Source organism: Celeribacter halophilus (assembly GCF_018860305.1).
Taxonomy (GTDB): domain Bacteria; phylum Pseudomonadota; class Alphaproteobacteria; order Rhodobacterales; family Rhodobacteraceae; genus Celeribacter; species Celeribacter halophilus_A.
On sequence record NZ_JAHKPE010000029.1, the window covers coordinates 1 to 95,516 of the forward strand.

General features: G+C 60.1%; 100 protein-coding genes. 33 read left to right on the top strand and 67 right to left on the bottom strand.

The window, feature by feature from the left end; translation table 11 throughout:
- Positions 1-349: 349 nt before the first annotated feature.
- The 3 genes from KO492_RS10605 to KO492_RS10615 form a co-directional block, all read right to left on the bottom strand.
- A complete protein-coding gene (locus KO492_RS10605) occupies positions 350-1,426 on the bottom strand; it encodes a quaternary amine ABC transporter ATP-binding protein (RefSeq protein WP_216044930.1) in 1,077 nt (358 codons plus the stop codon).
- On the bottom strand, positions 1,419-2,306 hold the full coding sequence (locus tag KO492_RS10610) for an ABC transporter permease (RefSeq protein ID WP_216044931.1): 888 nt from the start codon (positions 2,304-2,306) through the stop codon (positions 1,419-1,421). Before KO492_RS10610 ends, KO492_RS10605 begins: the two co-directional genes overlap by 8 nt.
- Positions 2,307-2,495: 189 nt before the next feature.
- Positions 2,496-3,503 carry a glycine betaine ABC transporter substrate-binding protein gene (locus KO492_RS10615; RefSeq protein WP_216044932.1) on the bottom strand — a complete coding sequence of 336 codons (1,008 nt, stop codon included), beginning with the start codon at positions 3,501-3,503 and terminating at the stop codon, positions 2,496-2,498.
- 527 nt (positions 3,504-4,030) lie between these two features.
- Here KO492_RS10615 and KO492_RS10620 point away from each other — a divergent pair.
- The 4 genes from KO492_RS10620 to KO492_RS10635 all read left to right on the top strand — a co-directional run bounded on the left by KO492_RS10620 (position 4,031) and on the right by KO492_RS10635 (position 8,148).
- Complete coding sequence (locus KO492_RS10620; protein WP_216044933.1) at positions 4,031-5,818, top strand: ABC transporter transmembrane domain-containing protein; 1,788 nt, start codon at positions 4,031-4,033, stop codon at positions 5,816-5,818.
- 86 nt (positions 5,819-5,904) lie between these two features.
- Positions 5,905-6,327 (top strand): peptidoglycan-binding protein LysM, encoded by a 423-nt coding sequence (lysM, locus tag KO492_RS10625; protein WP_066607338.1) that lies wholly within the window; start codon positions 5,905-5,907, stop codon positions 6,325-6,327.
- Between the two features lie 206 nt (positions 6,328-6,533).
- Complete coding sequence (locus KO492_RS10630; RefSeq protein ID WP_216044934.1) at positions 6,534-6,809, top strand: hypothetical protein; 276 nt, start codon at positions 6,534-6,536, stop codon at positions 6,807-6,809.
- Positions 6,810-6,849: 40 nt separating this feature from the next.
- Positions 6,850-8,148: a DUF2254 domain-containing protein gene (locus KO492_RS10635; protein ID WP_216044935.1), complete on the top strand. Its 1,299-nt coding sequence runs from the start codon at positions 6,850-6,852 to the stop codon at positions 8,146-8,148.
- Here the strand turns inward: KO492_RS10635 and KO492_RS10640 are convergent.
- Complete coding sequence (locus KO492_RS10640; RefSeq protein WP_216044936.1) at positions 8,112-9,230, bottom strand: beta-ketoacyl-ACP synthase III; 1,119 nt, start codon at positions 9,228-9,230, stop codon at positions 8,112-8,114. The genes KO492_RS10635 and KO492_RS10640 overlap by 37 nt on opposite strands.
- 245 nt (positions 9,231-9,475) lie before the next feature.
- Here KO492_RS10640 and KO492_RS10645 point away from each other — a divergent pair, with 245 nt between their 5' ends.
- Both KO492_RS10645 and KO492_RS10650 read left to right on the top strand, forming a co-directional pair.
- On the top strand, positions 9,476-11,374 hold the full coding sequence (locus tag KO492_RS10645) for an acyl-CoA synthetase (RefSeq protein ID WP_216044937.1): 1,899 nt from the start codon (positions 9,476-9,478) through the stop codon (positions 11,372-11,374).
- A gap of 283 nt (positions 11,375-11,657) precedes the next feature.
- Complete coding sequence (locus tag KO492_RS10650) at positions 11,658-11,885, top strand: hypothetical protein (RefSeq protein ID WP_216044938.1); 228 nt, start codon at positions 11,658-11,660, stop codon at positions 11,883-11,885.
- Positions 11,886-11,972: 87 nt separating this feature from the next.
- Here KO492_RS10650 and arsB read toward each other — a convergent pair whose 3' ends face one another.
- Positions 11,973-13,010, bottom strand: coding sequence for an ACR3 family arsenite efflux transporter (gene arsB / locus KO492_RS10655; RefSeq protein WP_216044939.1), 1,038 nt, complete (start codon positions 13,008-13,010; stop codon positions 11,973-11,975).
- A 115-nt stretch (positions 13,011-13,125) separates the two neighbouring features.
- Between arsB and KO492_RS10660 the strand changes: the two genes are divergently transcribed.
- On the top strand, positions 13,126-13,464 hold the full coding sequence (locus tag KO492_RS10660) for an ArsR/SmtB family transcription factor (RefSeq protein WP_216044940.1): 339 nt from the start codon (positions 13,126-13,128) through the stop codon (positions 13,462-13,464).
- Between the two features lie 62 nt (positions 13,465-13,526).
- Here KO492_RS10660 and KO492_RS10665 read toward each other — a convergent pair whose 3' ends face one another.
- From KO492_RS10665 to KO492_RS10680, 4 genes are all read right to left on the bottom strand, one after another.
- Positions 13,527-13,931, bottom strand: coding sequence for an OsmC family protein (locus KO492_RS10665; RefSeq protein ID WP_216044941.1), 405 nt, complete (start codon positions 13,929-13,931; stop codon positions 13,527-13,529).
- Positions 13,932-14,013: 82 nt separating this feature from the next.
- Positions 14,014-14,250: a thioredoxin family protein gene (locus tag KO492_RS10670; RefSeq protein ID WP_216044942.1), complete on the bottom strand. Its 237-nt coding sequence runs from the start codon at positions 14,248-14,250 to the stop codon at positions 14,014-14,016.
- Between the two features lie 43 nt (positions 14,251-14,293).
- Positions 14,294-15,352, bottom strand: a complete 1,059-nt coding sequence (locus tag KO492_RS10675; RefSeq protein WP_216044943.1) for a permease — start codon at positions 15,350-15,352, stop codon at positions 14,294-14,296.
- Positions 15,349-15,636, bottom strand: a complete 288-nt coding sequence (locus KO492_RS10680; RefSeq protein ID WP_216044944.1) for an ArsR/SmtB family transcription factor — start codon at positions 15,634-15,636, stop codon at positions 15,349-15,351. The genes KO492_RS10675 and KO492_RS10680 overlap by 4 nt, the downstream gene beginning before the upstream one ends.
- A gap of 294 nt (positions 15,637-15,930) precedes the next feature.
- Here KO492_RS10680 and KO492_RS10685 point away from each other — a divergent pair, with 294 nt between their 5' ends.
- The 3 genes from KO492_RS10685 to KO492_RS10695 all read left to right on the top strand — a co-directional run bounded on the left by KO492_RS10685 (position 15,931) and on the right by KO492_RS10695 (position 18,620).
- Positions 15,931-16,473: an RICIN domain-containing protein gene (locus KO492_RS10685; RefSeq protein ID WP_216044945.1), complete on the top strand. Its 543-nt coding sequence runs from the start codon at positions 15,931-15,933 to the stop codon at positions 16,471-16,473.
- 50 nt (positions 16,474-16,523) lie between these two features.
- A complete protein-coding gene (locus KO492_RS10690; protein WP_216044946.1) occupies positions 16,524-17,738 on the top strand; it encodes a DUF1566 domain-containing protein in 1,215 nt (404 codons plus the stop codon).
- Positions 17,739-18,227: 489 nt separating this feature from the next.
- On the top strand, positions 18,228-18,620 hold the full coding sequence (locus tag KO492_RS10695; protein WP_216044947.1) for a hypothetical protein: 393 nt from the start codon (positions 18,228-18,230) through the stop codon (positions 18,618-18,620).
- A 119-nt stretch (positions 18,621-18,739) separates the two neighbouring features.
- On the opposite strand, the gene KO492_RS10700 is transcribed toward KO492_RS10695, so the two are convergent.
- Entirely contained in the window at positions 18,740-18,913 is a 174-nt protein-coding gene (locus tag KO492_RS10700; protein ID WP_156444377.1) for a hypothetical protein, read from the bottom strand.
- Here KO492_RS10700 and KO492_RS10705 point away from each other — a divergent pair.
- Complete coding sequence (locus tag KO492_RS10705) at positions 18,900-19,451, top strand: hypothetical protein (RefSeq protein ID WP_156444376.1); 552 nt, start codon at positions 18,900-18,902, stop codon at positions 19,449-19,451. The two genes, KO492_RS10700 and KO492_RS10705, sit on opposite strands and share 14 nt — an antisense overlap.
- 232 nt (positions 19,452-19,683) lie before the next feature.
- Here KO492_RS10705 and KO492_RS10710 read toward each other — a convergent pair whose 3' ends face one another.
- The 15 genes from KO492_RS10710 to KO492_RS10780 form a co-directional block, all read right to left on the bottom strand.
- Positions 19,684-20,703: a LysR family transcriptional regulator gene (locus KO492_RS10710; RefSeq protein ID WP_216044948.1), complete on the bottom strand. Its 1,020-nt coding sequence runs from the start codon at positions 20,701-20,703 to the stop codon at positions 19,684-19,686.
- 412 nt (positions 20,704-21,115) lie between these two features.
- A complete protein-coding gene (locus KO492_RS10715) occupies positions 21,116-21,922 on the bottom strand; it encodes a helix-turn-helix transcriptional regulator (protein WP_216044949.1) in 807 nt (268 codons plus the stop codon).
- A 619-nt stretch (positions 21,923-22,541) separates the two neighbouring features.
- Entirely contained in the window at positions 22,542-23,441 is a 900-nt protein-coding gene (gene folD / locus KO492_RS10720; protein ID WP_216044950.1) for a bifunctional methylenetetrahydrofolate dehydrogenase/methenyltetrahydrofolate cyclohydrolase FolD, read from the bottom strand.
- Between the two features lies 1 nt (position 23,442).
- Positions 23,443-23,757 (bottom strand): chorismate mutase, encoded by a 315-nt coding sequence (locus tag KO492_RS10725; RefSeq protein WP_332935193.1) that lies wholly within the window; start codon positions 23,755-23,757, stop codon positions 23,443-23,445.
- Positions 23,758-23,898: 141 nt separating this feature from the next.
- Entirely contained in the window at positions 23,899-25,818 is a 1,920-nt protein-coding gene (gene ftsH, locus KO492_RS10730; RefSeq protein WP_216044952.1) for an ATP-dependent zinc metalloprotease FtsH, read from the bottom strand.
- A gap of 79 nt (positions 25,819-25,897) precedes the next feature.
- Positions 25,898-27,160 (bottom strand): tRNA lysidine(34) synthetase TilS, encoded by a 1,263-nt coding sequence (gene tilS, locus KO492_RS10735; protein WP_216044953.1) that lies wholly within the window; start codon positions 27,158-27,160, stop codon positions 25,898-25,900.
- Between the two features lie 7 nt (positions 27,161-27,167).
- Entirely contained in the window at positions 27,168-28,001 is an 834-nt protein-coding gene (gene ybgF / locus KO492_RS10740; RefSeq protein ID WP_216044954.1) for a tol-pal system protein YbgF, read from the bottom strand.
- Positions 28,002-28,013: 12 nt separating this feature from the next.
- A complete protein-coding gene (gene pal / locus KO492_RS10745; protein WP_252735491.1) occupies positions 28,014-28,544 on the bottom strand; it encodes a peptidoglycan-associated lipoprotein Pal in 531 nt (176 codons plus the stop codon).
- An 83-nt stretch (positions 28,545-28,627) separates the two neighbouring features.
- Positions 28,628-29,962 carry a Tol-Pal system beta propeller repeat protein TolB gene (gene tolB, locus KO492_RS10750; RefSeq protein WP_216044955.1) on the bottom strand — a complete coding sequence of 445 codons (1,335 nt, stop codon included), beginning with the start codon at positions 29,960-29,962 and terminating at the stop codon, positions 28,628-28,630.
- Positions 29,959-31,092 (bottom strand): energy transducer TonB, encoded by a 1,134-nt coding sequence (locus KO492_RS10755; RefSeq protein WP_216044956.1) that lies wholly within the window; start codon positions 31,090-31,092, stop codon positions 29,959-29,961. Before KO492_RS10755 ends, tolB begins: the two co-directional genes overlap by 4 nt.
- Before the next feature lie 12 nt (positions 31,093-31,104).
- Entirely contained in the window at positions 31,105-31,575 is a 471-nt protein-coding gene (gene tolR, locus KO492_RS10760) for a protein TolR (RefSeq protein WP_066607272.1), read from the bottom strand.
- 1 nt (position 31,576) lies between these two features.
- On the bottom strand, positions 31,577-32,272 hold the full coding sequence (gene tolQ / locus KO492_RS10765) for a protein TolQ (RefSeq protein ID WP_216044957.1): 696 nt from the start codon (positions 32,270-32,272) through the stop codon (positions 31,577-31,579).
- Between the two features lie 146 nt (positions 32,273-32,418).
- Positions 32,419-32,808 (bottom strand): tol-pal system-associated acyl-CoA thioesterase, encoded by a 390-nt coding sequence (gene ybgC, locus KO492_RS10770; RefSeq protein WP_066607267.1) that lies wholly within the window; start codon positions 32,806-32,808, stop codon positions 32,419-32,421.
- A 114-nt stretch (positions 32,809-32,922) separates the two neighbouring features.
- Positions 32,923-33,462, bottom strand: a complete 540-nt coding sequence (gene thpR / locus KO492_RS10775) for an RNA 2',3'-cyclic phosphodiesterase (protein WP_216044958.1) — start codon at positions 33,460-33,462, stop codon at positions 32,923-32,925.
- Positions 33,463-33,468: 6 nt separating this feature from the next.
- A complete protein-coding gene (locus tag KO492_RS10780; RefSeq protein WP_216044959.1) occupies positions 33,469-34,098 on the bottom strand; it encodes a hypothetical protein in 630 nt (209 codons plus the stop codon).
- Between the two features lie 125 nt (positions 34,099-34,223).
- Between KO492_RS10780 and aroQ the strand changes: the two genes are divergently transcribed.
- On the top strand, positions 34,224-34,661 hold the full coding sequence (gene aroQ, locus KO492_RS10785; RefSeq protein ID WP_216044960.1) for a type II 3-dehydroquinate dehydratase: 438 nt from the start codon (positions 34,224-34,226) through the stop codon (positions 34,659-34,661).
- 47 nt (positions 34,662-34,708) lie between these two features.
- Here aroQ and ruvB read toward each other — a convergent pair whose 3' ends face one another.
- The 7 genes from ruvB to KO492_RS10820 all read right to left on the bottom strand — a co-directional run bounded on the left by ruvB (position 34,709) and on the right by KO492_RS10820 (position 40,663).
- Positions 34,709-35,737: a Holliday junction branch migration DNA helicase RuvB gene (ruvB, locus tag KO492_RS10790; RefSeq protein WP_216044961.1), complete on the bottom strand. Its 1,029-nt coding sequence runs from the start codon at positions 35,735-35,737 to the stop codon at positions 34,709-34,711.
- Positions 35,738-35,741: 4 nt separating this feature from the next.
- Positions 35,742-36,425, bottom strand: a complete 684-nt coding sequence (ruvA, locus tag KO492_RS10795; protein WP_216044962.1) for a Holliday junction branch migration protein RuvA — start codon at positions 36,423-36,425, stop codon at positions 35,742-35,744.
- Positions 36,422-36,931 (bottom strand): crossover junction endodeoxyribonuclease RuvC, encoded by a 510-nt coding sequence (ruvC, locus tag KO492_RS10800; RefSeq protein WP_216044963.1) that lies wholly within the window; start codon positions 36,929-36,931, stop codon positions 36,422-36,424. The genes ruvA and ruvC overlap by 4 nt, the downstream gene beginning before the upstream one ends.
- 288 nt (positions 36,932-37,219) lie before the next feature.
- Positions 37,220-37,567: a hypothetical protein gene (locus KO492_RS10805; RefSeq protein WP_216044964.1), complete on the bottom strand. Its 348-nt coding sequence runs from the start codon at positions 37,565-37,567 to the stop codon at positions 37,220-37,222.
- A gap of 104 nt (positions 37,568-37,671) precedes the next feature.
- Positions 37,672-38,544 carry a 50S ribosomal protein L11 methyltransferase gene (locus tag KO492_RS10810; RefSeq protein WP_216044965.1) on the bottom strand — a complete coding sequence of 291 codons (873 nt, stop codon included), beginning with the start codon at positions 38,542-38,544 and terminating at the stop codon, positions 37,672-37,674.
- A 102-nt stretch (positions 38,545-38,646) separates the two neighbouring features.
- Entirely contained in the window at positions 38,647-39,348 is a 702-nt protein-coding gene (gene msrA, locus KO492_RS10815; protein ID WP_216044966.1) for a peptide-methionine (S)-S-oxide reductase MsrA, read from the bottom strand.
- A gap of 61 nt (positions 39,349-39,409) precedes the next feature.
- The gene (locus KO492_RS10820) at positions 39,410-40,663 is read right to left on the bottom strand and encodes an MFS transporter (RefSeq protein ID WP_216044967.1); all 1,254 of its coding nucleotides are present in this window, start codon (positions 40,661-40,663) and stop codon (positions 39,410-39,412) included.
- Between the two features lie 223 nt (positions 40,664-40,886).
- Between KO492_RS10820 and KO492_RS10825 the strand changes: the two genes are divergently transcribed.
- The 5 genes from KO492_RS10825 (at position 40,887) to KO492_RS10845 (ending at position 44,964) form a co-directional block, all read left to right on the top strand.
- Entirely contained in the window at positions 40,887-41,762 is an 876-nt protein-coding gene (locus tag KO492_RS10825; RefSeq protein ID WP_216044968.1) for a TIGR01459 family HAD-type hydrolase, read from the top strand.
- A 310-nt stretch (positions 41,763-42,072) separates the two neighbouring features.
- Positions 42,073-42,516, top strand: coding sequence for a MaoC family dehydratase (locus tag KO492_RS10830; protein WP_066607227.1), 444 nt, complete (start codon positions 42,073-42,075; stop codon positions 42,514-42,516).
- A 32-nt stretch (positions 42,517-42,548) separates the two neighbouring features.
- Positions 42,549-43,475, top strand: coding sequence for a bifunctional riboflavin kinase/FAD synthetase (locus KO492_RS10835; RefSeq protein WP_216044969.1), 927 nt, complete (start codon positions 42,549-42,551; stop codon positions 43,473-43,475).
- On the top strand, positions 43,472-43,921 hold the full coding sequence (locus KO492_RS10840) for a YcgN family cysteine cluster protein (RefSeq protein WP_216044970.1): 450 nt from the start codon (positions 43,472-43,474) through the stop codon (positions 43,919-43,921). Before KO492_RS10835 ends, KO492_RS10840 begins: the two co-directional genes overlap by 4 nt.
- On the top strand, positions 43,921-44,964 hold the full coding sequence (locus KO492_RS10845) for a threonine aldolase family protein (protein ID WP_216044971.1): 1,044 nt from the start codon (positions 43,921-43,923) through the stop codon (positions 44,962-44,964). Before KO492_RS10840 ends, KO492_RS10845 begins: the two co-directional genes overlap by 1 nt.
- A 60-nt stretch (positions 44,965-45,024) precedes the next feature.
- Here KO492_RS10845 and KO492_RS10850 read toward each other — a convergent pair whose 3' ends face one another.
- Complete coding sequence (locus KO492_RS10850) at positions 45,025-45,624, bottom strand: 2-hydroxychromene-2-carboxylate isomerase (protein ID WP_216044972.1); 600 nt, start codon at positions 45,622-45,624, stop codon at positions 45,025-45,027.
- A 114-nt stretch (positions 45,625-45,738) separates the two neighbouring features.
- Here KO492_RS10850 and KO492_RS10855 point away from each other — a divergent pair, with 114 nt between their 5' ends.
- On the top strand, positions 45,739-46,755 hold the full coding sequence (locus KO492_RS10855; RefSeq protein ID WP_216044973.1) for a ribose-phosphate pyrophosphokinase: 1,017 nt from the start codon (positions 45,739-45,741) through the stop codon (positions 46,753-46,755).
- A 67-nt stretch (positions 46,756-46,822) separates the two neighbouring features.
- Here KO492_RS10855 and KO492_RS10860 read toward each other — a convergent pair whose 3' ends face one another.
- The 9 genes from KO492_RS10860 to KO492_RS10900 form a co-directional block, all read right to left on the bottom strand.
- Positions 46,823-47,173, bottom strand: coding sequence for an H-type lectin domain-containing protein (locus KO492_RS10860; protein WP_066607209.1), 351 nt, complete (start codon positions 47,171-47,173; stop codon positions 46,823-46,825).
- 66 nt (positions 47,174-47,239) lie between these two features.
- Positions 47,240-47,593, bottom strand: a complete 354-nt coding sequence (locus KO492_RS10865) for a hypothetical protein (protein ID WP_216044974.1) — start codon at positions 47,591-47,593, stop codon at positions 47,240-47,242.
- Positions 47,594-47,669: 76 nt separating this feature from the next.
- Entirely contained in the window at positions 47,670-48,077 is a 408-nt protein-coding gene (atpC, locus tag KO492_RS10870) for an ATP synthase F1 subunit epsilon (protein ID WP_066607197.1), read from the bottom strand.
- Between the two features lie 132 nt (positions 48,078-48,209).
- Positions 48,210-49,634: a F0F1 ATP synthase subunit beta gene (gene atpD, locus KO492_RS10875; protein ID WP_066607195.1), complete on the bottom strand. Its 1,425-nt coding sequence runs from the start codon at positions 49,632-49,634 to the stop codon at positions 48,210-48,212.
- Positions 49,635-49,652: 18 nt separating this feature from the next.
- Entirely contained in the window at positions 49,653-50,525 is an 873-nt protein-coding gene (locus tag KO492_RS10880) for a F0F1 ATP synthase subunit gamma (RefSeq protein WP_216044975.1), read from the bottom strand.
- 18 nt (positions 50,526-50,543) lie between these two features.
- The gene (atpA, locus tag KO492_RS10885) at positions 50,544-52,082 is read right to left on the bottom strand and encodes a F0F1 ATP synthase subunit alpha (protein WP_216044976.1); all 1,539 of its coding nucleotides are present in this window, start codon (positions 52,080-52,082) and stop codon (positions 50,544-50,546) included.
- Positions 52,082-52,642 carry a F0F1 ATP synthase subunit delta gene (locus KO492_RS10890; RefSeq protein ID WP_216044977.1) on the bottom strand — a complete coding sequence of 187 codons (561 nt, stop codon included), beginning with the start codon at positions 52,640-52,642 and terminating at the stop codon, positions 52,082-52,084. Before KO492_RS10890 ends, atpA begins: the two co-directional genes overlap by 1 nt.
- A 389-nt stretch (positions 52,643-53,031) precedes the next feature.
- A complete protein-coding gene (locus KO492_RS10895) occupies positions 53,032-53,880 on the bottom strand; it encodes a DUF481 domain-containing protein (RefSeq protein WP_216044978.1) in 849 nt (282 codons plus the stop codon).
- A 268-nt stretch (positions 53,881-54,148) separates the two neighbouring features.
- Positions 54,149-54,898 (bottom strand): hypothetical protein, encoded by a 750-nt coding sequence (locus tag KO492_RS10900; RefSeq protein ID WP_216044979.1) that lies wholly within the window; start codon positions 54,896-54,898, stop codon positions 54,149-54,151.
- Positions 54,899-54,961: 63 nt separating this feature from the next.
- Here KO492_RS10900 and gloB point away from each other — a divergent pair, with 63 nt between their 5' ends.
- From gloB to KO492_RS10915, 3 genes are all read left to right on the top strand, one after another.
- Positions 54,962-55,726 (top strand): hydroxyacylglutathione hydrolase, encoded by a 765-nt coding sequence (gene gloB / locus KO492_RS10905; protein WP_216044980.1) that lies wholly within the window; start codon positions 54,962-54,964, stop codon positions 55,724-55,726.
- Positions 55,727-55,969: 243 nt separating this feature from the next.
- Entirely contained in the window at positions 55,970-58,303 is a 2,334-nt protein-coding gene (gene clpA, locus KO492_RS10910) for an ATP-dependent Clp protease ATP-binding subunit ClpA (RefSeq protein ID WP_216045022.1), read from the top strand.
- A 66-nt stretch (positions 58,304-58,369) separates the two neighbouring features.
- Positions 58,370-59,350 (top strand): M23 family metallopeptidase, encoded by a 981-nt coding sequence (locus KO492_RS10915; protein WP_216044981.1) that lies wholly within the window; start codon positions 58,370-58,372, stop codon positions 59,348-59,350.
- A 15-nt stretch (positions 59,351-59,365) separates the two neighbouring features.
- On the opposite strand, the gene KO492_RS10920 is transcribed toward KO492_RS10915, so the two are convergent.
- The 3 genes from KO492_RS10920 to KO492_RS10930 all read right to left on the bottom strand — a co-directional run bounded on the left by KO492_RS10920 (position 59,366) and on the right by KO492_RS10930 (position 62,813).
- The gene (locus KO492_RS10920; protein ID WP_216044982.1) at positions 59,366-60,988 is read right to left on the bottom strand and encodes a peptidoglycan -binding protein; all 1,623 of its coding nucleotides are present in this window, start codon (positions 60,986-60,988) and stop codon (positions 59,366-59,368) included.
- 3 nt (positions 60,989-60,991) lie between these two features.
- Positions 60,992-62,170, bottom strand: coding sequence for a biopolymer transporter ExbB (locus tag KO492_RS10925; protein ID WP_066607165.1), 1,179 nt, complete (start codon positions 62,168-62,170; stop codon positions 60,992-60,994).
- A gap of 82 nt (positions 62,171-62,252) precedes the next feature.
- Positions 62,253-62,813 carry a gamma-glutamylcyclotransferase gene (locus tag KO492_RS10930; protein ID WP_216044983.1) on the bottom strand — a complete coding sequence of 187 codons (561 nt, stop codon included), beginning with the start codon at positions 62,811-62,813 and terminating at the stop codon, positions 62,253-62,255.
- 189 nt (positions 62,814-63,002) lie between these two features.
- Here KO492_RS10930 and KO492_RS10935 point away from each other — a divergent pair, with 189 nt between their 5' ends.
- Positions 63,003-64,037: a DUF2125 domain-containing protein gene (locus KO492_RS10935; protein ID WP_216044984.1), complete on the top strand. Its 1,035-nt coding sequence runs from the start codon at positions 63,003-63,005 to the stop codon at positions 64,035-64,037.
- A gap of 36 nt (positions 64,038-64,073) precedes the next feature.
- Here KO492_RS10935 and KO492_RS10940 read toward each other — a convergent pair whose 3' ends face one another.
- From KO492_RS10940 to ybaK, 5 genes are all read right to left on the bottom strand, one after another.
- The gene (locus KO492_RS10940) at positions 64,074-64,997 is read right to left on the bottom strand and encodes a prephenate/arogenate dehydrogenase family protein (protein ID WP_216045023.1); all 924 of its coding nucleotides are present in this window, start codon (positions 64,995-64,997) and stop codon (positions 64,074-64,076) included.
- A gap of 4 nt (positions 64,998-65,001) precedes the next feature.
- Positions 65,002-66,096, bottom strand: coding sequence for a histidinol-phosphate transaminase (gene hisC, locus KO492_RS10945; RefSeq protein ID WP_216044985.1), 1,095 nt, complete (start codon positions 66,094-66,096; stop codon positions 65,002-65,004).
- Positions 66,097-66,273: 177 nt separating this feature from the next.
- Complete coding sequence (rpsD, locus tag KO492_RS10950; RefSeq protein ID WP_066607150.1) at positions 66,274-66,894, bottom strand: 30S ribosomal protein S4; 621 nt, start codon at positions 66,892-66,894, stop codon at positions 66,274-66,276.
- A 210-nt stretch (positions 66,895-67,104) separates the two neighbouring features.
- Positions 67,105-68,166 (bottom strand): Hint domain-containing protein, encoded by a 1,062-nt coding sequence (locus tag KO492_RS10955; protein ID WP_216044986.1) that lies wholly within the window; start codon positions 68,164-68,166, stop codon positions 67,105-67,107.
- A 152-nt stretch (positions 68,167-68,318) separates the two neighbouring features.
- Positions 68,319-68,798 (bottom strand): Cys-tRNA(Pro) deacylase, encoded by a 480-nt coding sequence (gene ybaK, locus KO492_RS10960; protein WP_216044987.1) that lies wholly within the window; start codon positions 68,796-68,798, stop codon positions 68,319-68,321.
- Between the two features lie 359 nt (positions 68,799-69,157).
- Here ybaK and KO492_RS10965 point away from each other — a divergent pair, with 359 nt between their 5' ends.
- From KO492_RS10965 to KO492_RS10985, 5 genes are all read left to right on the top strand, one after another.
- Entirely contained in the window at positions 69,158-70,207 is a 1,050-nt protein-coding gene (locus tag KO492_RS10965) for a hemin-degrading factor (protein ID WP_216044988.1), read from the top strand.
- Positions 70,204-71,079: a heme/hemin ABC transporter substrate-binding protein gene (locus KO492_RS10970; RefSeq protein ID WP_216044989.1), complete on the top strand. Its 876-nt coding sequence runs from the start codon at positions 70,204-70,206 to the stop codon at positions 71,077-71,079. The genes KO492_RS10965 and KO492_RS10970 overlap by 4 nt, the downstream gene beginning before the upstream one ends.
- Entirely contained in the window at positions 71,076-72,161 is a 1,086-nt protein-coding gene (locus KO492_RS10975; protein WP_216044990.1) for a FecCD family ABC transporter permease, read from the top strand. The genes KO492_RS10970 and KO492_RS10975 overlap by 4 nt, the downstream gene beginning before the upstream one ends.
- A gap of 1 nt (position 72,162) precedes the next feature.
- Entirely contained in the window at positions 72,163-72,966 is an 804-nt protein-coding gene (locus KO492_RS10980) for a heme ABC transporter ATP-binding protein (protein ID WP_216044991.1), read from the top strand.
- 116 nt (positions 72,967-73,082) lie between these two features.
- Entirely contained in the window at positions 73,083-74,015 is a 933-nt protein-coding gene (locus KO492_RS10985) for an MYG1 family protein (protein WP_216044992.1), read from the top strand.
- Between the two features lie 105 nt (positions 74,016-74,120).
- On the opposite strand, the gene KO492_RS10990 is transcribed toward KO492_RS10985, so the two are convergent.
- Positions 74,121-75,266 carry an alpha-D-ribose 1-methylphosphonate 5-triphosphate diphosphatase gene (locus KO492_RS10990; protein ID WP_216044993.1) on the bottom strand — a complete coding sequence of 382 codons (1,146 nt, stop codon included), beginning with the start codon at positions 75,264-75,266 and terminating at the stop codon, positions 74,121-74,123.
- Positions 75,267-75,345: 79 nt separating this feature from the next.
- On the opposite strand from KO492_RS10990, the gene KO492_RS10995 reads away from it, so the two are divergent.
- Positions 75,346-76,029: a DUF1045 domain-containing protein gene (locus tag KO492_RS10995; protein ID WP_216044994.1), complete on the top strand. Its 684-nt coding sequence runs from the start codon at positions 75,346-75,348 to the stop codon at positions 76,027-76,029.
- On the opposite strand, the gene phnN is transcribed toward KO492_RS10995, so the two are convergent.
- Genes phnN through phnG form a run of 8 tightly spaced genes read right to left on the bottom strand, consistent with a single transcriptional unit; the run spans position 76,011 to position 82,031 of the window.
- Positions 76,011-76,553: a phosphonate metabolism protein/1,5-bisphosphokinase (PRPP-forming) PhnN gene (gene phnN, locus KO492_RS11000; protein ID WP_216044995.1), complete on the bottom strand. Its 543-nt coding sequence runs from the start codon at positions 76,551-76,553 to the stop codon at positions 76,011-76,013. The two genes, KO492_RS10995 and phnN, sit on opposite strands and share 19 nt — an antisense overlap.
- A gap of 3 nt (positions 76,554-76,556) precedes the next feature.
- Positions 76,557-77,240: a phosphonate C-P lyase system protein PhnL gene (gene phnL / locus KO492_RS11005; RefSeq protein WP_216044996.1), complete on the bottom strand. Its 684-nt coding sequence runs from the start codon at positions 77,238-77,240 to the stop codon at positions 76,557-76,559.
- Between the two features lie 4 nt (positions 77,241-77,244).
- The gene (locus tag KO492_RS11010) at positions 77,245-78,210 is read right to left on the bottom strand and encodes a CorA family divalent cation transporter (RefSeq protein ID WP_216044997.1); all 966 of its coding nucleotides are present in this window, start codon (positions 78,208-78,210) and stop codon (positions 77,245-77,247) included.
- Between the two features lie 3 nt (positions 78,211-78,213).
- On the bottom strand, positions 78,214-78,984 hold the full coding sequence (gene phnK, locus KO492_RS11015) for a phosphonate C-P lyase system protein PhnK (RefSeq protein WP_216044998.1): 771 nt from the start codon (positions 78,982-78,984) through the stop codon (positions 78,214-78,216).
- A complete protein-coding gene (locus KO492_RS11020; RefSeq protein WP_216044999.1) occupies positions 78,981-79,859 on the bottom strand; it encodes an alpha-D-ribose 1-methylphosphonate 5-phosphate C-P-lyase PhnJ in 879 nt (292 codons plus the stop codon). Before KO492_RS11020 ends, phnK begins: the two co-directional genes overlap by 4 nt.
- Positions 79,856-80,968 carry a carbon-phosphorus lyase complex subunit PhnI gene (locus KO492_RS11025; protein ID WP_216045000.1) on the bottom strand — a complete coding sequence of 371 codons (1,113 nt, stop codon included), beginning with the start codon at positions 80,966-80,968 and terminating at the stop codon, positions 79,856-79,858. Before KO492_RS11025 ends, KO492_RS11020 begins: the two co-directional genes overlap by 4 nt.
- Positions 80,968-81,549, bottom strand: a complete 582-nt coding sequence (phnH, locus tag KO492_RS11030) for a phosphonate C-P lyase system protein PhnH (protein ID WP_216045001.1) — start codon at positions 81,547-81,549, stop codon at positions 80,968-80,970. Before phnH ends, KO492_RS11025 begins: the two co-directional genes overlap by 1 nt.
- A gap of 14 nt (positions 81,550-81,563) precedes the next feature.
- On the bottom strand, positions 81,564-82,031 hold the full coding sequence (gene phnG / locus KO492_RS11035) for a phosphonate C-P lyase system protein PhnG (RefSeq protein ID WP_216045002.1): 468 nt from the start codon (positions 82,029-82,031) through the stop codon (positions 81,564-81,566).
- A 126-nt stretch (positions 82,032-82,157) separates the two neighbouring features.
- On the opposite strand from phnG, the gene phnF reads away from it, so the two are divergent.
- Positions 82,158-82,871 (top strand): phosphonate metabolism transcriptional regulator PhnF, encoded by a 714-nt coding sequence (phnF, locus tag KO492_RS11040; RefSeq protein WP_216045003.1) that lies wholly within the window; start codon positions 82,158-82,160, stop codon positions 82,869-82,871.
- A 110-nt stretch (positions 82,872-82,981) separates the two neighbouring features.
- Complete coding sequence (locus KO492_RS11045; protein WP_216045004.1) at positions 82,982-84,160, top strand: alpha-D-ribose 1-methylphosphonate 5-triphosphate diphosphatase; 1,179 nt, start codon at positions 82,982-82,984, stop codon at positions 84,158-84,160.
- A 3-nt stretch (positions 84,161-84,163) separates the two neighbouring features.
- Here KO492_RS11045 and KO492_RS11050 read toward each other — a convergent pair whose 3' ends face one another.
- The 5 genes from KO492_RS11050 to phnC all read right to left on the bottom strand — a co-directional run bounded on the left by KO492_RS11050 (position 84,164) and on the right by phnC (position 88,924).
- Positions 84,164-84,778: a chloramphenicol acetyltransferase gene (locus KO492_RS11050; RefSeq protein WP_216045005.1), complete on the bottom strand. Its 615-nt coding sequence runs from the start codon at positions 84,776-84,778 to the stop codon at positions 84,164-84,166.
- A 98-nt stretch (positions 84,779-84,876) separates the two neighbouring features.
- On the bottom strand, positions 84,877-86,199 hold the full coding sequence (phnE, locus tag KO492_RS11055; RefSeq protein ID WP_216045006.1) for a phosphonate ABC transporter, permease protein PhnE: 1,323 nt from the start codon (positions 86,197-86,199) through the stop codon (positions 84,877-84,879).
- Entirely contained in the window at positions 86,196-87,071 is an 876-nt protein-coding gene (gene phnE / locus KO492_RS11060; RefSeq protein ID WP_216045007.1) for a phosphonate ABC transporter, permease protein PhnE, read from the bottom strand. The genes phnE (KO492_RS11055) and phnE (KO492_RS11060) overlap by 4 nt, the downstream gene beginning before the upstream one ends.
- 65 nt (positions 87,072-87,136) lie before the next feature.
- Positions 87,137-88,042 (bottom strand): phosphonate ABC transporter substrate-binding protein, encoded by a 906-nt coding sequence (gene phnD / locus KO492_RS11065; RefSeq protein ID WP_216045008.1) that lies wholly within the window; start codon positions 88,040-88,042, stop codon positions 87,137-87,139.
- Positions 88,043-88,099: 57 nt separating this feature from the next.
- Positions 88,100-88,924, bottom strand: a complete 825-nt coding sequence (phnC, locus tag KO492_RS11070) for a phosphonate ABC transporter ATP-binding protein (RefSeq protein ID WP_216045009.1) — start codon at positions 88,922-88,924, stop codon at positions 88,100-88,102.
- A 74-nt stretch (positions 88,925-88,998) separates the two neighbouring features.
- Between phnC and KO492_RS11075 the strand changes: the two genes are divergently transcribed.
- The gene (locus tag KO492_RS11075) at positions 88,999-90,207 is read left to right on the top strand and encodes an AbrB family transcriptional regulator (protein ID WP_303578290.1); all 1,209 of its coding nucleotides are present in this window, start codon (positions 88,999-89,001) and stop codon (positions 90,205-90,207) included.
- Positions 90,208-90,337: 130 nt separating this feature from the next.
- Entirely contained in the window at positions 90,338-91,348 is a 1,011-nt protein-coding gene (locus KO492_RS11080) for a glycosyltransferase family 2 protein (RefSeq protein ID WP_216045010.1), read from the top strand.
- An 18-nt stretch (positions 91,349-91,366) separates the two neighbouring features.
- Here KO492_RS11080 and KO492_RS11085 read toward each other — a convergent pair whose 3' ends face one another.
- Genes KO492_RS11085 through KO492_RS11095 form a run of 3 tightly spaced genes read right to left on the bottom strand, consistent with a single transcriptional unit; the run spans position 91,367 to position 94,577 of the window.
- A complete protein-coding gene (locus KO492_RS11085) occupies positions 91,367-92,581 on the bottom strand; it encodes a DUF6716 putative glycosyltransferase (RefSeq protein WP_216045011.1) in 1,215 nt (404 codons plus the stop codon).
- A 52-nt stretch (positions 92,582-92,633) separates the two neighbouring features.
- Positions 92,634-93,290, bottom strand: coding sequence for an ABC transporter ATP-binding protein (locus KO492_RS11090; protein ID WP_216045012.1), 657 nt, complete (start codon positions 93,288-93,290; stop codon positions 92,634-92,636).
- A 6-nt stretch (positions 93,291-93,296) separates the two neighbouring features.
- Entirely contained in the window at positions 93,297-94,577 is a 1,281-nt protein-coding gene (locus tag KO492_RS11095) for a sugar transporter (protein ID WP_303578289.1), read from the bottom strand.
- Between the two features lie 79 nt (positions 94,578-94,656).
- Here KO492_RS11095 and KO492_RS11100 point away from each other — a divergent pair, with 79 nt between their 5' ends.
- Positions 94,657-95,487, top strand: a complete 831-nt coding sequence (locus tag KO492_RS11100; protein WP_216045013.1) for an ABC transporter permease — start codon at positions 94,657-94,659, stop codon at positions 95,485-95,487.
- The last annotated feature ends 29 nt before the right edge of the window (positions 95,488-95,516 follow it).

The window sequence follows — 95,516 nt, forward strand, 5'->3', positions numbered from 1 at the left end:
CGGTTTTTGAAAGTTTTGTGAAAAAACATGCACTCAACTTCCGAAACGCCTTATTTTACGGGCTTTCGCGCATAAGTTTTTTGCAGCGTTCAAAGCCGAATTTTGCGCTTTCCCCTCCCCTCTCACGAAATACCGTCACAAATCACCGGAATCACGCGGGTGAATCGCCCCCTTTCGCCTCTGAAATCTGCGAGTCGCGGGCGGATTCCCTTAGGGAAGGTCGCTGTTTTTGTCATCCGAAGGTGAAATCACCCGCTCTTTTACCGACTCGCAAAGGCGCAGCATCCACCAGACAAAAGAAAAGGGCGAGGTTTCCCCCGCCCTTGGACTGTTCTTGATGGTGACGCGCTCAGGCGTAGCGCACTTCGTCGTCGCTATCGCTTTCCAGAGGCTTGAGCGCATTGATGGCGTCATCCAGAGACACCGCCCCCAAAGGCGCGCCAGAGATCGACACCACAGGACAGGTGTGATCCGGTGCCTTGGTCAGCTTGGGCAGGGCCTGTTCGATCGACAGGCTGCCTTTGAGCGTCTCTCCCTGCCCCGTCGCACCCTTGCGACAGATGGAACGGATACGCACCACCTTGGCGCGGTTGATGTCGCGAATAAAGTCGGTGATGTAATCGTCCGAGGGCTTCATGATGATGTCCTGCGGATCGCCCGACTGGATGATCTCCCCGTCCCGCAGGATCGCAATCGAGTCGGCAATGTTGAGCGCCTCGTCGAGATCGTGGGTGATGAAGATGATCGTCTTGTGCAGTTCTTCCTGCAATTCGAGCAGGATCGACTGCATATCCGTGCGGATCAGCGGATCGAGCGCGGAGAAGGCTTCGTCCATCAACAGGATGTCCGCATCCGTCGCCAAGGCGCGGGCGAGGCCCACACGCTGTTGCTGACCACCGGAGAGTTGCGAGGGGTATTGCTCCTCGAACCCGTTGAGGCCCACACGATCCAGCCATTTGCGCGCGCGCCCATCGGCTTCGCCATCGGCTACGCCCTGAATTTCCAGACCGTATTTCGCATTTTCCAACACGGTGCGGTGCGGCAGGAGGCCGAATTTCTGGAACACCATAGACATTTTGAACCGCCGCAGGTCGCGCAACTGATCGCGTGACATGGACAGCACGTCCTCGCCATCAACCCAGATTTCGCCGGAGGTCGGCTCGATCAAACGGTTCAGGTGACGGATCAGAGTGGACTTGCCCGAACCGGACAGGCCCATAATCACCTGAATCCCCTTGGCGGGGATGTCGAGGTTGATGTTGTTCAGCCCCAGAGCATGCCCGTGCTGATCCATCAACTCGGGTTTGGTCATGCCCTCTTTCACATGCTCCAGCGCGGCTTTCGGGGCATCCCCGAAAATCTTGTAGAGATTGCGAATGGACACTTTGACCTCTGTGGAGGTCTCTGTCGTGACAGGATCAGCCATGGCCAGTCTCCCGATATGCTTGCAGGCGTTTGCCGTAGGTCTGGCTCACACGGTCAAAAATGATGGCCAAAGCCACGATAGCGAGACCGTTCATCAGGCCCAGCGCGAGATACTGGTTGGAAATGGCGCGCAGCACAGGCGTGCCGAGGCCTTTCACGCCGATCATCGAGGCGATCACCACCATGGACAGCGCCATCATGATCGTCTGGTTCACACCGGCGAAGATGTTCGGAAGCGCCAGCGGAATCTGCACGCCGAAAAGTTTCTCCCGTGCCGAAGCGCCGAAAGCGTCTGCGGCTTCCATGACATCCTTATCCACAAGGCGAATGCCCAGATTGGTCAGACGCACGATGGGCGGCAGTGCATAGATGCACACGGCCAGAAGGCCCGGCACCTTGCCGATACCCAGAAGCATCACCACAGGGATGAGGTAGACGAAAGACGGGATGGTCTGCATGATATCAAGGATCGGGGTGACGATCCGCTGCGCGATGTTGGACCGCGCCATCAGGATGCCGATGGGAATGCCCACCGTGATACAGACAAAGGTCGCTACCGAGATCATGGCCAGCGTGGCCATCGTGTCTTCCCACATGCCGAAATATCCGATCACCAGAAAGGCAAAGATGGTTCCGACGGTGATTTTCCAACTCCGTGCACCCAGCCATGCCAGAAGCGCAATCGCCGCGATGACCAGAGGCCATGGCGCGTGGGTCAGAAGGTTCTCGAACCAGATCAGAAATTTGAGAAGGGGGGAGAAGAAAGCTTCGAGATTGTCCCCGAAAGCGCGCGAGAAGGTGCGGAAGCCTTCGTCAACAGATTGCCGCAGGGCCGAAAGATCTCGTCGACCAAGCGACGGAAATTCAATAAGCCAGTCCATATATGATGTCCTTGTGCCATGACGTTTCCCGTCCACCTTGACACAGGTTCACGAGAACACGCCGGATAATGTCTCCATGCAGAGCGGATTTTGGCAACCTGTATCCGACAGGCGTCACGAAAACCGCGGAACTGCACGGGGGCCGCACCTCCTTTGATGCGACCCCCTCCGAAATTCAGAAAGCTGCCATCAAAGGGCGTCTTTCACCTTTTCAGCGACATCTTCAGGCACCCACTGGGTCCAGACATCTTCCTGGGTCGCGAGGAATTCGTAAGCGGCATCCTCACCGGTGGCCTGATTGTCGTTCATATAAACGAGCATCGCATTGACCACATCACCCGGCACCACGCGTTTCGCGAGATAGCCCATCGCAACAGCGTTCTCTTCGGCAAACTCGGCCGTCACCACAGAGTGCACTTCGGATGCGGTCCAGCTCGACGGTTGCGGATCGGCACATTCGTCAGCGGATTTCACAATACAGCCATCCCAGTTCTCGGTGCCGCCCCACTCTGCCTCGAAGGGCAGCATTTGCAGGTCGTATTTGCCGATCACAGCGGTCGGGGCCCAGTAGTAGCCAAACCACGGCTCGTCGCGCTCCACGGCTTTGGCGATAGAGCCGTCAAGACCGGCCGCCGAACCCGGATCAACCAGAACCCAGCCTTTTTCTTCCATGTCGAACGCACGGAACATGTTTTCATTGGCAAGCTGACAACCCCAACCCGCCGGACAACCCATGAAGGCGCCTTTGTCTTCATCTTCGATGTAGGGCACCAGCTCGGGGTGTTCGAGCATCTTTTCGACCGTATCGATCTCCGGATGGTCTTCCATGAATTTCTTCGTCACCCACCAGCCTTCGCCAAGACCCGTGATCGGCCCTTCGATGGCGGAGAGCATCCGGCCTTCTTCAATGGCCGCATAGAGCGGCTCGCGGACGGCATTGACCCAAAGCTCGGGCGCCAGATCCGGTTCGCCTTTTTCGTTCATCGAGGTGAACGTCGGTGTCGTGTCGCCGCCGATCAGCTCGACATCGCAATCATAGCCTTCTTCAAGGATGATCGCATCGACATTCGCCAGAAGAGAGGCCGAAGCCCAGTTCATCTCGGCGATTGTGACATCGCCACAGTCTTCGGCGAAAGCGCCGCCTGCGAGGGCAGCAAGGGCCAGAGAACTGGCCGCAATTTTAGTCGTAAATTTCATAATAAGGGGGACTCCCGCTTACTTCGTGTGTGTGTCTGCCGGCTCAGTCCTCCTAAAGCAAGGATGTGTCGAGACCGGTCACCACCCCGAATTGGGCGATTTCTCCGCGCTTGCCGTTCGCTGCCTGTCGTGGCCGCCTCTATACGGTATTTCTACCCGATACAGGATAATGCAAGCCACAGGCGCCCCGAGCCCCGTATCCGACCTGTTACAAGACAGGACATGGTCACATGAGGCACGATCCGGCGGAGCGTGTGCATAACCCATCATATCAAGCCCTGTGATGCAAGCGGCTTCCTGCTCAATGCATAGATATTGGGCATGTAACGTTACGCAACCGCTACACCAAGTGGCAATTCCCGCCGCCCTGCCGCATCCCGAAGCATTCCGGGAGCCATCCGCCATGCCGAATTTCCCGAAAATCTGTGGTTCAGTCTTTTCGCGAAACGCTTTAACAGTCGTCCCGACCGAGATGACCCGCGCGTATTGCCCGCGCCAAGACCTGCATCGGGGGATAAGGATAGATCATGGCCACTGACCGCACACTTACGGATGCCGCCGAGCGCGCGAAATCGAAACGCATTGGCGCATTGGCCGAGCTCTGGCCGTTCCTGCGCCCCTACACAGGCCTGATGGCCGCCGCGATCATCGCGCTTGTCATCACCGCCTGTATCTCGCTCATCCTGCCTCTGGCCGTGCGCCGCGTGGTGGACGGGTTCCAGAGCGCGGGCGTGGTGCTGCTCGACCAGTATTTCAGCGCCGCTCTGATGATTGCGGGGGCTTTGGCCCTTGGCACGGGGATGCGCTATTATCTTGTCACCCGTCTGGGTGAACGCGTTGTGGCCGACATCCGAAAATCCGTTTTCGACCGGATGATCCGCATGTCCCCCGCCTTCTACGAGAAAATCATGACCGGCGAGGTGCTCTCGCGCATCACCACGGACACCACGCTGATCCTCTCCGTGATCGGCTCTTCGATCTCGGTCGCGCTGCGCAATGCGCTGATCATGCTGGGCGGGCTAGTGCTGATGCTGTTTACCTCCGCCAAGCTCACGGGGCTTGTCCTGCTGATCGTGCCCGTGGTCATCGTGCCGATCATCGTGCTGGGCCGGCGCCTGCGCAAACTCTCGCGCGAAAATCAGGAATGGATCGCCTCCTCCTCCGGCACCGCCTCCGAGGCGCTGCTCTCTGCCCAGACCGTGCAGGCCTTCACAGGCGAAGCACAACAGGCCGCGCGGTTCGACGAGGTGACGGAAAAGAGCTTCACCTCCGCCCATACCCGCATCAAAACCCGCGCCGCCATGACCGTGATCGTCATTGCACTGATTTTCTCCGGCGTGGTCGGCGTGCTCTGGATCGGCGCGCGCGATGTGCGCACAGACGCGATGACCATCGGCGAGCTGGTGCAATTCGTGATCTACGCCATCATGGTCGCAGGGGCGGCAGGGGCACTGTCCGAAATCTGGGGCGAATTGCAACGCGCCGCAGGGGCCACCGAACGGCTTGTCGAACTGCTCTCCTCCGACGATCCGGTCAAAGACCCCGCCCATCCCAAGCCTGTCCCCTCCCCCGTCCAAGGCGCCGTCAGCTTTCAGGATGTGCGCTTCTTCTACCCGTCGCGACCGACCACGCCCGCGCTGGACGGCGTGTCCTTTGACATCAAGCCGGGCGAAACCGTCGCCCTCGTCGGCCCGTCAGGCGCGGGGAAATCCACGATCATCCAGCTTTTACAGCGGTTCTATGACCCGCAAGAAGGCGTGATCTCCATCGACGGACAGCCCATTGCCGATATGGCACGCGGAGATTTCCGCCGCCACATCGCGCTTGTACCGCAAGATCCGGTGATCTTCGCCGCCTCTGCTGCCGATAACATCCGTTTCGGCCGCCCCGAAGCCTCTATGGAAGATGTCATCAAAGCCGCCAAGGCCGCCGCTGCCGACGGTTTCCTCTCGCAACTGCCCGAAGGCTACGACTCCTATGTGGGCGAGCGCGGCATCATGTTGTCCGGCGGCCAGAAACAGCGCGTCGCCATTGCCCGCGCAATCCTGCGCGATGCACCGATCCTGCTCCTGGACGAAGCGACCTCCGCGCTCGATTCCGAATCCGAGCAAGCCGTGCAAACCGCAGTCGAAGACATGGCCCGCACCCGCACCACGCTGATCGTGGCGCACCGTCTGGCCACTGTGAAAAAGGCCGACCGCATTCTGGTCTTTGAAGATGGCAAGATTGTCGCCTCCGGCACCCATGAGGATCTGGTCGCGCAGGGCGGACTTTATGCACGGCTGGCCAAGCTGCAATTCACCAACGGGGAGTAAGACGGGGAGCAGTGCGCAAAATTCCCGTTTCCTTCCGGCCCCGCGTTCAGCATAGTTTGAATCAACCCAAATACAGGAGATGAGTGATGGGACTTTTCAGCTTTGTAAAAGACGCAGGTAAAAAAGTATTCGGCAAGAAAGAGGAAGAGGCCGATGCCGACGCCATTCTGGCCGAAATCAAAGCCCTTGGACTTGAGGCCGAAGGCGTCGAAGTGGCAATGGACGGCGACAAGGTCGTTCTGGGCGGCACCGTCACCGATCAGGTGACCAAAGAGAAAATCATCATGGCCGCAGGCAATGTCGAAGGCGTCGCCGCTGTCGAAGACACGCTTGAAGGCAATGATCCGGTGTTCCACGAAGTCAAAAAGGGCGACACGCTTTGGGGCATTTCCAAAGCGGCTCTGGGCGACGGCAACCGCTACATGGAGATTTTCGAGGCCAACAAGCCGATGCTCTCCGATCCGGACAAAATCTATCCGGGCCAGATGCTTATCATCCCGCAGGGCTAATCTGAAAATTTTACTAAAATTCAAAGTAAACTTCCGACAAGACGCCGCTTCACCGCGGCGTCTTTTTCTTGAGCGAATCCGCATTTACGTTTTAATGCGCCGCATCCCTTCCCGATCGCCCAACGGAAAACTTGCCCAAGCGCCGGAAACAAAGGCTATATGATGGATGTTCTGTTTTGTAACGCGGTCGCCGGGTTGGTGTAGATATGGATCAAAAACAGGAGTTGCTCGAACAGAGGATCACGGAGCACCTGTTGGTTGCGCGTCAAACCCCGCATGACGCCCTGCGCAGTCTCATCGCCCAGCCCGACGCACCGGACCCGATGGCGGCTGTTTTCGCGCTGACCACGGTCGCGGCGGATATGGCAGGCTGGGGGGAGCCGCCACTGGAACGTCTCGCGGATCAGTGCTTTTCCGAGGCCGCGCTTTTCATCTGCGAGCTTTGGGCGGCAGGTTACCGGCTTGAACCCCCGCCAGAATGAGCCATCATAGACCCAGCGTCCGTAGAGCAAAGGCACCGATATGTATGATCTTCTGAGAAAGCCTTTGCTGTTCTTCCGGCGCTATTATCACGCGCTCTGGCTGCGCGTGACGCTCTATGCGCTTTTGTCTCTGGTGGTCTCGCTGGTCACGCTGGTGCTGCGCCACTACCTGCCAAGCGAATGGACCCAGTTGATCGACGCCTCCGCCGTCACGCCGGTCCTGACCATTCTCGCCTCCTCCATGCTCGCGGTCTCGACCTTTTCGCTTAACGTCATGGTCAGCGCCCATGCCTCTGCGGCGGCAACGGCCACGCCGCGTATTCACCGGCTGTTGCTTCAAGACACAACCACGCAATCGGTGCTGGCCGCCTTTATCGGGGCATTCATCTTTGCGCTGACTTCCATCATCCTGTTCCGCACCCATCTCTATGGCGACGAAGAAGCGATTGTCGTCATGGCCATCACCATCCTTGCGGTCGTGGTTATCATCATCGCCATGCTGCGCTGGATCGAACATCTCAGCCAGCTTGGCAGCCTCGACAACAGTCTCGACCTTGCCGAACGCGAAGCCCGCCGCAGCCTCACCATGCTGCGCAAAGACCCTGCCTTGGGTGCGAACCTGTTAACGCCGGACACGGTGCTGCCGGAAGACACAACCGAAATCCGCGCCCACAAAACCGGATATATCCAGTTCATCGACACCCGTAGCCTCAACGACTGTGCTGGCGATCAGGGGTTGATCTATGTGTTGCAACGCCCCGGCCAGTTTGTGCTGAAAGGCAGCCTTCTGGCCCAAGCCTCCGGCCTGACGCCCGAGGCGGATCACGCGGCGATTGTGCGCGGGTTTGTCATCGGCGCCACACGTACCCATGAGGTCGATGCGGAGTTCAGCCTCACCACCCTGTCGGAAATTTCCTCGAAAGCCCTGTCTCCGGGCATCAACGATCCGGGCACCGCGATTGATGCGATCACCCGACTGACCGCGCTGTTCTGGCAGACCGCACAGATAGAGCCCACCCCGAAGCTCCGCGCGCCACGGGTGTTCTGCCCGCCGCCCGCCACGCACGACCTCTTTCACGCCGCCTTTGCCGCCACAGCCCGCGACGGGGCCGGATGTCTTGAGGTTTGCACGGCGCTCCGCCGCTGTCTTCTGGCCTTGTCCGAGGCACCGGACACGGAATTTGCGGAAGCGGCGCAAGAAATGGCGCAGCGTGCATTGGACTACGCCAACGAGGCGCTACCACTCGACAGCGAGAAACGCGCGTTGGTTGCCGTTTCCCCACTGGGGAAAACATGGGCGGATCAGAGCTTTTCGACCACCACAGAGCCGACCGAATAGCCCGCCCCGAAAGAACAGATCAGCCCCAGATCCCCCTGCGACAGCCCCTCGCCATGCTGCGCAAAGGCGATGATCGACCCCGCCGACGAGGTGTTGGCGTAGTCTTGCAGGATGTTCGGCTGTTCTTCCGGTGTCGGCACACGGCCCAGAACCTTTTTGCCGATGTAGTCATTCATCGACTTGTTCGCCTGATGCAGCCAGAGACGCTTGAGCGAGGTCGGGTCTTGCCCCTCCTCCTCCATATGCTGCGCGATATGTTGGGACACGAGCGGCAGCACCTCTTTGAACACTTTGCGCCCGTTCTGCATAAACTGCATGTCGCGGCGGTCGTCCATCTGGTCATGGGCCCGACGCAGGAAGCCGTTGTTGTTGCGGATATTGTTGGAGAATTGCGTGGCACAGCGGCTGGAGAGCAGTTTGAACTGCGGCTTGGTCGCCACATCTGCGGCCTCCAGAAGCACCGCCGTCGCCACATCTCCAAAGATGAAATGGCAGTCGCGGTCGCGCCATTCGAGATGGCCCGAAGTGATCTCCGGACACAGCACCAGAGCGCGTTTGATCGAGCCCGCGCGGATCATGTCTGCGGCGGTCTGGATGCCGAATGTTGCCGAGGAACAGGCCACATTCATATCAAAGGCAAAACCGCCCGCCCCCATGAGCGCCTGAATTTCCACCGCCATGGCCGGATAGGCCCGTTCCATATTCGAGGCAGCACACAGGATCAGGTCAACATCAGAGGCCTCGACACCGCCCATCTCCAGCGCCGTCTTGGCCGCATCCAGCGCCATTTCGGCCATAAGAGACGGTTCGTCATCACCACGCGGCGGATAGCTCGGACACATGCGATGCGGGTCCAGAATACCTTCCTTTTCCATCACATAGCGGCTCTCGATCCCCGAAGCGGCAAAGATAAACTCGGAGGAGGAATAGGACTTCGCCTCGACCGTCCCCGCCGCGATCTCGTCGGCATATTCGGCGTTGAAAAGATCAACATAGGCGTTGAAGGACGCCACCAACTCGTCATTGGAAATGGAATATGGCGGGGTAAAAACACCGGTGCCACTGATCACAACCTCTTTCATCCCGCCGCTCCTTATGCCAGATCGAAGTGGAGGCAACCTAGTCAGCCCGAAGCCATTCGTCCACCACTGCAACGCATGTGCCCTACAAGCTGACGTGGCGTCGGAACAAATTTTATGTGGGATGACGCTGCGTTGCAGGGTAGTCCTGTGCCCTTGCGCGGTGTGGGCTTTGGCCGCATCATACCCGCGAGGAGACGAAGAGACCGGAGACAAACCGGCACTTCGTATAGGAAAGGGAGGAAGGGATGCCATCAGATTTCAGCTCGCTCGAGGCGCGCAATGTGATTGAGGCGGAAATGCCGTGGGAGGCACGCGATGTGCCCGTCACGATTTATGAACGGCTGAAAAAGACCGCCGAGGCTTTCCCGGATCGTCCGGCCTTTTCCTACCAGATCACCTCTGGACCAAAGGACAAGGCCGAGACCATGACATGGCGGCAGACGCTTGAGAAAAGCACACAGGCGGCCAATATGTTCCGTGCGCTCGGCGTGGGCGAGAAAGACGTGATCGCCTATATCATGCCCAACGCCAACGAGACGGTGCTGACCTTTCTGGGCGGCATGGTCGCGGGGATTGTGAACCCGATCAACCCGCTGCTCGAACCCGAACAGATCGCCGCGATCCTGCGCGAGACCAATGCCAAGGTCGTGGTGACGCTCAAGAGCTTTCCCAAAACCGACGTAGCGCAGAAGGTGGCCGAAGCCGTCCGCCACGCGCCCAATGTGAACACGGTGCTCGAAGTCGATCTGCTGCGCTATCTCACACCACCGAAAAAGTGGATCGTGCCCTTTATCCGACCCAAGAACGCCGACGCCATCGCCCATCACGCCGACATACTCAACTTCAACACGGAGCTGGCGAAATATCCCGGCGACCGGCTGACCTTCGAGGATGTGCGCGAAGACCGTGTGGCGGCCTATTTCCACACCGGCGGCACGACCGGCATGCCGAAAGTGGCACAGCACAAATACTCCGGTATGATCTACAACGGCTGGCTGGGTTCGCGCCTGTTGTTCACCGAAGAAGACAACATCATGTGCCCGCTGCCGCTGTTTCATGTCTTCGCCTGTCAGGTGATTGTCATGAGCCAGCTTGCCTCCGGCGCACACGGGATTTTCCCGACCCCTGCGGGCTATCGCGGAGAAGGGGTGTTCGACAATTTCTGGAAGCTCTGCGAGCGCTGGAAAATCTCCTTCGTCATCACCGTTCCGACCGCCGTTTCCGTGCTGATGCAGCGCAAGGTGGATGCCGATATTTCCTCTGTGCGCATGGCCTTCTCCGGCTCCGCGCCCCTACCCGTTGAACTCTATAAACGGTTCGAACAGACCGCAGGTGTCGAGATTGTCGAGGGCTACGGGCTGACCGAGGCGACCTGTCTGGTCTCCGTCAACCCCGTGGGCGGGCTCAAGAAGATCGGCTCCGTCGGCATTCCCTTCCCGCATACGGATGTGAAGATCCTGCGCCACACGCCGGACGGCCCCGTGGAATGTGCCGTAGACGAGGTGGGCGAAATCTGTATCGACAGCCCCGGCGTGTTTGCCGGTTCCACCTATACTGAGCGGGACAAGAACCACGATCTGTTCCACCACGATGTCTATCTGCGCACCGGCGATCTGGGCCGGATCGACGAGGACGGCTATCTGTGGATCACGGGGCGGGCGAAAGACCTGATCATCCGTGGCGGGCACAACATCGACCCTGCCGAGATCGAAGAGGCCCTTGCCGGTCACGAGGCCATCGCCATGGCCGGAGCCATCGGTCAGCCGGACGCCCATGCCGGCGAAATCCCCTGCGCCTATGTGGAACTGGTCGAGGGGGCTTCGGTCACACCCGAAGACCTCATGGATTATGCCAAGGTGCATATCCACGAACGCGCCGCGATTCCGAAACATATCGAAATCATGGACGAACTGCCGAAAACCGCCGTGGGCAAGGTGTTCAAGCCGGAATTGCGGAAAATGGCCATCACGCGCATTTACAACGCCGCCTTGAAAAAAGCCGGACTTTCGGCGCGGGTTGCTGTTGTGATTGATGACAAGAAACGCGGCCTTGTCGCGCGGATCACGCCGGACCAACAGGCCGAGGCGGAACAGGTCTCGCATGTCTTGGGACAGTTCACGAACCCGTGGGAATGGGCCGAATAGGCTCTGAACATCCATCCACAGCTTCTCGACAAAGCCCCCACTAGGGGGCTTTGTCTGCTTTCAGAGGGTCACGCGCCTGCGGCAGGCCGCCAAAACTCTCTAAAATTTGACGAAATCCCAATTCTATTAAACCAAATTCAACAATTTAACGCCACGATTGTGCCCAGATGTCCGCCTAACGTGACATTCTGTTTGCCGCATATGGCGGAACGCACGTCGGGGCCGAGGCCATCACAACGGTTCCTGCCACGTCGGTTTTCCGACCCGCTCGAAAGGATAGAACATGATCGCCGGATTGCTTTTACTTTCCATGCTGACCGCAGCATTCACAACCGCTTCGGGTATCGCTTTGGGGCTGCCGCTCTGGGCCGGTCTGCTTGTCTTTCCCTTTGTCGGAACCGCCACCCTGCTGATCTCCGCTGTCGTCCTCTATACGCTGCGCAGCGCGGAGGACATTCGCGCGTCTCTTGAGCCGCCTCTCGAGTCGAGTGACGAACCGGCCCTCGCCTGACGCCAGCACCCCAACAGCTTCACGCGCGACGCAAAAGCGCCACGCGTGTCTTGAACCGGATACAAACCCCCTTCGGATCAGCGCAGATTACGCTGAGGGAAAACGAGCGCGGGTGCGGTTCGCAAAGGCCACCAGCGACAGCATCACAGGCACTTCGACCAGCACACCGACCACCGTGGCCAGTGCCGCACCGGAATTCAGACCAAAAAGGCTGATGGCCACGGCAACGGCCAGTTCAAAGAAATTCGAGGTCCCGATCATGGCGCAAGGGGCGGCAATTTTATGCGGCACGCGCATGAGGAAGGCGGCCCCATAGGCCAGCGCAAAGATGCCATAGCTCTGGATCAGAAGCGGCACCGCAATCAGCACAATCACCATCGGGCGCGACAGGATCACATCGCCTTGCAGCCCGAAAAGGATCGCAACCGTGGCTATGAGGCCGACCATGGAAAACGGCTTGATACGATGGGTGAACGCATCAATCGCCTCCTCCGACCCAAGGATCCGGCGCGTCACAAGACCCGCGATGAGCGGGAGGACCACATAAAGCACAGTCGCCAGAACCAGCGTATCCCACGGCACGATCACATCCGTGACGCCCAGCAAAAGCGCAACAATCGGAGCAAAGGCAAAGACCATGATGATGTCATTCACTGAGACCTGCACCAGCGTATAGGTCGCATCCCCACGCGTGAGTTGCGACCAGACAAAGACCATTGCCGTGCATGGCGCTGCCCCCAGAAGGATCAGCCCTGCGATATATTGCGAGGCATCCTCGGGCGCGATCCAAGGGGCAAAGATTTGATCGAAGAACAGCACGGCAAGGAAGGCCATGGTGAAAGGCTTGATCATCCAGTTGACCACCAAAGTGACCAAAAGCCCCTTGGGCTGACGCGCCACCCCTTTGATCGCACCGAAATCCACGCTGACCATCATCGGATAGACCATAGCCCAGATCAGAACCGCCACAACAAGGTTGATCGACGCGACTTCGGTGGCGGCAATGGCCTGCACCACCCCCGGCGCGAGCGCCCCAACGACAATGCCCGCAACCATAGCAAGCGCGACCCAGAGGGAGAGCAGGCGTTCAAAACGGCCCATTGGGGTTGGAGATGAATCGGACATGGCGCGTTTCCTTTTGTCTTGGTCACGTTCTCATTTCGCATTTATACGAATTGAGAGCATCTAGCGCCGCCCCTACGACCTTGTCAATAGGCCTCATTTCGCGTATCAACGAAATATGAACAAAGACCTCGCCATTGACGCTTTTGCCGCCCTCGCCCATGACGCGCGACTCTCCGTGTTTCGCCTGCTGGTGCAGCGCGGCCCCGAGGGCACGCCCGCGATGGAACTCGGCCGCCTTCTGGACCTGAAGCCCTCCACCCTTTCGGGGCATCTTTCCGTGCTGAAACGGGCGGGGCTTGTCACCACCGAACGCCATCACAGGGAAATCCACTACGCCCCGAATTTCGAGGCGGTGAACGGTTTGGTCCTGTTTCTGCTGGATGATTGCTGCGGCGGGGATGCGACCGCCTGCGCCGGACTGAACCTGTCGCATCTCTCCGCCCCCAAATGCTAACCCCCGCAGCGGGTTTGTGACCAGCGACGGGGGCAGAAAATTTCACACTCAGACGCGCGCAATCAGTCCTTGCGCCGGATCTGGCCGGACACCTCTGTGGCCCCCGCCAAAGTGTTGTAGATCGTTCCGTATTTCTGAAGATTGCGATGCAGGAGATCGAGCCGCTGGTCGGTCTCGTCCGTATCCACCACAATCTCGTAGTCGATCTTCACCATTTTCGGCGGACTGTCCTGACGCTGACCGCGCAGAGACACCTCAATCCCGCGCAGGTCGAACTCCAACATGGGGATCACCCGCTCGGTGCCCTTGAGCATACAGGCCGCAAGGCTCGCCAGCAGCATCTCGGCGGGGTTGAACGCATCGGCCCGCCCCTTCATATCCGTGTCGAGCACAATGAGCGCATCTTTGGTGCGGGCTTCGGAGCCGTGTTCATCAATCCTGCGCGCGGTGACGGTATAGTCCAGCATAGTCGTAATCCTTGAAAACGGGGGCGGCGCTGTGCGGCGGCGATCATCTCGCCCGCACAGGCCCTGTTGAGAAGGCGCCAGATCAGCCCTTCAACCAGCCTTCCAGCTTGGCCTCATCGGGCAGTCCTCCGGCATGGACGAGCTTGCCGTCCACCGAGAGACCCGGCGTGGACATGACGCCCGCCATTGCGATGGATTTCGCATCCGTCACCTTTTCCACATCCACCTCGATGCCAAGTTTCGCCGCAGCGTCCTTGACCATAGCTTCGGTAGCCGCACAGCGTTTGCATCCGGGGCCGTAGACTTTGATGGTTTTCATGGGATGTCCTTTCTTGAAATGTCAGGGGATGTGACACGCAGGGTCACAGCAGGAAGTTGAAGAGGAAGCCCGTGGCAAGAATGCCCAGCGAGACAACCGCGATAAAGATGGCGATCAGGCGATAGGTCAGCACCTGTTTGAGGATGACCATTTCCGGCAGGGACAGCGCGATGACCGACATCATAAAGGCCAGAGTAGTGCCCAGCGCCGCGCCCTTACCCAAGAGCGCCTCGACGATGGGAATGACGCCCGCCGCATTGGTATACATGGGCACGCCCACGACAACCGCTGCCGGAACCGACCACCATGCCTCGCCGCCCATGATCTTGAGCATCATCGCCTCGGGAACATAGCCGTGGATGGCTGCACCAATGCCGATACCGACCAGCACCCAGATCCAGACCTTACCGACGATCTCGCGCACCTGTTCCAGACCGATTTTCAGCCGGTCCACAAAGCGCAACCGCTCTTCGTCCAGCTCACCTACAGGCCCCGCGTTCAACTCACGCACCCAATCCTGAAGGTATTTTTCCAGATGCAGCTTACCCAGAACAAAGCCCGCAACCGTGGCGATGGAGAAGCCGAAGACGAGATAGATTGTGGCGATCTTCCACCCGACCAGACCATAGAGCAGCCCGAGACCCACAGGGCCGACCATCGGACCGGCGATCAGGAAGGAAAAGGTGACGCCCAAAGGGATGCCCGCCGACACAAAGCCGATGAAAAGCGGCACGGAGGAGCAGGAACAGAACGGTGTCAGCACCCCGAGAAACGCCGCCATCGGGTAACCCCAAAGTTCATGCCGACCCGCGAGAATGGCGCGGGTCTTTTCGGGGCTGAACCAGCTGCGCAACACGCCGATGACAAAGACGATGCCGGTCAGCAGCAACAGCACCTTGGGCACGTCATAGAAGAAAAAGGCAATGGCCTCCCCCGTATGGCTGTCACGCGCTACGGGGAAAAGCGATGTGACCCATTCCGAGAACGGGATCAACTGGCCGTAGAGCAGGTAGAGGACGATCCCGACCACAGGAACGCCGACATACCAGAGCCAGTCGGGCACCTCATGTTTCGGGGAAATGTCATGGGTTTCAGTGGTCATGCGACCTTCCTTTCCAGTTTGCCTTCCGCCGCCAGCACCGCGTCGATCACGGCCGCAAACTCCGGCGCAAGATCGGGGTTGCGGCGATAGCGGACCCATTGCGCATCGCGCCGGTCCACCACCAGCCCCGCTTGGCGCAGGGTTTTCATATGTCGCGACATCCGGCTCTGGCTCGCATCGAGCGTCTTCATCAGTTCACACACACAATGTTCGCCACCATCCCAGAGAATGGCGAGAGCGGCGCGGCGGGTCGGGTCGGATATGGCTGTCAGAATCTCTTGCATGGGATTCAAATATGCTTCTGGCTGCATATGCGCCTTGATGCATATCAAGTCGCTCTCACATGAGCACAACACCGAAAGGCCACATAACACCGAGAGACAGGGTGTCGCATGGCGCAGGACGGCACAGGGGAATAGCGGCAAGGACAGGCGCAACCACGCGCCTGCGATCCCCTGCGTTACAGTTCCCCTGCGTCACAATGGCACGATTAAATATACGGAATGTGCCAATATGCGGCGACGGAACCGCCACCATTTGACGTATCTCGCTCAGGACACAGAAGGAATGGACATGATATGAAAGCCTCTCTCAAAGCTGCCAGCCTCACCGCCCTCGTTCTCGCCGCCACCTGCGCGCAAGGCGCATGGGCCGAAAACGTCGAAATCTACGCCGTGGACAAGCTCGACAACATCCAGAACGGCTATTGTATCGATATTTCCGGCGGTCAGGGCGCACAGGCCGATCCTGAGAACGGGCTTCAGGGCCACACCTGCTATAGCCCGTCCGGTCGCATCTTTGTCGATCAGGCCTTCGACTCCACGCAGTTCGCCGACGGTGTGTTCTACATGCCGGAGTTTGATCTCTGTATGCAAGCCAGCGCGATGCAAGCCGGTGCCGCTCTTGAGCTTGCCACCTGTGACGGATCCGAGGCGCAACGCTTCACCTTTTCCGATGCGGGCACAATCTCGCCTGCCGCATCTCCCGACCTGTGCCTGACACTGGGTGAAGACACCCGCTTTGGCCGGAGCCAGCAAAACCAGATCAAAGACCTGAGTCTGGCCCAATGCGCCAGCGAACAGGCGGCCTACCAAACATGGGCCTACCGCACAGCAGATTGACACCACGGGGCGCCTGTCGGCGCCCCTTTGTATTAGAAATGGAGGGCCTCATGCGCCTTATATCCCACACCTCTTTGATCTCGGCGATTGCCCTGAGCGGCGGGTTGTCCGCACCGCTCTATGCCGCAGGGGATCTCACTTACCCCCTCGTCGACACGATGCAGGATCAATGTTTCGATCTCGCCGGTGAAGCGATCACCTGCCCCGCGACAGGCGAAGCGCTTTACGGTCAGGATGCGCAATACACGAGCACGGCCTCCGATTACACCGACAACGAAGACGGCACGGTGACCGACAATGTCACGGGCTTGCTCTGGCAAAAGACGCCGACAGACGACCGCCTGCAATATGCGGACGCCATCGGCTATTGCGAAGCGCTGGAAATCGGCGGGCGCTCCGACTGGCGCGTGCCCTCGATCAAGGAACTCTATTCCCTCGCAGATTTCCGTGGTGAATTGCTCCGCCCCGAAGAGGGCGAACCCACCCCCTATATCGACACCAGCGTGTTCGACTTTTCCTATCCCGAAGGACAAATGGCCTTCGCCGGACAATACTGGAGCAGCACGCTCTATGTGAAAGGTCCGGTCATCAACGGGCGCAATCAGGGGGCTTTCGGCTTCAACTTCGCGGATGGCCATATCAAGTCCTACGGCACGGGCCTCGATTTCTACACCGGCGCCCCAAGCACACAAAGCGGATTGCCGACGGGTGACGGGCAAGGCGCTCCGGGCAATTTCGTGCGCTGCGTGGCCGGAGATGCCGATGTCTATGGCGTGAACAGTTTCACCGCCAATGACGATGGCACGGTTTCCGATGCAGCCACAGGGCTGATGTGGCAACAGACCGACGATGGCACCCGCCGCGAATGGAAAGAGGCGCTGGCCTATTGCGAAGGGCTCGATCTGGGCGGCTACGACGACTGGCGTCTGCCCGACAGCAAGGAATTGCAGAGCATTGTCGATTACAATCGCACCAGCATCCCCGCCATTGATGATCTGTTCGAGGTGACACAGGATTCCGAGACGCTCGACTACTGGACCAGCACCACATTCGGCGACATCAAGAGCCACGCCAATGTCATCGTCTTCGGTCTGGCGCTCAGCAAATCGGCGGATCAGGACGAGTATATGGACTGGCACGGCTCGGGCGCGCAACGTTCGTCGATCAAGACCCTTGCCGATCAGGTTCTCACAGATGATGACACCTGTTCGATCAATGCCTGCGACATAGATCGCCCCGACAATCTCGTGCGCTGCGTGCGCTGAGCGTCGCGTTTCCCGTCACACCGGCTCAGGTCTGACGGGAAGCGCCCTTCCCCCTTCCAACAAACGGCATATAGCCACCCGAACGGGGCCAACACTTGTTTGCCCGATGATTCTACCGAGCCGCGCGTTTCCCCGTATCATTCATGCACAAACGCCCGCGCCCCTCTATATTTCCCGATAAAATAACAGCTTACATTGAACGCTTCCTGCAAAGTCGCGCAGCGGTCCGGACAGGACTGCCCCTCAGGGTTTAATCCAACGGGCTATTTCCTGCGCCCAATTGGCTAGCCCGCATAGATCAAACGCAGCCTGCCGAGCCTGCCCGCGCCCGCCGTCCGCCGCGAAACCTGCCCCTTTTGCCAATAGACATCAGTCCAACTGTCGCGCCCTGAAAGCCCCGCTTACATTCAGTGTCGAGGCGGTCAACACACTCACAGTAACCGAGTAACTGGTGGCCTCGTTTGGAAACCCAATGGGAGGAAATGAACTATGAAACTTTTTCTTGTTATCGCATCTGCAGCAGCTTTGACCGTAGGAGCCGCATCGGCTGACACAGTTCTGGGCACTGGATCGTGGTCCGGCTCCGAAAGCGGCGCAGCCATCACAGGCTCGTCCAGCTCGGGCACATTCGGCGGCATCTCCGGCGCATCCAACACCTCTTCGATGAACCTGTCGTCCAGCGGCCAGGCAGCTGGCTCCACCGCTCTGGGCTTTGGCGTAGCAGGCTCCGGCTCCGTCTCCGGCACCACGGCAAACGGTGCGGTGAACAACACCTCCACCTCCGGCTCGATCGGGTTCGGTGGTGCGACTGCGAGCGGCGGCTACACGGGTAGCAACGGCAGCTCCAGCGGCGCCTTCGGCGGATTTGGCACCATGTTCTAATACCTGGTGTCAAAGCCTGACCGCACACTTGCGGTTTCAGGTGGCCGGAGTGGAATCCGAACGTACCGCTCCGGCCTCATTTCAACCCTCTGCGTTCGGAGAGGAGAAGGTCTCATGTTTTATGACAAAAAGGAGATGCCAATCGGAATATTGGCAAAAGTAACGGTTATCTCGGCAGCGATGCTGTGGGCAACATCCGCCTCCAGCCAATCCACAACCAGCACTTCGACATCAAGCTCATCCAGCGCCGCGGAAGTGGAAAGCTCGGCATCCGCCTCCGTGACAAGCGGCAACTCGAATGCCCAGATCTATCTGGATCAAAGCACACCTGGCACGCTCAGCACCCGCAATTCCTACAGCGGGTCCTACACGGTGCGCTCCGCGCCCTCGGTCCAGCCCCCCTCAATGGGATCGGGCCACCCCTGCGCCCTGTCCGGCAGTATCGGCATATCCCTGATCGGTGGCGGTGCCGGCGGCGGGATGAACCGCGTCGACGAAGCCTGTCTGCTCGCCCAGATGGGACAGGGTCAGGCCGCGTTGATTATGATTGCGCGTCGTGACGCGGAAGCCTGTTTTGCGCTGCGTCAGGTCGGTTCAATCCCCTCGGGCAGCGTCTGCTCCGGCTCTGAACGCCGTTCAGCGGCCCAAGCCCAACGCGCGACCGTGTCTTCGATGAACCGCCAGACCGCGACCCGCACGACCGCGGCCCCGATCTCGCGCTATGTGTCCTGTTCGAAACGTGCAGATGGCAAGATTCTCGCCCGCAAACAGACGGGCACGCCCTATTCGAACGACCAGATCGCCAAATACTGCCGCAGTCAAATGCAATAACCCCGAAACACTCTGCCCCCCAATATGCGAGTGTAAACTTTCGCCCTGCCCGGCCCAACGCGTTTTCCGTCAACTCTGTCCCGATTGACCGAAAGAAAGCCTCACACGCACGGGTCGCAGCAGGGCGAAACCTTTTTTCGGATTTCCCACCTCATACCAACCGTATGACATCCCGCCGCGCAGGCCCTTGCCACGTCAGCAATACAGCCCCGCGCGCAAACACCCCCACATCTCACCCCGCGAACAGATGCACAGACGGATGGCCGGAGACCGGCATATCCTGCAAAGAGGCTTTCTCGTGGCTCGTGTAATTCTGGCGCACCGCATCGGCGAGACGTGCGAAGTAGCTGGCGAAGGTCGGCACCATCATCAAATGACGGGGCATGACCAAGGCCATTTTCTGCGCGGCGCGGCCCGTGTCATAAAAGGCGACATTCTCACGCACACGCTTTGGCAGGTTGCCATGCAACGTCATCGACAGGTGACAGGTCGCAAGCCCCTGCGCGACGATTTCAACGGCTCCGACATGCAGATCGCTGGAGAAATACGGCACAGCGACGGGAAGATGGGATTTATACCATGCGTTGCTCTTCACCCGCCATTCATGCGAAGCGGTGACGCAAACGCGTTTCGTCAGGGCCTGTGGCAGGGTTTTCGGAACCACGCTTCCGTTGATAATCTCAAGGGCCAGTTTCGGGTCGATGCTTTTGGGAATGGCCCATAAAATCCGGTCTTCATATAACACTTCGTATTTGAGCGACGTGGTTTCGCGCAGGGTCTCCGTCTTGGCCAACAGACCGACGCTGGCCTTGCGAATGGCGAGATAGTCGAGAAGTTCGGCGCTGGACGTTGCAAACTCCAGCGAAAACTCCGAAATTCGCGGATCGGCATGAGCCAATGCCGCCGCAAGCCCCAGCACACGCCCCGCATGAGAAGGGATCGTAGCAAGGCTCATCTTGTATTGCTGTTGCCCGAATTGCTCGCAATGGCGGCTTTTTCCCTGTTCGAGGTCGGCCAGAACATTGCGCGCCGTGGTCGCCCAAAGCTCTCCCGCTCCGGTCAGCACCTCGCAGCGCTTGCGATCCCGATGCACCAGCTGCGCGCCAAGATCATCTTCGAGCTTGGCAAGCTGGGCCGAGATGGTGGGCTGTGACAGCCCCAGAAGTTTCGCGGCTTTGCGGATCGAGCCTGAAATGGCAATCGCATTGATCACTTCCAGTTGGCGAAGTGTAATTCCGTTTGAATAACTCATAGTCCCCCCGATTTCCGGCAGCAGATCTCCAGAACGCCGTTTGTGTCCGGCTGTGTCACGACAAACTGCGGTATCACCTCACATCCGCACTTTGCGCTTCCTGTCCCGCTGCATTTGGCACCCTTCAAATGACTTTTGCTCCCGCCGGCAGAGCGGCTCGGGAGCGTCATTCAGTGATCGGGTGCGCCCATTCGTTCCGGCCGGTGTCCGACCGGCCATGGCCCTTCGCGTGTGACGCGTGTCCCAAGATGAACATGAAAGGCCAACAATAAAGATGCGGTGTGCGACGTGTCCTGAAACCCTGTGGTGCATTTCGGGAAACGCGTGACCCGCAGACCCTGCCCGACGCGTGTAAGCTGTTCGGGCAAAACCATGTGAAAAGCGCCCGCCTCTTTGGCGAGCGCACCGCGCCTTAGCAATTCTGGCTGTGAAAGCAGATTGCCGCTTCGGTCCGGTTCGTAACGCCGAGCTTCGTCATGATGCGGTGCAGGTGCAGCTTGATCGTGTGGGCGGAGACCGACAGTTCATTGGCGATCATCTTGTTCGGCTGTCCCGAAGCCACCAGTTTGAGCACTTCGCGCTCGCGCGGGGTCAGCTTGGCAACCCCTCGGGCGCAGGCCTCCTCGCGGGCATCCTTGGCGGATGTGGCAGGCGCCGCGTCATGAGAGGCCGTGTCATGAAGGGCGTTGTCCGACGACGGGGCACGCTCCCGTCTGGCGGCTTGCATCGCGCCCAGTGAACACACCGGCAGGTAATGCGCGCCGCAATCAATCAGCCGGATCAACTGGACCCAAGCCGTCAGGTTCAGGTTCATCGGCAGGACACTGACCGTATAGGTCGAGAGCCGCGCTCCCCAGCGTTCCACCACCTCCGTGGCACTGGCATCGTCCCGCACGGCAATGGCCAGCCGGACACGGGGCGTCAGATGGTCCTGATGCTCCAGAAAACTCATGAACCTGTCCGCCTGACGTTCATCGACAATCAAAAGCCGCGTCGACTGCCCTTCCGGCTGAATATGGTTTGAAAGCACAAGATCCCATGTTTCCAGATCCGGAAAGCGGGATGCGCGCACCTCGTCAAATTCCGTCTCGATCGTCCTGAGGACAACCTCCGAGAACAATCTTTGCGATCCTATGAATGTGAAGAGATCTTTCTGACACATGCTTGGCTGGATTGCCGGATGTGTGACGTCTTGGTCCGTCCCCCTCGGTTCGTACATAGCTACCTCCCTTACTATTTCTCCAATTGTGCAGATGGTTGTCCCCACAACCAAAACAAAAACTCCGCACATACTCGTATTGCAGCAAAGGTAGCAGAAAACGGCTCACCGTTAATCTATATTTAACTCTTGGAAACCCTATCACCTGTCCAAATGCATAGGTTTTCCGGCCGGTTTTTCCGGTGTATCAGGCCCAAACATTGGCCACATGACCTATCCCAAAAAGCGCAGATCGAAATCAATCGCTTGATTATATTAGGTTATGTTAGAGCCCCGCCGCTTTTCGGCCATAGACCGAACGGGTAATGCCCTCTCTGCCCGAAAAGACAGCATAAATTTTATCATTAAGTCAATTTAAAAGCCGCAATCCGGCCTTATTCCAGCAATCTCCGCCCATTAGACGTGCGACTCACACCCCGTTTCGGTGGCTTGCAAACCGCAAAGCTGAGACACACGGGCGATCCCCTCCGGTCTAGGCCGACCCTTTAGCGGATAGCCCTCCGAAATGATGCGCGGGAGTCCGCCCATGTCCGGCAGGATCAGCGCATTTCCGGCCCCCGAAATACACGGAGGCCGGTTCATACATGAAAACCTGCGTCAAAGACGGCAAAACCTGCGCTTATGTCAGACCGTCCGGCTCGGCCAAACCATGCGCGCGGCAGCAGGCCGTGAGCGTGTTGGCCAGAAGGCAGGCAATCGTCATCGGCCCCACGCCACCGGGCACGGGGGTGATCGCACCCGCGACCTCCTTGGCAGCCGCGAAATCCACATCACCCACAAGGCGCGACTTGCCTTCGCCACGCTCCGGCGCGGGAATACGGTTGATGCCCACATCAATCACCGTAGCACCCGGTTTGATCCAGTCGCCTTGCACGAAATTCGCACGTCCCACGGCGGCCACGACAATATCCGCGCGTTTGACCACCTCGGGCAAATCCTTCGTCCGGCTGTGCGCGATGGTCACGGTGCAGCTTTCGCGCAGCAAAAGCTGTGCCATCGGCTTGCCAACAATATTCGAGCGCCCGATCACAACGGCATCCTTGCCGGACAGATCGCCCAGTTGATCACGCAGCATCATCACACAGCCCAGAGGCGTGCAGGGCACCATGCTCTTTTGCCCCGTCGCCAACAATCCGACGTTGGAGATATGGAACCCGTCCACATCCTTCGCGGGATCAATCGCGTTGATCACGAGGCTCTCGTCAAGATGTTCCGGCAACGGCAGTTGCACCAGAATCCCGTGCACGCTTTGATCGGCGTTGAGCGTCTCGATCAACTCCAGAAGCGCCTCTTGCGTGGTATCGACAGGCAGCTTGTGCTCGAACGAGTTCATCCCCGCCTCGACCGTCTGCTTGCCTTTCGAGCGCACATAGACCTCGGAGGCCGGATCATCGCCCACCAGCACCACGGCCAGTCCGGGGGTCACGCCCTGCGCCTCCTTGATCCGCGCCACATGGGTCGCGACCTTTTCGCGGATCACCGCCGCAAACGCCTTGCCGTCAATCAGGGTGGCCGTCATCTCAGTCTCCATTTCCTTCGCCGCTGCCCAGCACACGTTCTTCGCGGGCAATCATTTCCTCGACCATCAGCGCCCACATCCGTCGCGCAAGATCGGGGGTGAAGCCGGCCTCCCGCGCCTGCGCCTCGACCTTGTCCAGCACGTCCTGCACACGGGTCTCGATCCGCGCGGGCAGCCCCTCGCCGGGTTTGAGTTCAATCGCCCGATCCACATGCGCCTGACGCAGCGCCAGAAGGGCGACGAGGTCGCGGTCGATCCGGTCGATCTGCTGGCGCAACTCGGCCATGGTGGGGATGTCTTTCGGTGGTTTGAGCATCGGCATATCCTCTTTGCCTGCCCTTTAACATGTGCCCGCCACTTGGGAAAGATCAGGAGGGCGCAGTCACATCCAGAAGGCCCAAAGAAAAACCGCGCCTCAATCGAGACGCGGCTTTAATTGATGTGTCAGTTCGTTCTGTCAAACAGTGGGTTCAGGTTCCAGACCACTGTCGTCTTTCGGCTTTTTCTTGGTCTTCGGAATGGCCGTGACCGAGGGAGCATCCTCTTTCTTGCCAGAAGCACCACCCTCATCATCTTCGCCCGGTTGCGGCGGCTGGCCCGCGATCACGCGTTTGATCTCGTCACCCGTGAGCGTCTCGTATTCGAGAAGCCCCTGCGCCAGACGCTCGAACTCTTCGGCATTCTCGGAAATGATCCGGTAAGCTTCCGCATAGCCTTCATCGATGAAGCGTTTCACTTCTTCCTCGATCAGCTCTTTGGTATGCGCCGACACGGAGAAGCCCGCGGTATTGCCCGAATAGCCCTCGGCCGCCTCGGCATAGTCCACGTTGCCGACCTTGTCCGACATGCCGTAGCGCATCACCATCGCGCGTGCCAACTGGCTGGCCTGCTGGATGTCGCCAACGGGACCGGAGGACACTTCCTCCTCGCCGTATTTGAAGATTTCCGCCGCCTTGCCCGCCATGGTCATGGCGATGCGCTGACGGGCCTCGTCCTTGAACATCTGGAGTTTGTCCATCTCCGGCAGGCTCATCACCATACCCAGAGCACCGCCACGCGGGATGATCGTCGCTTTATAGACCGGATCGCATTTCGGCAGTTTCAAACCGACGATGGCGTGACCGGCTTCGTGATAGGCGGTTTTTTCCTTTTGCTCGTCGGTCAGGACCATAGAGCGGCGCTCGGCCCCCATCATGACCTTGTCCTTGGCATGTTCGAAATCGTCCATCGTCACCTGACGCCGCCCGATCCGTGCCGCTGTCAAAGCCGCCTCGTTCACAAGGTTGGCCAGATCGGCCCCCGAGAACCCCGGAGTCCCGCGGGCAATCAGGCGCAGGTCCACATTCGGGCCCAGCGGCACTTTGCGCGCATGGACGTTGAGAATTTTCTCGCGGCCTTTGATGTCGGGATTCGGCACTGTGATCTGACGGTCGAACCGGCCCGGACGCAAAAGCGCGGGGTCGAGCACGTCACGACGGTTGGTCGCCGCCACGATGATGATGCCTTCGTTCGATTCGAACCCGTCCATCTCGACCAGCAACTGGTTGAGCGTCTGTTCGCGCTCGTCATTGCCGCCGCCGTAACCGGCCCCACGGGCACGGCCCACAGCGTCGATCTCGTCGATAAAGAGGATACAGGGCGCGTTCTTTTTCGCCTGTTCGAACATATCGCGCACACGGCTGGCACCGACACCCACGAACATCTCGACAAAGTCGGAGCCGGAAATGGTGAAGAACGGCACACCGGCCTCGCCTGCAATCGCACGCGCCAGAAGCGTCTTACCCGTGCCCGGAGGACCGACCAACAAAGCACCTTTGGGGATTTTGCCGCCAAGTGCGGAGAATTTCTGCGGGTTGCGGAGGAATTCGACGATTTCTTCCAACTCTTCCTTGGCCTCGTCGATGCCTGCGACATCGTCAAAGGTCACACGCCCTTGCTTTTCGGTCAAAAGCTTTGCCCGCGACTTGCCAAAGCCCATCGCCCCGCCTTTGCCGCCACCTTGCATCCGGTTCATAAAATAGATCCAGACACCGATGATCAGGAAGATCGGCAGGAAGGACAGGATAAAGGGCATGATGCCGCTTTCTTCCTGCGGTTTGCCCTCGACGGTCACGTCTTTGTCGAGCAGTTCGGAAACGAGCGTATCATCACCCGGGTTGATCGTATATTTGCGCCGGTTGTCTGAATCGACGAAATAGACTTTCTCGCCATCGATATCGACGGTGTTAACCGTGCCGTCATCCACTTTCGACATGAATTCGGAATAGGGAACAACTTCTGACGACATGCTGCTCTGATTGCCGCCGAGCACCTGAAACAGGGTCAGTACGAGCACCAGAAGCACAAGCCAGAAGGCGAGATTACGTGCGTTGCCCAAGGGGGGTCTCCTCGAAATAGTCAGGGGTCACGCCGATAGCGTGAGGCTTCCCCCTAAGATAGGCATCCACGGCCCAAGTTCAATGCGATAAAAGCGATGTGTAGAATCCGCCAGTCGGATGGATCAGCCGCGCGGAGGCCGGCCCCAGTCCGGCAAGAGGGGCGGAAATCAGTGTATTGCCGTCAAAAACCGCCGGAGAGGCGGCCAAAGTCTCGCGCGGCGGGGCGCTTTTCGGGCGTTCACCCAGTTGCAACAACCCGTCTTCGCCCAGCGCGCGGATCACGAAGCCCTTGTTTTCAATGCCTTCCAGACGCCAGCGCCCGTCCCAGACCTGATCCGGAGCGGCCACGACACCGGCAACCGCGCCATGTTCGCGGGTCAGCCGGAAGACATCCTTGCCCCCCAAAAGCCGCACGCCGTGCAGCGTCGCATCGCGGCCCCGCATCATGGCAGAAAGAAATTCCTGAAGCTTCATCCCGCGCGGGCCATAGTCCGCCGAGGCAATCCACCGCAGGGCGGCGGCGACCAGACGGCGATTCACTTCGGGCGATCCTTCGGCAAAGCGGCGGCGGTCGATGATCAGATCACCCTGCTCCTCGCGCACACAGTCCATCGCGTGATCATGGGTGGCAAAGTCGAGCGCCGAACGCACCTGTCCCAGATGGTCCATCACCCGCCCCACCACATGCACGTCGATGCCGAGTTTGGAGAGTTCCTCCATCGCGCGGCGGGCTTTCACGCGGTCATAGGCCTCGTCGTCATTGGACGGATCATCCACCCACGGTTCGCGCAATTCACGCAGATATTGCCGAAGCTCGAACCGCTCCTGCATCAAGAGAGGCCGCACCCAGGTGATCCCGTCAGAGACCCTGCGTCGCTGCATCCCCGTCAGCCCGTCAATGCCGGAGGCCCGCGCCAGACGCATGAAAAACGTCTCCGCCTGATCATCTGCCGTATGGGCCAGTGCAATCGTGGAAATCCCGCGCCCCTTGGCCCAGTCGGCCATCAACCGATAGCGCGCACGACGGGCGGCATCCTGCAAATTGCCCTTGCCCGTGTAGCCCGTCCAGTTGAGCGTGGTGTGTTTGACCTTGAGACGTTCGGACACTTCCGCCACGAATTTCGCCTCTTCGGCGGCCTCCGGACGCAGCCCGTGGTTCACCGTAACGGATTCGAGGCGCACGCGCTCCTCTGCGGCCCATTCGGCCATCAGATGCAAAAGCGCGAGACTGTCGCCGCCGCCAGACACGGCCACAGCCAGATGGTCCGGCTTGTCGAAAGAAAAGGCGGAGGCCACGAAATGCCTGAGCATCGCCCGGTTCGCCGCTTTTTCTTCCATCATCCGGCCTTTACAGAGAACAACCGCGCAAGGATGCGTCGGTCTGGGCCTGAGTGGCGGCTTGCGACCCTGCAAAACGGGACACGACTTCGCCATACATGACACAGCCCTTTTCCGTCTGCCCCAGATCGCTCAAAGCCCCCGCCAAACGCAACAGGGCATCCGGCGCACGGTCGCCTTCGGGATTGCCGGAGAAACTGTCGAGATAGGCCCGCGCCGCATCTGCGGTCTGGCCCGCCGCCGAAAGCGCCTCGCCCCGCATGAAATGCGCGTCACTTGTGAGGTATCCACCGGTATAGGTCTGCGCGAAAGTGGCAAAGGCCTGCGCGGCCTCCGTGTATTTCCCCGCATCAAACAGCGCCTGAGCCGCGTCGAAATCGGCCTGTTCGGACAGAGCCAGATCGCCGCCCCCGTCCATCGGAGGCGCGCTGTTCGGCCCCGCAATGACCAAATCGGTCGCGCCGGTCTCTCCGCCAATCGGCTTGAGCGGCGGCAGGTTGCCGATGTCACAGCCCGCTTCCAGCTCGCAAAGCCGGAAGTTGAGATCGTCCAACTGGTTGGTCCCGTCCTTCACGACGCGATCAATGCGAAATTCCAGCGCCTCGATCTTGGCCGTCAGATTGGCCAGCGCACTTTCCATCAGATCGACCCGCTCCAACGTGCTGGCCCCCGCAATCCGCGTATTGGGTGCGCCGGTCGTGGACAGTTCGCGTTTGAGCGTGTTGATCTCGACCGAGAGCACCGCCGCTTCCTGACGGATATCGGCCAGCGTCTGCGCGTCCTGCGCAAACAGCGGCGTGCACAGACCTGCTGTCAAAACAGCACTGAGAAAGAGGGCTTTCATCGTCACGGCTCCTTACATGCCCGCGCCAGCCGCAAGCACCGTCACAGCGCGGCGGTTCTGGCTATAGCAGGACTCGTCGGAACAGATCGCCAGCGGGCGTTCCTTGCCGTAAGGAATGGTCTTGAGCCGCGAGGGGTTCACACCCTGACTGATCAGATATTCCTGCACAGAGGCCGCACGCCGCGCCGAAAGCGCAAAGTTGTAATCGCGTGTGCCCTGCTCGTCGGCGTGACCTTCGATGATCGCCGTGTAGGCCGGATTGTCGTTGAGCCACTTGGCCTGACCGGCCAGAACAACGCGCGCCTCGTCAGACAGTGTGGACTGGTCCACAGCAAACAGCACACGATCCCCGACCGTCTGGTTGAAATAGGCCACGGAGGTCGGATCGGAGGCAGAGCCTGCCAGAGCGCCATTCGCGCCCATGCCCGCGCCATTGGCCCCGCCACCGGCACCAAACCGGTCTGGGTTGGTACAGGCCGAGAGGCCGAGGGCTGCGATCAGGAGGACGGCACGCGAAGTGCGGGAAATCAGAATGTTGGACATGAGGTTCTTCCTTTGCGGAAACTCGAAACTGCTCTTTTAAGACACTATAGCACCCTCCCCGCGACTTGGGGAGGGTTGCCGCATTATTTCAACAGGGGCGACCACGCCGGATCGGATGCGCCCGCATTGGTCGGCACGCGTTTGAGGTTCCGGCCCGAAATATCGACCGTATAAAGCGCGCTTGCGCCCGATGCGCCCTGACTTTCACGGGTGAACATGATGACCCGCCCGTTGGGGGACCAGCTTGGCCCTTCGTCAAGGAAGGACGCAGTCAGAAGCCGCTCTTCGGAGCCGTCCGTGCGCATGACACCGATATGGAACCGGCCCTGATTCTGTTTGGTAAAGGCGATGAGATCACCGCGCGGCGACCACACGGGCGTGCCATAGCGACCCTTGCCCGAGGAAATCCGCCGCGCCTCACCGCCGCCTGCGGGCATGATGTAAAGCTGCTGGGTGCCTGAGCGGTCCGATTCGAACACGATCTGCGACCCGTCCGGCGAGAAGGACGGCGCGGTTTCAATCGCGGGCGTGTTGGTCAGCCGTGTGTTCTGCCCCGTGGCAATGTCCATCCGGTAGAGATCGGTGTTGGTGCCCGTGGACATGGAATAGACGATCGACTGCCCGTCCGGCGAGAAGCGCGGCGCGAAGGTCACGGATTCGGCGGGCAGCGGCAGGCGGCGGCGCGTCACCGTGCCCACGTCCAGCATCATGATCTGCGGCGTGCCGTTTTCATAGGAAGTATAGAGCACACGGTCACCGGTGGGCGAGAAGCGCGGCGCGAAGACGATGAAACTGTCGTCGGTGAGATACTGGAGCCCTGCCCCGTCGTAATCCATCACCGCCAGACGTTTCTTGCGGTCGTTCTTCGGCCCGCTCTCGGACACAAAGACCACGCGGCTGTCGAAATAGCCCCCCTCGCCGGTGATCCGCGCATAGACCACATCGGCCACCTTATGCGCGATCCGACGCCAGCTTGAGGTCGAGCCGCCCAGTTGCAGACCGGAGCCCAGAGGCGCTTCGGCGTAGATGTCGAAGACGCGGAACTTCACCGACAGATTGCCGGAAGCATCCATGCCCACAGCACCGGTCACAAGCCCCTGCGCATTGATGGCTTTCCAATCCGCATAGGACACGGAGGAGGAGAAATTCGTCACCTGCGCAATGTGGGCGGACGGCGGGATTTCACGGAACAACCCCGTACCCACAAGATCGGCCGCAATCACATCCGAGATCTGCTTGGCATATTCTGCCGCCTGCGGCGTCTCCGCAATAAAATCGGGGATCGCAAGGGGCACCGGCTCGATCACACCTCTGGTAATGTCGAGCTTCAGCGGCCCCGGGTCCTGTGCCATCATCGGCGCAGCCCCCACAGTGAGCGCGGCAGCTAGGGCACAGGCGAGTGTCGTCAGGCGTTTCATTTGTACCTCATCTGTTCGGGATCGAACGTCATTTCGATATTGCGCCATTGGGCGTATTTTTCCACAGGCAACGGGAAACCGCTGGCTCCGCAGCGGATTATTGCGCGTCGGGCCACAGCAAAGGCCTGATCCGCAGCAGATTGTGATCCACCTTCAAAGCCCAAGAGCTTGATCGAGCCGTTTTGCGGCGTCCCGTCTTCGTTCATGGACACGCCCACGGTGATGGTGGTGCGCATCGCTTCGGTGGACATTGCGCCCACGTTCCAGCATTGCGACACGGCGACCCGCATCCCTTCGCGCTCGCCTGCGGTGAGCGGCGGCCCTGTCGGGCGGGCGGGCGCAGCCGGTGTGGCGGCACTCTCGGCAGCCAGCGCAGCCGCCGCAGCAGCCGCCGCCTCGGCCACAGCATCGGATGTATCGCGCGGCGTCTCGGCGGGTTGCTCGGCGGGTTTGGCCGGTTGTTCCACAGGCTCCTGCGCCGCTTCCGCCAGCGCCGCCAGATTGGCCGGACGCGTTTTCGGGCGCGGCGACGAGGTCATGCCGGAGGGTTTCTCCGCCTCGGTCACAATTTCGGTCGTGGTTTCCTGCGGCGCGGCCTGTTCGACCTGTTCCTCGACCACCTCGGGACTCTCGGCCTCCTCATTGGCGGCCTCGACCGGCGCATCGGAGATTTCCGGCTGCGGCTCGGGCGCGGTCACCACCTGATCGGAGATGCGCGGCACGGGGCGCGGGGTCGGTTTCTGATTGGCAATATCCGGCAGATTCGCTCCGGGATCCTCAAGCGACAGTTCCGGCTCCACCTGCGGCGCGGGCGGCGTCGGCGTCACCTCGACAGGCGTCTCAACCGGCGCGGGCGCTTCGGGCGCGGCAGGCTCGGCGGCACTCTCCTCGGGCGTATTCACCTCCGGCACGGTCTCCGTCTGCGGGGCCTGCAATTGCGGGGCTTCTTCGAAACTGTCGGGCGCGGTGCTTTGTTCTACCAGCGCGGCAAATTCGGACTCGGAGATCAGGGCAACCTCCTGCACGGACATCTCGTCCGTTCTCTCGGGACGCAGGAACAGCCCCCCGAAAAGCATATAGGCAATGAGCCCCAAATGGCCCGCACCAGAGATATATTGGCCCGCGTTCACGATGCCTGCCCTTTAATTCCCGGACCCGTCGAGACGTGGCCCGCCTTGCTCCGTCACCAGACCGATCTTGCGAAATCCGCCTGCATTGAGCGCACCCATCACCTGAGCCACACGTTCGTAAGGCACCGATCCGTCGGCACGCAGGAAGATTTTGTCATCATTGCGCTCGGTCGCGATGGCACGCAGCTTGGTCACAAGATCCGCCTCCGGCGTCTCGTTCGCCATCAAAAGAACCTGCCCGTCCGCTGTCAGCGTGATGGTCAGCGGCTCCTGCTCCTCCTGCGGCAGCGCCGTGGCCGCCGTTTCGGGCAATTCCACCGGAACGCCCACGGTCATCATCGGAGCGGCCACCATGAAAATGATCAGAAGCACCAGCATCACATCCACAAAGGGCGTGACGTTGATCTCGCTCATCGCGGCGGGACGACGACGGCCTCTGCCGCGTCCACCCCCGCGCTGTTTCTGCACGACACCTGCGCCCATGTCAGCTATCCAGCTCGCGCGAGAGAATGGTGGCAAACTCGTCTGCGAAAGCCTCATAACCGCCAAGGATACGGTCGCTGTCCGCGTTGAGCTTGTTGTAGAAAATCACCGCAGGAATGGCCGCCAGAAGACCCAGAGCCGTGGCCAGCAAAGCCTCCGCGATCCCCGGTGCCACAACCGCAAGGTTGGTGGATTGCGCCATGGCGATGTCTTCAAACGCGGTCTTGATCCCCCAAACCGTGCCGAACAGCCCGACAAACGGCCCTGTCGAGCCCACCGTGGCCAGAAACGACAGGCCTGCGGTCATCTCTTCGCTCTCTTTGGCAATCGCCACATCCATCGACCGGTCAATGCGCGACTGCGCACCGGCGATCAGCCCGCCATCGGCCTTGTGAGAGCGCCGCCACTCGGTCATGCCCGCGGCAAAGACCCGCTCCGGCGCACTCATCGGCCCGCCTGCGATCTGGTCATACAGCTCGTCGAGAGGCTCGCCCGACCAGAACGCCTGATCGAAAGCCGCCGCCTCTGCACGGGCCTTTTTATAAGAGATGAATTTCTGGATGATGATCGACCATGACCAGAAGGAGGCCACGATCAAAAGGATCATCACAATTTTAACCGTGAAGGTTGCGCGCATAAAAAGCGCCAGCAAGGAGAAATCGATCTCCTGCGCCATCGCAAGGGTTGTCTGGTCCATGAACCTGCTCTTTTAATCGCCTGTTGGCCGTATTTACACGGCTCTCATCATTACCAAGGATTCTATCCTATCCACAGGGCCCTCGCCAACACGAAGATGCGAGAGTTTCGTGAAATTATCGGATTTTGGGCGATTTCGCGGAGATTTCAGTGCAGATTTCGGCGGAGAACCGCCGGAAGCCGCGCCGGATGGCCGGTCGGGGTGAGCGCCACAAGCGTCACCTGCGCCGAAAAAAGCAGGTCCTCGCCGCGTTTGACCTCTTGGGTCAGCACGATCCGCACGCCTGTCATCGCTTCCAGCGCGGTTTCGACCACCAGATCATCATCGAATCTGGCGGGGGTGAGATAGTCCGCCTCGACACGGCGCACGGCAAAGACCACGCCCTCGTCCTCTTTGAGCTTCACCTGATCCACGCCCAGATCCCGCACCCATTCCGTGCGCGCGCGTTCGATGAATTTGAGGTAATTCGCGTAATAGACAATGCCTGCAAGGTCGGTGTCTTCGTAATAGACATGGACGGGAAATTTATGGGTCATCTGCCACGCACCTCTGTTGCTCTGTGCGCAACCCTAGTGCCTTTCGGGAAAAAGCTGAACCGGATTTTCCGGCGCTCAATTTTCCGCAGCTCGGGCGCGGGGCCGCAGGGGTCATCACCCGAGCGGATAGGTCGCAAGCGTGTCGTATTGCGCGCCTTCCGGCGTCAGGGTGGACCCGATCATGGCAAATTCCGGCGGCTGGAAGGCGGGCCATGCAAAAGCCCCCTGCGCCGCGATCAGATGGTCCAGTTCCTGCTGCTCCCCCGCGCGAAGGCGATGGAACCGGCGCAGGGAGATATGCGGGCGAAAGCGTTCATGTGGCAGGTCGATCCCCACCGCCCGTGCCGCCTGACGCACCTTGTTGCGCAGCGCGGTCAGGGCCTCGCCTTGTGTCACAGAGGCAAAGAGCAGGCGCGGTTTGCCGCCGCCGAAGACATCCAGCCCCGCCACCGCAATCTCCGGCGCAGGCAGGGAGAGGGAGGCCAGTTCCTCGTGCAACTCGGCCAGAAGGTCTTCGGGCCGGTCATCCAGAAAGGCCAGCGTGACATGCATATTTTCCGCAGGCACCGCACGCCCGAACCGCAGCGGCGCAGCCAGCGCCTCAAGCCGGTCGGTCAGATCATCCGGCAGAGGCAGTCCGACAAAGGCCCGCATAGCCGCTCACCCCGCAACCACCCGCGCATAGAGCCTGAGCGCATGGGCGGCATCACGCGCCGCATCGGGCAGCACAGGATCATAGGCCGCACGCAGCACATTGGCCACATCGGGGCGCACCACCGTGCCCTCGACCGTCTGGGCCAGCGGGCTGTCTTGCGTGAATTCCTTGTCGGACCACAGCAGCATCGCCTGCACCGCCTGCGACAGCGCGATCACCTCGGCGGGCACCTCGTCCATCGCACCGCCCATGCGCACAAAGCTGAAACACGCCTTGATCGCACCGGCATCATCGAAACGGAAGGCGCGGTATTGATGCGCGTTCCGGTCTTGCAGCGTGGCGACGCGACTTTCCAGTTCGGGAATCAGATCCCCCATATGCGGCACATCGAGAAGCTCCGCCCAATCGGACAGGAAGAACACCATCAGGTTCGTCCCCAGTTCGGGGTCCATCTCCTCGATCCGGTGCCCCGCGATGGCGACACAGGCCTCAATGGCGGATTTCACCGTCACAAGGGTCTCTTCCTCCACCCCGAACACCACAGGCGCAACGGGACGCCCCCAGCGGGCAAAGACATAATCGCCATTTGATCGGGTGAAAAACTGCTCGATACGTTCCGGTGTGATGTCGCTCATGTGGCCCTCTCGCGTCTCATCGCGTCTCAAGGCCTCCTTTTGCAACAGGGTGGCTTGCGCGACAACCCCTGCCCCGCGTAGCTTGGCCGCAAAACAGACATGCGGCACGCGGCCCGGAGACAGCTATGAGCAAGACCATCTACATCCTGAACGGCCCCAACCTGAACCTGCTGGGCAAGCGCCAGCCGGAGATTTACGGCAAGGACACGCTCGAAGATGTCGAATCGCTCTGCGCCGCCGAGGCCGCAATCCATGATCTCGACATTGTCTTTGCCCAGTCGAACCACGAAGGCGAGATCATCGACCTGATCCACGAGGCGCGTGAAAAGGCGGCCGGCATCGTCATCAATCCGGCGGCCTATACCCACACCTCCGTGGCCATTCTGGATGCGCTCAACACATTTGAGGGACCGGTGATCGAGGTGCATATCTCGCAGGTCCACAAGCGCGAGGCCTTCCGCCATCACTCCTATGTCTCGATGCGGGCCGATGCGGTCATGGCGGGGTTCGGCGTGAACGGCTACCGACTTGCGGTGGCGCAGATGGGGCACCTTCTGGGCTGATCCGGACGGAGTTTTCCGCCCCCCGACCAGCGCCTTACCCTCCGCGCTTACTTGCCGAACAGGTCCGACTGATCCGGCGCTTTCGGCGCCTCAAGCCCGAGATGCGTCCATGTCTTTTGCGACAGCATCCGCCCGCGCGGGGTGCGCTGGATAAGACCCTGTTGCAACAGATACGGCTCGATCACATCCTCGATGGCATCGCGGCTCTCCGACAGCGCCGCCGCCAGCGTCTCCACACCGACCGGCCCACCGCCATAATTCTCCGCGATCATCGACAGGTAGCGCCGGTCCGCACCGTCAAGACCCAGAAGGTCCACCCCCAAGCGCGTCAGAGCCCCATCGGCCAGAGGTTTGGAAATCCGCCCGTCGCCCTCGACCACAGCAAAATCCACCACCCGCCGCAAAAGCCGCCCCGCAATCCGGGGCGTGCCGCGGGCGCGTTTGGCGATCTCGTAGGCCCCGTCAGGATCGGTCGGGATCCCCAGCAACCGTGCGCCACGAGTGACGATCTCGTGCAATTCCTCGGTCGTGTAGAACTGAAGCCGCGTCGGGATGCCGAAACGGTCGCGCAAAGGCGTGGTCAAAAGCCCCAGCCGCGTGGTCGCGCCCACAAGGGTAAAAGGCTGCAACTCGATCCGCACGGTGCGCGCGGCAGGGCCTTCACCGATCACCAGATCAAGCTCGAAATCCTCCATCGCCGGATAGAGCACCTCTTCGACCACCGGATTCATCCGGTGAATCTCGTCGATGAACAACACGTCGCGGGCTTCGAGATTGGTCAGAATCGCCGCCAGATCTCCCGCTTTGGCCAGAACCGGCCCCGAGGTCATCTTGAAATTCACGCCCAGTTCACGCGCCATGATCTGCGCCAGCGTGGTTTTCCCGAGACCCGGCGGGCCGTGAAACAGAACGTGGTCCATCGCCTCGCCGCGCATCTTGGCACTTTCGATGAACACGCGCAGGTTGGCACGCGCCTCTTGCTGGCCGATGAATTCCTCCAAGACCTGCGGACGCAGGGCGCGGTCGGTGTCCTCCGGCTGGCGGTCAGGGCGCAGGGTGGGATCGGGCGCGTCCATTCATCTACCCTTTCGGAGCCAGAAGTTTCAGCGCGGCGCGGATCAGATCAGAGGTCGCCGCCTCCGGCGCATCCTGCGCCGCCTGTGCCACAGCCCCCGCCGCATCAGAGGGCGAATAACCAAGGTTCTGAAGCGCCGAGAGGGCTTCGGCCTCGGCACTGGCATTGGCCTTGGCGGGCGCTTTGCGGGCCGGTTTCGCGGCGGGCGCGGGGGCGTCCACCTCCACAACGTCGGCGGCCTCCGGCGCATCCAGCGTTTCCGAGAGGCTGCCGCCCATAGACATCACCGTGGGGGCCTTGTCCTTCAACTCGTTCACAACGCGCTGCGCGATCTTCGGCCCGACACCCGGTGCGGCCTTCACCGCGGCCCAGTCGCCCAGCGCAATCGCGCGGCCTGTGGCCTCCGGCCCCAAAGTGCCGAGAATCGCCATGGCCGCTTTCGAGCCGATGCCCTGCACCGAGATGAGCAGACGATACCACTCCTTCTCCAGAAGCGAGGTAAAGCCGAAAAGCTGCAAATTGTCTTCGCGCACCAACAGATCGGTATAGAGCGCAACCGGTGCCCCCTGCCCCGGCAGCGCCATGCGCGTGCGTTCGGAAATATAGACGATATAGCCGACACCACGCACGTCGATCAGAACATGATCCGTGCCGATATAGTCGATAACACCTGTTATTTTGCCAATCATGAGGCTGCTTTCTTGAGCGCATCCGCCAGCCGCGAGGAGGATTGCGCATGGTAGGAATGGGTAATCGCGATGGCCAGCGCATCGACCGCGTCCGGCCCTTCGAGCTTTGCACCGGGCAGTTGCAGCTTGATCATATGCTCGACCTGTTGCTTGGCCGCGTGCCCCACACCGACAACAGTCTTTTTCACCGCATTGGGCGCATATTCCCCGATGGGAATCCCCGCCCGCGCAGGCACCAGCAACGCCACCGAACGCGCCTGTCCGAGTTTCAGCGTGGCCACCGCATCCTTGTTCACAAAGGTCTGCTCCACCGCCGCACAATCCGGCGCATAGGTTTTGACAATTTCTGTCAGCTGGTCGAACAGCGACAAAAGCCGCGTGGCCAGTTCATCAGAGGCCGCCGAACGACAGGTGCCGTTGGCCACATGGCTTATGCGCGATCCGGTGACATCAATAATGCCCCAGCCCATATTGCGCAGCCCAGGGTCGATGCCCATCACACGCATGTTCTCACCTGCTCTTTTATTCGTTAGGATCGAGTTAGCACGAAACAAGAACATTTGCCAAGCACGGGTTTCACGCGCGGGGCTCATGTCCGGCGGAGTTTGTCCGTTGCGGACCCGTTACGGGCCTAGCCAGCACAGTGACGCAGACCACAAACAGGCCAACACCACGACCGACGCCACGACAGCCGCCAACGCAAAAGCCCGCACCGGTTGAACGGTGCGGGCCTGAACGTGGAATGGTGCGACAGGGCATATTGGGAAACAGCCCAATGTCGCACCGGAAACTATTTAACTCAGAAGCATCTTACCTTGGAGCGCCAACCAGATCGTCAACTGGTCGGCTTGCATCACCCAAGCGCCTGCACGCTCGATCGCGGTGCCAGCCGCGAGATCCTCGACACGCGCCACATATGTGGACGATCCGAGTGTAGCATAAAGCGCGGCTTTGAACAGGATAATTCCCGCCAGAGCCACAAAGACCAAATGGATCGGCCGCCGCAGACCGCGACGACGCGGACGGGCAATGATCAGCCCGTCATGATTAACGGAATAAATCACTCCACGGCGCAAAGCACGACGGCGCGCCTCGATCCGTGTCAGTCGTTTATTCAATTGCTGCGAACCGGCCTGAGCCATAGCAGCCTCCTCATACATCGGCCCCCACCGACCATGACGAGATTACGGCGAAATGTGGCGAGATCAAGGCAAGATGGGCGAAACAGAGGTATTTCGTCGAAAAATCAGCCTTCCCGCGCCATAGTCAGCGTCGTCCAGTCAACAATCTCCTGCCGATCCACAAGATTGAAGCCGGAGCGTGAATAAACCTCGACGACCTCATCGGCCTGCGGATTGAGAATCCCCGAGAGAATCACATGCCCGCCCGGAGCCACATGGCGCGCCATATCGGGGGCCAGCGCCACCAGCGGGCCTTTGAGGATATTGGCAAAGACCAGATCGAAGGGCGCTTTTTCGGCAAGGGTTTCATGGTTAAAGCCCGCCGCTTCCAGACAGACGACCCGACCGGTCAGGTCATTGGCATCGACATTCGATTGCGCGACCTCGACGGCCACCTCGTCGATATCGGAGGCATAGACGGTCTTGTCGGAGATCTTCGCCGCCGCCATCGCCAGCACCGCCGTGCCGCAACCGATGTCGGCCACCATGTCAAAGCTCTTGCCCTCCGCCAGCAGACGATCCAGCGCCTTGAGACAGCCCAGCGTCGTGCCGTGATGTCCGGTGCCAAAGGCCATCGCCGCCTCGATCAACAGACCGATCTTGTCGGCGGGCAGCTTGTCGGCGTCATGCGAGCCGTAGACAAAGAACCGCCCCGCCTCGACAGGCGCCAGATCGCGGCGCACCTTGGCGACCCAGTCGGTTTCCGGCAGTTCGGAAATCACGAAATCCGGCGCATCATTGGCCTTCGCCAGAAGCGCCAGCGCGATCTCGTCGGGCGCTTCGGTGAAATAGGCCCCGACTTCCCACAGTCCCGAACCGTCCTCGATCTCGAACACCCCCACGCCAGTGGGTTCGGGATCGAGAAATTCCAAAGCCTCCCCGATGGCTTCGGCGGGGGCTTTGCCCTTGGTCTTGGTAAAAGCGGTAAAGGTGGTCATCTTGGTTCTCCGAAAGGGCTTTTCTCCGCCATAAAGCGAAGCCGCGCTTTACTCAAGCGCGGCCCGTTTCAAAACATCAGCTCACGGGAACCCCCGAAAGGCTCATTCCTGCGACGCAGGCCGCTCCGTCGGGTCGCTCCATTGCATCTGGCGGCTCATCGAAAGCCCCACAGGACAGCTCACCCCCGTGCCACCAATCCCGCAATAGCCCGCCGGATTCTTGGCCAGATATTGCTGATGGTCGGCTTCGGCAAAATAGAACGCCCCTGCGGGCAGAACCTCGGTCGTGATCGCACCGAACCCCTTGTCCTGCAACAGCACATTGTAGCCCGCAAGGCTGGCATCTGCTGCGGCGCGTTGGGCCTCCGAACTGTAATAAATGCCGGAGCGATATTGCGTGCCGCGATCATTGCCCTGGCGCATCCCCTGGGTCGGGTCGTGCCCTTCCCAGAACACCTTGAGCAACGCCTCATAGCTTACCTTTGAGGGATCATATACCACCCGCACCACTTCGTTATGGCCGGTCTTGCCGGTGCAAACCTCTTCATAGGTCGGGTTGGGCGTATAGCCCCCCGCATAGCCCGCCGCCGTATTCACCACGCCCGGCACCTGCCAGAACATGCGTTCAACACCCCAGAAACAGCCCATCCCGAAAACCGCCACCTCGCAGCCCTCGGGAATGTCGCCCTTGAGCGGAACATGAAAGACGAAATGCTCCTCGGCGGTCGGGATTTCCTCCGCCCGTCCGGGCAAAGCCTCGTCAGGCATCGGCATCGTGAGTTTTTTCGTCAGGGCAGAGAACATGATCAGGCTCCGTCATTGCATTGCCTGACCAATATAGAACGCAATTGGCAAATCACCAAACTTACTCTGCGGGGTCCTGCACCACAGGCACGTCGCGCACCAAAGGCAAAAGCCGCCACTCGTTGCCCTTGACCGGATGACGCGGGATCAGCGCCGCCAAACCAAGCGACGCCATCGCCATGATCGCCGCCAGCGCGAACACACCGCCCGGCGAGGCGACCCAGAGATAGCCCAGAAGCGCAGGCAGGAACACCGCCGCGATATGGTTGATGGTAAAGGCCACCGCCGCCGTCGGCGCGATGTCTTCGGGATCGGCAATCTTCTGGAAATAGGTCTTGAGCGCAAAGGCCAGCCCGAACAGCATATGGTCGATCACATAAAGCGTTCCGGCCACCAGCACGCCCCAGCCCAGCCAGTAAATGCCGCCATAGGCCAGAAACACCAGCACCAGTCCGGCATATTCCAACATCAACACAAAGCGCTCGCCCTTGATAAAGACCACTTTGCCCATATAGGGCGCGATCACCATATTGGCGATGTAGTTGATCAGGAACAACGCCGTGATCTCATGCACCTGAAAGCCGAATTTCTCGACCATCATGAACGCGGCGAACACCACAAAAATCTGCCGCCGCGCCCCCGCCATGAACTGAAGCGCATAATAGAGACCATAGCGCCGCTTGAGCACCAGCTTCTTGGACTGCGGATTGGGGGCTTCGAACTGCGGATAGGCCACAAGCGCAAACACCGCCACCACAGCCGTAAACCCGCCGGAGACCATATAGACCAGCGCATAGGACAGATCGAAACTCTTCCACGTCAGCACCAGCACCCCGTAAGCCACCAGAGAGGCCGCAGAGCCCGCCGCCATCAAGCGCCCGATCACGATGGGCGCACGGTCTTTCGAGAGCCATTGCAACTGAAGCGACTGGTTCACGGTCTCGAAATAGTGGAACCCGATGGAGGACAGCATGGTGATGGTCAAAATCCCGCCCAGAGAAGGGAAATAGGCGGTCACAGCCGTCGCCACCCCCAAGAGCAGCAAGGCCACCACGCCCAGCACCTGCTCGCGGATCACCATAATCAGCGCGATCACCCCGATGGCCAGAAAGCCCGGAATCTCCCGCACCGTATGGAGCCAGCCGATCTCGACACCGGTAAACCCCGCCGCCTCGATCACAAAGTTGTTCAACAAGGCGTTCCATGTGGCAAAGGCCACAGGCATGGCAAAGGCCATCAGGAACAACAGGCTCTCCGGCCTGCGCCAACGCGGCAGGTTCGGAGTCTCGGACAAGGGGATCGGTGTGCGTGTCATACGTCTCCTTTAGGGCGCACACGGGAATTTGAATAGCAGGAATTCTTGCACACCCCCCTGAACGCCTCCCGAAACCGCCTCCACCGAACGCCTCCGATGAACGCGCCTCGAAGCACAGGCCCAATCCGGCCTTCCCTCCTCCACCCGTCGCAAAGCTGTGCTTTCATTTCTCCGCCTTGCACGGTAGCTAAAGGCCATAGCCACTCCAACCTCACGGACTCCCATGACACGCCTGATCCAGACCCTCTCCGAGATTTCGACCGATTACGATGCGCTCTTTGTCGACCTGTGGGGCTGTGTCCACAACGGGATCAAAGCCTTCCCCGACGCCTGCGCTGCCTTGCAGACCTATCGCGCCGGTGGCGGGAAAGTGGTGCTTGTGACCAACTCGCCTCGCCCGTGGCGCTCGGTCGCGCAGCAGATCAAGGAATTCGGCGTGCCCGATGACGCCTATGACGCCATCGCCACCTCCGGCGATTCCGCGCGTCTGGCCATGTATCTCGGTGTGGTGGGCGAAAAGGTGCATCACATCGGTGACAAGTTCAAAGACGACTTCATGCAGCCGATGGACCTTGCCACCGACGAGGCCGTTCAGATCACCGAAGTGCCGCTGGAAGAGGCCGAGGGCATCGTTTGCTCCGGCCCCGAAGACCCGCTGGCCGATCCCGAAGTCTACCGTCCGCAATTCCTCTATGCCAAGCAGAAGGGGCTGAAGCTTCTCTGCGCCAACCCCGACATTGTCGTGGACCGTGGCGAGGTGCGGGAATGGTGTGCGGGGGCCTTGGCCGCGCTTTATACCGAGATGGGCGGCGAGAGCCTCTATTTCGGCAAGCCGCATCCGCCGATCTACGATCTCGCCCGCCGCCGTCTGGCGCAGCTGGGCCAGATTGACGACAACCGTATTCTCTGCATCGGCGACGGCATCGGCACGGATGTGATGGGCGGCATTGGCGAGGGGCTGGATGTGCTTTTCATCACCGGCGGTCTGGCGGCCAAGGAATTCGGTCCCGATCCGGTGAACCCCGATCCCGAGCGACTCAAGCGGTGGCTCTCCGAACAGAACCTCTCCCCGACAGCCGCAATCTCTTTCCTGCGCTGAGTATTTCAGGCAGCAAAGGAAACGGGCGCCGGACGTGATCTGGCGCCTTTTTTATGGGCATGACTTTAGGACACGGCGGGCCCTCCAGGGTGCCCGACAAAAGTCCGACGCTTATCCGACGCCTATCCGACAGGGCGAAAAGGCGGTTTGGCGCGGGAATCTGGTCTTTGTGTGGCGGGATGAAGGCGGGATTGTCGGGAAATTTATTTCCGATTTTTGCGCCAACATACAAATTTTCTTGCGCGCAATATTGTTTCTTCGCTAAATCCGGCCTATGCTGCATCGCAACACTGGGAAGGAATCGGAGCGCATGTTGGACAATCAGCCCCGCGGAACCATCTGCATCGAAGACATCGAAATCGGCATGACGCGCTCTTTGCGCAAGACCGTAACCGACCGTGATATCGAGCTTTTTGGCGAGATCTCGACGGACCGCAACCCTGTGCATTTCGACGACTCCTATGCCGAAGACACGATTTTCGAAGGCCGCATCGCGCATGGCATGCTGACCGCCGGCCTGATTTCCGCCGTGATCGGCGAGCAGCTACCGGGGCACGGGACGATCTACATGGGGCAGACGCTCAAGTTTCTGGCCCCCGTCCGCCCCGGCGATACGGTGCTGGCCGAAGTGACCGTCACCGACATCATCCACGCAAAACGCCGCGTGGCCCTTGAATGTCGCTGCACCGTGGGCGATACCGTTGTCCTGAAAGGCGAGGCCATGGTCCTCGCACCAAGCCGCAAATTCGACTGACGACACGGGGGGCGCCTCCCGTGAGGAGCCCCATGCAGACCTACACGCACTGGACCGACATCCCCGAAGAGACCAAGGGCTGTTCCGCCGCCATCGGCAATTTCGATGGTGTGCATCGTGGTCACCGGCATGTCATTGATCTGGCCCGCGCCCACGGCCCGCTTGGCATTGTCACATTCGAACCGCATCCGCGCGAATTTTTCGCCCCCGGCGCACCGCCCTTTCGCCTGATGAACCCCGAAGCGAAAGCCAACCGGCTGGAAAAACTCGGTGTCGAATGTCTATTCCAACTGCCCTTCAACGCAGAGCTTGCCGCAATGACGCCGGAGGCCTTTGCGCGCGAAATTATTGTGGAAGGTCTGGGGCTTAAACATATCGTCGTCGGGGCGGATTTCTGTTTCGGGGCCAAGCGTGCGGGCAATGTCGAAGACCTCAAACGTTTCGGTGCACAGATGGGCTTTGGCGTCACCGTCGCAAAGCTTCTGGAAACCGGCAGCGGCGTTTCCTCCTCCTCCGCGATCCGCGCCGCACTGGCCGAGGGCGAGCCGCGCAAGGCCGCCGAGATGCTCGGACACTGGCACCGGATCGAAGGCATGGTCGGGCATGGTGACAAACGCGGCCGCGACCTGGGCTTCCCCACAGCGAATATGTCGATCGAGGGGCTGCACGCGCCGAAATTCGGGGTGTATGCCGTGCTTGTGGATGTGCTGACCGGCCCGCATAAAGGCAGCTACCAAGGCGCCGCCTCGCTCGGCGTCAAACCGACCTTTGGCGCCAATCTGCCCTGTCTTGAAACCTTTATTTTCGATTTCGAGGGCAGCCTCTATGACGAACATCTGTCGGTGGCCTTCGTGGAATATCTCCGCCCCGAGCTTGCATTCAACGGGCTTGAGCCGCTGATCGAACAGATGACCAAGGATTGCGCACAGGCCCGCGACATTCTCGGGTCAGTGGAATGAGCAATCGCTCGCGGTTCTGGGAGACAGTCCCTCTGACAAAGATGTCGGAAGAGGAATGGGAAGCGCTCTGTGACGGTTGCGGCAAATGTTGCCTGAACAAGATCGAAGATGCCGACACCGGCGAAGTCTATCTGACCCGCGTGGCCTGTCGTCTTCTGGACGACCAGTCTTGCCAGTGCGGGCAGTATCAAATCCGCAAAAAGCTGGTGCCGGAATGTATTCAGCTTACCCCGCAGAACATTGAAACCCACGCCTACTGGATGCCCACAACCTGCGCCTACCGGTTGCTGTGGCAGGGGCGCGCCCTCCCCGACTGGCACCCGCTTTTAACGGGGGATCCCGAAAGCGTCCATGCCGCAGGCGTCTCGATCCGTGGCCGCACCGTGCCCGAATTCGAGGTGGCCGAAGACGAGTGGGAAGACCATATCATCGAGGAGCCGAACTGATGTTTTTTGCCTCCGACAACACCTCTACCGTGCATCCGAAAATCATGGACGCGCTTGCCAAAGCCAATGACGGCTATGCTGCGCCCTATGCCGAGGACCGTTGGACCGCAGAGCTGACAGAACGGCTGCGCGACCTGTTTCAGGCCCCTGACGCTCTGGTCTATCCGATGATGTCTGGCACCGGCACCAATGCAGCGCTACTGGCCGCAATGACCCCGCCTTGGGGAACGATCTATTGCCACCAGAGCGCACATGTCGACGTGGACGAGCGCAATTCTGTGCCCTTCTACTCCGGCGGGGCGAAACTCATGCCTCTGACCGGACGCGGCAGCCGCCTTGACCCGCAGGAGCTTGGTCTAGAGGTCCGCAAGGGTAAAGCCGCAGAAGACATTCACATCAGCCCGCCTGCGGCCGTGTCGATTACCAATCTGACCGAATTCGGCGAGTTGTATCGGCCCGAAGACATTTCGCAGATCGCCGACGCCGCGAAGCTTCCTCTGCATCTGGACGGTGCCCGTTTTGCCAATGCCATGGCGGCAAGCGGAGCCAGCCCGTGGGAAATGACTCGCGAGCTTTCGACGCTCTCCTTAGGGGCGACAAAGACAGGGGCAATGGGGGCCGAGGCCGCGGTGCTGTTTGATCCCGCCTATCAAGAGGCTTTCGAGAGCCAGCGGATGCGCGGCGGGCACAACCTGTCGAAGGCCCGCTATGTTTCGGCACAGATTCTGGCGTGGCTAGAAGATGATCTCTGGCTGGAACTCGGCGCCCATGCCAATGCGATGGGCGCGCGGCTGGCGCAAGGGATCGCGGAAATCGGCGGCGAGTTGCCCTATCAGGTCGACGGCAACCTTCTCTTCGCCCGCCTGCCCCGCATCATGCATGTGAAAGCCAAAGCGCTAGGTGCCATCTATCACCTTGCGGAGCCTGACACCGGGCTGATCGGAGACCCTGAAACCCCGCTCATGGCGCGGTTCGTGACCAGCTGGTCCACCACAGAGGCCGATGTGGATGCGCTTCTCGCGGCATTCGTGAGCGATCTCTAAACGCTCCTCCCGTGCATTTGACTGCGAGGGAGGCAGACTGGTCACTCCGTATGGCGCGGCTCAAAGCGTTCCGAGATGCGCGTCCAGCATGTCGAGCCGGTCCTGTCCCCAGAACCGCTCATCCGTGTCCGTGACGATAAAGAACGGCGCACCGAAGACGCCCGCTTTCAGCCCCTCTTCCAGATTTTTCGCATAGATCTCCGCGCCCTTGAGCATCCCTGTCATCGACAGCATCGGATCAAAACCGTTGTCCTTGAGCCCCGCCGTTATCACGGCATCATCTGCGATGTCGCGGTCCTCTTCCCAGACCGCTTTGAGCAAGCTGAACACCAACCCGTCAAGATCACCGCCACCGGCCTCCTGCGCGGCAATCACCGCATAGGAGGCAGGCGCGACATTGGTCGGCCAGAACGCCGGCTGAAACTTCATCGGCTTGCCGGATTTGGCCGCGAAACGCTTCAACTCCTGCATGCGGTAGACCTTGCGCGACTCGGAACGTTCCGCCGGACGCGGAGCGCCGATCCGGTCGAACATCGTCAGAATATCGAACGGCTTGTAACGCACGCTCGCACCGTGCTTTTGCGCGATACCGGCAAAACCTTCGGATGCGAGATAGGTGAAAGGGGACAGAAGAGAAAAATAATAGTCGATATGTGCCACTTTGCCCCCTCCTCGGGACCTTGGGGATGTTTCCAAGACGCTAACCGAGTGGTAAGCGGTGTCAACGTCACGATTCCGTGACGGTTTGGCCGAAAACACCCCGGGAAAGCTGCTATGCCCATGACTCACGAGCCCAAAATTATTTCTGGCAACGCCAACCGCACCCTCGCGAACGCCGTTGCGCGTCGCCTGTCGATGCACCGCGGTATGTCGATTGACCTCTGCGACGCCCGCGTCGAGCGGTTCAACGATGGCGAGATTTTCGTCGAAGTGTACGAAAACGTGCGCGGCGAAGATATGTTCGTGGTTCAGCCGACCTCGAATCCGGCCAATGACAATCTCATGGAATTGCTGATCATCACCGATGCGCTGCGCCGCTCCTCTGCGGGCCGCATCACCGCCGTGGTGCCCTATTTCGGCTACGCCCGTCAGGATCGCCGCACCAAGGCACGCACGCCGATCACCGCCAAGCTCGTCGCCAACATGATGGTCGAAGCAGGGATCGAACGGGTTTTGACGCTTGATCTGCACGCGACACAGATTCAGGGCTTCTTCGACATCCCCGTCGACAACCTCTACGCCTCCCCCGTGTTCGCCCTCGATATCAAACACCATTTCAAAGACGGTCTCGAAGACATCATGGTGGTCTCCCCCGACGTGGGCGGTGTGGCGCGTGCGCGTGAACTGGCCAAACGCATCGACGCCCCCCTCTCCATTGTGGACAAACGCCGCGAGAAACCGGGCGAAGTGGCGGAGATGACCGTCATCGGGAATGTCGAAGGCAAGAAATGCATCATCGTGGATGACCTTGTGGACACCGCCGGCACGCTCTGCAAAGCCGCCGAATTGCTGCTGGAGCACGGTGCCGCCGAGGTTCACGCCTATATCTCCCACGGCGTGCTTTCCGGTCCCGCTGTCGAGCGTGTGACCAATTCCAAGCTTTCCTCGCTGGTCATCACCGACTCGATCGAAGCCAATGACGCTGTGGCAAAATGCAAGAACATCCGCATCGTGCCCACCGCGCCCCTGTTCGCTCAGGCAATCATCAACACATGGAACGGCACCTCGGTGTCCTCTTTGTTCGACGACAAAACGCTGGTCCCGCTTTACGAAGGTGTTTACCACCCGTAAGCGCAGGCCACCCCGAACAGACAAAAGCGCAGGACATTCTCCTGCGCTTTTTTATTTAGCAAACCGTTTAGTAGAGATCCCAATCATCCTCATGGCGCACAGAGCCAAAAGCGGTCCAATCGGCACGGGCGCGAGCAATGCGCGTATCGCCCCATGTCTTGAAAACGATCACAAAGCCGCTCTCCGACACCATTTCGGCAGAAATATCCACGCGGTGATTGGTTGATTGGTCAATATCAAGCATCGACAGGCTCACCTGCACCACAGGCGGCTTGAGAAAGCTTTCGTCAAATTCGACAACGCGACGCAATTCTCGTGGGCCGGTGCCGGTCCACATCACGCCACCATCCTGAAAATCGGAAAAAAGAACGAGAGATCCCTGCGTGATCCCGAGTTGATGCGTATCTATTCTATCCATGTGTCTTTTTTAATTTTTGCCCCCGCCGGAGATTGCCCCGAAACAGGGCCAAAAGGGAAGCGTATTTTAGAACTCCGGCTTTTCCGCGTGTTTGGTGCGAATTTTTGCAATGACTTCAGGATGCGCGATCCGCGAGAGTTCGCCTTCGCCCGCTTCCACCATATCGATGCCCTGCGTTGCACAAAGCGATGCCAGCGTGACCATCACGCCGCCCACCTCTTGGACAGGCTCGCCCTTTGGACGCGCAAAGACATAATCGACAAGATCATGGGCAAAGGCCTTTGACGCGCCGAGCGACTGCACCAACTCAAGGGCTTCTTCGAGAAACCGGCGATTGCGCTCCGTGCGATCCAAAGCGACCTCCTCACCGAAACAGGTAAGAACCCAGTCCTGCACGCGCTCCTGAAAGTCTTTGTCCAACGTCGTTTCCCCTCTCTTTCAAAGAAAAAGCCCCGCGCGAACGCAGGGCCTTTCCAAATTCATTTCACAAGACCAATCAGAGATTGGTGTGGAACCCGAGATCTTCGGCGATATGCATGACATCGGCGAGGAAGGAATGCGTTTCCGCTTGGTCTTCCTGAGATGCCTTGTCGTGTTCCGCACGTGCTTTCGCGATCAGGTCTGTGACGATCTCCTGAGACATCTCCCCACGCGGCAAAGCAACCTCGGCCAGCACGGAGATATGTTCAGGCGACAGTTCGGCAAAACCGCCCGTCACGATGTACTCCTGCTCACCTTCGCTGCTGCTGACGATCAGACGACCGGGGCGCAGCGTAAGGATTGTGGGCTCATGGCCCGCCATCGCGGTGAGACGACCTTCGGAACCCGGGATCTGGACCTGCTCCACTTCAAGAGACGCAAGTTTGCGCTCGGGAGAGACGAGATCAAATTGGACTTTAGCCATGAGAGGCCTCCTTCAAAAGGTGTTGCCCACGGTCCCGCTCAAGAAATGGGGCAAACCCGTGCACCGTTTCTATGTTGCGGGCGTCCCGTGATGCGCATCAAAGACACGCATCGCGGAACGCTTTGGGTTCGATTAGGCGGCTTCCGCAGCCAGTTTCTCAGCTTTCGCAAGCACTTCGTCGATGCCGCCAACCATGTAGAAGGCTGCTTCCGGCAGGTGGTCGTATTCGCCAGCCACAACCGCCTTGAAGGACGAGATCGTGTCTTCGAGCGGAACCTGCACACCGTCGGAGCCGGTGAACACTTTCGCCACGTCGAACGGCTGGGAGAGGAAACGCTGGATCTTACGGGCGCGAGCCACGGTCAGCTTATCTTCTTCCGAAAGTTCGTCCATGCCGAGGATGGCGATGATGTCTTGCAGCGATTTGTAGCGCTGAAGGATGTTCTGGACATCACGCGCGACCTGATAGTGCTCTTCACCAACGATCTGCGGATCAAGGATACGCGAGGAGGAGTCGAGCGGGTCAACGGCCGGATAGATGCCGAGCTCGGAGATGGCGCGGTTAAGAACCGTCGTCGCGTCCAAGTGGGCAAAGGTCGTTGCCGGTGCGGGGTCGGTAAGGTCATCCGCAGGCACATACACAGCCTGGATCGAGGTGATCGAGCCGTTTTTGGTGGAGGTAATACGCTCCTGCATCGCACCCATGTCGGTGGCCAGCGTCGGCTGGTAACCCACAGCGGAGGGGATACGGCCGAGAAGTGCGGACACCTCGGAACCGGCCTGTGTGAAGCGGAAGATGTTGTCCACGAAGAACAGAACGTCGCTGCCGGACTGGTCGCGGAATTGCTCGGCCAGTGTCAGACCGGTCAGAGCCACACGCATACGGGCTCCCGGAGGCTCGTTCATCTGACCGTAAACCAGTGCCACTTGCGACTCTTCAAGAGCGTCGGGCTTAATAACGTTGGATTCGATCATCTCGTGGTAAAGGTCGTTCCCTTCACGAGTCCGCTCACCCACACCGGCAAACACGGAGAAACCGGAGTGCACTTTGGCGATGTTGTTGATGAGTTCCATGATGAGAACGGTTTTACCCACACCAGCACCACCGAAGAGACCGATCTTACCACCTTTGGAGTAAGGCGCGAGAAGGTCGATCACCTTGATGCCGGTGACGAGGATGGAGGTCTCTGTGGACTGCTCGTTGAATTCCGGAGCTTCCGCGTGGATCGGGCGGGACTCGGAGGCGTTGACGGGGCCTTTTTCGTCAACCGGCTCACCGATCACGTTGAGGATACGGCCAAGCGTTGCGTTGCCGACCGGAATGGTGATCGGGCCACCGGTGTCGGAGACTTCCTGACCGCGCACGAGACCTTCGGTCGCGTCCATAGCGATGGTGCGGACCGAGTTTTCGCCGAGGTGTTGAGCAACTTCGAGAACCAGACGGTTGCCGTTGTTGTCGGTTTCAAGTGCGTTGAGAATGGCGGGAAGCTCGCCGTCGAACTGTACGTCGACAACGGCGCCAATCACCTGCGTGATCTTGCCTTTGGACTGTGCCATGTTTCTTTACTCCGGGTCTTAGAGCGCTTCAGCGCCCGAGATGATTTCGATAAGCTCGTTGGTGATGACGGCCTGACGCGAGCGGTTATACTCAATCGTCAGCTTGTCGATCATGTCGCCTGCGTTACGGGTGGCGTTGTCCATAGCGGACATCCGCGCACCCTGCTCGGAGGCACCATTTTCCAAAAGAGCCGAGAAGATCTGTGTTGCCACACCGCGCGGCAGAAGGTCGGCCAGAATGGCCTCCTCGGAGGGCTCGTAATCGTAGAGCGCACCACCGGCATCCTCATCCGCTTCATAAGCGGCGGGGATGATCTGTTGAGCGGTCGGGATCTGGGTCACGACGTTTTGGAATTTGGCATAGAAGATCGTCGCCACGTCAAATTCGCCGTCATCGAAACGGGCCAGAAGGTCCTTTGCGATGCTTTGCGCATTTGTGTAACCGATTTTCTTCACCTCGGAGAGGTCCACATGGGCGACAGAAAGATCCGCATATTCGCGTTTGAGCTGTTCACGGCCTTTTTTGCCGACGGTGAGAATCTTCACCGTCTTGCCTTTGCCCTGAAGCTCAGCGATGCGGGCTTTTGCCAGCTTCACAATATTGGTGTTGAAGCCACCACACAGACCCTTTTCAGAGGTCATGACAACGAGCAGATGCACATCGTCTTTGCCGGTCCCGGCGAGAAGCCGGGGCGCGGTATCGGAGCCACCTACCGAAGCCGACAGCGCACCCAGCACAGCGTTGAAACGCTCTGCATAGGGGCGCGAGGCCTCAGCCGCATCCTGTGCCCGCCGCAGTTTCGCGGCGGCCACCATCTGCATGGCCTTCGTGATCTTCCGCGTGGACTTCACGCTGGCGATCCGGTTTTTGAGATCCTTGAGGTTGGGCATTAAAGCTGTCCTTCAGGATTAAGCGTAGGTTTTGGCGAATTCGTCCAGAACCGCTTTGAGCTTGTCAGCAGGCTCGCCTTTGATCTTCGGATCCTCATCGGTGATCCACTGAAGAACATCAGCTTTCTGGTTGCGCAGGAAGTCGAGAAGTTTGGCTTCGAAAGCGCCGACTTCGGTCACCGGAATGTTGTCCAGATAGCCGTTGGTGCCGGCGAAGATAACGCAAACGATCTCGGCGTTGGTCAGCGGCGAGTATTGCGGCTGCTTCATCAGCTCGGTCAGACGCGCACCACGGTTCAGCAACTGCTGGGTGGAGGCATCAAGATCGGAGCCGAACTGGGCAAATGCCGCCATCTCGCGGTATTGAGCCAGCGACAGCTTCACCGGACCAGCCACAGAGGACATGGCTTTCGTCTGAGCCGAGGAGCCCACACGGGACACGGACAGACCGGTGTTCACAGCCGGGCGGATACCCTGATAGAACAGCTCGGTTTCAAGGAAGATCTGACCGTCAGTGATGGAGATCACGTTGGTCGGAATAAACGCGGACACGTCGCCACCTTGGGTTTCGATGATCGGCAGAGCCGTCAAAGAACCGGAACCGAAGTCTTCGTTCAGCTTCGCAGAACGTTCCAGCAGGCGCGAGTGGAGGTAGAACACGTCACCCGGGTAAGCTTCACGCCCCGGCGGACGACGCAGAAGCAGGGACATCTGGCGATAGCTCACGGCCTGTTTGGACAGGTCATCGTAGATGATGAGCGCGTGTTTGCCGTTGTCGCGGAAGTATTCGGCCATTGCGGTCGCGGCATAGGGTGCCATGAACTGCATCGGAGCCGGATCGGACGCGGTTGCGGCCACAACGATGGAATATTCGATCGCACCGGTTTCTTCGAGCTTTTTCACAAGCTGCGCAACGGTGGAACGTTTCTGGCCAACAGCTACGTAGATGCAGTAGAGCTTCTTGCTCTCGTCATCGCCAGCAGCATCGTTGTAGGACTTCTGGTTGAGGATCGCATCGAGCGCCACAGCGGTTTTACCGGTCTGACGGTCACCGATGATCAGCTCACGCTGGCCACGACCGATCGGGATCATGGCGTCCACGGATTTGAGGCCGGTTGCCATCGGCTCGTGCACGGATTTACGCGGGATGATGCCCGGAGCCTTCACATCAGCGATGCGACGCTCGGAAGCTTCAATCGCGCCCTTGCCGTCGAGCGGGTTGCCCAGACCGTCCACAACACGTCCCAGAAGACCTTCGCCAGCGGGCACGTCCACGATGGACTTGGTGCGCTTGACGGTGTCGCCTTCTTTAATGTCACGGTCGGACCCGAAGATCACGACACCGACGTTGTCGGCTTCGAGGTTGAGGGCCATCCCGCGGATACCACCGGGGAATTCAACCATCTCACCGGCCTGAACGTTATCGAGGCCATACACGCGCGCAATACCGTCACCGACGGAGAGCACGCGGCCCACTTCAGCAACTTCGGCTTCCTGACCGAAGTTTTTAATCTGCTCCTTTAGGATCGCAGAAATTTCAGCTGCCTGGATTCCCATTATCCGACCTCTTTCATTGCATTCTGGAGGGAGTTGAGCTTGGAAGCGATCGAGGTGTCGATCATCTTCGAGCCCACCTTAACGACAAGACCGCCGATGAGTGCTTCATCCACGGTCGCATTGATGTTCACGTCTTTGCCAAATTTCTCGGAGAGGGTCTTGGCAAGTTTGGTGGCCTGGGTCTTGGTCAGCGCTTTCGCGGAGACAACCTCGGCAGTCACTTCACCCCGTTCCTCGGCGAGCAGAGTGCTCAGACCGGCCAAAAGTTGCGGCAGGGCGAAAAGTCGGCGGTTCTGCGCCATCAGCGCCAGAGTGCTGGACGTGAAGTCCGTCAATCCGGCCTTTTTGGCGATGGCCGCAATCGCGGCTCCCATTTCTTCACGGGTATAAACCGGCGAAGTGATGAGCGCCTTGAGATCATCGCTTTCGGAGAGCGCTGCCGACAGCGTCGCCACGTCCCCTTCAAGCGCCTTGATGGCATTGCTTTCCTTGGCCAGTTCGAAAACGGCCGTTGCGTAGCGTGCGGCGATGCCGCTGGAGATCGAAGCTGGTTCGGACACGTCCACCCTTCCGATGTCTTAGGGCCCTCCCCCGAGCACCCCGTTCGGGGCCCTATTCGGAGACAGAGCAGATTGTTTGACCCGCGCGCGAGCCGCGCAGGCAGCAAAATCAGCGTGGATGTAGCAGAGCCTCGGCCTCGTCGCAACCTCGTTACGCCACTTTAGCGCCAACAGAGCAAACTCTCATTGCAGTTTTTTCAGGGCTTTAGCCGATCTTCGCCTCGCGTGCGTTTATGTGGACGCAAAAAAATTGCGCCGCCGAAACGGTTTCGGCTCACGAAACCGTGTGATTCCCCCGTCCATGAGGCGCAACGCAAAAGAACGGGAGCCCGAAGACTCCCGCTCTGCCTGTCGTGTCTGATATTCAAACTGCCCGATGTAACCTCGGATTACTTGAAGGAATAAACCAGAGACACACCGAGGGTGTTGTCTGTCTTTTTATACCCATCAAGCGGATCGGAATGGTATTCGGTCAGAAGCGAGGTGCGCATTGCCAGCGGCCCCGAAATCGACACGTTGAAACCGAGGTCATTGGTCACGGACGTATCGGCATCGGACGTGATGATGTCCGTGTCGTTGGTCAGGAACATGCCATTGCCCAATTCGTAGTAGAATTTGGAGGCAAAGCTGCCTGCGACTTCGTCGATGTCATCGGCGAGAGTTTCGTCAGCAACTTCTGCATAGCGCCAGCCCGGACCGGCCTGAAGCGACCAGGTCATATCATGCGTGTTCACAACGCGGTAGCCGACACCCAGACCGATAAAGCTGTCGGTTTCATAGGAGCTGAACTCGTCATATGTGGTGCGGATTTTGCCGTAGCCGTAGAAATCACGGCTGAACATGCGTGTGTAGTCATAGGCAGCCGCCAGAGAGTTCGCGGTCGATTCATCGTCATCTTCGCTATAGTTATAGCTCAGGATGAAATCATGGCCGTTCACGCCGTCGCCATAGCCGAAACGCGCACCCACGCCGAGATCTGCCGTATCGGAGTTCCCGCTTGTGCCGTTGGCTGTCGCAGAGACGGAGCCATACCAGCCGCGAGCACCGGTTCCGTTGCCGAATTTGCGCGAGTCGCGCGCATCAGCAAATTCGTCTTGGATATCATCTTCGAGATCGTCGACAGCATCATCCGCAGCATCAACATTGGTGAAGACTGCACTTTGCTGTGCAAAGGCCGGAACAGCGAGCACAGAGGCCAGAAGAACCGCAAAAGGAAGTGTTTTATTTTGAAGACCCATAGTCAGGTTCCTTATCCATTGAATTGGTCGTAGCGGAAAATAGATGAAATATTTCAGAGAGTTGGAGGGGGAAATCTCAAATATATTTCCCTTGGGACATGGCGGTCTTCGGCGGAAAATGACCGAATAGGCACCTTTGGGGTGGCGAAAACCGGCCAGCCCGCCGCTTTCGTCAAAATTGACGTAGCGTAAAGTGGCGACGGAATTTTTCAGGCGGGTTTTTAAGAGGGTGCTGCGCGCTCAACTGCACCGGCTCACAGGTCGATGGCTAGACCGGTTTCGCCTCTGGCGCGGGCCGCAGCCCTTCGAGCACACCACCCTTGCGGCGCACCGCCTCGGGCGTGCCGGAACCGGTCTTCGCATAGACCTGTTTCGAAGCTTCGACGACCAGCACACCACCGGCCAGCCCGCTGGACAAACGCCGCCCGATCTTCTCCCAGACCGGCCCCCAGCGCAGCCAATGGCGCTTGTGCGAGGGAGGCTGGAACAACACGGCGGCGTGGCGCTCCGGCACGAACCGCGCACGGCGGAGTTGCGATTCGAGTTGCCCCAAACTGTAAGGACGGCCATAGCCGAATGGCGTGCTGTCCGAACGCGACCAAAGCCCGCCACGGTTCGGCACGATAAACATGGCCTTACCCCCCGGTCCGAGCGCCCGCCAACATTCCTCCAAAAGCGCGTCCGGCGCGTCAGAGGTTTCAAGCCCGTGCATCACCAGCAGCTTGTCGACAAACCCCGTCTGGACCGGCCAGCGCGTTTCTGGACAGAGCGCAGAGACATTCGGCATCCCCGCAGGCCAATGCATCACCCCTTGTTGATCTGGCATCAAGGCAATCACACGCCGCGCATCGGCCAGAAACGGACGCAACAGCGGCACGGAAAAGCCGAACCCCGCCACGGTCTGTCGCCGCGCATCCGGCCAGTAGCTCACGACCTGTTCACGGATCGCACGCTGTGCCGCGCGTCCCAATCCGGTCCGATAATAGAAATTTCTCAGCTCAACGACATCAAGATGCATTGCAATCCGCGGGCCTTCCCCAAATGGTAGAGTCAGCATAGACGCAAGAGACGGGAGAACGCCATGCTAGAGATCGTCACCATTGCCGCCCTGACCGACAATTACGATTTTCTTGTCCATAATCCGGCCAGCGGGCACACCGCCGTGGTCGATGCCGCGGACCCTGCGCCAATTCTTGATGCGCTTACCGAAAGGGGCTGGACGCTGGATGAAATCTGGCTCACCCATCACCACTGGGATCATGTGGAGGGCACGGCGGGACTTGTCGAGGCCACGGGCGCAACAGTCACAGGTGCCAAGGCCGACCAGCACCGCCTGCCGCCACTGACACGCGTGGTAGAACCGGGGCAGAGCTTTACCTTTGCGGGCCACGAGGTCGACGTGCTGGCCGCAGATGGTCACACGGTGGGGCACATCGCTTATTACATCCCCTCAAGCAAAGCCCTGTTTACCGCCGACAGCCTGATGGCTCTGGGCTGTGGCCGCCTGTTCGAGGGCACACCGGAACAGATGTGGGAGACCCTCTCGCGATTTGCCGCGCTGCCCGACGACACGGTGATCTATTCCGGCCATGAATACACCGCCTCGAACGCCCGCTTTGCCCGCACCATCGAGCCGGAGAACACAGCACTTCAAGCCAGAGCACAGGCCATTGAAATCGCGCGGCAGAATGACGAACCCACGGTCCCTTCCCTGCTCTCCGTGGAGCGCGCAACCAACCCGTTCCTGCGTGCGAATCTGCCCGAGGTGAAAGAGGCTCTGGGTATGGCCGATGCCTCTGATGTGGAGGTTTTCGCGGAAATCCGCGCCCGCAAGGACTCGTTCTGACCCCGCAGGAACGCCCTTGTTTTCCTGTCAAGTCAACTTACATGAAAGAGGACAAAAGTGGAAAATTTGCTGCCCGAACCGCACAAAACTTGGCGCATCACAAAAATTTACCACTGTTAACGACTTTTTTCCTTGAAGCGCGCGCGTTTCAATCGAACTTTAAGAGTATGAGGCCACGGTAAGGGGGCCGGGCCCTAAATGCGCCCCCTTAAGAGACCCCGAATGCGAAGGAGCACCCACAACGTGCCGTCATTTTCGAACACCCTTGAGCAAGCCATTCATGCAGCTTTGGCGCTGGCGAATGCCCGTCGCCATGAACTTGCAACCTTGGAACACCTTTTGCTGGCCCTGATCGACGAGCCCGACGCGGCCCGCGTGATGCAGGCCTGCAATGTCGAGCTTGAGGAATTGCGAAAAACCCTTCTGGACTATATCGAGGACGATCTTTCGACGCTCGTCACCGATGTCGAAGGGTCCGAGGCCGTGCCTACCGCCTCGTTCCAGCGCGTGATCCAGCGCGCCGCAATCCATGTCCAGTCGTCCGGCCGGACCGAGGTCACCGGTGCCAATGTTCTGGTTGCGATCTTTGCCGAACGCGAATCCAATGCCGCCTACTTCCTGCAAGAACAGGATATGACCCGCTATGACGCAGTGAATTTCATTGCGCATGGCGTGGCCAAAGATCCCGCTTTTGGCGAACAGCGTCCGATCACCGGTTCGGATGAGCATCAGGACGAAGCCCAGACGCAACAAGCCCAGTCCTCTGGCGAGGACAAGGAATCCGCGCTGGCCAAATACTGTGTCGATCTGAACAAAAAGGCCGCCGAAGGGGATGTTGATCCGCTGATCGGTCGCGCCCATGAGGTTGAACGCTGCATTCAGGTGCTCTGCCGCCGCCGCAAGAACAACCCGCTTCTGGTGGGCGATCCCGGCGTGGGCAAAACCGCGATTGCCGAAGGTCTCGCCAAGAAAATCGTCGACGGCGAAACGCCGGACGTGCTGTCCAAATCCACGATCTATTCGCTGGACATGGGCGCGCTTCTGGCCGGCACCCGCTATCGTGGCGATTTCGAAGAACGCCTGAAAGCCGTGGTCAAGGAACTCGAAGAGCATCCTGATGCCGTCTTGTTCATCGACGAGATTCACACCGTGATCGGTGCGGGCGCGACCTCTGGCGGGGCGATGGATGCCTCCAACCTGCTCAAACCCGCGCTTCAGGGCGGCAAGCTGCGTTGCATGGGCTCCACCACCTACAAGGAATTCCGCCAGCATTTCGAAAAAGACCGTGCCCTGTCACGTCGGTTCCAGAAAATCGACGTGAGCGAGCCTTCGGTTGATGATGCCGTGAAAATCCTTCAGGGTCTCAAACCCTATTTCGAAGAGCATCACGACATTCGCTACACGGCAGATGCGATCAAAACCGCTGTGGAACTGTCCGCGCGCTACATCCATGACCGCAAACTGCCGGACAAGGCCATCGACGTGATCGACGAGGCCGGCGCAGCGCAGCATCTTGTGGCCGAAAGCAAACGTCGCAAAACGATCTCTCCGAAGGATATCGAAGCGGTCGTGGCGAAAATCGCCCGCATCCCGCCGAAAAACGTCTCCAAGGACGATGCGGAAGTGCTCAAGGATCTCGAAAGCACGCTCAAACGCGTGGTCTTTGGTCAGGACAAGGCCATCGAAACGCTCAGCTCCGCCATCAAACTGGCGCGTGCGGGTCTGCGCGAACCGGAAAAACCCATCGGCAACTACCTCTTCGCGGGTCCGACCGGCGTCGGCAAAACCGAAGTGGCCAAACAACTTGCCGACTCGCTGGGTGTGGAGCTTTTGCGCTTTGACATGTCGGAATATATGGAGAAACACGCGGTCTCCCGTCTGATCGGCGCGCCTCCGGGCTATGTCGGCTTTGACCAGGGCGGCCTTCTGACCGATGGCGTGGACCAGCATCCACATTGTGTGCTTCTGCTCGACGAGATGGAAAAGGCGCACCCCGATGTCTACAACATCCTGTTGCAGGTGATGGACAACGGCAAGCTCACGGATCACAACGGCCGCACGGTCGATTTCCGCAACGTGATCCTGATCATGACCTCCAACGCCGGTGCTTCCGAACAGGCGAAAGAGGCCATCGGCTTTGGCCGCGACCGTCGCGAAGGCGAAGACACCGCCGCGATCGAGCGCACCTTTACACCCGAATTCCGCAACCGTCTGGATGCGGTGGTCTCCTTTGGCCCGCTGCCGAAAGAAGTCATTCTGCAGGTGGTCGAGAAATTCGTGCTGCAACTTGAGGCCCAGTTGATGGACCGCAATGTGCATATCGAACTGACCCGCCCTGCTGCCGAATGGCTCGCGGATAAGGGCTATGACGACAAGATGGGGGCACGTCCTCTGGGTCGTGTCATTCAGGAATATATCAAAAAGCCGCTCGCGGAAGAGTTGCTCTTTGGCAAGCTCGCAAAAGGCGGCGTGGTGAAAATCGGCGTCAAGGATGGCGAGATCGACCTGCGGATCGAAGAGCCGAATGCCCCGCGCATCGGGCGCTCGAAAAAGCCGCCTCTGCTCACCGCCGAGTAAAAGAAAAGCACTGCAAAAAGCCCTGTCATCTTGACGGGGCTTTTTATCACCGCCAGCTTGCATGACATGACCAAGACCTTTCCAAACCTCGCCCTGATCGCCGCGCTTTTGGCCACACCTGCGCTGGCGCGCGATCCTGTATTGTCACCGCCGCTGGACTGCATTTTGGGTGAAACCTGTTATATCCAGAGCTATGTCGACACGGACCCCGGCCCCGGTGCGGCGGATTTCACCTGTGGCACCCTGTCCTATGACGGGCACAAGGGCACGGATTTCGCCCTGCCTGCGATGGCGGACCTCTGGAGCGGGGTCGATGTCTTTGCCTCCGCGCCCGGCACGGTGTTGGGCACCCGCGACGGTATGGAAGACATTCCCTATGGCAGCGAAGACGCGCCGGATGTGACAGGCAAGGAATGCGGCAACGGGGTTGTTGTCGATCATGGCGACGGCTGGGTCACGCAATATTGCCACATGCGAAAAGGCTCTGTCGCGGTCAAGAAAGGCGACCGTGTCTCCGCGAAAACCGTGCTCGGGCAGGTCGGCCTGTCCGGCATGAGCCAGTTCCCGCATGTGCATCTCTCGGTGCGCCACAATGGCAAGATCGTGGACCCGTTCAACCCCTCCGGCACCGTGGCCTGCGGCACCGAAGCAATCCTCAGCGGCACCCTTTGGAACCGCGACATGATCTATCACGCCGGCGGGCTGATCGACGTCGGAATCGCGACAGAAGTGCCCGACTATGACGCCGTCAAAGCCGGAACCGCTGCGGCAACGGTTCTGACAGCCGACAGCCCTGCGCTTGTCGTCTACGGGTTCTCTTATGGTGGACGCGCGGGCGACATCCTGCGCCTGTCTATTTTCGGGCCGGAAGGTGAGGTGGTCAGTCAGGACAGCACCCTCGACAAGACCCAAGCGCGCCAGTTTCGCGCCGTGGGCAAACGCAATCCCGGCTCATGGCCCGTGGGCGGCTATAGCGCCACAGTGCAAATGATCCGCGATGACAAGCTGATCGACCAACGCGAAGAACGGTTTCAGATCACGCGTTGACGCTCCAACGGACAACTATTTCTCCGTCAGCTTCAACTCAATCCGGCGGTTCTGCGCCAGTGCTTCGGGACTGTCGCCCTCTGCCACCGGTTGATATTCCCCGAAGCCCGCCGCAACCAGCCGCGACGGATCGAAGCCCAACACTTCGGACATATAACGCACCACAGACAGCGCCCGCGCCTGTGACAGTTCCCAGTTGTCGCGATAGGCGCCGCTGCCGGACAATGGCGTTTTATCCGTGTGCCCGTCGACGCGAATGACCCAGTCGATTTCCAGCGGTATCTCTGACGACACTTCCGACAGGATCGCGGCCACACGCGCAATCTGCGCTTTGCCCTCATCATTGAGATCCGCAGACGCGGGCTCGAACAGCACTTCGGAGCTGAACACAAACCGGTCGCCCACGATCCGGACACCTTCACGATTGCCGAGAATCTCACGCATACGGCCAAAAAATTCGGACCGGTAATTCTGAAGCGTCTTGGCCTCTTCCTCCAGCCGCTTGCGCTCCGCCTCTTCCAGAGCCGCGCGTGCCCGTTCTTCGGCCGCGACCTGTGCCAAGGCGGTGTTCAGCCTCTGGGTCAGACTGTCAATCTGCACCTGATTTTCCGCATCCCGCGCCGTGCGCACATCCAGCGTCGATTGCAGCGCCGAAAGCTGGTTGCGCATCTGTTCGACCTGCGCGTTCAACAAAGCAAGCTTGCGTTCGCCCTCGGCGGACTTGGCCTCTTCCTCGGCCAGAGCCGCCTGTGCCGTCGCCAAAAGCGCGGCCTGTTTCTCGCGTTCCGAAATGTCCTGATCCAGTTGCGCCTGCATCTCGTCGCGGGCGGTGCGCGCCGCAGCCAGAAGCGTCAGCGTCTCTTCCGCCTCCTTGCGCGCCTCTTCCAGAGCGAGGCTCATCGCGGTCAGTTCCTCATCGGCATTGGCAAAACGCTCCTTGAGCGCCTGCAACGCCGCCGCATCAGCCAGCCGGTCCTGCTCCGCCTGCGAAAGCTCGGCCTGTGCGGCGTCCAAGGCGGCCTGACGGTCTTCGGATTCCGTGCGCAACTGCGTCACCAAAGCCTCCAATGCCTCACGCCGCGCGGCGGCCAGTCGAGCCTCTTCTGTAGCAGCGTCAATCTCGTCGCGCGCCTTGGCGAGCGCGAGTTGGGCGGCTTCCTGTTCGGTGATCAACTGCGCCTTGGCCGCTTCCAGATCGTCGATCTGTGCGGCCAGTTGCGCCCCTTCGGTCAAGGCGGCATCACGCTCCGCGATCAGGCTGGCAACCTGTTGCTCAAAAGAAGCAATCCGTCCGGTGAGCGCGGTATTCTCCGCCTCCAGACCGGCGATGGTCTCGCTCTGCGCTTCCGCCGTGGCGCGTAACTCGGACAGGGTGGCATTGAGCGCACCGATCTGTGTTTCGAGGCCGAGGTTCTTTTGCTGTTCCAGCCCCAGCGCATCGGCCAGAACATTCAGCTCCGCACTCAGCGCGTCCAGCTCGTGTTCCTGTCCCGAAATCTGGTCACGCAGCATGGATTGCACGACCATGAAGATCGTCAGAACGAACATCAGCACCAGCAAAAGCGCCGTCATGGCATCCACAAATCCCGGCCAGATAGAACCGGACATGCGATGGGAGGCACGGCGCAGAACGGCCATGTGTCAATCTCCCTGCTGGTCCTGCGCACCCAAGTCGCGCAGCGTTCGGGTCAGACCGGCAATCTCGGCCCGCAGTTCGGCAAGACTTTCCTGACGTCCGGCGGAGAGTTCTTCGAGAATGCGCAAAAGCTGCACGTCAATGGAGCGCAGCCGCATACGGGATTCCGCATCCAGCGCATCGCTCTCGGCCGGATCACGCGCTTGTAATGCGGCCAGAAGCCGTTCCTGCCCCTCGGCCACACGGGTCAACACCTGCACCGTGTTGTTTTCCCGATCCGCCCGCGTGACCATCGTATCAATGGAGGAGGCAAGCCGCTCAAGCCGCGCACCGGTTTCCATACGTCCGGCCTCGGAACGGGCGAAAAGCCCCTGAAGCTCGTCCATCTGACGACCCATGTGGTCCAGCACCGCCACGGCCCCCGACAGATCATCCCCGTCGCCATCGCCCGCCACGCCAAGGCGCGTAATGGTCGAAAGCCATTCTTCAAGCTCGCGGAAAAAGCGGTTCTGCCCATGGGAGGCGAAAAGTTCCAGCATACCGACGACAAGCGAGCCCGCGAGACCCAGAAGCGAGGAGGCAAAGGCCGTGCCCATCCCGCCCAACTGGTTCTCCAGCCCGCTCATAAGCTGGCCCAGCACATCACTTGCCCCCTCACCCTCTGAAGGAGACAGGGAGCGGATGGTTTCGACCAGCGCCGGAACCGTAGTGGCCAGCCCGTAGAACGTCCCGAGAAGGCCAAGGAAAATCAGAAGGTTGGCAATATAGCGCGTGATGTCGCGGGCTTCGTCGATCCGCGTGGCCACCGAATCCAGAATGGAGCGTGCCGAAGATGACGAAATCTGGGTCCGCGCATTGCGGTCGCGCAGGAGGGCCGCCAAGGGGGCCAAGAGGCGCGGCGCGGCCTTGCCCGGCACATTCGGGCGCTGCCCCGTGAACCGTTCGATCCAGTTGACCGACGCGACAAGCTGCACCACCTGAAGGAAACAGGCGAGAATGCCGATGATGAACACGACGGCGATAAAGCCGTTGAGATAGGGATTGGCGAGAAACACCGGACCGACGCGCGGCAAAGCGATGTAAAAGCCGAAAGAGACCAGCCCGAGGACAATGATCATCATAGTGATCTGTCGCACGGGTTGAGAGAAGAATTTAAGCTCGGCCTCGCGATCGGGTTGGTCCATTGACCCTGTCCTGACCTGTCAGTTCCTGTTACCGCCACGATAGGGGCAAGAGGCCCCCAATGCCAACACGCGATTTCGTGTATCAGGCATTTAAGCGATGGCGCACCATATCAGAGAGCTCGGTCAGCTCCGGATCTTCCATGCCGATCTGGGCCAGATGCCGCGCGGTGGAGAAAAGATAGTCGCAATTCGGCCCCCGCCCGCCTGTAGCAGAGGCGATCACCTCGGCCTGACGCTCAAGACTCAAAGGCCCCGTATATTGCACATGATCCGGATCGACGACATAGGCCAGTGCCCTTTGGTCCCGCCCGTCCTCCAGCCGCAAGACCACTTCGCGTTCGAGATAGGCCGAGGAGACCAGTTCGCGCTCGCGCAGATATTCCAGAGTGCCCGCCGCCACTTCCGGCCCGACGCGAAAAGCCAACCCGTGACATTGGGCGCTCTCGTCCTCGTCCAGTGCCAGCACCAGCCCCGGCGCCTCCGGCGTGCCGCGATGATGGATCGACCACATGCAAAAGCTTCGCGCATAGCCCGAAAGTGTCGCAGGGCGGCGCTCGGTAAAGTCGAACCCCGGATTCCATATCAGGGAGCCATAGCCAAAGACCCAGAAACCATCCCTGACCAACGCGTGATCGCCTGTCATCGTCTTTTCCTCATTGCCGTCTTTCCAGCCCCTCCGCCCGCGGTTAATACGGGTGTGAAAGCGCTTCCCGAACACCTGAGTCACAGGCTTTCCCGAAACGCAGCACAACATAACGATGTCGCAGGCCTTTCAAAATCGACTTGTATCCCAAGTTCGTCACGAAAGGTTTTAAATACGGGGCGGGCAGGAATGAAAAGCCCGATCCACTTACAAGAGGTGAAGATGCGCAAACTGTTCTGGCTCCTTCTGGCCGCCGTCGTGATTTACAGCGGTTACTGGATGATCGGTGCGAAAGGCACGGAAAGCGCCATCGCCGCATGGATCGACAGCCGCGCCTCCGAAGGCTGGCAAGCCGAGGTGGCCGACATCAAGACCCGTGGCTTCCCGACCCGATTCGACACGGAGATTCGCGAGCCGCAACTGGCCGACCCGCGCACGGGTGTGGCGCTTTCGACGCCGCGCATCGAGATTCTCAGCCAGAGCCACCGCCCGACACGGTTCACTCTGCGCATGGCGCCCGAGGTCACACTGGCCTCACCCTACCAGCGCCTCGACATCACACAGGACTTGGCCGAGGCGCAGCTTTTCGTCGATCCAGGCCCCAGTCTCACGCTCGATCATGCCGCGCTCAGCTTGCAAAATATGCGCGTTGCCTCCACGGCGACTTGGGGGTTCACGCTTGAGAGCGGCGAGATCACCACCCAGCGTCAGGCAGACGATCCGCTCACCCATGACATTGCACTCCATGTCGAGGGCTTCGCCCCCACTGGCGGGCTGATTGACGGGCTGGACCCGAAGGGCCTTCTCTCGGACCGGTTCGAAGCGCTTGATCTGGACATGCAGGCCACATTCGACGGGCCGTGGAACATCCATGCACTCGAAGGACCGCGCCCGCAGCCCACCCATATCGACCTCACCACGCTTTCGGCCCATTGGGGAGAACTTGACCTCAAGCTGGCGGGCGCGTTCGACATCAACGCGCGGGGCTATCCGGTCGGCAAGCTGGCGATCAAGGCAGAGAACTGGCGCGAGATGATCGAACTGGCGATTTCCGTGGGGGCGATCCCTGAAAACATGAGCAATCTCACGCTGCGTGCCGGTGAAATGCTAGCGGGATTGTCCGGTCGCAAGGATACGATTGATGCGGAACTGACGTTGAAAGACGGGATGATCTCGCTGGGGTTCATCCCTCTGGGCCCTGCCCCGCGCATCGTGATCCGGTGATCGCCTGAGCGCGCAGAAACAGACGCCCGAACGGCCTTACTCGCCCTTTTTCGCACGTCCGAAATCGGGCGCATCGGTGTCCTGCCCCGCTTCGATAATGCCGCGACGGATAGCGCGGGTGCGGGTGAAATAGTCATGCAGGTGATCGCCGTCGCCCGTGCGGATGGCACGTTGCAGGGCAAACAACTCTTCGGTGAACCGTCCGAGAATTTCCAGCGCTGCCTCTTTGTTGGTCAGAAACACATCGCGCCACATGGTCGGGTCAGAAGCCGCAATGCGGGTGAAATCCCGAAAACCGGCGGCAGAGAATTTGATGACTTCCTGATCGGTGACGCGGCCCAGATCATCGGCGACCCCCACCATCGTATAGGCGATCAAATGCGGCACATGGGACACCACGGCGCAAACCGTGTCATGATGCTCCGGTGTCATGCGTTCGGTATTCGCACCCAGGGCGGACCAGAAGGATTCGAGCTTTTCGATCTCGGTTTCGTCCGCCGTCTCGGAAGGCACAATCAGGCACCAGCGGTTCTCGAACAACTCGGCAAACCCCGCACGCGGACCGGAATGTTCGGTCCCTGCCATCGGGTGTGTGCCGATAAACTGGACGCCTTCGGGAATATGCGGCAGCACGGCGTCGAGCACGGATTTCTTCACCGAGCCCACATCCGTGACAATCGCCCCCGGTTTGAGCGTGGCTTCGATCTCTGCCATCACCGGCCCCATCGCGCCCACAGGCACGGCCAGCACAACCAGATCCGCATCTTTCACAGCCTCGACAGCCGTGTCGCAGACCCGATCCACAAGATTGATTTCGCGCGCCGTGTCACGGGTGGCTTGCGAGCGGGCATAACCCGTGATCTCGCCCGCCACGCCCGCACGCCGCATGGCCAAGGACATGGACCCCGCGATAAGCCCCAAACCGATCAGGGCCACGCGGTTATACATCACCTTGGACATAGCTTCAGACACCGGCCTGTTCTCCACGGAACTGACCGATCACATGGGCAACCCGACGACAGGAGGCTTCGTCCCCCACCGTGATGCGCAGGCAATTCGGCAGGCCATAGCCCGCCACACGACGCACGATGATGCCGTTTTGTTTGAGGAACTCGTCACAGGCTTCGGCTTCGGCCTGATCTTGAAACCGCGCCAGAATGAAGTTGGCACAAGACGTATCCGAAGGCACGCCCAGCTCCATCAGTGCTTCGGCCAGCCATGCCCGCAACCGCGTGTTGTCTTCACGGCATTTCTCGACCCAGTCGCGATCTTTCACGGCGGCTTCGGCGGCGGCCAGTTGCGGCTCCGACAGGTTGAACGGACCACGGACTCGGTTCAGCACGTCGATGATGTCTTTCGGACCATAGCCCCAACCGACACGCACCCCGCCCAGACCGTAGATTTTCGAGAATGTCCGTGTCATCACCACATTGTCCCGCGACTCAACCAGAGCCGCACCGCCATCGAAACCCTCGACAAATTCGGCATAAGCCCCGTCCAGCACAAGAATCGTCTGCGGCGGAATATTCGCGGCCAGATGTGCAATGTCACGCTGGCCGATCATCGTGCCGGTCGGGTTGGCCGGATTCGCGATAAACACCAGTTTGGTGCGCTCGGTGCAGGCCGCCAGAATGGCATCCACATCAACCACGCGCTCGCGCTCCGGCACACAAACCGGCTGTGCCCCTACCGCACGGGCAGAGATTTTATACATGGAGAACCCGTGTTCGGTGTAGATCACCTCGTCGCCCACACCCGCATAGGCCTGACACAGAAAGGTAATCACCTCGTCGGAACCGACACCACAGATGATGCGCTCGGCATCCAGCCCGTGCACTTCGGCAATGGCCTTGCGCAAGTTGGCGTGATCCGTGTTCGGATAGCGATGCAGGTTATGCGCCGCCTTGGCAAAGGCTGTCTTCGCGCTTTCTGGCGCACCGAACGGATTTTCGTTCGACGACAGCTTGATCACATTGTCGACGCCCTGCACATGGCTGGCGCCCCCCTGATACAGAGCGATGTCAAGGATGCCAGGTTGCGGTTCGATCAAACGGGTCATTAGTCCACTCGCATAGAATTCTCCGCCTCTCTTAGCGCCGCAAGAGAGACATTGCCAGACAGATGAACACCGCGCGCGCAGATGTTGCTTTAGCGCGTCGGTTTCCACCCCCCTCGCCATGAAAAAAGGCCACCCCGAAGGGCAGCCTTTCCGAAATCTTCGATTTTCGGCCCAGACTTAGTTCTGAGCGTAGAATTCGATGACGAGGTTCGGTTCCATCTGCACAGCGTAAGGCACATCGGAGAGGCCCGGCTTGCGCACGAAGGTTGCGACCATTTTGGAGTGATCAACGTCGATGTAATCCGGAACGTCACGCTCGGGCAGTTGCGTTGCTTCAAGCACAACAGCGAGCTGTTTGGATTTGTCGCGCACTTCGATCACGTCACCCTCTTTCACACGGTAGGAGGGGATGTTCACACGTTTACCGTTCACGAGCACATGGCCGTGGTTCACGAACTGACGGGCAGCAAAGACAGTTGCCACGAATTTCGCACGGTAAACAACGGCGTCGAGACGGGACTCGAGCAGACCGATGAGGTTTTCACCGGTATCGCCTTTTTGACGCTCGGCGTCGGCAAAGATGCGACGGAATTGCTTCTCGGTCAGGTCACCGTAGTGGCCTTTGAGTTTTTGCTTGGCGCGCAGTTGCAGGCCGAAGTCGGACAGTTTGCCCTTGCGGCGCTGACCGTGCTGGCCGGGGCCATATTCGCGACGGTTGACCGGGGACTTCGGACGGCCCCAGATGTTTTCGCCCATACGGCGGTCGATTTTGTACTTGGCAGACGTGCGTTTGGTCACGGCTGGTCTCCTTCTAAAAATTTCGAAGGGCGTTGTCCTCTCCCCGGACGGTCTGAGCCGCTCCCCGGGTTGACAGGGTTCCTCTTGCGAGGGCCACCAACACCAATGAATACCCGAGGCACATCGCTGCACACCGGATGGCGGGCTTATACAGGCGATCCGAAGGGAGTCAAGCCATCCGCCGATCTTTTCGAAGCCGCACCCTAACCCTCATGCCACCTTATGCAACAGGATTGCCGCTTCCGCCGCCGTGAGCGCGCGCCGCGCGGCGGGGCCGTAATCTTCGGTATGGGTCTCAAGATAGGGGAAACGCGCCAGCAGGGCCTCACGCTGGCGTGGCGAGACCTCGTCCAGATCGGCAAATCCGGGGTGGAAGCTCTCCGTCTCCAGCCCGTTTGCGAAAATCACCTGATGGGCGTCAAACAACAGATGGATATAGTCCAATTCCCTGATCTGGCGCTCGACGATGATCGAACGGTCATTCACCAAGTCCTTGGCGCAGACCAGCACCTCGTCGGCATTGAACAGGTCACGCGCCGCCTGTCCGCGCAACACCATCCGGTGCTGGGGCGAAACGATCAGGTCTTCATCCGGCTCGCCCATGCCCAGTGCATCTGCCCGAAAGCGGATCGGACGCAGTTGCGGCATGACATACAGGCGCGCCCCCGAAATGTGCCGCTGACCGATCCAGCGCAGCTTCTGCACCCCGTTGTCCTTGGTTTGCACCCTGTCGCCTTCGCGCAGCGCCTCGACGGGACGCGGCCCTTCCGGCGTCAGAATTCTAGTCCCCGGCGTGAAACAAATCACCCCGCCGGGCTGTGCCTCCTGCGCATCCGCCACCGTGTCCACATGGACAGAGACCACCCAGAGGTCGGTCTCCGCAGGGGGCATCTCGCCAAGGAACATCAGCAAGGGTGCTCCGAGGTCCGGCATATCGATCAAAGAGATTTCATAGCGCTTGAGGCCATCCGTCACATCGAACCCACCATTGAAAAGACGCGCGCGAGTCTCGCCGTCCTGATAGGCGGGAGCGTCGTCCAAGGCTCTCCCGATCATCCGGCGCACGGATTGCGCGGCCCGCTGATGTAGCTCAGCCTGCCCGATTGCATTCTCCAAAACGTAGACATCGCGTGCACCGTCGATACATACGGCCTCCCCCGTCCAGCGCCATGTCGCGCCAACGGTCAACGCCGAAAGCGGCGCAAAGGTCAGCCCGTCAAGCTCTCCTTGCGTCCACGCGATGACAAACGTGCCTGAAAAGCCCGTCTTCATTGCCTATATGCCTGCCTAAATTCTTTTTATTACAGCGACGTTAGCACAGGCGATTCGCGCTGTTAACGCTTTTCTGGACAGGACGCGCCTTTTCAACATGCGGTTGTGTCGCCCGAAAGCCGCAGCCAGACACGACCATCCCTCCCGAGGGCTCACAGAATCGAAATCGCCGCCACTTGTGCCCGAAGTGCGGAAATCGCGGGCACGGGGTCGAGACAGACCATCAGCCCGCGCTTGCCGCCATTGATAACCACCGGATGCTCGACCGTCAGAACCGTGTCGTCAAACAGCACTGGCACGGCTTTCTTCTGACCAAAGGGGCTGATCCCTCCGGTATGAAACCCTGTCAGCCGCTCGGCCTTGGCGGGCTCCATCATCGTGGCGGATTTTCCTTTGAGTGCCTTGGCCAGTTTCTTCATCGACAGGCTCCGGTCGGACGGGATCACAGCGCAGGCCGGTTTGCCATCGAGTTCGACCATCAAGGTCTTGAACACCCGATCCGGCGTCCAGCCAATCGCCTCGGCAGCCTGCAATCCGATCGGGCCATCTCCCCCGCCGTAGGAATATTCGAACACATCATAGGAAATCTTGTGCCGGTCCAGAAACCGCGTTGCGGGTGTGGCGGTGCTCATGGGAGGCCTCCTTTGTCGGCACAGGATCACGGGGTGGCTGCGTTTATAACGGCGATCAAACCGGACGGAAACCATGCATTAAACAGCGCTGGAGCCGCCGCAACGGAAAGAGCAAAACCATAGCTCGTAACGGCGCGTATATAATCTTGACAAAATAACTAAGATATTATAGTCCAAGCGCGACTTGCAAGCGCCACCCTGGCTGCCAGCCTGATGTTCCGACATTTGAATCAGGGGAAACCGCGCTATGTCCACCGCTCCCTCCCCCAACCAGTTGCCAAGGTCTTTTGACCCGAGCCAGCGCGCGGGGTTTCCTTCGTGTCCCGCGCGCCATCACTCTATCCCGTGAGGCCCACGCCATGAACAAACCCCTTTCTCCCGAAGACATCCGCCGCGCCAAAGCGGACAATGCAGACAAGCGCGACCGTGACCTCGCCGACAGTCTCGGCATTTCCGAAGCCGAACTTGTCGCCGCCCATATCGGGGACACGCAGGACGGCATGACCGTCACCCGCATCGCTCACCACCCTGACGAGGTCATGCCACGCCTGACCGCCTTGGGCGAGGTCATGTCGCTGACGCGGAATGCCTCGTGCGTGCATGAACGTGTCGGCACCTTCGAGGATTACAAATCCGGCCCCCACGCCGCGATGGTTCTGGGCAAGGAGATCGACACACGGATTTTCCCGAAGTTCTGGGCTTTCGGCTTTGCCATCGAGAATGAAACGCCCAAGGGGCTGCGCCGCACGTTGCAATTCTTCGACCCGTCCGGCGATGCCTTGCAAAAGATATTCCTGCGCGACACATCCAACCAAAACGCATGGCAACCGCTCGTCGATGTGTTGCGGCTTGAAGTCCAGAGCCCCGAAATCACCGTCGCGCCACGCCCGCCGGTCGAAGGGGCCAAGATCCATGCGGAAAAGCGCGATGATCTTGTGGAGGGCTGGAAGGGCCTGACCGACACGCATCAGTTCAACCGGCTGGTGTCGAAACTCGGCATGAACCGTCTGGGGGCCTATCGCCTCGCGGGTGCGCCTTTCGTGCGCAAAATCGCGCCCTCTGCGGTGGAGAGCTTTCTCGACGCGACATCCGGGGTGCGGCAAAAGGTGATCCTCTTTGTCGGAAATCGCGGCCATATCCAGATCCACTGGGGCACACTCGACACGATCAAACCTATGGGCCCGTGGCTTAACGTCCTTGATCCGCGATTCAACCTGCATCTGCGCAGCGATCATATTGCCGAGGTTTACGTTGTCGACAAACCGACGAAACGCGGCCCCGCTGTCTCGCTGGAGGCCTTCGATGCCGAGGGCGGGTTGATCTTCCAGTGTTTCGGCCAGCGCACGGACGACACGGACGATCTGGCCCAATGGCATGACATTCTCGCCAATCTTCCGGAGGACGCATGAAACACCTGCTTTTGAGTGCCGCTCTGCTTCTGTCCGCCCCTCTGGCGGCGGCTGCCGAGAGCTATCCCGAAGCCCGCGCCATTGTCTCCATCGGCGGACCTGTGACCGAGATCATCTATGCCTTGGGCGAAGAGGACCGGCTTGTGGCCCGTGACACCACATCGACCTATCCCGAAGCGGTCGAGGCCCTGCCCGATGTCGGCTACATGCGCCAACTCTCCGCCGAAGGTGTGCTCTCGGTCGGTCCCGATCTGATCGTCACTCGCGACACGGCCGGCCCGCCCGAAGTGCTCGACCAGCTTCGCGCTGCCGCCATTCCCTTGGTCCCCGTGAAAGACGGGTTTTCCGAGGACTCCGTGATTGCCGCGATTCACACCGTGGGCGAGGCTCTGGGCGTCCGTGACAAATCCGATGCGCTGGCCGCAAAGGTCCAAGCGCAGTTCAAAGACCTCCACGCCGCCATTGATGCCGCCGACACTCCGCCGCGTGTGCTGTTCATCCTGTCCAATCAGGGGGGCCGCCTCAATGTCGCCGGATCGGGCACGGGGGCAGACGGGATCATCACCCTGTCAGGGGCCGAGAATGTCATGGCGGAGGCGTATCAGGGCTACAAGATCATGAGCGACGAGGCGATCATCGCCGCCGCGCCCGATGTGATCCTGATGATGACCCGCACCGGAACGCCGGAGATGGATCACGGTCAGGACGACATCCTCTCCCTGCCCGCCATTTCACAAACCCCTGCGGGTGAAAACGACGCGCTTGTCCGTATTGATCCGGCGGCTCTGGGCTTTGGGCCGCGCACAGCCGAATTTGCCCAAGAGTTGCATGACGCGCTCAGGGCCGCTGCCGCACCAAAGAGTAAGCCATGACCATCGCCGAACCCCGCCCGTTCGAACAAACCCGTCCGGTTGCCGGAGACCGCCGCGCCAAGGCCCGTGCCTTGCGCATGGCGCTATTCATTGTGCTGGGGCTGACCATGCTCATGGGGCTCGGTTGGGGGGCGGCGGGCGAGACCGATGTCATCGGCGCACTGTTTGCCAAATTCGGAATTGGCGAGGTCAGCCGCGTGGATATGACCGTGGTCTGGGACATCCGCATGCCGCGCGTGCTCACAGGCGCATTGGTCGGCGCGGCGCTTGCCGTGGCAGGCGCGGTGATGCAGGGATTGTTCCGCAATCCTCTGGCCGATCCGGGCCTTGTCGGCGTCTCGGCGGGCGCAGGATTCGGAGCCGTGGCCGCCATCGTTCTGGGCGGGCTTTTGCCGCTGGCTCTGCAAAACCTCGTGGGGGCCTATCTCATCCCTCTGGCGGCCTTCTCTGGCGGTTGGGTTTCCACAATTGTGCTCTACAAAATCGCCACGCGCGGCGGGCGCACCTCTGTTGCAACCATGCTTCTGGCTGGGATTGCACTAGGGGCGCTCACCGGCGCGCTCACCGGTTTCATTGTTTACAAAGCCACGGACGACCAGCTGCGCGACCTGACCTTCTGGGGCATGGGATCGGTGGCGGGCGCGACGTGGGCAAAGCTTCTGTCCGCAGGGCCGATCATCGCGCTGGCACTTGTCACAGCCCCCTTTCTGGCGCGCTCACTTGATGCTCTGGCGCTTGGCGAGGCGGTCGCCTCCCATATGGGGATCGACACGCAAAAGATGAAGCGCATCGCGATCCTGTCTGTCGCGGGCTCTGTCGGAGCCTCTGTCGCCATCACCGGCGGGATCGGATTTATCGGCATCGTGGTGCCGCATCTGTTGCGCCTGATCCAAGGCCCCGAACATCGCAACCTCTTGCCCAACGCGGCCCTTCTGGGCGCAATCATGCTGTTGCTCGCGGATATGGTCAGCCGTCTGGCTGTGGCCCCTGCCGAACTGCCCATCGGCATCGTCACCGCCTGTTTGGGCGGGCCGTTTTTCCTCTGGATCCTGCTGAAAAACCGCGCCTTGCTGGAGAACTGACATGCTTGTGGCTTCCGAGATCACCGTGCAATTCGGCGCGCGCAAAGTGCTGGACCGCGTCAATTTCTCCGCCCGCGCAGGCGAGGTGACGGCCATTGTCGGCCCGAACGGGTCGGGCAAGACGACACTCTTGCGTGCCATGACTGGCGAACAGGACTTCACCGGAGACGTGAGCCTCGACGGTGCGCCGCTGCATCACCTCTCCGCGCTCGACCTCGCGCAACGCCGCGCGGTGCTTCCGCAGTCGGGCAATATCGCCTTTCCCTTCACCGTGCTGGAACTGGTGCGACTAGGCCTGACCGCAGGGCTGTCCACAGGACGCGCGGACGGGCTGGACCACCTGCCCCAAGCCGCGCTCGCAAGGGTCGGACTGGAGGGGTTCGAAGGTCGCATGATGCAGGAACTCTCCGGCGGGGAACGGCAAAGAGTGCAGCTTGCCCGTGTTTTGGTGCAAATCTGGGAACCTGTGCTGGACGGGCATCCGCGCTGGCTCATCCTAGACGAACCGGTGTCCGCGCTGGACATCGGGCATCAGCTCACCGTGATGGAAATCGCCCGCGACTATGCGCAGCGGGGCGGCGGGGTGATTGCGGTGATGCACGACCTGAACCTGACCGCCATGTTCGCGGATCGCGTGGCCTTGTTGAGCGAGGGACAATTGCGCGCAGAAGGCACGCCCGAAGAGGTGCTCACAGACACTGCCCTCTCCGCAAGCTATGGCTGCACCGTGCGGACCAATACGGAGCCGCCCACCGGTGGCCCGTGGATTTTGCCGCAAGCCAGCGCGGTGCGTCCCGACCTCTGAGGGGCGCACTCTCGCATATGGCGGCAAATGAAACGCTGCACGCTCTTCACGCTGAGGTCAAAAGACGGTAGAGGGGCTGCGCGTTTCCCTTTCATTGACACAGAGCATATCCGCCTATGACCGTTACAGCCCCCGAGTTTCTCGTCACACATTCGGGCGGATTTCACGCCGATGAAGTCCTCTCCACCGTCATTCTGAGCCGCCTTTTCCCGAAGGCCCAAGTCATCCGCAGCCGCAGCGCCGAGTGGATCACACCGCAGGCCGACCGCGTCATCTATGATGTCGGCGGGGCCTATGATCCCGAAGTGCGGATTTTCGACCATCACCAACGTGGTGCCCCCCTGCGCGAGTCCGGCGAGCCTTACAGCTCCTTTGGTCTGATCTGGAAACATTTCGGGCTGGACTATCTGCGCAGCTTCGACATTCCCGAAGACCACCTCGCCACGGTCCACGGCTCTTTCGACGCGTCCTTTGTCCTGCCGGTCGATCTGGTCGACAATGGCGCGACAAGTCTGTCGGAGGCGGGTATCTTTTCGTCTCTCGCCTTGCCAGGATTGATCGAGACCCTGAAACCCGTGTTCGACGATACGGGTGAAGACCGCGACACAGAAGCATTCCACGGCGCGGTCGCCATTGCCCGCAGCTTTGTCGAAGCACGGGTCAACCGCAGCGCGGCCAAACTGCGCGCCGAGGCGATGGTGATGGAGGCTATCGAAAAAGCCGGAGACTGTGCGATCCTTGAACTGCCGATGGGCATGCCCTTCCGCCCCGCCGTCATCAAGGCCCAAGCCGATCACCTGCTCTTCGTCATCACCCCGCGCGGTGGCGACTGGACCATTGGCGGCATTCGCAAATATGATGAAGGCTTCGAGCAGCGCGCAGACCTTCCGGCGGCATGGGCCGGCCTGAGCGGCGCTGAACTGGAAGCCGCCTCGGGCGTCAAAGGCGCGAAATTCTGCCACAACGGATTGTTCATTGCCGCGGCCAGCAGCCGCGAGGCAATTTTGAAAATGGCCGAACTTGCGGTTGAAAACGCCTTGAAGGGCTGAGCCGTTCAGAGGCCCAAAGCTCAAAATGCAGATGTGGCCGCAACCGGTCCGTCGACCACCTTGCCCAATGGCGAGGTGGTCTGAACACGCAGAAACCTTTAGAGATCAGCCCACCTGACGCCCGTGAGACCAGACGCCGCGGACCACTGGCGTGCCTTCGATTCGGGCGATCCGCACCAGATCGGCATGAAGCTCCGGTGCGATCCGGCCACGGTCAGACAGTCCCACCGCCTTTGCCGGATTGGCGCTCACCGTGGCAATCGCGCGGGGCAGATCAGCCCACAAATCCGCCAGCAAAATCGCCGATGACATCAGCGCCGACGGCACATAATCCGAGGACACAATGTCCAAAAGCCCGCGTTCGGCCAGATCATGAGCTGCGACATTGCCGGAGTGCGAGCCGCCGCGAATAAGGTTCGGGGCCCCCATCATGGCCGCAATGCCATGCAGTTTACAGGCCTGCGCCGCCTCAATGGTCGTCGGGAACTCCGCCACTCGCACCCCGTGCCGGCGCGACACTTCGACATGTTCGGCGGTGGTGTCGTCATGGGAGGCCAGAACCGCACCCAAACGTTTCGCCTCCGCCACGGCGACGGCTTCGTGACGTGCGCCAAATGTGTCACGCAATTCGTAGAGGTGGTTCACATGGTCGTCGAACTCGGCATCTGTCATGCCCCGTTTCTTCTGCACATAGTCCTTGAGCTTGGACAGGTCACGAAACTGCCGCTGGCCCGGCGTGTGATCCATGAGCGACACCAGCCCTACACGATCCTCCGGCCCGAACTCGGCCAGCTCCTCTTCCAGCGTTTCCGAACACACCTCGGCACGCAGATGCAGGAAATGGCTGATTTTCAAAGCGCCAAGATCGCGCAGATGCATCAACTCGTGCGACAGGCTGCGAGCATATTTGTGATAGCCCGCATCGCCTTTCTGGCGGTGAATAGACCCTGCGCGCATGGCGTCGAACACGGTGGTGATGCCCACAGAAGCCAGTTCCGCATCATGGGCAAGAATCGCGGCCTGATGCGGCCAGTCCACCTTCGGGCGCGGCTCGATGTGGCGTTCGAGGTTGTCGGTGTGCAACTCGATAAGGCCGGGGATCACCAGATCGCCCTCCACATCCACCGCACCGGCAACCGAGGTGCCGCCCGCGCTCACATCCTTGATCATGCCGCCTTCCACGCGCAGCGTTCCGGTAAGCACTTCCGTCTCCAGAACGATCCGGGCATTGGTCAGTGTAAAATCTGTCATCGTCTTGTCCTTGTCAGAAGGCCCGCTCTGCCCGAGAATTGTCACACGCATGTGACGTAGGAGCGCTAAGAGCAGCAGCATGGAAGAATTTAAAAGATACGCGGTCTATTACGCCCCGCCGCCAGGGGAATTTGGCACGTTTTGCGCACGATGGCTGGGCTGGGACGCTGCCGCAGGTGTTGAACGGACGCATCCCGATATCGACGGTCTGCCCCGCCCTGTGCAGGACATCACCGCCACGCCGCGCAAATACGGGTTTCACGGCACGTTGAAACCACCGTTCCGCCTGACCGGCACCCGTGCGGCTCTGGAGGCCGATCTGGAAACATTCGCCGCCCGCCATGCCCCTGTCACCCTCGACGGGCTGACGCTGACACGGATCGGCAGCTTTCTGGCGCTCACGCCCACGGGCGATCTCGCGGCGCTGGAGACCCTTGCCGGAGAAATCGTCACCGCGCTCGACCCGCATCGCGCGCCACTCGCCGACGCCGATATGGCGCGACGCCGCGCAGCGGGGCTGACCGAGCGGCAGGACGCGCTGTTGCGGCAATGGGGCTACCCCTATGTGATGGAAGAATTCCGTTTCCACCTCACACTCACCGGCAAGCTCGCAGAGACCGAAGCCGAAGCGGTCAAAGCCGCGCTCAATCCCGTTCTCACGCCGCTCTTGCCCGTGCCTTTCGACATCCGCGAGTTGTGCCTCTTTGGCGAGGCCGAAGACGGGCGGTTCCACCTGTTGCACCGCTACACCCTCTCCGGCTGAAGCGCGGCGAGAAAGGCCTCCACCGCCGCTTCCAGTGCCCCGTCATTTTCCACACGCCGCACGGGCAAGCCCGGCGCGATGTCATATTCGGCCCGCGCCAGTCGCTTTTCGATTTCCTCGCGGCTCTCCCGGCCCCGCGCCGCAAGCCGTGTTGCCAGCACTTTCGGCGAGGCGGCAATCAGGATCACACCCATGTTCGGATAAAGCGCATAGGCTTCCGGCAGGATCGCACGTGAGCCGTTGAACAACACATCGCGCCCTTCGTTCAGCGCGGTCTCGATCGAGATGGGCACACCGTATTTGAGACCATGCGCCTCCCAGTGCAGCGCAAACTCTCCGGCCTCCAGGCGCCGGTCGAACTCTTCGACCGTGACGCCCTCGAACTCTTCACCACCGGCTTCGGTCGGACGGGTGATGACCCGTCTCGCCACCGCAATATCCCGCCGCCGCTCTATCGCAGCTTCGATCAACGTGTCCTTGCCGGCGCCCGAAGGCCCGACCACCGCATAAAGACGCCCCACCATCGCTCAAGCCACCTTGACCGGTGTGAAGGCAGAGACGTTGATCTCCCGATCCGCCACGCGGTCGCGCGCGGGGGCATCGTGAAAAATTCCTATGATCGCCGCGCCGCGCGCCTTGGCCTCTTCGATCAGGCTCAACACCGTTTCGCGGTTGGCGGCGTCCAATGAAGCAGTCGGCTCGTCCAGAAGCATCGCCGGATAGTCATGGGCAAAGCCGCGGGCAATGTTGACGCGCTGTTGTTCTCCGCCGGAGAATGTCGTGGGCGACAGGCCCCAGAGCGTTTCGGGGATGTTGAGACGGCTTAACAGATCGCGGGCGCGCGCAAAGGCCACGTCTTTCGCCACACCGACGCTCAAAAGCGGTTCGGCGACGACCTCCAGTGTCGGCACGCGCGGCACAACCCGCAAAAATTGCGAGACATAGCCCAAGGTGGCCCGCCGCAAGGCGATGATCTCGCGCGGTTCGGCATTGGCCACATCCGTGTCCCCGATCCAGATGTGACCGGATGCCGAGAGATAATTGCCATAGATCATCCGCATCAGTGTCGATTTGCCCGCGCCGGAATTGCCCGTCAGAGCCACACATTCTCCGGCACCGACCTCGAATGTGGCCCCGTCCATGACCGGAATGACTGCCGCGCCCTGATTGTGCAGCGTGAAGGATTTGGAAACGTTGTCGATCTTGATCATCGGATTACAGCCATTTTTTCCATTTCGAGAGAAGATAAGTGCCAAGCGCCGAACCGATCATCAGGACGGTCGCAATCAGATAGCCATAGGGGTGGTCGAGTCCCGGAATGAACGGAAAGTTCATGCCATAGACAGAGGCCACCAGCGTCGGCGGCAGGAACAGAACCGCCACGACCGAGAGGATACGGCTCGCCACGCTTTGTTCGAGATTGATGAGACCCAGCGTCACATCGGTCAGTTGCGCGATCCGGCTGGACAGGAAATCGCCATGCACCGCAAGCGCCTGACAGTCCTTGACCTGCGCCTTGAGAACCTCGCGCAGCCCTTTTTCCTTGTCGCTCTCCAGCCCGAGACCGAAACTCGACAGCGCCCGTTCAACGGTCAGAAGCGCGTGGCGATATTTGGCCACCTGTTCGCTTTGCCGCCCCAGTGCGCGCAAGGTATCGGCCAGTTCGTCGCCACGCGGTTCGGGATCGCGAAAGGTGACATGCGATTGCTGGTCCAGCGCCTCGCCCACACCTTCCAGAAGGTCGGCGATGCGGGCGACGATTTCCTCGATGAGCCCCAAGAACACCCGCCTGCGTCCCGAATATCCCGCGCTCGACTGTCCGGCATGGGCGGCAAAGGTCTCGAACGGGCGTGGCGTATGATAGCGCACGGTGAACAGACGCTCCGGCGTAATCAGAAAGGCGACAGGGCCGAAGGTCGGCTCTTTGTGCTTGTCCAATCCCGGCAGAACGATGGTCAGAACCTCGGTATTCCCGTCGCGGTAAAGCCGGTTCGAGACTTCGATCTCCTGCATATCCGCAAGCGTCGGAACAGAAATGCCAAGCGCCTCGACCGCCGCGACCTGCGCCGGTTGCGGGCTGAGCAGATCGACCCACAGCGCGGCCCTGAGTTCATCACCCGGATCACCGCCGCCGGGCACGCGCTCAAGACCGGTTTCACTGGGACGGTAGGCGAAAATCATGTCTCAGACCTGCAAGACAGAGGAGACAAGAAGCTGGGTATAGGCATGTTGCGGGTCATCGAGCACCTGATCCGTAAGGCCTGTTTCGACAACATGGCCGGATTTCATCACCATCAGACGATCCGCCAAAAGCCGCACCACGGCAAGGTCATGGGTCACGATAATCGCCGACAGGCCCATTTCACGCACCAAACCGCGCAAAAGATCGAGCAGACGCGCCTGCACCGAGACATCCAGCCCGCCGGTCGGCTCGTCCATAAAGACAAGTCGCGGCCCCGTGACGAGGTTGCGAGCGATTTGCAGCCGCTGCTGCATCCCGCCGGAAAAGGCCGAGGGCGGATCGTCCATCCGGTCCTCATCAATCTCCACACGGCCCAGCCAGTCCACCGCCTGTTCGCGAATCTGTCCGTAATGCCGCGCGCCGACCGCCATGAGACGCTCGCCCACATTGCCCCCCGCAGAGACCCCCATGCGCAGCCCGTCGCGGGCGTGCTGGTGGACAAAGGCCCAATCCGTGCGCGACAACATCCGGCGCTCCGGCTCGGACATGGTCAGCGTATCGACCATGCCGCGGTCCCGCGTGTCGAACAGAACCTGCCCGCCATCGGGCGGCAGATGTCCGGCCATGCAATTCAAAAGCGTAGACTTGCCGGAGCCGGATTCGCCCACGATCCCCATGACCTCACCGGGGTAGAGGTCAAAGGACACATCGGTGCAACCGATCCGCCCGCCATAGGTTTTGCGCATGTCTTTGACAGAAAGAAGCGGGGTCATTGCGCGGCCTCCTCGGCAAGCGTTTCAGGGGGAGAGAGCCGCCCGCGATGGCCTTTGGCCTGCCGCTCGGCGCAATAATCCGTGTCGGAACAGACAAACATCCGCCCGCCATCGTCATCGACGATCACCTCGTCCAGATAGGTATGTTCCGCCCCGCACAGATCACAGGGATGCTCGGCTTTCGACGGGTCGAACGGGTGGTCTTCGAAATCCAGAGAGACGACTTTGGTATAGGGCGGCACCGCATAGATGCGCTGTTCGCGCCCCGCGCCAAAGAGCTGGATCGCCGCCATTTCCATTTTCGGATTGTCGAATTTCGGGATCGGTGACGGGTCCATCACATAGCGTCCCTCAACCTTCACCGGATAGGCGTATGAAGTGGCAATATGGCCGTGTTTGGCGATGTCTTCATAAAGTTTCACATGCATCAACCCGTATTCCTCAAGCGCATGCATCTTGCGCGTCTCGGTCTCGCGCGGCTCCAGAAAGCGCAAAGGCTCCGGAATTGGCACCTGATAGACGAGGACCTGCCCCTCCGTGAGCGGCTCCTCGGGGATGCGGTGGCGGGTCTGGATCACCGTGGCGGCGCGGGTTTTCTCCGTCACCGCAATGCCGGCGGTCTTCTCGAAAAACTTACGGATCGACACGGCGTTTGTGGTGTCATCGGCCCCTTGGTCAATGACCTTGAGCGTATCTTCCGGCTTCAGACAGGCGGCAGACACCTGCACGCCGCCGGTCCCCCACCCGTAGGGCATGGGCATTTCACGCGAGGCAAACGGCACCTGATAGCCGGGCACGGCGATACCTTTGAGGATCGCACGGCGGATCATCCGTTTGGTCTGTTCATCGAGATAGGCGAAATTATAGTCGCTCATTGTGCCGCCTCCTGTGCGCTGTCCTGCGCCTGTCCGGCGGCAATCTCCGCCCGCATCTTGCGGACCAGCTCCATCTCCGACTGGAAATCCACATAATGCGGCAGTTTGATATGTTCGAGAAATCCGGTCGCCTGAATATTGTCGCAGTGATAGAGGACAAATTCCTCGTCATGCGCGGGCGAGTTCGATACTTCGACACCCAGTTCCTTGCTGCGCAGCGACCGGTCCACCAAGGCCATGGAGATCGCCTTGCGCTCCGTCTGACCAAAGGTCAGCCCGTAGCCCCGCGTGAATTGTGGCGGCTCCACCTTCGAGCCTGCGAATTTGTTCACCGTCTCGCATTCGGTCAGTTCGACCTCGCCAATCTCGATAGCAAATCCCAGTTCGGGAATGTCCATCTCCACCGCGACCCGTCCGATACGCAACTCGCCCACAAAGGCATGGCTGTTGCCATAGCCGCGCTGAGTCGAATAGGCCATCGAGAGGATAAACCCCTCATCGCCCCGCGTGAGCGCCTGAAGCCGCAGCGCACGGTTTGCGGGCAGTTCCAGCGGCTCGCGGGTCAAATCCGGCGGGGTTTGCACGTCCAAATCCTCGCCCTGCGCTTCGCTCTGGATCAGCCCCTCTTTGTTGAGAAAGCTCGTGACATGCGGCGTCGGCTCTTGTCGCGGTTCGGCTCTGGCCGCCTCGGGCACCTCCCCTTCCGCCATCAGTTTGAAATCCAGAAGACGATGCGTGTAGTCGAAGGTCGCGCCAAGCACCTGCCCGCCGGGAACATCCTTGAACGTCGCAGATACGCGCCGGTCACAGGCCATATCGCCGGTCTCCACCGGACGCGAATGTCCGATCCGTGGCAGGGTCGTGCGATAGGCGCGGATCAGGAAAATCGCCTCGATCAAATCGCCTCGCGACTGTTTGATCGCCAGTGCGGCCAGATCGGGATCATAAAGCGAGCCCTCTGTCATCACCCGATTGACCGCCAACGCAAGCTGCTCGCGGATTTGCGCCACGTCGAGTTCCGCAACCTCGGGATCCCCGCGCCGCTCCTCGGCCAGCCACGCATGTGCATTGTCGATGGCGCGCTCGCCTCCTTTTACCGCGACATACATCAGTTGGTCTCCATCATGTCAGACACCTGCGTGCTGCGCGGCAGACCTGCGATCTGCGTGCCGGAGGTGAAGTAGAAATCAAGCCCGAGCGGAAAGAGCGCGGCGTTCATCTGAAACGGTTCCAGCGCAGGCAGGGACAGGCTCGCGACCGTCTTGATCCCCGGTCCCGTGAGCCGCGCACCGTGTTGGTGAAGCGCGTCCGTTTCAACAATCAGCGTGGTAGAGCGGTCGGGATATTCCGCCGTGCCAATCGGGAACTCCGTCACCGGCTGCAAAGCCTCCCATGTGCCCAACGCGAACATGGCCTCGGCAGGTGCGACAATCGGCGCTCCGATCTGGAAAGCGATCCAGTCGCGGATCTCTGCCCTGTCATGCGCGCCGCTCAGGCAAAGCGGTGTTTCCGGATCGCACAGCGTCAGAAGAAGCGTTGCCGCCGCCTCGGACATTGGCGCGGGCGCTTTGCCGCCGGTGATCTCATGGATCGAACCGGGACGCGCCAGTGCTTCCAATGCGGCCCGAAAGGCCCGTGCGGCATCTTGTGGCGGGGCCTCGAAGGCACCGATCAGACTTTGTTCGTTCATATGTTTTTCCGGCATCAGTCTTCCCCTCTCACCATGGTGAAGAAATCCACCTTCGTCGCGGCGGCTTTGGCCGCGCGGGTCTCGCGGAGCTCCGTCTGTGCCGCCTCCAGCGGGGCCAGCACCGTCTCTCGCAACTCTGCGGCACGCGGACCTTGCATAAGCGCATCCGTCAACGCGGCCTGCTCTGCCTGCCGCTTGTCGCGCCCTTGCACATAGCCGTGTCCGACCTCCCCGCTCTCCAGCCGCAAAGCGCAGCGCGTAACGGTCATCTCGCCAAGGTTGAACGGCGCGCCCGTGCCGCCCATGCGACCACGCACCATGACGCCTCCCACCTCCGGTCGGCGCAACCACTCGAAATCTGGCAGGTTTTCCAATCGGCCAATCAAACCGGCCAACTGTGCCGCGTCGGATTTGGCCAAAAGCCCCATCCACGCCTTGCGGGCCTCTTGATCGGGGGACAGCGGGCTATCCGGTTTTCCCATGCGCTTCATCTTTCTCATCTAGACAGCTTGCGGAGTTGTCTAAACTCCTATACAACTAGACAAATCATGGCCGATCCACAGCGACTCGGCAAGGAATAATTCATGAAACTTTGGTGACGTCTCCCCATGCCTCGCACACCCGTCTGGAAATCCATCGCGGAAACGCTCTCCGAAGAAATCGCCAAAGGCCATTACCGGCCCGGTGACAAACTGCCGACCGAGGCCGAGCTTTCCGCACGGTTCGGGGTCAACCGCCACACGGTGCGCCATGCGCTTTCCGACCTGACAGAACGCGGCATCACCCGCTCCCGCCGTGGCGCAGGCGTCTTTGTCCAATCGGCTCCCGTGGACTATCCGCTGGGCAAACGTGTGCGCTTTCACCAGAACATCCGCGCCACAGGCCGGTTGCCACACAAGAAAGTGCTCCGGATCGAAACCCGCCCCTGCGACAAGGCCGAAGCAGAGGCGCTGGATCTGGCCGAAGGTGCCCCCGTTCTGGTCTATGAAGGGCTTTCCCTGTCCGGAGATGCCCCCGTTGCGCATTTCATTTCGATCTTCCCCGAATCCCGCACTACGGGTCTTAAAGACGCATTCACCGAGATCAGCTCCGTCACCAAGGCGCTCAAATCCATCGGTATCGAAGACTACCTGCGCGCCGAAACCCGAGTCAGCGCCGAACGCGCCACGGCGACACAATCGCTCCACCTCGGCCTGCGCGAGGGCGATCCCCTGTTGCGCACGGTGAGTCTCAACACCACGGTTGACGGCGTGCCCATCGAACGCGGAATGACATGGTTTGCGGGAGAGCGGGTCACATTGACGGTCACGCCGGACGACTGAAATCCGCCTGTTTCCACCTGTGAAAAAGCCAAACGTCACGCGGACGATACAATGTCTGGGTAGAACATCTGACACAGGCAACACGTCACAGATTTTGCGCAGGTATCCAGATGGCCCTCCTTCCGCCGCTCAGCTTCACCGGTGCCTCCGTCCTTACGGAGAACACACTCCGCCCGCAGACCTTCAGCATTGAGGGCGGCTATATCACCCATGGCCGTTTCCCCTCGGTGGACCTCTCCGGCTATCTGATCCTGCCCGGTATCATCGACCTGCATGGTGACGCGTTCGAACGCCATATCGCGCCGCGCCCGCGCGCGCCCTTTCCGATCCGTTCCGGTCTTGCCTCCGCCGCCCGTGACGCCGCCGCGCATGGGGTGACGACTGCGTGGTTCGCGCAGTGCTGGAGTTGGGAAGGCGGATTGCGCGGGCCCGATTATGCCGAGGAACTGCTCTCCGAGATGCAGGCTTTCGAGGCCCATGCACCGATCGACATTCGTCTGCAAATCCGCTGCGAAACCCATATGATCGACAGCCGCGAACGGCTTGTGGCGGCGATCCGGCGCTTTGGCGTGGACTATGTGATCTTCAACAACCACCTGCCCGAAGCCATCGAGGTCGCCAAGAAAGACCCGCTGGAATTTGCCGCATGGGCCAAGCGTGGCGGGCGCACACCGGAAGAGTTCATCAAACTCCTGCGTGACGCCAAAGACCGCAAACACGAGGTGCCGCGCCATCTCTGCGCCCTGTCCGCCGCCTTCGACACGCTGGGCGTCACCTATGGCAGCCATGATGATCCGGACGCGGAAACCCGTGAAGAGTTCCGCATTCTGGGGGCGCGCGTGGCCGAATTTCCGATCTCCGAAAAAGCCGCCGCCGCCGCCAAGGCGATGGATGATCCGGTCCTCATGGGCGCTCCGAATGTGGCGCGTGGCGGGTCGCAATCTGGCAATATCTCCGCGCAGAAACTGATCGAACGCGGGCTGTGCGATGCGTTGGTCTCCGACTACCACTACCCCGCCCTGAGTGCAGCCGCATGGACGCTTGTCGACAAGGGCGTCTGCGATCTGCCGACAGCATGGGCGATGATCTCGACCACCCCCGCCCGCATCATGAAACTGTCGGATCGGGGCTGTCTGGAGCGGGACAAACGTGCGGATTTCGTGGTCATCAACCAGACCACCCGCGAGATCGAAGCCACCGTCGCAGGCGGTCGCATCGCCTATATGAGCGGACAGGCCGGACAAAGACTGGCACAGGCCGATCACCGGATGTCTCTCGCGGCGGAGTGAGGGTCACTCGTATTTGTCGAGAAAGGCTTCGGCCTCAAGGGCGCGAAAATCTGCAAGCGCCTCCCTGAGCCGCGCGTGATCCCAATCCCACCACGCCAACGCCTCCATCCGCGCCGCGATGCCCGCCTCGAAACGCGGGCGCATGGGCTGCGCGGGCACGCCGGAGACGATCATGTAAGCGGGCACATCCTTGGTCACCACCGCCCCCGCAGCCACAATCGCACCATTGCCGATTGTAACCTCCGGCTTGATCACCGCACCATGTCCGATCCATGTGTCATGCCCGATCACCGTGCGCCGCGCCGCGCGCTGTTCGAAAAAGGCAGGATCATCCTCTGCATCTTCCCAGTAGTAGGAAGAGCGATAAAGAAAGTGATGCAGGGAGGCGTTCCGATACGGATGATCCGTCGGCCCGATCCGCGTGAAGGCCGCGATATTGGCAAACTTCCCGACAGTGGTGTTGGCAATATCGGCATATTGGTCGCAATAGGCGTAGTCTAAAAACTCCGAGTTCAGCACCCGCGCCCCCTTGCCCACTTCGCAATAGCGCCCGAAGGTCGCGGACACGATCTTTGCGCCCTCATGGATCAACGGGTCCGTGGCACTCAGTTTCGGCATGGTTCACCTGTTTGCAATTCCGGACCGCCTCCGGCGGGAGTATTTCGAGCACAAAGGAAACGCCGATTCAATTGCTGTTTCCTTTGTGCCCCAAATACTCAATCCCCCTTGATCAACTTGCGCCGCAGCCAGCCGGAGAAGCTGTCCATCGCCATCACGAGAAGCACCACAAGCACGATGTAATAGGTGACTTCTTCCCAATCCTTGTGGGTGTTCATGGCCTGGGTCAGCAAAAGCCCGATACCGCCGCCGGTGATCGCGCCGATAATCGTGGCGGAGCGGGTGTTGGATTCGAGGAAATAGAGCACCTGCGACAGAAGCACGGGCACGATTTGCGGGATCACGCCAAAGCGGTAGCGTTGCAGGGGCTTGGCGCCGGTGGACTGGATGCCTTCGATCTGTTTGTTGTCGACATTTTCCAGTGCCTCGGAAAAGAGCTTGCCGAAAGAGCCGGTGTCCGTCAGCAGGATCGCCAGCGCACCGGTCATCGGGCCGGGGCCGAAGGCGCGGGACAGAAGGATGGTCCAGATCAGCCCGTCCACACCGCGCAGGAAATCGAACACCCGCCGCGCCGCCATCCGCACCACGAGCAGGGGCGCAAAGTTGCGGGCCGCGAGAAAGGCCAGGGGCAGGGCGATCATCGCCGCACCGAATGTGCCTAGGAAGGCCATCAGGACGGTTTCGAACAGGGCCCAAGCGGTATCGCCGTGCCGCCACATGCCGTTGTTCCAGAAGTCCTGCCACGCGCCGACCGGATTGGATCGTGTCGGATCGATGCGCGGACCAAAGAAGATCTCGGCAAAGCTGTGATCGTAATAGGGGCTGTCGAGAGTGAACCAGAACAGTTCCCAGCCATAGTCATAGACGAAGACCTCGGTGCGGGTTTTGGTGAGCGTCAGCCGCGCCACATCTGTGGTGATGGACACACGCGCACTCGACCAGTTGATCCAGTCGGGCAGGTCATTCGTGTCGAGGTTCAGCGTCACCCCGTCGGTGCGGTTCTGCGTCGCCTCGATGAGGCCGAAGCCCGGCACATCAAAGCGCACGAGGTCGCCGTCGATCACGATGGAGCCGCCCTGTTCCAGAGCAATGGTGGCCGCGTCATCACCCACCTCGACCCATTCGGGATAGTTCGTCGCGTCATAGGTGCCTTTGCGCTCCCCTTCCACAGAGACCGCAATGCCCCCGCGCCGGTTGTTGCGCTCCACCACGGTTTTATAACTGTAGGCATCCGAGATCATCTTGGAGGCATTGTCCCAGCGCGCCCGCTCGGCGAGGCCCAGAATGTCGAAGGCAAAGAAGATATAGACACAATAGGCGAGGATCACCGCAGGCAGGGCGAAGGAGAACAGGCGCTTGCGGGCAATGAGCTTGACCGCTTGATCGCGCAGATCGGTGTGGCTGTCGGCGGCGAGGGTCATTGGGACGCTCCCTTCTTGGAACCATGTGTGAGGTGATTGCGCACAACCGAGGACAGTTGGTCAAAGAACACGATGCTCAGGAACAGCAGGATAAAGACCGCAGCGGCTTCGTCGAACTTGCCCTGTCCCCATGAGATTGCGTTTTTCAGCTCGTAACCGATGCCGCCTGCACCGACGAATCCGAGGATGGCGGAGGCACGGATGTTGATCTCGAAACGCAAAAGCGCATAGGAGAACCAGTTCGGCGCGACCTGTGGCAGGAGTGCGAGGACCATGCGCTGAAACCATGTTGCCCCGACCGAGGACAGCCCTTCGAGCGGCTTCAGATCGGCGTTTTCATTGACCTCGGAAAACAGCTTGCCCAGCGCGCCGATGGTATGCAGGGCGATGGCAATGGCGGCCGGAACGGGCCCGCCCCCCAGAACGTAGATCAGAACCAGCGCGGTCACGATTTCGGGGATCGCGCGCATCAGGTCCATGATCCGGCGAAAGACCGGAATGAAACGCGGCCAGGGGGCGAGCCCCCGCGTGGATAGAAGCGACAGGACAACCGCACCAAACCCGCCCGTCAGCGTGGCGATGGCGGCGATGTTGATGGTCTCGATCAGGGCCGGAAACGCATTGGCCAGATGATCGGGCATATTGGCGCGTTTCTCCCACGCCTCCTGCACCACCTCGGCGGGAAAATCGAAAATCTGCGGCAGACCGGGCAGAAATCCGCCCGCGTTGCGTTCGTTGGCGATGCCAAATCCCGAAGCCAGCAACAGGACAAAGACCAGCAACATGAGCCCGCCATAGAGGCGGCGCTGGCGCGTGAGCGCAAGATAATGGTCACGGGTCACGTCCAGCGACGTGGCGTTCATATCGGTCATGTGGTTGGTCCTTACGTAGAAAAACCCCCGCGCAGGAAAGCGCGAGGGCCGGTATCAAATCGAAATCAGTTGGCTTTCGACAGACGCGCCGCAACGATGGATTCATACATCTCGTGGGTCACCGGACGGAAACCCTGACTTTCGCCTGCGGTCACACCATAGGCACATTCCGGATCAGCCTCATAAAGACCGTCCATGAGCGCCGTCATGGTCGTCTTCACGTCATCAGGCAGAGCCGTGCGCAGAACAATCGGGCCTTCGGGGATCGGCTTGGAGCGCCAGATTTCCACGAGGTCGTTCATGTCCACAAGACCCGCGTCCACAGCTTTGCGCAGAGCGCCGTTGTTAAACCCGTCTTCCCATTCGCCCTGACCGTCGGCCCAGGTCACACCGGCGTCAATGTCGCCATTGTTCACCGCCACGATGGTTTGCTCATGGCCACCCACAAAAGTCACATCGCCAAAATAGTCGCCCGGTTCCATAGTGATACCGTCTTTATACTGCGGGATCTCGATAGAGGGGATCAGGTAGCCGGAGGTGGAGTTCGGATCGCCGAAACCGAAGACCTTGCCTTCCATATCGTCGAGGCTCGTAATGCCGCTATCCTTGCGGGCAAAGCCGATGGAGTGATAACCGATGGAGCCGTCGAGGTTCACCTTGATGAGCACCGGCTCAACCGCCTCGGGGTTCTGGATGTAGACACCCGCATAGGAAGACGACCCGAGCCATGCCATGTCGATGGAACCGCCCAGAAGGCCCTGCATCACACCGTTATAGTCGGCCGGTGCAAACATTTTCACCGGAACGCCCAGCGCCTCTTCGACGTAGCCGCCAAGACATTCATAGGCGTTCAGACGGTCCTGCGCGTTTTCGCCGCCCAGAATACCGATGTTGAATTCTTTGATCTCTTGCGCCTGAGCAGCACCGACAAGCGCGGTGGTGGTCAAAGCAGCAGCAAGCAGTTTCTTCATCGTATGTCTCCGTGTTGAAACCCGCGGGATGTTCGGTTGCGGGGGGATGAAAGAGGGTTAAAGCGCGACTTCGGCGGCCCGAATTTCTTCGGCAACAACCGCGTCGTGGTCGCGTATTTCGGTGGAGGTGGCAGCCTCGGAAAAATCCGCGCCTGCCCCGTAGATGTCGCGGGCCACGCCGGTGGTCAGTTGCTCCGGCGTGCCGTCAAAGACCACGCGCCCGTCGCGCATCCCGATGATGCGGTCACAATAGCGCCGCGCAGTATCGAGCGTGTGCAGGTTGGCGATGACCATGCGCCCGTCCTCGTCATGAATACGCCGCAGCGCCTCCATGACGGTCTGTGCGTTCATCGGATCAAGAGAGGCAATCGGCTCATCCGCAAGGATCACCTTCGGGTCCTGCATCAAGGCGCGCGCGATGGCGACACGCTGTTGCTGGCCGCCCGAAAGCGCCTCGGCCCGTTTCGCAGCATGTTCGGCAATGCCGAGACGACCCAGAATGTCGATGGCCTTGTGGATGTCACCCTCGGGGTAGAGATTGAACATGGTCGTCAAGGTGGAGCGCCGCCCCAAAGTGCCATGCAGCACATTCGACACCACATCCATACGCGGCACCAGATTGAACTGCTGGAAGATCATGGCGCAGTCGGACTGCCAGTCGCGCTTGTCCTTGCCGGTGAGCGTCAGGACATTGCGGCCCTCGAAACACAGCTCTCCTTCGGAGGCATCCGTCAGCCGGTTCATCATCCGCAAAAAGGTGGATTTACCTGCACCGGAACGGCCGATAATGCCGATCATCATCGGGCGGTCGATAGTGAAACTGACATTATCCACAGCGGCATTGGAGCCGAACCGCTTTGTCAGGCTCTTGACGTCGAGCATATCTGTCCCCTCGTTGTTTGACGGGATAAGGCACAGGCTCTGAAACGCTTGTGTGACGGCATGGAAAAACTTTTGTGACACACCGGATTTCCCGCGCCGGATGCGTAAAAACCCGTGCAACGCCCAAGACTTGTGCGCAAAACTCCATCAACGCGATCTTGCCCTGTCGCCCGATGACAGTATGTTGGCGCGACATTTTGCCCTTTTTCGAGGACATCAACGTGCTGACACCGCCCGCCCCCAAACGCGCCCTGCGCATTCTGCTGACACTCTGCGTCGGGGCAGCAGGCGGCACGGGGTTCTATCTGGCCGGCCTTCCGCTGCCGTGGATGCTGGGCTCCATGCTGGCGGTGTTTGCTCTCGTAATGGCGGGCGCACCCCTTGAGACCTCCGGACGGTTGCGCCCCACCGTCATTCCGGTGATCGGCGTGATGCTGGGCTCCGGCTTCAACACCGAAACATTCCAACACATCGGCCAATGGGGCCTCTCTCTGGCGGGGCTTGCGCTCTACCTCGTCCTCGCGGCGGCCCTCGTCGTGCCCTATTTCATCAAGGTCGGACGGCTCGATCCGGTGACGGCTTTCTTCTCCGCCATGCCCGGCGGCATCAACGAAATGACGGTGATCGGCGGCGCGTTGGGAGGCGATGAAAAACGGATTATTCTGGCGCACGCGGGGCGCATTGTGGTGACCATCTCGATCATCGCCGTGTGGTTTCGCGTGGTGCTGGGCTATGAGGTCCAAGGCGTGCCACTTCATGACGATGCCCCAAACCTGACCGTGTCAAATGCGCTGGTCCTTCTGGCCTGCGCGGTCTTGGGTGCATGGCTGGGCGGAAAACTGAAACTGCCCGCGCCGGGGCTTTTGGGGCCGATGCTGCTTTCAGGGGTGGCACATATATCCGGCCTGACCGCCTCCTCCCCGCCGGGGTTTCTGGTCATCGTGGCGCAGGTCGTGCTGGGCTCCACGATGGGCTGTCGCTTCCGTGGCGCAAAACCCCGCCTCGTCGCGGAGACCCTCGCACTGAGCCTTGGCGGCACCCTGATCACCATGGGCCTGTCTCTGGGCTTTGCGGTATTGCTGCACAAACCTTTCGGCCAGACGGTTGAACAGGTGCTGCTCGCCTATGCGCCCGGAGGGCTCACGGAAATGTCCCTTGTGGCTTTGGCGATGCATGCCGAGGTGGCCTATATCTCGGTGCACCATCTGGTCCGCATCGTGATCCTGATTGCTGTCGCCCCCTCAGTCCTGACCCGCATGGCGGAGCGGTTGCGCTACAAATGACGTCGCGTCCGACCGCCCTGCGGCAAGGCGTCCGACCCCTCGAACTTGACTCGCATCCCCCCGTGTGAAACCCATTATTCAAAGAAATCAAACGCGCAGGCGCTTGGTGTGATATGAGGATGAGCCGGGTTTGAAGACACTCGCGATCACATGTATCCGCGACGAGGGGCCGTGGCTCCTTGACTGGATTGCCCATCACCGTGCGGCCGGATTTGCGCATTTTCTCATTGCCTCCCATGACTGCACCGATGGCACGGACCGGATGCTCGACGCGCTCGACGCCGCAGGCATCGTCACGCATCTGCCCTTTGTCCCCGATGGCGAAAAAGCCGTGCAGTGGCAGGCGATGAAACTGCTCTCCAAACATCCGCTCTATAAAGGGGCCGATCTGGCGCTGTTCTTCGATGTCGACGAATATCTGGTTCTGAAAGAGCCTTTGGGTGCGCTTTTGCCCGACACAGCGGACGCCATGCCTTTGCGCTGGCATCTCTTTGGCAATAGCGGGATTGGCACATGGCAGGACCGCCCTGTGACCGAGCGGTTCATCATGGCCGCCCCCGAAGACATCGCCCTGCCGCTGGCGCATTTTTTCAAGACATTGCACCGGCCTGCGGCGTTCAAGGGGCTGGGCGTGCATCGCCCGAAAGGCAAAGAGGCCCGCTGGGTCTCCGCCTCCGGTCGCGCTTTAGGCGAGGATTTCGCCGCGCAACAATCGCGGATCAATCTCTTTGGCCTGAGTTCCAAAGGCGAACGGGCATGGCTCAACCATTACTCCGTGCGTTCGATCGAGGAATTCATCCTCAAAGCCCGACGCGGGTTGCCCAATCACATGGAGAAACCTGTGGGGGCGGGCTACTGGGCCGAGCGGAATTTCAACCTTGTCGAAGATACGCGGATCGCGGAGATGCGCAAAGCCGCGCGGGAGGCTCGCGCGGGACTGGACGCCTTCGACGCGCTGCATGAAGAAGCCGTCCAACATCACCGCGCACAGCTCAAAACCCTGACGCTTCGTCGCGACATTATCGAATTGATGTGGCAACTGACGCTCATGGCCAGTTCCACCGCGCCCGGCCCGACCCAACTCGCGGCCCATCTGGCGCGTCTCAAAGCGGCGAAAGCCCATGCGGAGTCCGCAGGCTAAATCCTCTCGCCCTGCCCTTCAACGCCTATCGCCCGAAACAACTTCGGCCTCTGTATCATGCAGAGTGTCACTCTGCGTATCATACTGGCCCTCCCTGCCCTCAAACGTCTCAATCGCGTCCAGAACATCCGCGCCCAAAGAGCGCTCGGCAAACATATCCGCGACCCACGCGGGATTAACCGGACGGGTCTTGAGAAACAGCAACTCCTCCAACGTGACAATCGCCCCGCTGGTTTTGAACACCTCCCGCATCGGTGCATTGAGCGGGTCGAGGAAATTGTCGACGTAATCGAGATAGATCATCGTCGGCACCCCCTCTGACATCGCATCCAGAGCCGCGGTCGAGGTGCAGGTGATGGCAATCGCCGCCTTCTCCAGCGCCTCCTGCATCACACAGGCGGTCAGCTTCAGGTTAGGCGGCACATCTGAATATTTCTTTAAAAGCGACGGATAATCGTATTTTTCCACATGGAGATGCTGCGCGTTCTCGCCGGGAAGGTGGCGCAGCTTGATATACACGTCCCGCTCCGGATTGCGCTCGGCAATGGCGATCAGCGCATCCAGAATATGCCTGCGCCCCGCCCGAGACTTGGGGGAAATCGCCTGCGCAAAAAAGTAGATGTCTTTGCGGCTGTGCAGATCGGCGGGCGGAGCCTTCGGCGCAAGGGCCGCCGGATGGCCGAACCCCACATGCTGCCAGAACGCCGCACCGCCACTTTGACGCCGGATCTCCTTGAAAAGCGCGATGTCAGGGCGCGGGAACACGAACACCGCATCAGAGACCAAACGATGCCGCAGCCCGCGCTCGGGAAAGAAATCCAGCCCGCCCAGAAAGCTGATCAGACAGGGCCGCCCCGCTCTCAGCCGACCTTGTCCGGCCTTGTCCATATCCTTGAGCGCATTGCGCAAAGGCGCATAGACGCGGGAGGTCACGATGGCCCGAATGTTGCGGTTTTCGAACACGGCATGAAGGCCTTTCCTGTCCAGAACCAGATCCGGCCCCGCCGGCAGCAAGGTTGTGATCTGGCGCTCGGACAGGGTGTTTTCGTCGGAATAAAGACAGAACGCGACCGGACAATCCGGCGCGGCAGATTTCAACAGATCACGCATCAACCGCGCGAAAAACAAGGTGGAATCGTCACTGAAGACCAGCAGGACCGGTTGTTGCTCCTGCGGCAGGTCAACCGGTGTGTGTTGCGTTTGTGAAAACTCGTGCATGTTATCCGCGCTCAAATTGTGATCCGTTCAAACTCTCAAGACATCGGACGCGCCCCGCGCCCTGCCGTCATGTCCCCATATTGCCGAGGTGGAAATCTATTGCCTCCTCCACATCGTCGAAATACCGCAGGTGGCCGTTTTCCAGAACCGCACCGGCATTACACAGGCGACGGACATCCTTCATGGAATGTGTGACAACAATCGCATTGCTGTCGCGCATCCGGTCCTTGAACATGGCGGAACTCTTTTCCCGAAACGCCTGATCGCCCACTGCGGTGATTTCATCCACCAGATAGGTGTCAAACTTGATCCCCATCGAAATCCCGAAAGCAAGGCGCGAGCGCATGCCGGAGGAATAGAGCCGCACAGGCATGTTGAAATGCCCGCCGAGCCCCGCGAAATCCTCGACGAAGCGTAAAAGCTCATCCGTATCGACCCCGTAGATTCGTGCGATAAATCGGGTGTTCTGCGCGCCGGTCAGGTCTCTGTGAAAGCTGCCGGAAAACCCGACGGGAAAGGACACCTGTCCTGTCGAAATGATCTGACCTGAATCAGGGCGCATATTTCCCGCAATCATTTGCAACAAGGTCGATTTTCCGGAACCGTTGCGCCCCAGAAGCGCCACCGAACAGCCGGTCGGGAACACGATGCTGAGGTTGCGGGCGATATGTTTTCGGCCGCGTCCGGAGCGAAAGCTTTTTGAAAGATTGCGTAGCTCGATCATAGCGGTTCAACGACGGTCTCGCAGGGAATAGAAAATCAGCGTGGCGGTGCTCCAGCCCATCACCAGAAACAGCGAGGCGATCCCCAAAAGGATGAACCGGCGCGGATATTCTGCGGCTTCGGCAAGAGTCGGGCGCACGAAAGCCGCCAGATACCGGCTTTGCCGCTGGGCTTCGGCCTGAGCGGAGTCGAAATTCGACAGGGCGGAGGTATATTTCTTCTCGGCAAATTCCCGATCCACCGTCAGGCTTTCGAAATTCTCCAGCAATGTCGCATAGTCCTCGTCATCCGGCGACGCCCCTGCCGCCATCGCCCCGCCCACCCCGAACTTGGCACGTTCCTGTCGTATGCGTTCGGAAATCGCCGCAATGCGCCGCTTGGCCTCAACCACCCGCAGGTCATCCTCGCTTGTGTTGTTCAGCAACATGTCATGGGCGATCATCTCGTCGCCCAGCTTTTCCTGCAACGATGTGAGAAGACCCATCTGGATCTGGATATCGGCATTCGGATTGAGAATCTGGTTCTTGGACCGAAAGGCCGTAATCGCCTGCCGCGCCTGTTTGAGTTGCTCCATCGCCTCTTCGAGTTCGAGACGCGCATATTTGAGCGCATCTTCACGGGCAATCGCAGAAAGGGCGTTAATCATCTGTGTGCTTTGGCGATAGACCTCCTCCGCAATGGCCTGTGCGTCCTCCGGCGTAAAGGCGCGGACCTCGATTTTGATCAGCCCCGTGCCCGACGTGTAGGACACTTTCACCATCCGCTGCCAATACTGTAGCAACGCCTCGATATTCGCGTCAGGCCGGAGGGAGAACACGGCATCTTTTTCGTAAAACCGCGAGTAGAGCGCGTTCAGGTCGAGCGAGGCGTTAACCGCTTGCACCATCTCCTGAGACTGGATGAATTCATAGAGAATATCGCTGTCCGACGAGCTTGAACTGGACAGATTGGCCAGCCCGCCGAAGAGATCGACCGCCGAGGCGCTTTCCTCACGCCGCACGGCAAACCCGACGCGCGACACATATTGATCCTGCGCCTGCGTCCACAAATACCACGCCATCGCCAGAATCGGCAGAACCACAACCACAAGGAAGCTGACGAACAGCGCACGATGGCGGAATTTCAGACGCGCAGAGCGCACGGGGGGCTTTTGCGCAACCGTCGCCCTTTTGCGCGCCGCCCCCTGTTTCTTTCGCTTTTTCATCGCGGGCTTCGCCGGTTGCGGTGCGGCGGCCTCGACATCCTGCTGCGAAACAGGGCTCTTGTCTTGGGGTAAATTCTTGTTCACTTTTATACTCTAAGCCTAGTCTTGTTCCGAATGCCGCCGCGTTTGGACCGAGACAGAAAATAACGATCAGGATGCGGGTATGTCGCAAGAAATTCAAACATTTGCAGCAATCCAGCCTGCACAGGAACCGTCCTCTCCCAATCTGCGTTTCAGGACATTTCGTACAATAACAGCGTTAATATTGCGTGAAATGTCGACCACCTATGGCCGCACCCCCGGAGGGTATATCTGGGCCATTCTCGAACCTCTGGCGATGATTGTGCTGTTTGCCATCGGTTTCTCCCTGATGTTGCGTAGTCCTTCCCTTGGCACCTCGTTTCTCTGGTTTTACGCCTCTGCGATCCTGCCCTTGCGGATGTTCCAGCGGATCAGCGGCAATGTGGGCAATGCGATTTCCTTCAACCGTGCGTTGATGAGCTATCCCCGTGTCACCTTCATTGATGTTGTCACCTCGCGTTTCCTGCTGGCCGTTCTCACACAAAGCATGGTCGCGGCGGTCGTTCTTGTCGGCATCCACAGCTATGACAATGTGCGGGAAATCATTGACTACCGAATCCTGTTCACCGCCTTCGCCGCCACGATCTGGCTGGGGTTGGGGGTCGGGACGTTGAACTGTTTCCTGACATTCCGCTATCCTTTGTGGTCAACCCTTTGGGGCATTGCCACGCGGCCGCTCATGCTGATCTCCGGCGTGTTTTTCATCTACGAAGACCTGCCGGAATTTGCCCAGAACATCCTCTGGTTCAATCCGGTCCTGCACATCACAGGCTATGCCCGCGCGGGGATGTTCTATTCGATCTATTCTCCTCACTACATTTCGTTAACCTATGTCTTCCTCTGCGGAACAATTCCGTTGTTTTTCGGGGTGTTGCTCCTGCGCAAATTCGGTCAGGAGGCGCTTTACAAATAGGCGCCCCCTCTGCCGCCCCCCCCCCCCCC

Coding starts and splice junctions, on each gene's coding strand:
- ybgF (WP_216044954.1), bottom strand. CDS start 28,001: ATGAAAGCCCTCTTTCTCAGTGCTGTTTTGACAGCAGGTCTGTGCACG.
- KO492_RS10895 (WP_216044978.1), bottom strand. CDS start 53,880: ATGGGTCTTCAAAATAAAACACTTCCTTTTGCGGTTCTTCTGGCCTCT.
- msrA (WP_216044966.1), bottom strand. CDS start 39,348: ATGTTCTCTGCCCTGACGAAAAAACTCACGATGCCGATGCCTGACGAG.
- phnL (WP_216044996.1), bottom strand. CDS start 77,240: ATGATCAAGATCGACAACGTTTCCAAATCCTTCACGCTGCACAATCAG.
- KO492_RS10995 (WP_216044994.1), top strand. CDS start 75,346: ATGGAAGAATTTAAAAGATACGCGGTCTATTACGCCCCGCCGCCAGGG.
- KO492_RS10955 (WP_216044986.1), bottom strand. CDS start 68,166: ATGAAGACGGGCTTTTCAGGCACGTTTGTCATCGCGTGGACGCAAGGA.
- KO492_RS10690 (WP_216044946.1), top strand. CDS start 16,524: ATGCGCCTTATATCCCACACCTCTTTGATCTCGGCGATTGCCCTGAGC.
- KO492_RS10710 (WP_216044948.1), bottom strand. CDS start 20,703: ATGAGTTATTCAAACGGAATTACACTTCGCCAACTGGAAGTGATCAAT.
- hisC (WP_216044985.1), bottom strand. CDS start 66,096: ATGACCCGTTTGATCGAACCGCAACCTGGCATCCTTGACATCGCTCTG.
- KO492_RS10665 (WP_216044941.1), bottom strand. CDS start 13,931: ATGCTGGACTATACCGTCACCGCGCGCAGGATTGATGAACACGGCTCC.
- KO492_RS10985 (WP_216044992.1), top strand. CDS start 73,083: ATGACCGTTACAGCCCCCGAGTTTCTCGTCACACATTCGGGCGGATTT.
- KO492_RS10965 (WP_216044988.1), top strand. CDS start 69,158: ATGAACAAACCCCTTTCTCCCGAAGACATCCGCCGCGCCAAAGCGGAC.
- KO492_RS10725 (WP_332935193.1), bottom strand. CDS start 23,757: ATGCTCAAACCACCGAAAGACATCCCCACCATGGCCGAGTTGCGCCAG.
- ruvA (WP_216044962.1), bottom strand. CDS start 36,425: ATGATTGGCAAAATAACAGGTGTTATCGACTATATCGGCACGGATCAT.
- KO492_RS10715 (WP_216044949.1), bottom strand. CDS start 21,922: ATGTACGAACCGAGGGGGACGGACCAAGACGTCACACATCCGGCAATC.
- phnE (WP_216045006.1), bottom strand. CDS start 86,199: ATGACCCTCGCCGCCGACAGCCACACCGATCTGCGCGATCAAGCGGTC.
- KO492_RS11045 (WP_216045004.1), top strand. CDS start 82,982: ATGGCCCTCCTTCCGCCGCTCAGCTTCACCGGTGCCTCCGTCCTTACG.
- KO492_RS11090 (WP_216045012.1), bottom strand. CDS start 93,290: ATGATCGAGCTACGCAATCTTTCAAAAAGCTTTCGCTCCGGACGCGGC.
- KO492_RS10880 (WP_216044975.1), bottom strand. CDS start 50,525: ATGCCCAACCTCAAGGATCTCAAAAACCGGATCGCCAGCGTGAAGTCC.
- ruvC (WP_216044963.1), bottom strand. CDS start 36,931: ATGCGTGTGATGGGCATCGACCCTGGGCTGCGCAATATGGGCTGGGGC.
- phnE (WP_216045007.1), bottom strand. CDS start 87,071: ATGACCGATATGAACGCCACGTCGCTGGACGTGACCCGTGACCATTAT.
- atpA (WP_216044976.1), bottom strand. CDS start 52,082: ATGGGAATCCAGGCAGCTGAAATTTCTGCGATCCTAAAGGAGCAGATT.
- phnG (WP_216045002.1), bottom strand. CDS start 82,031: ATGGGAAAACCGGATAGCCCGCTGTCCCCCGATCAAGAGGCCCGCAAG.
- KO492_RS10780 (WP_216044959.1), bottom strand. CDS start 34,098: ATGAGCGACATCACACCGGAACGTATCGAGCAGTTTTTCACCCGATCA.
- KO492_RS10805 (WP_216044964.1), bottom strand. CDS start 37,567: ATGGCTCAGGCCGGTTCGCAGCAATTGAATAAACGACTGACACGGATC.
- KO492_RS10860 (WP_066607209.1), bottom strand. CDS start 47,173: ATGGATAGAATAGATACGCATCAACTCGGGATCACGCAGGGATCTCTC.
- KO492_RS10940 (WP_216045023.1), bottom strand. CDS start 64,997: ATGTCCAAGGTGATGTATAACCGCGTGGCCCTGATCGGTTTGGGGCTT.
- arsB (WP_216044939.1), bottom strand. CDS start 13,010: ATGTCCGATTCATCTCCAACCCCAATGGGCCGTTTTGAACGCCTGCTC.
- aroQ (WP_216044960.1), top strand. CDS start 34,224: ATGAGCAAGACCATCTACATCCTGAACGGCCCCAACCTGAACCTGCTG.
- KO492_RS10605 (WP_216044930.1), bottom strand. CDS start 1,426: ATGGCTGATCCTGTCACGACAGAGACCTCCACAGAGGTCAAAGTGTCC.
- KO492_RS10935 (WP_216044984.1), top strand. CDS start 63,003: ATGAAAAGCCCGATCCACTTACAAGAGGTGAAGATGCGCAAACTGTTC.
- atpD (WP_066607195.1), bottom strand. CDS start 49,634: ATGGCACAGTCCAAAGGCAAGATCACGCAGGTGATTGGCGCCGTTGTC.
- KO492_RS10855 (WP_216044973.1), top strand. CDS start 45,739: ATGCCCATGACTCACGAGCCCAAAATTATTTCTGGCAACGCCAACCGC.
- phnD (WP_216045008.1), bottom strand. CDS start 88,042: ATGAAGAAACTGCTTGCTGCTGCTTTGACCACCACCGCGCTTGTCGGT.
- KO492_RS10835 (WP_216044969.1), top strand. CDS start 42,549: ATGCAGACCTACACGCACTGGACCGACATCCCCGAAGAGACCAAGGGC.
- KO492_RS10930 (WP_216044983.1), bottom strand. CDS start 62,813: ATGACAGGCGATCACGCGTTGGTCAGGGATGGTTTCTGGGTCTTTGGC.
- KO492_RS10840 (WP_216044970.1), top strand. CDS start 43,472: ATGAGCAATCGCTCGCGGTTCTGGGAGACAGTCCCTCTGACAAAGATG.
- KO492_RS10990 (WP_216044993.1), bottom strand. CDS start 75,266: ATGACAGATTTTACACTGACCAATGCCCGGATCGTTCTGGAGACGGAA.
- KO492_RS10630 (WP_216044934.1), top strand. CDS start 6,534: ATGGATCAAAAACAGGAGTTGCTCGAACAGAGGATCACGGAGCACCTG.
- ruvB (WP_216044961.1), bottom strand. CDS start 35,737: ATGGACGCGCCCGATCCCACCCTGCGCCCTGACCGCCAGCCGGAGGAC.
- lysM (WP_066607338.1), top strand. CDS start 5,905: ATGGGACTTTTCAGCTTTGTAAAAGACGCAGGTAAAAAAGTATTCGGC.
- KO492_RS10980 (WP_216044991.1), top strand. CDS start 72,163: ATGCTTGTGGCTTCCGAGATCACCGTGCAATTCGGCGCGCGCAAAGTG.
- phnK (WP_216044998.1), bottom strand. CDS start 78,984: ATGACCCCGCTTCTTTCTGTCAAAGACATGCGCAAAACCTATGGCGGG.
- phnN (WP_216044995.1), bottom strand. CDS start 76,553: ATGGTGGGGCGTCTTTATGCGGTGGTCGGGCCTTCGGGCGCCGGCAAG.
- KO492_RS10660 (WP_216044940.1), top strand. CDS start 13,126: ATGAACAAAGACCTCGCCATTGACGCTTTTGCCGCCCTCGCCCATGAC.
- KO492_RS11020 (WP_216044999.1), bottom strand. CDS start 79,859: ATGAGCGACTATAATTTCGCCTATCTCGATGAACAGACCAAACGGATG.
- tolB (WP_216044955.1), bottom strand. CDS start 29,962: ATGAAACGCCTGACGACACTCGCCTGTGCCCTAGCTGCCGCGCTCACT.
- atpC (WP_066607197.1), bottom strand. CDS start 48,077: ATGGCTAAAGTCCAATTTGATCTCGTCTCTCCCGAGCGCAAACTTGCG.
- KO492_RS10925 (WP_066607165.1), bottom strand. CDS start 62,170: ATGGACCAACCCGATCGCGAGGCCGAGCTTAAATTCTTCTCTCAACCC.
- KO492_RS10645 (WP_216044937.1), top strand. CDS start 9,476: ATGCCATCAGATTTCAGCTCGCTCGAGGCGCGCAATGTGATTGAGGCG.
- tilS (WP_216044953.1), bottom strand. CDS start 27,160: ATGATGGAAGAAAAAGCGGCGAACCGGGCGATGCTCAGGCATTTCGTG.
- gloB (WP_216044980.1), top strand. CDS start 54,962: ATGCTAGAGATCGTCACCATTGCCGCCCTGACCGACAATTACGATTTT.
- KO492_RS10810 (WP_216044965.1), bottom strand. CDS start 38,544: ATGACCACCTTTACCGCTTTTACCAAGACCAAGGGCAAAGCCCCCGCC.
- ybaK (WP_216044987.1), bottom strand. CDS start 68,798: ATGAGCACCGCCACACCCGCAACGCGGTTTCTGGACCGGCACAAGATT.
- KO492_RS10900 (WP_216044979.1), bottom strand. CDS start 54,898: ATGCATCTTGATGTCGTTGAGCTGAGAAATTTCTATTATCGGACCGGA.
- KO492_RS10825 (WP_216044968.1), top strand. CDS start 40,887: ATGACACGCCTGATCCAGACCCTCTCCGAGATTTCGACCGATTACGAT.
- KO492_RS10975 (WP_216044990.1), top strand. CDS start 71,076: ATGACCATCGCCGAACCCCGCCCGTTCGAACAAACCCGTCCGGTTGCC.
- KO492_RS11100 (WP_216045013.1), top strand. CDS start 94,657: ATGTCGCAAGAAATTCAAACATTTGCAGCAATCCAGCCTGCACAGGAA.
- pal (WP_252735491.1), bottom strand. CDS start 28,544: ATGTCCAACATTCTGATTTCCCGCACTTCGCGTGCCGTCCTCCTGATC.
- ybgC (WP_066607267.1), bottom strand. CDS start 32,808: ATGACCCATAAATTTCCCGTCCATGTCTATTACGAAGACACCGACCTT.
- KO492_RS10845 (WP_216044971.1), top strand. CDS start 43,921: ATGTTTTTTGCCTCCGACAACACCTCTACCGTGCATCCGAAAATCATG.
- KO492_RS10695 (WP_216044947.1), top strand. CDS start 18,228: ATGAAACTTTTTCTTGTTATCGCATCTGCAGCAGCTTTGACCGTAGGA.
- KO492_RS10830 (WP_066607227.1), top strand. CDS start 42,073: ATGTTGGACAATCAGCCCCGCGGAACCATCTGCATCGAAGACATCGAA.
- KO492_RS10970 (WP_216044989.1), top strand. CDS start 70,204: ATGAAACACCTGCTTTTGAGTGCCGCTCTGCTTCTGTCCGCCCCTCTG.
- KO492_RS10675 (WP_216044943.1), bottom strand. CDS start 15,352: ATGACCACTGAAACCCATGACATTTCCCCGAAACATGAGGTGCCCGAC.
- tolQ (WP_216044957.1), bottom strand. CDS start 32,272: ATGGACCAGACAACCCTTGCGATGGCGCAGGAGATCGATTTCTCCTTG.
- KO492_RS10650 (WP_216044938.1), top strand. CDS start 11,658: ATGATCGCCGGATTGCTTTTACTTTCCATGCTGACCGCAGCATTCACA.
- KO492_RS10620 (WP_216044933.1), top strand. CDS start 4,031: ATGGCCACTGACCGCACACTTACGGATGCCGCCGAGCGCGCGAAATCG.
- thpR (WP_216044958.1), bottom strand. CDS start 33,462: ATGCGGGCCTTTGTCGGACTGCCTCTGCCGGATGATCTGACCGACCGG.
- KO492_RS11025 (WP_216045000.1), bottom strand. CDS start 80,968: ATGTATGTCGCGGTAAAAGGAGGCGAGCGCGCCATCGACAATGCACAT.
- KO492_RS10920 (WP_216044982.1), bottom strand. CDS start 60,988: ATGGCCGTTCTGCGCCGTGCCTCCCATCGCATGTCCGGTTCTATCTGG.
- KO492_RS11010 (WP_216044997.1), bottom strand. CDS start 78,210: ATGATTTTCGCCTACCGTCCCAGTGAAACCGGTCTTGAGCGCGTGCCC.
- tolR (WP_066607272.1), bottom strand. CDS start 31,575: ATGGGCGCAGGTGTCGTGCAGAAACAGCGCGGGGGTGGACGCGGCAGA.
- KO492_RS10915 (WP_216044981.1), top strand. CDS start 58,370: ATGACCAAGACCTTTCCAAACCTCGCCCTGATCGCCGCGCTTTTGGCC.
- KO492_RS11050 (WP_216045005.1), bottom strand. CDS start 84,778: ATGCCGAAACTGAGTGCCACGGACCCGTTGATCCATGAGGGCGCAAAG.
- KO492_RS10610 (WP_216044931.1), bottom strand. CDS start 2,306: ATGGACTGGCTTATTGAATTTCCGTCGCTTGGTCGACGAGATCTTTCG.
- KO492_RS10820 (WP_216044967.1), bottom strand. CDS start 40,663: ATGACACGCACACCGATCCCCTTGTCCGAGACTCCGAACCTGCCGCGT.
- KO492_RS10680 (WP_216044944.1), bottom strand. CDS start 15,636: ATGCAAGAGATTCTGACAGCCATATCCGACCCGACCCGCCGCGCCGCT.
- KO492_RS10615 (WP_216044932.1), bottom strand. CDS start 3,503: ATGAAATTTACGACTAAAATTGCGGCCAGTTCTCTGGCCCTTGCTGCC.
- KO492_RS10640 (WP_216044936.1), bottom strand. CDS start 9,230: ATGAAAGAGGTTGTGATCAGTGGCACCGGTGTTTTTACCCCGCCATAT.
- folD (WP_216044950.1), bottom strand. CDS start 23,441: ATGACGGCCACCCTGATTGACGGCAAGGCGTTTGCGGCGGTGATCCGC.
- phnC (WP_216045009.1), bottom strand. CDS start 88,924: ATGCTCGACGTCAAGAGCCTGACAAAGCGGTTCGGCTCCAATGCCGCT.
- phnF (WP_216045003.1), top strand. CDS start 82,158: ATGCCTCGCACACCCGTCTGGAAATCCATCGCGGAAACGCTCTCCGAA.
- KO492_RS10635 (WP_216044935.1), top strand. CDS start 6,850: ATGTATGATCTTCTGAGAAAGCCTTTGCTGTTCTTCCGGCGCTATTAT.
- KO492_RS10685 (WP_216044945.1), top strand. CDS start 15,931: ATGAAAGCCTCTCTCAAAGCTGCCAGCCTCACCGCCCTCGTTCTCGCC.
- KO492_RS10670 (WP_216044942.1), bottom strand. CDS start 14,250: ATGAAAACCATCAAAGTCTACGGCCCCGGATGCAAACGCTGTGCGGCT.
- phnH (WP_216045001.1), bottom strand. CDS start 81,549: ATGAACGAACAAAGTCTGATCGGTGCCTTCGAGGCCCCGCCACAAGAT.